Annotated in this window: 107 protein-coding genes and 1 tRNA gene; 42 read left to right on the top strand and 66 right to left on the bottom strand. The window is 70.1% G+C overall.

Going from position 1 to position 112,418, the window contains the following annotated elements; translation table 11 throughout:
- The first annotated feature begins 275 nt into the window (after positions 1 to 275).
- Positions 276 to 917, top strand: a complete 642-nt coding sequence (locus WYM_RS06555; protein ID WP_019180028.1) for a nitroreductase family protein — start codon at positions 276 to 278, stop codon at positions 915 to 917.
- Between the two features lie 50 nt (positions 918 to 967).
- On the opposite strand, the gene WYM_RS06550 is transcribed toward WYM_RS06555, so the two are convergent.
- The 3 genes from WYM_RS06550 to WYM_RS06540 form a co-directional block, all read right to left on the bottom strand.
- Positions 968 to 1,261: a hypothetical protein gene (locus WYM_RS06550; RefSeq protein ID WP_019180027.1), complete on the bottom strand. Its 294-nt coding sequence runs from the start codon at positions 1,259 to 1,261 to the stop codon at positions 968 to 970.
- Between the two features lie 150 nt (positions 1,262 to 1,411).
- A complete protein-coding gene (locus WYM_RS06545; RefSeq protein WP_019180026.1) occupies positions 1,412 to 2,626 on the bottom strand; it encodes an acetyl-CoA C-acetyltransferase in 1,215 nt (404 codons plus the stop codon).
- A 33-nt stretch (positions 2,627 to 2,659) separates the two neighbouring features.
- Positions 2,660 to 3,928, bottom strand: coding sequence for an acyl-CoA dehydrogenase family protein (locus tag WYM_RS06540; protein WP_019180025.1), 1,269 nt, complete (start codon positions 3,926 to 3,928; stop codon positions 2,660 to 2,662).
- A 113-nt stretch (positions 3,929 to 4,041) separates the two neighbouring features.
- On the opposite strand from WYM_RS06540, the gene WYM_RS06535 reads away from it, so the two are divergent.
- The 5 genes from WYM_RS06535 to WYM_RS06515 all read left to right on the top strand — a co-directional run bounded on the left by WYM_RS06535 (position 4,042) and on the right by WYM_RS06515 (position 9,099).
- Positions 4,042 to 4,689, top strand: a complete 648-nt coding sequence (locus WYM_RS06535) for a QsdR family transcriptional regulator (protein WP_019180024.1) — start codon at positions 4,042 to 4,044, stop codon at positions 4,687 to 4,689.
- 4 nt (positions 4,690 to 4,693) lie between these two features.
- Positions 4,694 to 5,107, top strand: coding sequence for an acyl-CoA thioesterase (locus WYM_RS06530; protein ID WP_019180023.1), 414 nt, complete (start codon positions 4,694 to 4,696; stop codon positions 5,105 to 5,107).
- Between the two features lie 81 nt (positions 5,108 to 5,188).
- Complete coding sequence (locus WYM_RS06525) at positions 5,189 to 6,241, top strand: phosphotransferase family protein (RefSeq protein WP_019180022.1); 1,053 nt, start codon at positions 5,189 to 5,191, stop codon at positions 6,239 to 6,241.
- A gap of 69 nt (positions 6,242 to 6,310) precedes the next feature.
- The gene (locus WYM_RS19475) at positions 6,311 to 7,477 is read left to right on the top strand and encodes an acyl-CoA dehydrogenase family protein (protein ID WP_019180021.1); all 1,167 of its coding nucleotides are present in this window, start codon (positions 6,311 to 6,313) and stop codon (positions 7,475 to 7,477) included.
- Positions 7,478 to 7,518: 41 nt separating this feature from the next.
- Positions 7,519 to 9,099: an AMP-binding protein gene (locus tag WYM_RS06515; RefSeq protein ID WP_019180020.1), complete on the top strand. Its 1,581-nt coding sequence runs from the start codon at positions 7,519 to 7,521 to the stop codon at positions 9,097 to 9,099.
- 309 nt (positions 9,100 to 9,408) lie between these two features.
- Here the strand turns inward: WYM_RS06515 and WYM_RS06510 are convergent, their stop codons facing one another.
- The 9 genes from WYM_RS06510 to WYM_RS06470 form a co-directional block, all read right to left on the bottom strand.
- Positions 9,409 to 10,695 (bottom strand): ABC transporter substrate-binding protein, encoded by a 1,287-nt coding sequence (locus WYM_RS06510; protein ID WP_019180019.1) that lies wholly within the window; start codon positions 10,693 to 10,695, stop codon positions 9,409 to 9,411.
- Between the two features lie 2 nt (positions 10,696 to 10,697).
- Entirely contained in the window at positions 10,698 to 11,900 is a 1,203-nt protein-coding gene (locus WYM_RS19470) for a branched-chain amino acid ABC transporter permease (protein WP_019180018.1), read from the bottom strand.
- On the bottom strand, positions 11,897 to 12,775 hold the full coding sequence (locus WYM_RS06500) for a branched-chain amino acid ABC transporter permease (RefSeq protein WP_019180017.1): 879 nt from the start codon (positions 12,773 to 12,775) through the stop codon (positions 11,897 to 11,899). Before WYM_RS06500 ends, WYM_RS19470 begins: the two co-directional genes overlap by 4 nt.
- Entirely contained in the window at positions 12,775 to 13,527 is a 753-nt protein-coding gene (locus WYM_RS06495) for an ABC transporter ATP-binding protein (RefSeq protein WP_019180016.1), read from the bottom strand. The genes WYM_RS06500 and WYM_RS06495 overlap by 1 nt, the downstream gene beginning before the upstream one ends.
- Positions 13,524 to 14,261: an ABC transporter ATP-binding protein gene (locus WYM_RS06490; RefSeq protein WP_026059617.1), complete on the bottom strand. Its 738-nt coding sequence runs from the start codon at positions 14,259 to 14,261 to the stop codon at positions 13,524 to 13,526. The genes WYM_RS06495 and WYM_RS06490 overlap by 4 nt, the downstream gene beginning before the upstream one ends.
- Positions 14,262 to 14,479: 218 nt before the next feature.
- Positions 14,480 to 15,238 carry an SDR family NAD(P)-dependent oxidoreductase gene (locus tag WYM_RS06485; protein WP_019180014.1) on the bottom strand — a complete coding sequence of 253 codons (759 nt, stop codon included), beginning with the start codon at positions 15,236 to 15,238 and terminating at the stop codon, positions 14,480 to 14,482.
- Positions 15,235 to 16,284 (bottom strand): NADPH:quinone oxidoreductase family protein, encoded by a 1,050-nt coding sequence (locus tag WYM_RS06480; RefSeq protein WP_019180013.1) that lies wholly within the window; start codon positions 16,282 to 16,284, stop codon positions 15,235 to 15,237. The genes WYM_RS06485 and WYM_RS06480 overlap by 4 nt, the downstream gene beginning before the upstream one ends.
- Positions 16,271 to 16,861 (bottom strand): TetR/AcrR family transcriptional regulator, encoded by a 591-nt coding sequence (locus WYM_RS06475; RefSeq protein ID WP_019180012.1) that lies wholly within the window; start codon positions 16,859 to 16,861, stop codon positions 16,271 to 16,273. Before WYM_RS06475 ends, WYM_RS06480 begins: the two co-directional genes overlap by 14 nt.
- 36 nt (positions 16,862 to 16,897) lie before the next feature.
- Complete coding sequence (locus WYM_RS06470; protein ID WP_019180011.1) at positions 16,898 to 17,641, bottom strand: SDR family oxidoreductase; 744 nt, start codon at positions 17,639 to 17,641, stop codon at positions 16,898 to 16,900.
- Positions 17,642 to 17,983: 342 nt separating this feature from the next.
- On the opposite strand from WYM_RS06470, the gene WYM_RS06465 reads away from it, so the two are divergent.
- The 4 genes from WYM_RS06465 (at position 17,984) to WYM_RS06450 (ending at position 23,109) form a co-directional block, all read left to right on the top strand.
- The gene (locus tag WYM_RS06465) at positions 17,984 to 19,234 is read left to right on the top strand and encodes an acyl-CoA dehydrogenase family protein (RefSeq protein WP_019180010.1); all 1,251 of its coding nucleotides are present in this window, start codon (positions 17,984 to 17,986) and stop codon (positions 19,232 to 19,234) included.
- A 62-nt stretch (positions 19,235 to 19,296) separates the two neighbouring features.
- Positions 19,297 to 20,451, top strand: a complete 1,155-nt coding sequence (locus WYM_RS06460) for an AI-2E family transporter (protein WP_019180009.1) — start codon at positions 19,297 to 19,299, stop codon at positions 20,449 to 20,451.
- Positions 20,452 to 20,845: 394 nt separating this feature from the next.
- A complete protein-coding gene (locus tag WYM_RS06455) occupies positions 20,846 to 21,895 on the top strand; it encodes an ATP-dependent DNA ligase (RefSeq protein WP_019180008.1) in 1,050 nt (349 codons plus the stop codon).
- A gap of 89 nt (positions 21,896 to 21,984) precedes the next feature.
- Positions 21,985 to 23,109: a serine hydrolase domain-containing protein gene (locus WYM_RS06450; RefSeq protein ID WP_019180007.1), complete on the top strand. Its 1,125-nt coding sequence runs from the start codon at positions 21,985 to 21,987 to the stop codon at positions 23,107 to 23,109.
- Here the strand turns inward: WYM_RS06450 and ligD (WYM_RS06445) are convergent.
- The 6 genes from ligD (WYM_RS06445) to WYM_RS06420 all read right to left on the bottom strand — a co-directional run bounded on the left by ligD (WYM_RS06445) (position 23,106) and on the right by WYM_RS06420 (position 27,588).
- Positions 23,106 to 24,146 (bottom strand): non-homologous end-joining DNA ligase, encoded by a 1,041-nt coding sequence (ligD, locus tag WYM_RS06445; protein WP_019180006.1) that lies wholly within the window; start codon positions 24,144 to 24,146, stop codon positions 23,106 to 23,108. The two genes, WYM_RS06450 and ligD (WYM_RS06445), sit on opposite strands and share 4 nt — an antisense overlap.
- 122 nt (positions 24,147 to 24,268) lie before the next feature.
- Entirely contained in the window at positions 24,269 to 24,865 is a 597-nt protein-coding gene (locus WYM_RS06440) for a dihydrofolate reductase family protein (RefSeq protein ID WP_019180005.1), read from the bottom strand.
- 3 nt (positions 24,866 to 24,868) lie between these two features.
- On the bottom strand, positions 24,869 to 25,348 hold the full coding sequence (locus WYM_RS06435; protein ID WP_019180004.1) for an SRPBCC family protein: 480 nt from the start codon (positions 25,346 to 25,348) through the stop codon (positions 24,869 to 24,871).
- Positions 25,345 to 25,722 (bottom strand): ArsR/SmtB family transcription factor, encoded by a 378-nt coding sequence (locus tag WYM_RS06430; RefSeq protein ID WP_040569127.1) that lies wholly within the window; start codon positions 25,720 to 25,722, stop codon positions 25,345 to 25,347. The genes WYM_RS06435 and WYM_RS06430 overlap by 4 nt, the downstream gene beginning before the upstream one ends.
- An 88-nt stretch (positions 25,723 to 25,810) precedes the next feature.
- Positions 25,811 to 27,016, bottom strand: a complete 1,206-nt coding sequence (locus WYM_RS19465; protein ID WP_051008080.1) for an SseB family protein — start codon at positions 27,014 to 27,016, stop codon at positions 25,811 to 25,813.
- A gap of 143 nt (positions 27,017 to 27,159) precedes the next feature.
- Positions 27,160 to 27,588, bottom strand: a complete 429-nt coding sequence (locus WYM_RS06420; protein WP_019180002.1) for a hypothetical protein — start codon at positions 27,586 to 27,588, stop codon at positions 27,160 to 27,162.
- A gap of 65 nt (positions 27,589 to 27,653) precedes the next feature.
- Between WYM_RS06420 and WYM_RS06415 the strand changes: the two genes are divergently transcribed.
- Complete coding sequence (locus WYM_RS06415; RefSeq protein ID WP_019180001.1) at positions 27,654 to 28,274, top strand: MerR family transcriptional regulator; 621 nt, start codon at positions 27,654 to 27,656, stop codon at positions 28,272 to 28,274.
- Between the two features lie 14 nt (positions 28,275 to 28,288).
- Here WYM_RS06415 and WYM_RS06410 read toward each other — a convergent pair whose 3' ends face one another.
- The 4 genes from WYM_RS06410 to WYM_RS06395 form a co-directional block, all read right to left on the bottom strand.
- The gene (locus WYM_RS06410) at positions 28,289 to 30,799 is read right to left on the bottom strand and encodes an ATP-dependent helicase (RefSeq protein ID WP_019180000.1); all 2,511 of its coding nucleotides are present in this window, start codon (positions 30,797 to 30,799) and stop codon (positions 28,289 to 28,291) included.
- A gap of 116 nt (positions 30,800 to 30,915) precedes the next feature.
- Entirely contained in the window at positions 30,916 to 33,954 is a 3,039-nt protein-coding gene (locus WYM_RS06405) for a hypothetical protein (RefSeq protein ID WP_019179999.1), read from the bottom strand.
- A gap of 113 nt (positions 33,955 to 34,067) precedes the next feature.
- Complete coding sequence (locus WYM_RS06400; RefSeq protein WP_019179998.1) at positions 34,068 to 34,868, bottom strand: ABC transporter permease; 801 nt, start codon at positions 34,866 to 34,868, stop codon at positions 34,068 to 34,070.
- The gene (locus WYM_RS06395; protein ID WP_019179997.1) at positions 34,865 to 35,929 is read right to left on the bottom strand and encodes an ATP-binding cassette domain-containing protein; all 1,065 of its coding nucleotides are present in this window, start codon (positions 35,927 to 35,929) and stop codon (positions 34,865 to 34,867) included. The genes WYM_RS06400 and WYM_RS06395 overlap by 4 nt, the downstream gene beginning before the upstream one ends.
- Before the next feature lie 61 nt (positions 35,930 to 35,990).
- Here WYM_RS06395 and WYM_RS06390 point away from each other — a divergent pair, with 61 nt between their 5' ends.
- The 3 genes from WYM_RS06390 to WYM_RS21685 all read left to right on the top strand — a co-directional run bounded on the left by WYM_RS06390 (position 35,991) and on the right by WYM_RS21685 (position 38,586).
- Complete coding sequence (locus tag WYM_RS06390) at positions 35,991 to 36,983, top strand: helix-turn-helix transcriptional regulator (protein WP_019179996.1); 993 nt, start codon at positions 35,991 to 35,993, stop codon at positions 36,981 to 36,983.
- A 124-nt stretch (positions 36,984 to 37,107) separates the two neighbouring features.
- Entirely contained in the window at positions 37,108 to 38,394 is a 1,287-nt protein-coding gene (locus tag WYM_RS19460; protein WP_019179995.1) for a DUF2254 domain-containing protein, read from the top strand.
- Between the two features lie 119 nt (positions 38,395 to 38,513).
- A tRNA-Met gene (locus WYM_RS21685) sits at positions 38,514 to 38,586 on the top strand.
- A gap of 228 nt (positions 38,587 to 38,814) precedes the next feature.
- Here WYM_RS21685 and WYM_RS06380 read toward each other — a convergent pair.
- The 3 genes from WYM_RS06380 to map all read right to left on the bottom strand — a co-directional run bounded on the left by WYM_RS06380 (position 38,815) and on the right by map (position 40,464).
- A complete protein-coding gene (locus WYM_RS06380) occupies positions 38,815 to 39,129 on the bottom strand; it encodes a TraR/DksA family transcriptional regulator (protein WP_019179994.1) in 315 nt (104 codons plus the stop codon).
- An 85-nt stretch (positions 39,130 to 39,214) separates the two neighbouring features.
- On the bottom strand, positions 39,215 to 39,379 hold the full coding sequence (locus WYM_RS21920) for a hypothetical protein (RefSeq protein WP_192813722.1): 165 nt from the start codon (positions 39,377 to 39,379) through the stop codon (positions 39,215 to 39,217).
- A gap of 305 nt (positions 39,380 to 39,684) precedes the next feature.
- The gene (gene map / locus WYM_RS06370; RefSeq protein WP_019179992.1) at positions 39,685 to 40,464 is read right to left on the bottom strand and encodes a type I methionyl aminopeptidase; all 780 of its coding nucleotides are present in this window, start codon (positions 40,462 to 40,464) and stop codon (positions 39,685 to 39,687) included.
- A gap of 48 nt (positions 40,465 to 40,512) precedes the next feature.
- On the opposite strand from map, the gene WYM_RS06365 reads away from it, so the two are divergent.
- Positions 40,513 to 40,788 carry a helix-turn-helix domain-containing protein gene (locus WYM_RS06365; RefSeq protein ID WP_026059613.1) on the top strand — a complete coding sequence of 92 codons (276 nt, stop codon included), beginning with the start codon at positions 40,513 to 40,515 and terminating at the stop codon, positions 40,786 to 40,788.
- A 44-nt stretch (positions 40,789 to 40,832) separates the two neighbouring features.
- On the top strand, positions 40,833 to 41,228 hold the full coding sequence (locus WYM_RS06360) for a ChaB family protein (RefSeq protein WP_019179990.1): 396 nt from the start codon (positions 40,833 to 40,835) through the stop codon (positions 41,226 to 41,228).
- 43 nt (positions 41,229 to 41,271) lie between these two features.
- On the opposite strand, the gene WYM_RS06355 is transcribed toward WYM_RS06360, so the two are convergent.
- A complete protein-coding gene (locus WYM_RS06355; protein WP_019179989.1) occupies positions 41,272 to 41,607 on the bottom strand; it encodes a hypothetical protein in 336 nt (111 codons plus the stop codon).
- 137 nt (positions 41,608 to 41,744) lie between these two features.
- Here WYM_RS06355 and WYM_RS21680 point away from each other — a divergent pair, with 137 nt between their 5' ends.
- The 3 genes from WYM_RS21680 (at position 41,745) to WYM_RS06340 (ending at position 43,054) form a co-directional block, all read left to right on the top strand.
- Entirely contained in the window at positions 41,745 to 41,912 is a 168-nt protein-coding gene (locus WYM_RS21680) for a hypothetical protein (protein WP_157524930.1), read from the top strand.
- 88 nt (positions 41,913 to 42,000) lie between these two features.
- On the top strand, positions 42,001 to 42,318 hold the full coding sequence (locus tag WYM_RS06345) for a hypothetical protein (RefSeq protein WP_019179987.1): 318 nt from the start codon (positions 42,001 to 42,003) through the stop codon (positions 42,316 to 42,318).
- 22 nt (positions 42,319 to 42,340) lie between these two features.
- On the top strand, positions 42,341 to 43,054 hold the full coding sequence (locus WYM_RS06340) for an OBAP family protein (RefSeq protein WP_019179986.1): 714 nt from the start codon (positions 42,341 to 42,343) through the stop codon (positions 43,052 to 43,054).
- A gap of 2 nt (positions 43,055 to 43,056) precedes the next feature.
- Here the strand turns inward: WYM_RS06340 and WYM_RS06335 are convergent, their stop codons facing one another.
- Positions 43,057 to 43,815 (bottom strand): MBL fold metallo-hydrolase, encoded by a 759-nt coding sequence (locus tag WYM_RS06335; protein WP_019179985.1) that lies wholly within the window; start codon positions 43,813 to 43,815, stop codon positions 43,057 to 43,059.
- A gap of 128 nt (positions 43,816 to 43,943) precedes the next feature.
- Positions 43,944 to 44,294 carry an ArsR/SmtB family transcription factor gene (locus tag WYM_RS06330; protein ID WP_019179984.1) on the bottom strand — a complete coding sequence of 117 codons (351 nt, stop codon included), beginning with the start codon at positions 44,292 to 44,294 and terminating at the stop codon, positions 43,944 to 43,946.
- 86 nt (positions 44,295 to 44,380) lie between these two features.
- Here WYM_RS06330 and WYM_RS06325 point away from each other — a divergent pair, with 86 nt between their 5' ends.
- The 3 genes from WYM_RS06325 (at position 44,381) to WYM_RS06315 (ending at position 47,131) form a co-directional block, all read left to right on the top strand.
- A complete protein-coding gene (locus WYM_RS06325) occupies positions 44,381 to 45,703 on the top strand; it encodes an FAD-dependent oxidoreductase (protein WP_019179983.1) in 1,323 nt (440 codons plus the stop codon).
- Between the two features lie 14 nt (positions 45,704 to 45,717).
- Complete coding sequence (locus WYM_RS06320; protein ID WP_040569121.1) at positions 45,718 to 46,212, top strand: GNAT family N-acetyltransferase; 495 nt, start codon at positions 45,718 to 45,720, stop codon at positions 46,210 to 46,212.
- A 142-nt stretch (positions 46,213 to 46,354) separates the two neighbouring features.
- Positions 46,355 to 47,131: an alpha/beta fold hydrolase gene (locus tag WYM_RS06315; protein ID WP_019179981.1), complete on the top strand. Its 777-nt coding sequence runs from the start codon at positions 46,355 to 46,357 to the stop codon at positions 47,129 to 47,131.
- Between the two features lie 33 nt (positions 47,132 to 47,164).
- On the opposite strand, the gene WYM_RS06310 is transcribed toward WYM_RS06315, so the two are convergent.
- From WYM_RS06310 to WYM_RS06290, 5 genes are all read right to left on the bottom strand, one after another.
- Complete coding sequence (locus tag WYM_RS06310; protein ID WP_019179980.1) at positions 47,165 to 48,070, bottom strand: RNA polymerase sigma-70 factor; 906 nt, start codon at positions 48,068 to 48,070, stop codon at positions 47,165 to 47,167.
- A 26-nt stretch (positions 48,071 to 48,096) separates the two neighbouring features.
- Positions 48,097 to 48,891, bottom strand: coding sequence for an SDR family oxidoreductase (locus WYM_RS19450; protein WP_019179979.1), 795 nt, complete (start codon positions 48,889 to 48,891; stop codon positions 48,097 to 48,099).
- Positions 48,892 to 48,997: 106 nt separating this feature from the next.
- Entirely contained in the window at positions 48,998 to 50,095 is a 1,098-nt protein-coding gene (locus WYM_RS06300) for an ABC transporter permease (protein ID WP_019179978.1), read from the bottom strand.
- Positions 50,092 to 51,120: an ABC transporter ATP-binding protein gene (locus tag WYM_RS19445; RefSeq protein ID WP_019179977.1), complete on the bottom strand. Its 1,029-nt coding sequence runs from the start codon at positions 51,118 to 51,120 to the stop codon at positions 50,092 to 50,094. The genes WYM_RS06300 and WYM_RS19445 overlap by 4 nt, the downstream gene beginning before the upstream one ends.
- A 946-nt stretch (positions 51,121 to 52,066) precedes the next feature.
- On the bottom strand, positions 52,067 to 53,092 hold the full coding sequence (locus WYM_RS06290) for a glycerophosphodiester phosphodiesterase family protein (protein WP_026059611.1): 1,026 nt from the start codon (positions 53,090 to 53,092) through the stop codon (positions 52,067 to 52,069).
- Between the two features lie 165 nt (positions 53,093 to 53,257).
- Between WYM_RS06290 and WYM_RS06285 the strand changes: the two genes are divergently transcribed.
- The 4 genes from WYM_RS06285 (at position 53,258) to ligD (WYM_RS06270) (ending at position 56,502) form a co-directional block, all read left to right on the top strand.
- Positions 53,258 to 54,187, top strand: a complete 930-nt coding sequence (locus tag WYM_RS06285) for a Bax inhibitor-1/YccA family protein (RefSeq protein ID WP_019179975.1) — start codon at positions 53,258 to 53,260, stop codon at positions 54,185 to 54,187.
- A gap of 116 nt (positions 54,188 to 54,303) precedes the next feature.
- Positions 54,304 to 54,702: a hypothetical protein gene (locus WYM_RS06280; protein ID WP_019179974.1), complete on the top strand. Its 399-nt coding sequence runs from the start codon at positions 54,304 to 54,306 to the stop codon at positions 54,700 to 54,702.
- 70 nt (positions 54,703 to 54,772) lie between these two features.
- On the top strand, positions 54,773 to 55,117 hold the full coding sequence (locus tag WYM_RS06275; RefSeq protein WP_019179973.1) for a helix-turn-helix domain-containing protein: 345 nt from the start codon (positions 54,773 to 54,775) through the stop codon (positions 55,115 to 55,117).
- A 140-nt stretch (positions 55,118 to 55,257) separates the two neighbouring features.
- Positions 55,258 to 56,502 carry a non-homologous end-joining DNA ligase gene (gene ligD / locus WYM_RS06270; protein WP_019179972.1) on the top strand — a complete coding sequence of 415 codons (1,245 nt, stop codon included), beginning with the start codon at positions 55,258 to 55,260 and terminating at the stop codon, positions 56,500 to 56,502.
- Between the two features lie 3 nt (positions 56,503 to 56,505).
- Here ligD (WYM_RS06270) and WYM_RS19440 read toward each other — a convergent pair whose 3' ends face one another.
- Complete coding sequence (locus WYM_RS19440) at positions 56,506 to 58,323, bottom strand: helix-turn-helix transcriptional regulator (RefSeq protein WP_026059610.1); 1,818 nt, start codon at positions 58,321 to 58,323, stop codon at positions 56,506 to 56,508.
- Positions 58,320 to 59,240 carry an AAA family ATPase gene (locus WYM_RS21040; protein WP_026059609.1) on the bottom strand — a complete coding sequence of 307 codons (921 nt, stop codon included), beginning with the start codon at positions 59,238 to 59,240 and terminating at the stop codon, positions 58,320 to 58,322. Before WYM_RS21040 ends, WYM_RS19440 begins: the two co-directional genes overlap by 4 nt.
- A 113-nt stretch (positions 59,241 to 59,353) precedes the next feature.
- On the opposite strand from WYM_RS21040, the gene WYM_RS06255 reads away from it, so the two are divergent.
- The 3 genes from WYM_RS06255 to WYM_RS21035 are packed head-to-tail and all read left to right on the top strand — an operon-like array spanning position 59,354 to position 62,675.
- Positions 59,354 to 60,508 (top strand): class I SAM-dependent methyltransferase, encoded by a 1,155-nt coding sequence (locus WYM_RS06255; protein WP_019179971.1) that lies wholly within the window; start codon positions 59,354 to 59,356, stop codon positions 60,506 to 60,508.
- A 32-nt stretch (positions 60,509 to 60,540) separates the two neighbouring features.
- A complete protein-coding gene (locus WYM_RS06250; RefSeq protein ID WP_019179970.1) occupies positions 60,541 to 61,794 on the top strand; it encodes a glycosyltransferase in 1,254 nt (417 codons plus the stop codon).
- The gene (locus tag WYM_RS21035) at positions 61,794 to 62,675 is read left to right on the top strand and encodes an alpha/beta fold hydrolase (RefSeq protein WP_019179969.1); all 882 of its coding nucleotides are present in this window, start codon (positions 61,794 to 61,796) and stop codon (positions 62,673 to 62,675) included. Before WYM_RS06250 ends, WYM_RS21035 begins: the two co-directional genes overlap by 1 nt.
- A 53-nt stretch (positions 62,676 to 62,728) precedes the next feature.
- Here the strand turns inward: WYM_RS21035 and WYM_RS06240 are convergent, their stop codons facing one another.
- The 10 genes from WYM_RS06240 to WYM_RS06195 form a co-directional block, all read right to left on the bottom strand.
- Complete coding sequence (locus WYM_RS06240; RefSeq protein ID WP_019179968.1) at positions 62,729 to 63,316, bottom strand: ClpP family protease; 588 nt, start codon at positions 63,314 to 63,316, stop codon at positions 62,729 to 62,731.
- A complete protein-coding gene (locus WYM_RS06235; RefSeq protein WP_019179967.1) occupies positions 63,313 to 63,966 on the bottom strand; it encodes a ClpP family protease in 654 nt (217 codons plus the stop codon). The genes WYM_RS06240 and WYM_RS06235 overlap by 4 nt, the downstream gene beginning before the upstream one ends.
- 231 nt (positions 63,967 to 64,197) lie before the next feature.
- The gene (locus WYM_RS06230; RefSeq protein ID WP_019179966.1) at positions 64,198 to 65,592 is read right to left on the bottom strand and encodes a glycosyltransferase; all 1,395 of its coding nucleotides are present in this window, start codon (positions 65,590 to 65,592) and stop codon (positions 64,198 to 64,200) included.
- A gap of 130 nt (positions 65,593 to 65,722) precedes the next feature.
- Positions 65,723 to 67,306: a glutamine-hydrolyzing GMP synthase gene (guaA, locus tag WYM_RS06225; RefSeq protein WP_019179965.1), complete on the bottom strand. Its 1,584-nt coding sequence runs from the start codon at positions 67,304 to 67,306 to the stop codon at positions 65,723 to 65,725.
- Positions 67,303 to 67,803 carry a DUF3817 domain-containing protein gene (locus tag WYM_RS06220; RefSeq protein WP_019179964.1) on the bottom strand — a complete coding sequence of 167 codons (501 nt, stop codon included), beginning with the start codon at positions 67,801 to 67,803 and terminating at the stop codon, positions 67,303 to 67,305. Before WYM_RS06220 ends, guaA begins: the two co-directional genes overlap by 4 nt.
- A gap of 9 nt (positions 67,804 to 67,812) precedes the next feature.
- On the bottom strand, positions 67,813 to 68,616 hold the full coding sequence (locus WYM_RS06215; protein ID WP_019179963.1) for an SURF1 family protein: 804 nt from the start codon (positions 68,614 to 68,616) through the stop codon (positions 67,813 to 67,815).
- 250 nt (positions 68,617 to 68,866) lie between these two features.
- The gene (locus WYM_RS06210) at positions 68,867 to 69,985 is read right to left on the bottom strand and encodes a GuaB3 family IMP dehydrogenase-related protein (RefSeq protein ID WP_019179962.1); all 1,119 of its coding nucleotides are present in this window, start codon (positions 69,983 to 69,985) and stop codon (positions 68,867 to 68,869) included.
- Between the two features lie 83 nt (positions 69,986 to 70,068).
- Positions 70,069 to 71,757 carry an ABC-F family ATP-binding cassette domain-containing protein gene (locus tag WYM_RS06205; RefSeq protein WP_019179961.1) on the bottom strand — a complete coding sequence of 563 codons (1,689 nt, stop codon included), beginning with the start codon at positions 71,755 to 71,757 and terminating at the stop codon, positions 70,069 to 70,071.
- A 105-nt stretch (positions 71,758 to 71,862) separates the two neighbouring features.
- A complete protein-coding gene (locus tag WYM_RS06200) occupies positions 71,863 to 72,141 on the bottom strand; it encodes a DUF2277 domain-containing protein (RefSeq protein ID WP_019179960.1) in 279 nt (92 codons plus the stop codon).
- Between the two features lie 60 nt (positions 72,142 to 72,201).
- A complete protein-coding gene (locus tag WYM_RS06195) occupies positions 72,202 to 72,825 on the bottom strand; it encodes a TMEM175 family protein (RefSeq protein WP_019179959.1) in 624 nt (207 codons plus the stop codon).
- Between the two features lie 67 nt (positions 72,826 to 72,892).
- Here WYM_RS06195 and WYM_RS06190 point away from each other — a divergent pair, with 67 nt between their 5' ends.
- Positions 72,893 to 73,999, top strand: coding sequence for an FAD-dependent oxidoreductase (locus WYM_RS06190; protein ID WP_019179958.1), 1,107 nt, complete (start codon positions 72,893 to 72,895; stop codon positions 73,997 to 73,999).
- 215 nt (positions 74,000 to 74,214) lie between these two features.
- On the opposite strand, the gene WYM_RS06185 is transcribed toward WYM_RS06190, so the two are convergent.
- Together WYM_RS06185 and guaB are read right to left on the bottom strand one after the other, a co-directional pair.
- Positions 74,215 to 74,829 carry an endonuclease domain-containing protein gene (locus tag WYM_RS06185; protein WP_237739327.1) on the bottom strand — a complete coding sequence of 205 codons (615 nt, stop codon included), beginning with the start codon at positions 74,827 to 74,829 and terminating at the stop codon, positions 74,215 to 74,217.
- A 495-nt stretch (positions 74,830 to 75,324) separates the two neighbouring features.
- Positions 75,325 to 76,827, bottom strand: a complete 1,503-nt coding sequence (guaB, locus tag WYM_RS06180; RefSeq protein WP_019179956.1) for an IMP dehydrogenase — start codon at positions 76,825 to 76,827, stop codon at positions 75,325 to 75,327.
- Positions 76,828 to 77,172: 345 nt separating this feature from the next.
- Here guaB and WYM_RS06175 point away from each other — a divergent pair, with 345 nt between their 5' ends.
- From WYM_RS06175 to WYM_RS06160, 4 genes are all read left to right on the top strand, one after another.
- On the top strand, positions 77,173 to 78,471 hold the full coding sequence (locus WYM_RS06175) for a branched-chain amino acid ABC transporter permease (protein WP_051008082.1): 1,299 nt from the start codon (positions 77,173 to 77,175) through the stop codon (positions 78,469 to 78,471).
- Between the two features lie 8 nt (positions 78,472 to 78,479).
- The gene (locus tag WYM_RS06170) at positions 78,480 to 79,460 is read left to right on the top strand and encodes a branched-chain amino acid ABC transporter permease (RefSeq protein ID WP_019179954.1); all 981 of its coding nucleotides are present in this window, start codon (positions 78,480 to 78,482) and stop codon (positions 79,458 to 79,460) included.
- Positions 79,461 to 79,551: 91 nt separating this feature from the next.
- Positions 79,552 to 80,529 (top strand): ABC transporter ATP-binding protein, encoded by a 978-nt coding sequence (locus WYM_RS06165; protein ID WP_019179953.1) that lies wholly within the window; start codon positions 79,552 to 79,554, stop codon positions 80,527 to 80,529.
- Positions 80,526 to 81,266, top strand: a complete 741-nt coding sequence (locus tag WYM_RS06160) for an ABC transporter ATP-binding protein (RefSeq protein ID WP_019179952.1) — start codon at positions 80,526 to 80,528, stop codon at positions 81,264 to 81,266. The genes WYM_RS06165 and WYM_RS06160 overlap by 4 nt, the downstream gene beginning before the upstream one ends.
- 221 nt (positions 81,267 to 81,487) lie before the next feature.
- On the opposite strand, the gene WYM_RS06155 is transcribed toward WYM_RS06160, so the two are convergent.
- Complete coding sequence (locus WYM_RS06155; protein WP_019179951.1) at positions 81,488 to 82,771, bottom strand: ABC transporter substrate-binding protein; 1,284 nt, start codon at positions 82,769 to 82,771, stop codon at positions 81,488 to 81,490.
- Between the two features lie 232 nt (positions 82,772 to 83,003).
- On the opposite strand from WYM_RS06155, the gene WYM_RS06150 reads away from it, so the two are divergent.
- The 3 genes from WYM_RS06150 to WYM_RS06140 are packed head-to-tail and all read left to right on the top strand — an operon-like array spanning position 83,004 to position 86,016.
- Positions 83,004 to 83,216, top strand: coding sequence for a heavy-metal-associated domain-containing protein (locus tag WYM_RS06150; RefSeq protein ID WP_019179950.1), 213 nt, complete (start codon positions 83,004 to 83,006; stop codon positions 83,214 to 83,216).
- A complete protein-coding gene (locus WYM_RS06145; RefSeq protein WP_019179949.1) occupies positions 83,213 to 85,672 on the top strand; it encodes a heavy metal translocating P-type ATPase in 2,460 nt (819 codons plus the stop codon). The genes WYM_RS06150 and WYM_RS06145 overlap by 4 nt, the downstream gene beginning before the upstream one ends.
- 11 nt (positions 85,673 to 85,683) lie before the next feature.
- Positions 85,684 to 86,016, top strand: coding sequence for a metal-sensitive transcriptional regulator (locus WYM_RS06140; protein WP_019179948.1), 333 nt, complete (start codon positions 85,684 to 85,686; stop codon positions 86,014 to 86,016).
- 30 nt (positions 86,017 to 86,046) lie between these two features.
- Here WYM_RS06140 and rarD read toward each other — a convergent pair whose 3' ends face one another.
- Positions 86,047 to 87,057, bottom strand: coding sequence for an EamA family transporter RarD (gene rarD / locus WYM_RS06135; RefSeq protein WP_019179947.1), 1,011 nt, complete (start codon positions 87,055 to 87,057; stop codon positions 86,047 to 86,049).
- Positions 87,058 to 87,225: 168 nt separating this feature from the next.
- Complete coding sequence (gene groES, locus WYM_RS06130) at positions 87,226 to 87,522, bottom strand: co-chaperone GroES (protein ID WP_019179946.1); 297 nt, start codon at positions 87,520 to 87,522, stop codon at positions 87,226 to 87,228.
- Between the two features lie 481 nt (positions 87,523 to 88,003).
- On the opposite strand from groES, the gene WYM_RS21030 reads away from it, so the two are divergent.
- The 3 genes from WYM_RS21030 (at position 88,004) to WYM_RS06115 (ending at position 93,229) form a co-directional block, all read left to right on the top strand.
- Positions 88,004 to 89,782 carry an Hsp70 family protein gene (locus tag WYM_RS21030; RefSeq protein WP_051008078.1) on the top strand — a complete coding sequence of 593 codons (1,779 nt, stop codon included), beginning with the start codon at positions 88,004 to 88,006 and terminating at the stop codon, positions 89,780 to 89,782.
- A 24-nt stretch (positions 89,783 to 89,806) separates the two neighbouring features.
- Entirely contained in the window at positions 89,807 to 92,359 is a 2,553-nt protein-coding gene (locus WYM_RS21025; RefSeq protein WP_157524928.1) for a LuxR C-terminal-related transcriptional regulator, read from the top strand.
- A 123-nt stretch (positions 92,360 to 92,482) separates the two neighbouring features.
- On the top strand, positions 92,483 to 93,229 hold the full coding sequence (locus tag WYM_RS06115; RefSeq protein ID WP_019179944.1) for an IniB N-terminal domain-containing protein: 747 nt from the start codon (positions 92,483 to 92,485) through the stop codon (positions 93,227 to 93,229).
- A gap of 684 nt (positions 93,230 to 93,913) precedes the next feature.
- On the opposite strand, the gene WYM_RS06100 is transcribed toward WYM_RS06115, so the two are convergent.
- The 3 genes from WYM_RS06100 to WYM_RS21020 all read right to left on the bottom strand — a co-directional run bounded on the left by WYM_RS06100 (position 93,914) and on the right by WYM_RS21020 (position 98,664).
- Positions 93,914 to 95,542 (bottom strand): dynamin family protein, encoded by a 1,629-nt coding sequence (locus WYM_RS06100; protein ID WP_019179942.1) that lies wholly within the window; start codon positions 95,540 to 95,542, stop codon positions 93,914 to 93,916.
- Complete coding sequence (locus WYM_RS06095; RefSeq protein ID WP_019179941.1) at positions 95,539 to 97,353, bottom strand: dynamin family protein; 1,815 nt, start codon at positions 97,351 to 97,353, stop codon at positions 95,539 to 95,541. The genes WYM_RS06100 and WYM_RS06095 overlap by 4 nt, the downstream gene beginning before the upstream one ends.
- 225 nt (positions 97,354 to 97,578) lie before the next feature.
- The gene (locus WYM_RS21020; protein ID WP_019179940.1) at positions 97,579 to 98,664 is read right to left on the bottom strand and encodes a hypothetical protein; all 1,086 of its coding nucleotides are present in this window, start codon (positions 98,662 to 98,664) and stop codon (positions 97,579 to 97,581) included.
- Positions 98,665 to 98,827: 163 nt separating this feature from the next.
- Here WYM_RS21020 and WYM_RS06085 point away from each other — a divergent pair, with 163 nt between their 5' ends.
- The gene (locus WYM_RS06085; RefSeq protein WP_019179939.1) at positions 98,828 to 100,015 is read left to right on the top strand and encodes a class I SAM-dependent methyltransferase; all 1,188 of its coding nucleotides are present in this window, start codon (positions 98,828 to 98,830) and stop codon (positions 100,013 to 100,015) included.
- 122 nt (positions 100,016 to 100,137) lie between these two features.
- On the opposite strand, the gene WYM_RS19405 is transcribed toward WYM_RS06085, so the two are convergent.
- From WYM_RS19405 to WYM_RS06050, 7 genes are all read right to left on the bottom strand, one after another.
- Positions 100,138 to 100,836 carry a hypothetical protein gene (locus WYM_RS19405; protein ID WP_019179938.1) on the bottom strand — a complete coding sequence of 233 codons (699 nt, stop codon included), beginning with the start codon at positions 100,834 to 100,836 and terminating at the stop codon, positions 100,138 to 100,140.
- The gene (gene tsaD, locus WYM_RS06075) at positions 100,833 to 101,912 is read right to left on the bottom strand and encodes a tRNA (adenosine(37)-N6)-threonylcarbamoyltransferase complex transferase subunit TsaD (RefSeq protein WP_026059602.1); all 1,080 of its coding nucleotides are present in this window, start codon (positions 101,910 to 101,912) and stop codon (positions 100,833 to 100,835) included. Before tsaD ends, WYM_RS19405 begins: the two co-directional genes overlap by 4 nt.
- The gene (gene rimI / locus WYM_RS19400; protein ID WP_019179936.1) at positions 101,909 to 102,538 is read right to left on the bottom strand and encodes a ribosomal protein S18-alanine N-acetyltransferase; all 630 of its coding nucleotides are present in this window, start codon (positions 102,536 to 102,538) and stop codon (positions 101,909 to 101,911) included. The genes tsaD and rimI overlap by 4 nt, the downstream gene beginning before the upstream one ends.
- Positions 102,535 to 103,194, bottom strand: a complete 660-nt coding sequence (gene tsaB, locus WYM_RS06065) for a tRNA (adenosine(37)-N6)-threonylcarbamoyltransferase complex dimerization subunit type 1 TsaB (protein WP_026059601.1) — start codon at positions 103,192 to 103,194, stop codon at positions 102,535 to 102,537. The genes rimI and tsaB overlap by 4 nt, the downstream gene beginning before the upstream one ends.
- Positions 103,195 to 103,291: 97 nt before the next feature.
- Complete coding sequence (gene tsaE / locus WYM_RS06060; protein ID WP_192813720.1) at positions 103,292 to 103,738, bottom strand: tRNA (adenosine(37)-N6)-threonylcarbamoyltransferase complex ATPase subunit type 1 TsaE; 447 nt, start codon at positions 103,736 to 103,738, stop codon at positions 103,292 to 103,294.
- 303 nt (positions 103,739 to 104,041) lie between these two features.
- Positions 104,042 to 105,166: an alanine racemase gene (alr, locus tag WYM_RS06055; RefSeq protein WP_019179933.1), complete on the bottom strand. Its 1,125-nt coding sequence runs from the start codon at positions 105,164 to 105,166 to the stop codon at positions 104,042 to 104,044.
- Positions 105,163 to 105,561 (bottom strand): holo-ACP synthase, encoded by a 399-nt coding sequence (locus WYM_RS06050; RefSeq protein WP_019179932.1) that lies wholly within the window; start codon positions 105,559 to 105,561, stop codon positions 105,163 to 105,165. Before WYM_RS06050 ends, alr begins: the two co-directional genes overlap by 4 nt.
- Before the next feature lie 140 nt (positions 105,562 to 105,701).
- On the opposite strand from WYM_RS06050, the gene WYM_RS06045 reads away from it, so the two are divergent.
- On the top strand, positions 105,702 to 105,953 hold the full coding sequence (locus tag WYM_RS06045) for a dodecin (RefSeq protein WP_019179931.1): 252 nt from the start codon (positions 105,702 to 105,704) through the stop codon (positions 105,951 to 105,953).
- Between the two features lie 19 nt (positions 105,954 to 105,972).
- Here the strand turns inward: WYM_RS06045 and glmS are convergent, their stop codons facing one another.
- The 6 genes from glmS to WYM_RS21670 form a co-directional block, all read right to left on the bottom strand.
- Complete coding sequence (gene glmS, locus WYM_RS06040; protein WP_019179930.1) at positions 105,973 to 107,823, bottom strand: glutamine--fructose-6-phosphate transaminase (isomerizing); 1,851 nt, start codon at positions 107,821 to 107,823, stop codon at positions 105,973 to 105,975.
- Between the two features lie 136 nt (positions 107,824 to 107,959).
- Positions 107,960 to 109,396: a phytoene desaturase family protein gene (locus WYM_RS06035; RefSeq protein ID WP_019179929.1), complete on the bottom strand. Its 1,437-nt coding sequence runs from the start codon at positions 109,394 to 109,396 to the stop codon at positions 107,960 to 107,962.
- The gene (locus WYM_RS19395; RefSeq protein WP_019179928.1) at positions 109,393 to 110,796 is read right to left on the bottom strand and encodes an HTTM domain-containing protein; all 1,404 of its coding nucleotides are present in this window, start codon (positions 110,794 to 110,796) and stop codon (positions 109,393 to 109,395) included. The genes WYM_RS06035 and WYM_RS19395 overlap by 4 nt, the downstream gene beginning before the upstream one ends.
- 8 nt (positions 110,797 to 110,804) lie before the next feature.
- Entirely contained in the window at positions 110,805 to 111,575 is a 771-nt protein-coding gene (locus WYM_RS06025; RefSeq protein WP_051008077.1) for a DUF5819 family protein, read from the bottom strand.
- 75 nt (positions 111,576 to 111,650) lie between these two features.
- A complete protein-coding gene (locus WYM_RS21675; RefSeq protein ID WP_157524926.1) occupies positions 111,651 to 112,037 on the bottom strand; it encodes an LPXTG cell wall anchor domain-containing protein in 387 nt (128 codons plus the stop codon).
- On the bottom strand, positions 112,034 to 112,315 hold the full coding sequence (locus WYM_RS21670; protein ID WP_157524924.1) for a hypothetical protein: 282 nt from the start codon (positions 112,313 to 112,315) through the stop codon (positions 112,034 to 112,036). The genes WYM_RS21675 and WYM_RS21670 overlap by 4 nt, the downstream gene beginning before the upstream one ends.
- Between the last annotated feature and the right edge of the window lie 103 nt (positions 112,316 to 112,418).

The following is a 112,418-nucleotide window of genomic DNA, read 5'->3' as shown; positions in this document are numbered from 1 at the left end:
GACGGTAGCGAACCCGTCGAACGACATTGACGAGTAGAGGACGACTCGGGACACGAGGGTCAATGTCTACGGCGTGAACATTTGCGTCCCTCGCAGCCGCGCGTCGGCCGTGGCGGAGGAATGTTCTCTCTCGCGGCTCTATCGCTTTCTCGGCCCTGCGCCCGAATGGCCGCCGGGCGATCCACGACTCCGTAATCGACTCCAGCAAGTCCCGAATGAATGTATCGTCCCCGATCGCTGAGACTCGCCCTGGCGGCTCCCGCTAACGTCGAGCCATGAGCGACGTACTCCCCCTGAGCCCCGACGAGTTGCTGACGACAACCCGCTCGGTGCGGCGACGGCTCGACCTCGACCGACCCGTACCGGTCGACGTCGTCCGAGAAGCCCTTGAGGTCGCGCTTCAGGCACCGACAGGAAGCAACGCGCAGACATGGCACTGGATCGTCGTCACCGACCCGGACAAGCGTGCCGCGATCGCCGAGTTGTATGCGCGATCCTTCGCCCGGTATCGCGCCTCCGGGGGCAGGAGCTACGCCGACCCGACGCGTCAGGCAGTGCAGCAGCGGGTCTCGTCGAGCGCCGACTACCTTGCTGAGCACATGGCTGACGTCCCCGTCCTCGTGATCGGCGCGATCTACGCGGGTGCTGAGGAGTTCGAGCCTGGGAGTCAGGCCGGTCTGTGGGGCTCTCTTCTCCCGGCCGCCTGGAGTCTGCAGCTCGCGCTGCGGGCACGCGGCCTCGGCAGTGCGTGGACGACCCTGCATCTCGCGTACGAGCGCGAGATCGCAGAACTCCTCGGCATCCCCCCGACCGTGCGTCAAGGCGTGCTGCTGCCCGTCGCGTACACCGTCGGGACGGACTTCCGACCCGCCCACCGCGCGCCGCTCGACGACGTCCTGCACATCGACGGCTGGTGAGGTGAACGGCGTCAATCCGCACGTCGCCCGACGCAGCCGGCCCCAATGATCTACTCCAGCGCGGCAACGCGTCGGTTGTGAGCGGGAATGGCCATGATGCCAGGGGCCAGCGCCGCGGCCGAGACCACCGCTGACCAGTACCCGATCGTGGGCGGCAAGAACCCCGCCGACAGAGCGACCAGGAAGACACCGAGGGCCCGCAACCCGATCGCCGTTGCCGACGGCACGTCGGGGTTTCGCCAGTACGGGAGGCGTCGGCCCGCATTCACGCGGCTCGCAACCCTCATCGAGGTGTAGAACGCGCAACCACCGACGACGACCCCTAGCGCGGCAACGATGTCCATCGATCCATCTGATCATCGGAGCTTCCAGGGCGCAACGGGCGCGGCAGCGGTCTTCCACCGCTCCAGTCCCGCGCACCCGCGACGACTCGAAGATGCCCGTTCAGCCCGCGGATGTCGCCCGCGAAGCCTCGCTACGCGACGATCCCGCGCTCACATCCGCTCGAGGACCATCGCCATTCCCTGGCCGCCGCCGACGCACATGGTCTCCAGACCGTAGCGGCCGCCGGTCGCGGCCAGGCCGTTGATGAGGGTCGACGTGATGCGGGCGCCGGTCATGCCGAACGGGTGCCCGACCGCGATCGCGCCCCCGTGCACATTCAGCCGCTCGGGGTCGACGCCGAGCTCGCGTGCCGACGGAATCACCTGGGCGGCGAAGGCCTCGTTGATCTCGACGAGGTCCATGTCGTCGATCGACAGGCCGGCGAGCGCGAGGGCGCGCCGGGATGCCTCGACGGGTCCGAGTCCCATCACCTCCGGCGAGAGCCCCGACACGCCGGTCGACACGATCCGGGCGAGGGGGTTCAGACCCAGCTCGTCGACCACGCGGTCCGAGACGACCACGACGGCCGCCGCTCCGTCGTTCAGCGGGCAGCAGTTGCCTGCTGTCACCGTGCCGTCCGGCCGGAACACCGGCTCGAGTGCCGCCAGAGCCTCGACCGTCACACCGGGCCGCGGGCCGTCGTCGGCCGCGACGACCGTCCCGTCGTCCAGGGAGACCGGTGTGATGTCGTTCGACCAGAAGCCCGAGGCGATCGCCGCTTCGGCGCGCTGCTGCGACCGTGCCGCGAAGGCATCCTGCTCCTTCCTCGTCACGCCGCGCCGCTGCGCGACGTTCTCGGCGGTCTGGCCCATCGCGATGTACGGGTCGGGAACGGCGCCGTCGGCGCGGGGATCGGTCCAGACGGGCGCACCCGACAGCGAGCGGGCAGCCGTGCGCTCGAGCGCCGTAGAGAACCGCGGGTTGACGGCATCCGGGATATCCGACGCCCCCGCGCCGTACCGCGAGACCGACTCCACGCCGGCCGAGACGAAGACGTCCCCCTCCCCGGCCCTGATCGCGTGGAACGCCATGCGAGTCGTCTGCAGTGAGGACGAGCAGTACCGGTTCACGGTGGCACCGGGCACGGTGTCCCATCCGAGCAGCACGGCGACGATGCGGGCGAGGTTGAAACCCTGTTCGCCGGCGGGCTGGCCGCAGCCGACGAGCAGGTCGTCGATGCGGGCGGCGTCGAGTGCGGGCACGGCGTCGAGCGCCGCACCGATCATCCGCGCGGCGAGGTCGTCGGGGCGAATCCCGGCGAGCGATCCCTTGCGGGCGCGGCCGATCGGCGAGCGGGCGGTGGCGACGATGTAAGCCTCGGTCATGAGCGAGAACCTTTCGGAAGACGGATGCCGGGGTCAGACGAACGCGGCGATGCCGGTGATGGCGCGCCCGACGATGAGGGTGTTCATGTCGTAGGTGCCCTCGAAGGTGTAGACCGCCTCGGCATCGGCGAAGTAGCGCGCGATGCCGTAGCCGGCCGGGATGCCGGCGCCGAGCTGATCCTGGCCGCCGAGTTGGATGCCGTTGCCTCCGCAGATCTCCCGGCACAGGGCGACGGTCTCCCGCACGCGCGCGCTCACGAAGGCCTTCGCCATGGCCGAGTGGTGGTCGGCCTGGATCCCTTCATCCTGCATCTGCGACACGCGCACGCTCAGCGCGATCGACGCCGTGATGTTCGAGAGGGCGACGGCGAGCTTCTCCTGCACGAGCTGGAACGACGCGATCGGCTTGCCGAACTGGATCCGCGCCTTGGCGTACGCGAGCGCCGCCTCGTAGGCCCCGACCCCCACGCCGAGCGCCTGCCACGCGACGTCCGCGCGGGTCAGTCGCAGCACGACGGCGAGATCGCGGAAACCCTCGATGCGCTGAAGACGGTCGGCCTCGGCCACGACGACGTTCTCGAGGACGATGTCGGCATTCTCCACTCCTCGCAGCGACTGCTTGCGTTCGATCTTGGTCGCCGCGAAGCCGACGGCGGGCGTGCGGACGAGGAACCCCTTGACCTGATCGTCGGCGAGGTCCCGCGCCCAGATCACGACGAGATCGGCGAACGCGCCGTTGCCGATCCAGCGCTTGGACCCGTTGAGCACCCACTCGGCGGTGCCGTCGCTCCGGACGCGTCGCTCGGCGGTGGTCTCGAGACCGCGGGCCGTATCGGATCCGTGCCCGGGCTCGGTGAGGCCGAAGGCCGCGACGAGCTCGCCGGCTGCGAGCTTGGGCAGCCACTCGGCTTTCTGCTCATCCGATCCGCCGACCGCGATCGAGGTCATCGCCAGCCCGCTGTGCACGCCGATGAAGGTCGCGATCGACGGGTCGGCGCGGGACAGCTCCATGGCGACCCAACCGCGGAAGACCGCGCTGTTCTCGAAGCGCCGCGTCTCGGGAAAGGCGTTCGCGTAGAGACCGAGCTCCGCGATGCGCGCGACGAGGTGACGCGGGCTTTCGGCGCGCTCCCACAGATCGTCGGCGTAGGGCCTCACCTTGGCGTCGAGGAACGCCCGGATCTCGGTGAGGGCGCGCTGCTCGGCATCCGTCAGCAGGTGCTGGAACGCGTAGAAGTCGGCGTCCAGCAGGTCGGCGGGGCCGGATGCCTCGGTACGAGGCGGGGTGAGGGTGAACGTCATCGTTGCTCCGATCGTCGGTGACCTCCGTCGAGTATGCATCATTCTTCAAAAATGTTGCACAACGTCCCGCGGTTCGTTGCAGCTCCAGCCTGACGCGCGGGTAGAGTGCCCGCATGACGACCACCACGGCACCTTCGCCGACCATCGGCACCGTCGGCCTCGACGCGGCCCCGTCGTGGCTCTCGGCGCGGCTGGCCGAGGCGTCTCACCCGGATGCGGTGCGGGCGTTCGAGGCCGCGCGGACAACTTTCATCAGCGGCCGGCGCATCGACATGGGCGCACTGGCGGGCTCCCTCGGAGTGGATCGCACGTCGCTCTTCCGCTGGGTGGGCAACCGCGACGCGCTGCTCGGCGAGGTGCTGTGGTCGCTCGCGATCCCCACCCTGGTCCAGGCCGAGCACGCCTCCTCCGGACTCTCCGGCGGCGAGCGCATCGCCGGCATCCTGACGCACTTCGTCGACGACCTGATCACCGCGGAGTACTTCCGCCACTTCCTGCGGCGTGAGCCGGCGCGAGCACTGCGCCTGCTCACGACGAAAGAGAGCCCGATCCAGCGGCGCTACGTGGCCACGACGGAGTGGCTCGTGCGACGCGAACTCGGCGACGAGCCGCTCGGGGGTGCGATCGATCCCGCGGGCCTGGCCTACCTCCTGGTGCGGATGTCGGAGTCGTTCACCTACGCCGACCTCATCTCGGGCGACGCACCCAGCGCCGACCGGGCGCGCGTCGCGTTCCGCCTCCTGCTGCGGGTCGAGAGCTGAACCGATGAGCGCCTTCCCGGTGCGCGAGCCGTTCGCGACGCGCTGGAACGACAACGACCAGTACGGCCACCTCAACAACACCGTGTACTACGCCGCGATGGACACCGCCGTGAACGCCTTCATGATGCGCGAGGGCGGTCTTCAGCCCGGCGGCGACGGCCCGATCGCGCTGTGCGCGGCGTCGTCCTGCGAATTCCACGCGTCGGCCGCGTTCCCCGAGCTGCTCGAGGTGGGCATCGGCATCGAGCGCCTCGGCACGACGAGCGTGATCTGGGCCCTCGGCATCCTTCGTCCTGGAGAGGACCAGCCGATCGCGACGGGGCGATTCGTGCACGTGTTCGTGGATGCCGCAACCCGGCGCCCGACCCCCGTCACGCCGTCCGTCCGCTCGGCGATCGAGTCCCGGCTCCTCATCTGACACACTCGGCTCGCTAACAAACCGACCATCCGGTATGCTCGCCTCATCGGCCCGATGGCGGGCGAGAAGGGCGGGTCGAGGATGACCGGAGTGCCGGGACTCGATGTCGCGGGTCTGACGACGTGGCTCACGGCCGCGCACCCCGACCTCGTGGCAGGTCCGGTGACGGCCGAGGTCATCGCGGGCGGCCGGAGCAACCTCACCTATGCGGTCGATGGCGGGCGGATGCCGCTGATCCTGCGCCGTCCACCGCTCGGGCACGTGCTGTCGAGCGCACACGACATGCGGCGCGAGCACCGCGTGATCTCCGCGCTGGCCGACACGGCGGTTCCCGTGCCCCGGGCGATCGACGTCGTCGACGACACCGAGCCGGCGATCGTCACCGGCACCGTCTTCTTCGTCATGGAACGGGCGCCCGGCCGCGTGCTGGCGCGCCGCGCCCAGAACGCGGACTACACGGCGGCGGGACTGCGCAGACTCGGGCTCGACCTCGCGCGACACCTGGCGGACCTGCACGCGGTGGATCCCGCTGAGGTCGGCCTCGCCGACTTCGGCCGCCCCGACGGCTACCTCGCACGGCAGCTGTCGACGTGGCGACGCCAGCTCGACGCCTCGCGGTCGCGCGAGACCCCGCAGCTCGACGCGCTGCAGGCGAGCCTGGCGGACGGCATCCCCCGCACCATCCGGTCGGGAATCGTGCACGGCGACTATCGCCTCGACAACGCGCTCGTGGTCGGCGGCGGCGACGAGCCGCGCATCTCGGCGATCCTCGACTGGGAGATGGCCACGCTCGGGGATCCCTTCGTCGACGTCGGCATGCTCGGCATGTACTGGGATATCGCCGCTCTTCCCGGCGGCGAAGGAGTCGTGCCGAGCGCGGTCGATCCGGCAGCCGGCTACCCCGGCTTCGACGAGCTGGTCGAGGCGTATGCCGAGCGCGCCGGCATCCGGGTGCCGGACCTGCGCTGGTACCGGGCCTTCGCCGCGTACAAGCTCGCGGTCATCCTCGAGGGGATCCACTACCGATTCCAGGCCGGCGACACCGTCGGCGACGGGTTCGACCGTATGGGCGCGCTCGTCGAGCCGCTCGCACAGGCGGGCCTGGACACCACCCGAACCCATGGAGTGCGCTGATGGACTTCGCCCCCCGATGCCACCGCCCGCGAGTTCACCGAGCGGGCCCGCGCCTTCCTCGACGACCACGTGCTGCCCGCCGAGCCGGTGCTCGAGGAGCAGCTCGCGGCGACCCCGGGTGAGTGGGGTGTGCGCCCTGTCGTGCGGGCGCTGCAGGAGAGCGCGCGGGCGCAGGGCCTGTGGAACCTGTTCCTTCCCGGTGGCGAGCACAGCACAGACAATCCCGCCGCGGGCAACGGCGGCGCCGGTCTGACGAACCTGCAGTACGCACCGGTGGCCGAGGTGACCGGGTGGAGCCCGCGCCTGGCGCCGGCGGCATTCAACTGCGCCGCCCCCGACACCGGCAACATGGAGGTGCTGAACGACTTCGGCACGCCCGAGCAGAAGGAGCAGTGGCTCCAGCCGCTGCTCGAAGCCCGCATCCGTTCGTCGTTCTGCATGACCGAGCCCGACGTGGCGTCGTCGGACGCCACCAACATCGGCACGCGCATCCGCCGCGACGGCGACCACTACGTCGTCTCGGGCCGCAAGTGGTGGTCGACGGGAGCGATGAACCCCGATGCGGCCATCTTCATCGTGATGGGGAAGACCGATCCGGATGCCGCGCGCCACCGCCAGCAGTCGATGATCCTGGTTCCTCGCGACACACCGGGCGTGCGCATCGTGCGGCCGCTCACCGTCTTCGGCTACGACGACCGCGACCATGGCGGCCACGCCGAGATCGCCTTCGACGAGGTGCGGGTCCCCGCCGCGAACCTCATCGCCGGCGAGGGCGACGGCTTCTCGATCGCGCAGGCGCGACTGGGTCCCGGCCGCATCCATCACTGCATGCGGGCGCTGGGCATGGGCGAGCGCGCGCTGGCCCTGATGACCGAGCGAGCCCGCACGCGCGAAGCCTTCGGCCGCTCGCTCGCCGAGCAGGGCGTGGTGCGCGAGTGGGTCGCCGAAGCCCGCATCCAGCTCGAATCCCTCCGGCTTCTGGTGCTCAAGACCGCCTGGCTGATGGACACCGTCGGCAACAAGCACGCGATGACCGAGATCCAGGCGATCAAGATCGCCGTCCCTCGTGCCGTGCAGCAGATCATCGACCGCGCCATCCAGGTGCACGGCGGCGCCGGGGTGTCGTCCGACACCCCGCTCGCAGAGCTCTACGCGGGGGTGCGGTCGCTGCGCATCGCCGACGGCCCCGACGAGGTGCACCTCGCCGGCCTCGGCCGCGCACAGCTTCGGACCTGACGCACCCTCTCGGACCGGTTGCCACGTCGAAGGAGACAGCAATGACCCACCAGCCCGACCACGCGATCGACGGCGCGGGATTCGCGACCCTTTCGGTCGCGAGCATCCTCGCCGAGTCGGCGGTGCGGCATGCCGACCGCACCGCGTTCCACTTCGCGGGCGCGGGCCTCAGCTACCGCGACCTGTGGGACCAGACCCGTGCGTATGCGGGCGCTCTGCGCGCCCGCGGCGTCGCTCGCGGCGACCGCGTCGCGATGCTCGTGCCGAACGTGCCGGACTTCGCCCGCGTGTACTACGCGGTGCTGTCGCTCGGGGCGATCGTCGTGCCGGTGCATCTGCTGTTCAAGGCGGACGAGATCGCCCACGTGCTGCGGGACTCCGGCGCCGACCTGCTCGTGGCCGCTGCTCCCCTGCTGACGGAGGCGGCACCCGCCGCCGCAGCGGCCGGCGTGCCGGTCGTGACGGTGCTGCTGCCGGCCGACGCCGGCGTCGACCTGCCGCGGCTCGAGGCCGAGGCGGCTACCGCCACCCCCATCGCGCGGCACGAGCCGGCGGGCCCGCTGGATGCCGCGACCATCCTCTACACGAGCGGCACGACCGGCACGCCCAAGGGCGCCGTCGGCTCGCACCTGTCGATCGTCGAGCAGGTGCACACCACGCTCATCGACGCGTTCGACCTGCGCGCCGATGACGTCGTCTTCGGCGGCCTGCCGCTCTTCCACACCTTCGGGCAGACCGCTGTGATGAACATCGCACTGCGGGTCGGGGCATCCGTCATCCTTCTTCCCCGTTTCGACGCCGACGAGGCGCTCCACCTCATGGTCGGCCTCGGCGCGACCGTCTTCACGGCGGTGCCCACGATGTACGTCGGGATGCTGGAGGCCGCCCGCCGCAGCGACGCCCGGCCGCCGCTGCGCTACGCCGTGTCGGGCGGGGCCGCCCTCCCGGTCGCGGTCCTCGAGTCGTTCCACGATGCCTTCGGCGCCGACGTGCACGAGGGCTATGGGCTGACCGAGACCGCACCCACGGTGTCGTCGAATCCGCTGCGCGAGCCGATCCGCCCCGGCACCGTCGGGCGCGCCCTGTGGGGCGTCGACGTCGCCGTCGCCGACCCCGAGATCGAGGACGCGGTCGCACTCCTCGACGAGCCCGGCGATCTCGGCGAGATCGTCGTGCGGGGGCACAACCTCTTCAAGGGATACCTCGGGCGAGCGGATGCCTCGGCCGCCGCGGTCGTCGACGGCTGGTTCCGCACCGGAGACCTCGGCACCTATGTCGACGGTGTGCTCACGATCGTCGACCGCAAGAAGGACATGATCGTGCGCTCGGGCTACAACGTGTATCCGACCGAGGTCGAGGCGGTTCTGGCGCGGCATCCCGCAATCGCGGTCGCCACCGTGTTCGGCGTCGCCGACGACGTGCGGGGCCAGGAAGTGCACGCCGCCGTCGTGCCGCACGACGGCGTCGTGCTCGACGAGGCCGAGGTGATCGCCTTCGTGCGCGAACGCCTCGCCGCCTACAAGTACCCGCGGGTGGTGCACGTGCTGCCTGAGCTGCCGCTGGGCTCGAGCGGCAAGGTGCTCAAGCGCGACCTCGTCGCCCAGTTCACCCCCGTCCACTGAGGATCTCGAGCGCGCACCTCCCGCACTGAGGCGGCGGGCCCTGCGGCCGCAAACGTCCCCGAGAGCAGGCTCCATGGTGCTGAGTCGGCCATCGCAACCCCCGAAGTGCCACTGGCGCCCCACTCAGCCTGCTGCCGGGCGCGTTTCGCGCCCGAGCAACCCGGGCACGGGCTCGGCGCCCGGGCCTCGTTGGCGCCGGTTCGGGTGGCGCAGCGCGCGGGATCTCATTCGCAATCCCCGCGTGTCGCGGACGCCGGGCGGGCACGCGAAAACCCGGGCCCCTGTGGGAGCCCGGGCTTCGGCGAGGGGTCAGGAGCCGGGCACGCCCTCACCCGACAGCGACACCGGTGACGGCTCGACCGCCGTCACGCTGCCGCCGTCGACGGCGTAGGTCGCGCCGACGTAGTCCTGCACGCCCTGGTCGACGGCGGTGATGCCCACGCCGAGATAGGCGGCGTGGCTGTCTTCCCCGAACGAGAGGGGCAGGATGCCGTTGCCCGCCAGGTCGCCGGACTGCACCGCTTCGACCAGAGACGCACGCGTCGGGTTCTCGCCCGCAGCCTCGAGCGCCTCGGCGAACAGATACGCGACGCTCATGCCGTAGATGGTGTTGCCGTCGAACGGCGCACCCTCGTTGTAGTCGTCGTTGATCTGCTCGAAGAGGGTGACCCAGTCGGACTCGCCACCGAGCGACGGCAGGTAGTTGGCGCCGACGAAGCCCTGCAGCAGCTTGGGTCCGACGTCTTCACCGAGGTAGCCGATCAGCGTGGGGTAGTCCGCGCCCGACGACGACGAGAACCACATCGGGAACCACCCGAGCTGTGCCGCCGTGCCCAGTGCCAGCGCCGTGAAGCCGTTGATCGTGCCGAGGATGTTGATCTCGCAGCCGGCGGCCTTCAGCGCGCCGACCTGGGCGGAGACGTCCTGGTTCGACACCGAGTAGCGCTCGACGGCCGTGAGCCCGTCCTCGCCGAGGGCGAGCTGGGCGCCCTCGATCATCTCGTCGCCGAAGTCGTCGTCCTGCCCGAGCAGGCACACCTTCTTGTCGGGGTACTCGTCGGCGGCGTACTGCGCGAGCGCGGCCCCCTCGACGACGTAGTCGGCGTTGAACCCGAACGTGAAGGGATACTTCTCCGGCTGGTTCCAGCTCGTGGACCCGGAGGCGACGAACAGGTCGGGCACCTCGTTCTGGTTGAGGTAGTCGAGCACCGCGGTGTGGGTCGGGGTGCCGAGTCCGTTCACGATCGCGAAGACCTCGTCCTCCTGCACGAGTTCGCGCACCACCGTCTGCGTGGTGGCGGGGTTGTAGCCGTCGTCCTCGACGAGGTATTCGATCGAGCGGCCGTGCACGCCGCCCTGCTCGTTGACGTAGTCGAAGTAGGCCGTGGCGGCGGCCGAGATCGACGAGTAGCCGGCGGCGGCCGGTCCGGTCAGGGGCGCGTGCGCGCCGATCGTCACGGTGTCGTCGCTGACACCGGGCGCGGCCTCGGCCGGGTCGCCGGTCGCGGCGGGCGTGCTGCATCCCGCGAGCGCGACGAGGACGGCGGATGCGCCGGCCATCGCCGCGACGCGGCGTGCGAGGGAGTGCTGTGACATGGTCACCTCTTTCTCTGTGGTGGGGGTGCGGAGGGAGTGGCAAGAGCGGGCTCCGGATGCCGCGGCTCGGCGTCCGCACCGCGGGCATCCACCGATCCGGCATCGACATCACGCGAGAGGGTGGACTCAGTCCGCGTCGAGCCGCGGGAGTCGCCCTTCTCGGCGGCGCCGGAGCGTGGACGGGGGTGGGAGCGGCGGCGGCGCAGGCTGGCGAGCCCGCCGGGCCACGCGAGCATGACGACGATGAGCAGGGCACCGAAGACGAGGACGGACAGGTTGCCCGACAGGCGCTGCTCGATCTCGGCCGGCAGTGGGATCGCCGACACCGCGGTCGAGAGCAGCCAGGGAAGCACGACGATGAGCACCGAGCCGATCGCAGCGCCGCCGATGCTGCCGAGCCCGCCGAGGACGACCGCGACCACCAGCAGCAGCGAGAACGCGAGGGTATAGGCCCCGGGGCTCACCGACTGGGTCACGAAGCAGAGCACCGCTCCCCCGGCGCCGGCGGCGAGCGAGCTCACGCCGAACGCGGTGACCTTGACGCGCCCGGCGCGCACGCCGTTCAGCCGGGCGGCGGTCTCGTCATCGCGTACGGCGCGCATGTGCAGCCCGAGCCGGCCGCGCGCGAGCGCGGCGAGGGCGGTGACGACCACGCCGGCGACGAGGATCGCGACCCACGCCTGCCACTGCTCGACGGCGATGAGCCGCTCGAGCACGGGCGGCACGCCGTCGTACGCGATCTGCAGCCCCTGGTCTCCGCGCAGCGCGCCGGAGAAGACGGCCGCCACCGCGGGCACGGCGATCACGAGCGCGAGTGTGACGCCCGCGAGGTACGGTCCTCGCAGCCGGGCGGCCGCGAGCCCCAGCAGCCAGCCCAGCGCACCCGAGACGACGAGGGCGCCGAGCATGCCGAGCAGGAAGCGAGGGATGCCGTCGATCCCGGCATCCGTCATCGCGTTCGCCGTGAGGGCGTAGCCGTAACCGCCCGCGGCCATGAGCGCGGCGTGCCCGAGTGAGAGCTGACCGCTGTGGCCGATGAGGATCGTGAGCCCGGCGGCGGCGCAGAAGTAGGCGGCGACCGTGGCGAGCTGGAAGTTGCGATAGGGATCGAGCAGGAACGTGCCGCCGAGGACGAGGAGGGTGAGCACCGCCCCGAAGACGAGCGTGCGCGGGATGCCGCGAAGCCGCGGAAGCAGCCGGGTCATGCGCTTCGCGCCTCTCGCATCGAGAAGATCCCGCCCGGCCGCACGAGCAGCACGGCGACCAGCAGCACCAGCACGCCGATCGGAGCGACGGTCGCCCCGAGGTAGCCGGTGACGAGCGTCATCGCGACGCCGACGACGAGGCCGCCGAGGAGCGCCCCGACCGGCGAGTCCAGCCCGCCCACCACCGCGACGGCGAAGGCGTAGACGAAGAGCATGTCGGTCGCGTGGGGATTGAGCCCGAGCTCCGTCGGCACGAGGAGCATCGCGGCCAGTGCGGCGACCGCGGCCGACAGCATCCACCCGATCGTCACCATGCGGTTCACCCGCACCCCCAGCACGCGCGAGACCTCCGGCGCGAACGCCGAGGCGCGCAGCTGCAGACCGAGCGAGGTGCGAGTGAACAGCACCGCGAGCCCCACCATCACCACGAGGGCGACGGCCAGCACGAACAGGTCGTACGGCGAGAGCAGCGGCACACCGCCGACCACGATCGGGCTGTCGTCGAACGGCGCACGCATCGGCCGGTACTGCGCCCCGAACAGGATGCCGAGCAGCGACTGCAGCACCATCACGAGTCCGATCGCCACGATGACCCCTGACAGCGGACTGCTGTGCGGGGCGTGCTGCATGACGCCGCGCTCGACGGCGAAGCCGATCGTCGCCCCCGCGAGCAGGCCCGAGGCCAGCCCCGCCCAGTACGAGCCGGTGAATCCGGTGATCGCGAATGCGACATAGGTGGCCACGAGCGCCATGGCGCCCTGCGCGAAGTTCACGATGCGGGCCGCGCGCCAGATCAGCACCAGCGACAGCGCGAACAGCGCGAAGATCGCGCCGCGGGCGAGTCCGGTGGCGAGGAGGAAGAGAAGTCGGTCCATCAGAATCCCAGGTAGGCGTGGCGGAGGGTATCGTCGGCTGCCAGGGCCGCCGCGGGAGCGTCGGCGACGACACGGCCGAGGTCGAGCACGACGCCGCGGTCGGCGATCGACAGCGCGCTGGTGACGTTCTGCTCGGCGAGCAGCACCGTCAATCCGCGGCTCGCGGCGGCGTCGCGCAGCGTGCCCATGAGGTGGGCGACCACGAGCGGCGCGAGCCCGAGGGACGGCTCGTCGAGGGCGAGCAGGGTCGGCTCGGCGATGAGCGCGCGCCCGAGGGCGAGCATCTGGCGTTCCCCGCCCGAGAGCTGGTGTCCGGCGCTGCCGCGTCGCCGGGCGAGCGGCTCGAACAGCTCGTAGATGCCGGAGACCGCACGTTCGCGCGCGGCGCCGCGGTGGCGCCAGAGCGCCCCGAGCCGCAGGTTCTCGTCGACCGTGAGCTCGGCGACGACGCTCTGCCCGTCGGGCACGAGCGCGACGCCGCGGCGGGCGCGGTCCTCGGTCCGCAGCGGCGCGAGGTCGTCGCCGTCGAGTGCGATGGTTCCGGATGCCGCGGGCACCAGTCCTGCGAGCGCCCGCAGCAGCGTCGTCTTGCCGGCGCCGTTGGCTCCGAGCAGCGCGACCACCTCGCCGGGCTCGAGCGTGAACGAGACGCCGTGGAGGACGGGCGCGCCGCCATAGCCGACGGTCAGTTCGTCGATCTCGAGGGCGCCGGCGCGGGTCGGCGTGGGGGTGGGCAGGCTCGCGGTGCTCATGCCGTCGCCTTCACGCCGAGGTAGGCCTCTTCGACGCGCGGATCGGTGCGCACCTCGGACGGCGTGCCGCGCGCGATCACGCGCCCGAAGTCCAGCACGACGATGCGGTCGGCGAGCCCCATGACGAAGTCGACGTGGTGCTCCACCAGGAGCACCGCGCATCCGGTGGCGGCGACGTCGCGAACGATCCGGTCGAGACCAGAGATGTCATCGGCGCCGAGCCCGCCCGCCGGCTCGTCGAGCAGCAGCAGCCGCGGCGCGCTCACGAGAGCCCGGGCGAGCGCGACGCGCTTGCGGTCGGGGTAGGGCAGGGCGGCGACCGGGCGATCGGCGAGGGCCGACAGGTCGAGCGCCGCCAGCTGAGCGTCGACGAGGCCGGCGGCGTCGCGGCGGCTCGCGACGGGGACCGCGACGTTCTCGCGCACCGTGAGCCCGGCGAATAGCCCGAGTCCCTGCAGCGTGCGCGAGACGCCGCGCGCGGTCAGCGCGGCGGTACGGCGGGGCGCAGGTGCGCCGTCGATCGCGATCGCGCCGCGCCACCGCACCAGCCCGCACACGGCGTTGAAGACGGTGGTCTTGCCGGCGCCGTTCGGTCCGATGAGCGCCACGACCTCGCCCGGCCGCACATCGAACGAGACGTCGTCGACGGCGGTGAGGCCGCCGAAGGCGACCCCGAGTTCGGCGACGTCGAGGCGTGCGGGAGCACTCTCGGCGGGAGCGGATCTTGCGTACATCGGCACCTCTTCGTGTCGGGTGACCTCACTGTACACGAGAAACCGACCGGGCGGTATGTTCCTGTTGCAGTCGTCTCTGAAGGCTCAGTTCGCGCACGTTCGGCGAGCTTGACGAGCGTCCGACCGGCGCCACGCGCGAGAAGCCCCCTCGCCGGGAGGGACGGCGAGCGGAAAGACCTCTGCTGCGGGACGGTGCCCTCTCGCGGGCGGCGCGGGTGCTACTTGTGCGGGATGCCGGCGATCATGCCGCCGTCGACGACGAGCTCGGCGCCGCTCGTGAACGCCGATGCGTCCGAGGCGAGGAACACGATGGTTCCGGCGATGTCGTCCGGCGTTCCCGGTCGGCCGAGGGGGATGTCGAGATTCTCGGGATCGATGCGCGCGGTCATCGGCGTGCGCACGAAGCCCGGATGCACGGAGTTGACGCGGATGCCGGACGGTCCCAGCTCGACGGCGAGAGACTTCGTTAGCCCGCGCACGCCCCACTTCGACGCCGTGTACGCGTGGACGCCGGGACTTCCGCGCATGCCGTCGACCGACGAGACGTTGACGATCGAGCCGCCCCGCCCGGATTCCGCGAACTGGGCCTTCATCACCGGCACCACGGCACGGCAGCCGAAGAAGACGCCGGTGAGGTTGACGCCGATCGCGGCGTTCCACTTCTCGGTGGTCATGTGCTCGATCGGCGCCGCATTGGCGATGCCGGCGTTGTTGACGAGCACGTCGAGCGAGCCGAAGCTCTCGAGAGTGGACGCGATGGCGGCATCCCACGCCTTCTCGTCGGTGACATCGAGGTGCACGAAGCGCACGCGGTCACCGAGCTCCTCGGCGAGCTTGTCACCTCGCGCGTCCCCGACGTCGGCGACGACCACGTCGCCCCCCGCGCCATGAAGGGCACGCACGGTGGCTGCGCCGATCCCCCGCGCCCCTCCCGTCACGAGGGCCACCCGACCGTCGAACGCGAACCGGTCGCTCATGCGTCGACCTGGATCACGACGCGGCCGACGGTCGAACCGCCCGCGAGCGCGGTCAGGGCGGCGGGAGCGTCGTCGAACGGCACGACGCGATCGACCACGGGTCGCAGGGTTCCCTCGTCTGCGAGTCGGGTCAGCTCGGCGCGGGCGTCGTCGATGAGGTCGGGGCGCACCCGAGGGTAGAGGCCCCAGTGCAGTCCCACGACGGAGTAGTTCTTCACGAGCACGTGACCCGCGGGAAGCGCCTGAATGGTGCCGCCGGCGAAGCCGACGACGATGATGCGGCCCTCGAAGGCGACGCACTTGGTCGAGGCGTCGAACGCCGCCCCGCCGACGGGGTCGAACACGACGTCGGCCCCGTGACCTGCGGTCGCAGCCTTCACCGCCGCGACGATGTCGTCCGTCCCTCGGACGAGCACGACCTCGGCGCCCGCTTCGCGTGCGACCGCGGCCTTGGCCTCCGAACCCACGACGCCGACGACGCGAGCGCCCGCGGCGACACCCAGCTGCACGGCCGCCAGACCGACGCCGCCGGCGGCGGCGTGCACGAGCAGCCACTCGCCCGAGCGCAGCGACGCTCGACGGTGCAGACCGAACCACGCCGTCTGGTAGGCCACGGTGAGGCCCGACGCCTCGACGTCCGAGAGCGAGGCGGGGGCCGCCCAGACATCGGACGCCGGGACCACGGCGTACTCCGACAGCACGCCGATCTTCGAGCCGACCACCCGGTCGCCCACCGCCACGCCCGACACGTCCGGGCCGAGGGCGACCACGGTGCCGGTCAGCTCGATGCCCGGCGTGAAGGGAAGCTCGGGCTTGACCTGGTACTCACCGCGGCACAGCAGCACGTCGGGGAAGTTCGCCGCCACGGCGGCGACCTTCAGCAGCACCTCGCCGGCGCCGGGGGCGGGAACGGGCACGCGGTCGAGCGAGAGCGCGTCGGCCGGCTCGCCGAGTGCGGTCACGCGCCACGCGCGCATCTCGGCCGGAACCGGCGCGCTCTCGGTGGCGGCGGCACGGGCATCGGCGGTGACGTTAGTGTGCGGCATCCGTTCTCCTCAGACTGGATAGGAACAGGTCGGTGAGCTGCTCGGCGACGAGCGTCTTGTTCTCGGGGCCTTCGGGCGAGTACCAGTGCGACAGGTAGTGCACGTCGCTGAAGAAGTGGGCGACGAGCATCGCGACCGGGATGTCGGTGCGGTAGAGCCCCTCGGACTGGCCGCGCGAGATCAGCTCGGCGAACTCGTCGTGGTACCCCCGTCGCCGCCGGGTGACCTCCTGCTGGCGCGGCGCCGACAGCATGTTCAGGCTTCGGAAGAACACCGCGCCCTCCTGCATGTGGTCGATCGACGTCTCGAGCACATCGACGCAGACGGCGCGCAGCACGTCGTCGACCGAGCCGCCGCGCGCGATGATCTGGTCGAGGTGCGCCTTCTGCAGGCTGAGCAGCTTCTCGTAGATGCCGAAGAGCAGATCGTCCTTGGACTCGAAGTAGTGGTACATCGCGCCCTTGGTGACGCCGGCGGCCTCGACGATCTGCTGCACGCTGGTGTTCGCGTACCCCTGGCGGGCGAACAGGTCGACGGCCGCGCGGGTGACGTCGTCGGCGACGTGGGAATCCTTCATGCCTTCATCTTTCACTCGAACCGGCGCGGCACCGGCTCACAGCAGGGGACGGATGCCGGCGCCGCCGTCGATGGCGAGGGTCTGGCCCGTGACCCAGGCGGCGTCGTCCGACAGGAGGAACGCGACCGGACCGGCGACATCGGTGACCTCGCCGAGGCGGCGGAGCGGGTACGCAGCGGACGCCTCTTCTTCGTGGCCTTCGTAGAGGGCACGAGCGAAGGCGGTCTTCACCACGGCCGGCGCCACGGCGTTCACGCGGATGCCCGGAGCCAGCTCGTACGCCAGCTGCATCGTGAGGTTCACGAGTGCGGCCTTCGAGATGCCGTAGAAGGCGATGCCGGGGCTGGCACCCAGACCCGCCACCGAGGCGATGTTCACCACCGATCGCGACAGACCGGCGGCGAGCGCCGCGCGGGTCCAGTCGAGCGTGGCCACGACGTTGACCTCGAGGATCTTGCGGGCCGCCTCGGCCTCGATGTCGACGAGCGGCCCGTAGACCGGGTTGATCCCGGTGTTGTTGACGAGGTGGTCCAGACGCCCATGGCGCTCGGCGATGTGGGCGAAGACCGCGGCGCGGTGATCGGCGTCGTCGGCGCGACCCGCGACCGCGGAGGCCGTCGCGCCCAGTTCCGCCACCGCGGCGTCGAGCGCGTCCTGCTTGCGCCCGGTGATGACGACGGACCCGCCCTCGTCGACCAGGCGGCGCGCAATGGCGAAGCCGATGCCGCGGCTGGCGCCCGTGACGAGCGAGACCGTTCGGTCGAATCTGCCCAGGGTCATGGCGCCTCCTTGCGTGACATACCGGCTGGTCGGTTTCCCCACCGTAGCAGACCGGCTGCGGCATCCGTCACCGCCATCCGGCGTCCGCGGCGTCCGTGGCGTCCGTCACCCGCGCGACCCCCTCGGCGCCTGTCGAGGACAGGAACGGAGGAGATGTGCCCAAAGGGAGGGAGTTCGGACCGGAATCGCCCTCCAGCCCTGCACATCTCCTCCGCCGCTTCGGCACCTCGGTTCCGCTCCAAGGACAATCGGCCGGGCAGGTGAGACTCAGTCCTATGTCGGGCGGTATTGAGTTCCACTAGAATCGAGCAGAACACCCGTTCGCGTCCGAAGGAGCCCGCCATGACCGCATTCCAGCCCCGCCCCGGTCAGAGCGTCGAGGGCTATGACGTCACCACGCGGCGCGGCACCGACTACTACGCGGTGTTCGCCGACATCCCGGCGGCAGACCGCGCCGCGTGGGAGCGTGCGCAGTCCTACATCGACGAGGTCGGCACGCGCATGCAGGACGCGTGGAATGCCGCGGACTACCCGCTCGAGCTCGCCATGCGTATGGGCGATTTCGACCTCTTCACCGACGGCATCGACCACCCCGCTCTCACGCGCCTCTCCCCCTTGGCCGCGGGCCTGGTGAACATGGAGATCTCGCGCGGAGACGGATCCCTCGGCACAGTGCTAGCGGTCCAGGGCGGACTCGCCTTGCGCACGCTGGCGCTCTTCGGCAGCGACGAACAGCAGCAGCGCTGGCTCGAGCCCGTCGCGCGCGGCGAGGTTCCGGCATCCTTCGCCCTCACCGAGCCCGACCACGGGTCGGACTCGGTCTCGCTCGAGACGGTGGCCCGTCGCGACCCTTCGACAGGCTCAGGGACCGGCGACTGGGTGCTCGACGGCGCCAAGAAGTGGATCGGCAACGGCGCTTCGGGCGGCATCACGTTCGTATGGGCCCGCGTCGATGCTCCGGACGACCCGCACCACGGGGCGGTCCGCTGCTTCCTCGTCGAGCAGGAGACCCCGGGCTACACCGGCACCGTGATCGCCGGCAAGGCCTCGCTCCGCGGCATCCACCAGGCCCACATCGTGCTCGACGGCGTGCGCGTGCCGTTCGACGCCGTCCTGCCGGGCGCGAAGACGTTCAAGGATGCCTCGACCGTCCTGTACTCGACGCGCTCGGGTGTCGCGTGGTCGGCCCTCGGCCACGCCACCGCCTGCTACGAGGCCGCACTCGCCTACTCGCAGCAGCGCATCCAGTTCGGCAAGCCGCTGGCCAGGTTCCAGATGGTGCAGGAGCGCCTCGCGCAGATGCTCGACGAGCTCACCGCGATGCAGCTGTACTGCCGCTGGATGGCCGACCTCGAGACGCGCGGCGAGCTGCGTCCGACGCAGGCCTCGCTCGCGAAGTACCACAACACCCGTGCCGCTCGCCGCGTCGCCGCCGTCGCGCGCGACATGCTCGGCGGCAACGGCATCCTGCTCGAGAACGGCGTCATGCAGCACATGGCCGACATCGAGGCGATCCACACCTACGAGGGCACCGAGAGCGTGCAAGCACTGCTCATCGGCCGCGACATCACGGGGATGAGCGCCTTCGCCTAGCGGTTGCAAGCCCCCGCGGCAAGCCTGCAGGGGATCCGAACAGCCCGCTCTAGCCTCGGCTCATGGGACTGTTCCGCAACGACCCGCAGACCGTGCGCCTCGAATCGCACGACGTCGAGCCTCGCGCGACGCGGGCGCCCTGGAGCCTGTGGGCTGACGGGTTCGGCAAGCTCGGCATCCGCGCCATCCAGATCATCGTCGTCGTCGCGGTCGCCGCCGGTGTCATCTTCACGATCCAGCAGCTGACACTCGTGACCATCCCGCTCGTGATCGCGCTGATCCTGGCGTGCGCGTTCGCGCCGGTGATGGGATTCATGAGGCGGCGCGGCGTCCCCGCCGTGCTCGCGACCATCATCACGCTGCTGGCGATCGTCGTGATCCTCGGCCTGCTCGGATGGCTCATCGTGTGGGCTGTGCGCAACCAGTGGGACGAGCTGTACTCGCAGGCCGAGCAGGGCTTCCAAGACGTGGTGGCCTGGATCCAGACGCTGCCGTTCGATTTCCTCCGGCCCGATCAGATCGACGAGTGGGTCGCCACCGCCACCGACTTCGTCACGAGCGCGCAGTTCGGCTCGGGAGCGCTGGCCGGCGTCGGCGCCGTCGCGAACTTCGTGACCGGCTTCGTGCTGATGGTCACGATCCTCTTCTTCTTCCTCAAGGACGGGCCGCAGATGTGGGAGTTCCTGCTGCGTCCCTTCCGCGGCGGCAACTACGTCCGCGCCCGCCGCATCGGCGACAAGACCGTGGGCGTCCTGGGCTCGTACGTGCGCGGCACGGCCACCGTCGCGTTCGTCGACGCGGTCGGCATCCTCATCGGCCTGCTCATCCTGCAGGTCCCGCTCGCGATCCCCCTGGCGGTGCTCGTCTTCCTGCTCGCCTTCATCCCGATCGTGGGCGCCACGGTGGCCGGCATCATCGCGGCGCTCGTGGCGCTGGTCGCCAACGGGCCGCTCATCGCGCTGATCGTCGTCGGCGTCGTCGTGCTCGTGAACCAGCTCGAGGGCAACTTCCTCCAGCCCGTCCTCATGGGCCGCTCGATGAAGCTGCACGCCTTCGTCATCCTGGTCGCCCTGACCGTCGGCACCGTCCTCGGCGGCATCGTCGGCGCGGTCCTCGCGGTGCCGATCGCCGCGGCGGCGTGGGGTGCGGTCCAGGTGTGGGACGGCCCCGACATGCCCGCCCGCTGGGCGCGGCCCAAGCACCCGATCGAGGCGTAGCGCGCTCGTCGGCGCGTCTCCCCAGGCGTTCGAGGGGCAGGTGGCGCGGCATCCGACCCGCCATACCCAATCCAACTGCCCCGCGAACGCACGGCAGACGCTTCCCCGGACGCTCGAAGGGCAGATGCCGTGGCATCCGACCCGCCATGCCCGCCCGAACTGCCCCGCGAACGCACGGCAGACGCTTCCCCGGACGCTCGAAGGGCAGATGCCGTGGCATCCGACCCGCCATGCCCGCCCGAACTGCCCCGCGAACTCACCGCGCGGCGAGCACCGGTTGCTAGGGTCCGGGGTTCGCAGCTTCCGGATGCCGCGAACCCGCCGAACCCGGACAGCACCGGTTCGCCCTTGGCCGGGCTGTACGGTGTCGACGGCCCACGGCAGGATGGACCCCATGCCGTACGACATCCCCGCGCCGATGCTCGCGAAGTCCGTGCCGGACGTCCCCGATGCGGCGAAAGCCCCGGGCGGGCTGAGCTACGAGCCGAAGTGGGACGGCTTCCGCGCACTGATCTCGTGGGACGGCGAGAACGTCGAGATCGGCTCGCGCGGCGCGAAGCCGCTCACGCGCTACTTCCCCGAGCTCGTCGACGCGTTCGCACGCCTTCTTCCCGAGCCGTGCCTGCTCGACGGCGAGATCGTGGTCCCGGTCGACCGCGACGGCCGGCGGCGGCTCGACTGGGAGTCGCTGTCGCAGCGCATCCACCCCGCGGCGTCCCGCGTCAACATGCTCGCCGAGACCACCCCGGCGATGTTCATCGCCTTCGATCTGCTGGCTGTCGGCGACCGCGATCTGCAGTCCGCGCCGTTCGCCGAGCGCCGCGCAGCGCTCGTCGACCTCTTGCGCGACGTCCCCGATCCGGTGCATGTCACGCGCACGACCGACGACGCCGACCTCGCGCGCCGCTGGCTCGCCGAGTTCGAGGGCGCCGGGCTCGACGGCGTCGTGGCCAAGCCGGTGGACCAGCCCTACGCACCCGGCAAGCGCACCATGTTCAAGATCAAGCACGCGCGCACCGCCGACGTCGTCGCGCTCGGCTACCGCATCCACAAGTCCGGTCAGGGCGTGGGATCGCTGCTCGTGGGGCTCTACGGCGAAGACGGCACGCTGTACCCGGTCGGCGGTGTCGCGGCCTGGAGCAATGCGCGGCGCCTGGAGCTCATCGACGAGCTCGCGCCGCTCGTCGAGCGCGACGAGGACGGCACGGCGTTGCGCGGCGAGGGTGAGAAGTCGCGTTTCCAGGCCGGCCGCGCCGACTCGTCGTTCGTCCGGCTGCGGCCCGAGCGCGTGCTCGAGGTGCGGTACGACCAGCTCGAGGGCTGGCGCTTCCGTCACACGGTGCAGTTCGAGCGCTGGCGGCCCGACCGCGATCCGAGCTCGTGCACGTACGAGCAGCTCGAGGTCGTCGCGGCGTACGACCTCGCCGATGTCCTCGTGACGTGAGCTGAGTCGCGGCTCTCGCTGCCCCCTGGCCGCGCGGGCCGCGGGGGTGTACCGTGCCGCCACAGGGTCAGCGTTGACGGAGGCTCCACATGGCGCGCCTCGACCGTCGCATCCTCCTGCGGATCGCGGGAGCGGGCATGGCCGTCGCCTGCGCCTGCGCGGTGACGGCGTGCGTCGGGACGCCGGCTCCCGGACCCTCCGAGCTGATCGACGCCGAACTCGAGAAGGTCTTCGCCGTCGTGCAGGGCGAGGAGGCGGTGCGCGCGATCCTGGTGTCGCAGCACGGCGACCTCGTCTTCGAGGAGTACCGCGACGCGGCGGCTGACGAGGCGTGGGACGTCCGCGAGATCACGGCGACCGTCACGTCGACCCTGGTCGGGATCGCGATCGACGAGGGACTCATCGAGGGAGTCGACGTCACGCTCGACGAGGCGCTTCCCGCCCATCGCGACGTGCTGACGCCCGAGACCGAGAGCCTGACCCTGCACGAGCTTATGACCCATACCGCCAACTTCCCGGCTCGCGGCGAGACGGTCGACTTCGACGAGAAGACCGACTGGGTCGGAGCCGTCCTCGAGGATCGGGCTGCGCGGGGTCCGGGCGACGAGTACGGCGTCTCGGACGAAGGCGCGCACGTGCTGGCCGGCGTCGTCGCGGAGTCGACAGGCATGTCGCCGTTGACGTATGCGAGGCAGAAGCTCTTCGATCCCATCGGAATCGACACGGAAGGCGCGTGGCAGAAGTCGCTGCCGCCCGACGTCGACGCGGATCTCGGCGACCTCCTGCGGGAGTACGAGAATGCGCCGATCGCGTGGCCCGCCGACCCGAGCGGCGTCAACATCGGCGGTGACTCGCTGCGGCTGCGTCCCACCGACCTGCTGCGGCTGGGCCAGCTGTTCCTCGACGACGGCCACTGGAACGACCAGCCGGTCGTCTCGGCCGAGTGGGTGAGCCAGGCCACCTGGCCGATCGTCGAGACCCGCAGCGCCATCTCGCCGTTCGTCGGCTACGGATGGGGCGTCAACGACGAGGCGGGGATCTTCCTCACCCGTGGCACCGGCGGCACCGTGATCGTCGTCCACCCGGAGAAGGACGCCGTCGTCGTGATCGCCTCCGAGATCGCCTCCGACGACCCGCGGGGAAGCTGGGGCGTCATGACGGTGTCGGTGCTCGCCCTGGCCATGGCCCTGGTGAACGAGCTGCCTGCCGGCTAACTCTCTTTGGGCCAGTTCTCCGGGTTGATCCGGCTCGGCTGCACGCGCGGCGGCTCGCCCGGCATCTTCGGGAAGTCGGGAGGGAAGGGCAGCTCGCCGAGACCGTCATTGAGGTCGCGCTGCCACCACTCCAGAAGCGTGTCGATGCGGCCAGGCGCACCGAGCAGGTCGGCCCACGGGTCGCCGACGTCGGCGAGGCGCTGTGGCACCGTGCGGACCGTCAAGGCGGCGGGATCGACCCCGGCCTCGAGCTCATCCCAGGTGACCGGTGTCGACACGGTCGCACCCGGCAGCGCGCGTGGGCTGTAGGCGCCCGCCATCGTGCGGTCGCGGTTGGCCTGGTTGAAGTCGATGAAGATGCGCTCGCCGCGCTCCTCCTTCCACCAGTTCATGGTGACCTTGTCGGGCAGGCGCCGCTCGAGCTCGCGACCGGCGGCGATCACGGCGTGCCGCACGTCGAGGAACTCGTGCGTCGGCTCGATCGGGCAGAACACATGGATGCCGCGATTGCCGCTCGTCTTGAGGAACGCCGTCAGCCCCGCCTCGGCGAGGACCTCGCGCAATGCCGGCGCGACGGCTGCGGCATCCGCGAAATCGGTCCCCGGCTGCGGGTCGAGGTCGATGCGGAGCTCGACGGGGTTGTCGGTGTTCGCCGTCAGGGACGCCCACGGGTGGAACACGATGGTGTTCATCTGGACGGCCCACACCGCGGTCGCGATCTCGGTGAGGATGATCTGCGGATGCCGTCGCCCGCTGTTGTAGGTGACGGTCCGGGCCTCGACGAACGACGGTGCACCCTTGGGCGGGTTCTTGGAGTAGAACTTCTCGCCCTCGACACCATCGGGGAATCGCTCGAGCGACACCGGCCGGTCACCGTTCGCCCCGACGAAAGGCGTGCTGACAGCCATGAGGTACTCGGCCAGCTCGTGCTTGGTGATCCCGAGTTCGGGCCAGATCACGCGGTTCGGGCTCGACAGCCCGATCTCGCGGTCTCCGTCCGGACCGGGCACGGTCAGGGTGATGCGCTCCGACGCCATGGTCCGACGCTAGCGGGGTACGGCGACAGTGGCCACAAGACCGGAGGCTCTGCTCGATACGCCGACGGCAACACGCGGGATCAGAGGTCCCGACCCCGCGCCCACGAGCCGCCGCCGGACGATCACTTCACGACCGGGAACACCATGTGCGTCACCCGCGTGCTGGGAATCACGACGGTCGGGTCGCCGAGTGCCACTGCTGCGGGATCGATGCCGGCGAAGTAGGGGTGACCCTCGCCGAGCACGACGGGCACGAGATCGATGGCGACCTCGTCGACGAGTCCTGCGGCGAGCGCCTGACCCGCCAGGATCCCGGCGGCGACCCCGACGGTCCTGTCACCGGCGAGCTGCTGCGCCTTCGCGACGGCCGCCTCCACACCCTCCGTCACGAAATGGGCGTTGCCCGTGTGGGCGTACGACCAGTCGGTGGGAGGCTCGTGGGTCACGACGACGAACGGCACGCCGAGCGGATGCACGCCGCGCCAGCCGTCGGTGATGTCGAACAGATGCCGGCCGACGACCAGGCACCCCAGCGCTCCAGTCCAGCCGCGCCAGTATTCGGCGCTGGCCTCGGTGAGGTGGAAGGGCGGGAGGTCGCCGGCATTGGTCACTTCGACGTCGCCGGCCTGATACCAGTCGAAGAGCGGGCCCGGATCGTCGACGGTGTCGGCGACGAACCCGTCGAGGGAGGCGGAAGCCGCCACCACGACCTTGCCCATGGCTCAGCCCTCCCCGGCGAGCAGTGCGTCGAGCTTCTCGTACCCCTCGCGCATGCCGCGCTCCATGCCCGATGCGACCATGTTCTCGAGCACCTCGGGGCTGGGGAACACGCTGCGATCGACGAGCCGGGAGCGTCCGCCCTCGAGCGCTTCGAAGCGGATCGTGTCCATGCTCACTTCGTCCGGCCAGCCCTCGAACTCGAAGGTCTGGACGATCAGCTCGTTCTCGCGGACGGTGTGGAACACGCCGCGGAACGCGTAGACGCTGCCGTCCGAGTCGGTCTGCTCGAAGCGGTAGCCGCCGCCGCTGCGGAAGTCCCAGTGGGTGACGACGGTGGTCTCCTCGTTCGGCCCGATCCACTGGACGTACAGCTCGGGATCGGCGTGGGCGCGGAACAGCGCCTCGACCGGGGCATCGAACTCGCGCGTGATGTCGGCGTACGTCGTCCCCGGGACGGCGTCGATGACCAGCGGGTTGCTCATGATTCCTTCTCCTTCGTGCGGGGGTGGGTGTTGCGAGGGGTCTTGTCGGGGAGGGATGCCGCGGCCGCGAGCACGCCGTCGAGCCGGCGGTACGCGCGCTCGGCCTCGAGGCGGTACCGGTCGATCCAGGCAGTGAGCTGTTCGAGCGCGGCGGCGTCGAGGTGCACCGGGCGCCGCTGCGCATCGCGCGAGCGGGTCACCAGTCCGGCGTCTTCGAGTACACGGATGTGCCGGGAGACGGCCTGCATCGTGATGGCGAACGGCTCGGCCAGCTCCCCCACCGTCGCCGGGCCGCGACTCAGCCGCGCGATCATCGCGCGTCGAACCGGATCGCCGAGGGCGACAAAAGCTCGATCGAGGTGTTCGTCGTTCATGATCAACATCTCCGTTTATCAACGTCTATGTTGAATACGATAGCTGCCGACAGCCATGCGTCAACCCCTCAGCGGATCGGTCGGGAGTTCAGCCGGCCAGCGCGAGCACCGGCGCGAGCTCGCTGCGGGTCAGGCGGATCCACGGCCCGGCGGGGTCGACGACCACCCCGCTCAGTGCCGCATCGCCGCTCAGCGCCTTCGCGAGCTGAGCTCCGGTGACCGGCGCGGCGTTGTCTCCGCGGCCGACCACGGCGACCTCCAGCGGGTGCGAGTACACCTCGAGGTACCGGCTTCCGTCGGGAGTCCTCCCCTCGGCCAGCCCGGGCTTGCCGCCCGCGGTCTTGCCCACGGCCACCCAGAGCGGCGCCTTGGTGAGAGCGTCGGCGACCGCGGCCGCTGTCGCCGGGGTGCGCTCCCCTGCGAGCAGCGTCTTGACGGTCAGCTGCGGGTCGGACTGCTCGACGACCTTCTGCAGCAGCTCCTTCGGCAGCACCGCGCGGGCCGGAGCCGACGCGTGGTCGATGATGATGCCGTCGTACTTCCCGGCGAGCACGTGGCGCAGCATCGAGGGAACCGGCTGCCCCATGGCCGATGTGCCGGCGTCGCCGTCGGCGAGCAGGCTGGCCTGAAGCGCAGCGCCGCTCGAATAGACCAGAGCGAAGGTGCGGTCGCCGGCCGTCGCGACGGCGAGCGGAAGATCCTTGCCCTCGGCCAGGAGCGAGCGCGCGTCACCCTTGACCCGCAGGAAGACGTGCCCCTGCAGCAGCTGGCGCGTGACATCGAGCAGGGCCTGAGACTGCGGACCATCGGCCATCCGTGCCAGCGCGTCCCGCAGCAGGACGTTGTCGCGCAGGCCGGGCACGGTCTCGCTCGCCGGCGGTGCGACCTGGGTGTCGGCGCGCGGGCCGCGCGGGCGGGCGGGGGCGTTCGTCGGCGCCTGCGATCCGGTGGTCGTCGTGGCGCCAGGGCTCGTGGCCCCGAGACCGCCGAACGTCGACACCGAGATCGGGACGCTCGCAGCTGCGGGCGGGGCATCACCGGTCGGGGCGCCATCGGCCGAGGCCTCGCTGTTCGAGGTGCCACCGGGCGGGGCATCACCGGTCGAGGCGCCGCCGGCATCGGAGCCCGAGCCCGGATCCGCATCCACGGAGGCCCCGGGTGCCGCGGGGGCTTCGGACGCCGTGCTGCCCGCGGACTCGGCGGCCGGCTGAGGCGCCTCCTCCGCGACCTCCGGGCGGGACGCCTCCTCGAGAGACTCTGCAGGCTTCTTCGGTCGGCGCGAGAACAAGGCCATTGTCCGAGCCTAACCCGACGCCCTTGCCGCTTCGGGTGTACCCAACTCCGGACGAAACGACGCGGACGCCGGGTCGAGCCACGGGATTCCGGGACTGGAGTGCACGGGGCCGCTCGATGATCCGGAGTTCGGTACGCGCGATCTCAGCCGAGCGCCGAGACGCCCGCCGCGATGACGCCGACGCCTACGGCGAGGAGGGATGCCGCGAGCACCACCACGCCCGTCCAGAGCAGGGCGATCGCTCGGCCGGGCCGCTCCGGATCGCGCCCCAGGACGGAGAGGAAGAATCCACCGGGAATGAGGATGGCGCTGGCGAGGACGCCGACGGATGCCCACTGCCACACGACCGCTGTACCGGCGGCAGAGGTGAGCAGCAGACTGACGAGCCCGAGGATCACGAGGACGCCGGCGTGGGCGTGGCCGGCTCGAAAGAACGTCTTCTGCAGCCCGTTGAACGGCGTGCCCCCGGCGGCGATGCGCAGCAGGAAGGTGCCGCCCGACATGATGCCGATGACGGTGAGGATTGCCGCCCCCGCAATGATCGTGAGGACCGGGTCCATGATGACCTCCATCTAGATAGCGTTACTCTCCAGTATTGGATAGTCATAGTATCTACCGCAAGACCATGGAGGGCCGGATGAAGATCTCGCAGCTCGCCGAGCTGAGCGGCGTGCCCGTGGCGACGGTCAAGTTCTACATCCGCGAGGGGATGCTTCCGCGGGGTGAGGCCACGTCTGCCACAAGCGCCGACTACGGCGACGAGCATCTGTCGCGCCTCCGTCTGATCGCCGCTCTGGCCGACGTCCGAGGGCTTCCGCTCGCGCGAGTCCGCGAGATCCTCGCGCTGGTGGACGCCCCGGTGGGCGACCCGCTCGAGATCCTGGGACGGGCGGTCGGCGCCCTGCCTCCCTACGTCGACGGCGACCGCGCGGACTACCCGCGCGCCCGCGCCGCCATCGCCGAGCTCGGTCTCACCTACGACCCGGGCTTCACCGCGGTGGCGCAGCTCGAAGAGGCCCTGCGTGCGTTGGAAGGGACGGGACTGGATGCCTCGCCCACCGTCCTTCGTCGCTACAGCGAGGCGATGCGTCGGGTGGCCGCCGAGGAGGTCGCGCCCGTCGCGTCGATGCAGCTCGACCAGGCGGTGACATACGCCGTGCTCGGTACGGCGCTGTACGAGCCCGTCCTGCTCGCGCTGCGCCGCCTCGCCCACCACCACCTGCTGGTCGAGCGCGCGGGCGCTGCGGCGTCAGACTGACGCCGCGCCCGTGCTCACAGCTTGGCGATCGGCGCGATCTTGATCAGCAGCTTCTTCGGGCCGGCCGAGTCGAACCGCACGTGCGCGACACGCTTCGCGCCCTCTCCGGTCACGGCATCCACCCGGCCCTCGCCGAAGTCGTCGTGGCGGATGCGATCACCGGGAGCCAGCTCGAGGTCGCCGTTGTCACGCACCTTCGCGGGGATCTTGTTGGCGAACCGATCGATTCCCCCGCCCGGTACCTGACCCTGTCGAGGTTCGCGGCGGGCGAGCGGCACGAGGTCGTCGCCGTAGCGGTTGCCCGACCCTGATCCGCCGAAGCCCGACCCCGACTGCCGGCGCGCGTTGAGAGCCCGCGACTGCGTGCCGCCGCGGGAGTTGACGTCGCCGGGCGACTGGCGCCAGTGCAGCAGCTCGTTGGGGATCTCCTGAAGGAACCGGCTGGGCATCGCGACCGTCACCTCGCCGAACTGTGCGCGGGTCATCGCGAGAGAGAGGTACAGGCGCTTGCGGGCGCGCGTGATGCCGACGTAGAAGAGCCGGCGCTCCTCCTGCGGCCCGCCCGGCTCGCCGGCGGAGATCCGGTGCGGGATCAGGTCCTCCTCGACGCCGGTGACGAACACCGCGTCGTACTCGAGGCCCTTCGCCGTGTGGAGGGTCATGAGCGACACCGAGCCCGACGCGTCTTCCAGGTCGTCGGCATCCGAGACGAGCGCCACCTCGGTCAAGAAGTCGAGCACCGTCCCCTCGGGGTTGTTGCGAGCGAACTCCCTGGCCACGGCCACCAGCTCGTCCAGGTTCTCGATGCGCGCTTCGTCCTGCGCGTCCTTGCTCGCACGCAGCGCGTCGTAGTAGCCGCTCTTGTTGAGCATGAGCTGCAGTCCCTCGGCGACCGCGGTGGGCGGCGCGAGTTCCCCCGATGGCGGGAGCATGAGCGCGGCCGCCTCGGCCAGCACCGCGTCGAGGTGCGCGATGGCGGCCTGGATCTTCGGGCCGACGCCGAGTGCCGACGAGTTCGCGAGCGCGTCGCGGAAGGTGATCTGCTGGTCGACGGCGTAGCGGGCGATGGTCTCGATCGTGACGTCGCCGATGCCCCGGCGCGGCCGGTTGATGATGCGTCGCATCGCCATCTCGTCTGCCGGGTTGGCCACCGCCACGAGGTAGGCCAGCGCGTCCTTGATCTCGGCGCGCTCGTAGAACTTCGTCCCGCCCATGATCTTGTAGGGCAGGGCGGAGCGGATGAAGATCTCTTCCAGCGCACGGGACTGCGAGTTGGTGCGGTAGAAGACCGCCATCTGCGAGTAGTCGACGCCGGCGCGGCGCAGCACTTCGATCTCGTCGGCGACGAACTGCGCCTCATCGTGCTGCGAGTACCCGGTGAAGCCGATGATCTTCTCGCCCTCGCCGACGTCGGTCCACAGGCTCTTGTCTTTGCGATCGAAGTTGTGGCTGATGACGGCGTTCGCGGCGGACAGGATGTTCTGCGTGGACCGGTAGTTCTGCTCGAGCAGCACCACCTTGGCGCCCGGGAAGTCGCGCTCGAACTCGCTGATGTTGCGGATGTCGGCACCGCGGAACGCGTAGATCGACTGGTCCGAGTCGCCCACGACCGTGAGCGAGGCGCCCGCCTTGTCGGGGTCGTCCGCCGGGTCGGCGTCGAAGATCATCATGCCGCCGGAGCCGGCGAGCGGTTCGGCATCCGAGCCGATCGGACGCGTCAGCTCGTGGATGAGCGCGTACTGGGCGTGGTTGGTGTCCTGGTACTCGTCGACGAGGATGTGACGGAACCGACGGCGGTAGACGTCGGCGACGTGCGGGAACGCGCGGAACAGGAACACCGTCTGCGCGATCAGGTCGTCGAAGTCGAACGCGTTGGCGCGCTGCAGCTCGCGCTGGTAGGCACCGAACACCTCGACGAAGACCCGCTCGGCCGGATCGTTCATGTTCGCCGAACGCGCGTAGGACTCGGCATCCGCCAGCTCGTTCTTGAGCTTCGAGATCTTGCCCTGCGTGGCGGCGGGAGTGAGTCCGTACGCGTCGGCCTCGTGCACTTTGACGAGCCGTTTGATGAGCGCGCGCGAGTCGCCCGAGTCGTAGATGGTGAAGGCCTTCGTGAAGCCGAACTGCTCGGCCTCGCGACGGAGGATGCGCACGCACGCGGAGTGGAAGGTCGAGATCCACATGCCGCGCGCCGCGTCGCCGACCAGATGCGCGACGCGCTCGCGCATCTCGCCCGCCGCCTTGTTCGTGAACGTGATCGCCAGGATCTGGCTCGGCCACGCCTCGCGGCCGCGCAGCAGCGACGCGATCCGGCGCGTCAGCACGCTCGTCTTGCCCGACCCCGCTCCTGCGACGATCAGCAGGGCTTGCCCCCGATAGGTCACAGCCTCCCGCTGCTGCGGATTGAGCCCGTCGAGCAGGTCCTCGTCAGGGCGCGCGCCGGTCTGCGGCCCTGCGTGGCCGTCGAGGATGATGGGGCGAGCGGTTGAGGCCGCGCCTCGCGCGGTCGAGGTGGCGTCGGTCATGTCCCACCAAGTCTAGGTCGCCACGCCGACACCCGCCCGGGGCGTCAGCCGCCGGTCCGGCACCGACCTCGACACGGATGCCTGACTCCCACGGCAACGAGCGTCTCGGATTCCCCTCAGTCGGTGCCGGATGCCGCGGCCCGGCGCCTGCGCCACGGCACCGCCAGCAGCACGCCGACCACGAGCAGCACCGCCCCGGCCCCAGCGGCGATCCACGGCGTCTCGGCCGGGATCTCGAGGTACGTGGTGATCCCGAGGATGCGCGCCAGGCCCCACGGCAGGAGGCCCATCTCGTCGTTCCAGAGCGTCAGCGCCGTCTCGAGCCCGATGACGCCGATGACCGCGGCCGGCACGGCGAGCCCGGCGCCGACCCCAGCCAGGACGAATCCGGTCGCGCGGCGGGCGCCGAACTGGGCTGACAGCGCCCAGCCGCCCGCGACGAAGGCCCAGACGAACAGGGCCACGGCCACGGTGATGTAGATCGAGCGCAGCACCGGGTCGGTCCAGAAGGCGAACCAGTATCCACCGGGGCCGGTGAAGGCGAGGCCGATCAGCGCGACGATGCACCGCAGCATCACGACTCCGCCGACCGCGGCGAGCACCGGCCACGGCGAGCGCCGGCCGATGAACGCCCGCACCACCAGCGCGAACATCGCCCACGCGCCGAAGACGACGGCCAGGTGCGTCCACGAGAGGAACGAGGTCTGCACAGCCCGGGTGGCGACCAGCAGCGCCGCCGGCACGATGAGCAGCAGCCAGCGGTCCAGCTCGAGCATCCCGAGCGTGGACTCGCGCGCCCGCCACGGACGTGTCGAGGCGAGCCACGACGCCCGTGCCGCCGCGGCGCCCGGACGGCGCACCAGCCGCGTGCGCGCGGCGACCATGCCGATCAGCACCCAGGCGCCGGCGAGCACGAGAAGCACGCGCGCGAGCCACGCCATGAGGGCGTCGCGTTCCGCGCGCTCGACGCCGAGCTCGGCCGCCGTCAGATTGAAGGCCGGATGATCGAGGTCGCCCTCGTACCGTTCGAGGTGCTCGGCCGCGAGCGTCTCGTACGCGGCGCGATCCGCATCCCAGGCCGCATGCGCCTCGGGCGAGAGCGTGTCATGCCACTCCCCCTGATGCAGGATCATCGCGCGGTACGCCGCGAGCAGCCGCAGCGTGTCGACCTCGTAGTCCAGCGTCGAGACGAACACGTCGTGCATGTCGGGCGAGCGCCAGCTCGTGGGGATCGTCGCCGTCACGATGTCTCGCATGCGCTCGGCCGCGGCCACCGCCTCTGCCCCGCCGGCGAGAGCGCCGTCGATGCCCGCCTCGGAGTCCCGCGCGATCGCGTACACCACGTCGAGCACGGCGGAGTCGCCCGTCAGGATGTCCCACTCGAAGATCCACATCATGGGCGGCGGCTCGAGGCCGATCGCGAACACCCGCTGATCGGCGAACGGCTCGATGTACATGCCCTGCGCGATCGCCTCGCGCGAGTGCGTCATCGCCTCCACGATCGCCTCGACGGTCGCGGCGTCGTCCGAGAACCACTCCCGCGCCCAGTCGGCGGTGGCGTCCGCGACGTCGACGGACGGGTCGCGGGCGAGGGATGCCGCCACCTGCGTGTTCAGCTCGTAGAGCTGCCAGAACCCGGCCTTGAGGTAGAGCGACATCGGGCCCGCTCGCCAAGGTCCGCCGTCCTGCGTCCACACCCAGACGCCCTCGAGCTGCTCGTTCGCAGCGAGCAGCTGCTGCAGGGCCCATTGGTACTCCGCGCCGAGGTCGTTGGGGAAGGCGCCGTAGTTCTCGAACTCGCGCCTGCTCTGCAGCTCGACGATGCGCCGCTGCGAGCCCTGCTCGAGGGTGTCGTTCAGGGGCAGCCACGTGTAGAAGTCGCCCAGCGTGTACTTCGTCGACACGATGAGCGCCGGCGAGTCGATGCCGCCGAGCACCGCCTCGTACGACTCGGCGTTGGTGTGCATGTCGCCCACGGCGCCGACGCCCACCGACCAGGTGCGGAAGATCACCTCGCGATCGGATGCCTCGGCCTGTCCCGTGAACGCCTCGAGCATCGTGCGCACGGCGTCGACCGTGGTCACCTCGAGCGCCGAGTAGTAGTCCCACCCGCCCACGTCGTACACGGGCCCGGCTTCGCCGATGCGGATGAGCACGCCGTCGAGCGCGGGCACCGCGTCGTAGAGCTCGTCGAGGCCGGCGGTGTAGACGTCCCAGAACTCGGGATTCCCGGTGTCGAGCGAGCCGAATTCTTCGACGAGATGCTTCTCGAGCGGTCCGGTGAGGGCCAGCATGTCGGTGCGCAGGAAGACCTGCATCCCGAGCTCGTCCGCACGCTCCCAGAACGGGCCGAACGCCTCCCGCAGCGCGAGGGCCTTCGCGCGGTGGTCGTCGCCGTCGGCGTATACCGGCCCGCCGGGGGCGTCGTCGAACGTGACGAACTCGACGAAGCCAGGGAAGGCGACGGCGTCGAACCCGTTCGCGAGCGAGTGGCGCAGGAACTCGTCGTAGTCGCCGTACGCCTCGGCGAGCGCCGCCTCGTCGATGTACGGCGCCTCGGACTGGAAGACGCCGGCGAACGCCTTCGACGCGTGCGAGTAGTCGGTGCCCGTCTCCCAGGCCGCGGGATCGGGCGTCACGCCCACCGCACCGAGGTCGGTCATCCGCAGCGGCAGTCGCGAGGGCTCGTGCTCGCCGATCAGCTCGGCGAGGGGCCGGGCGGCGCGCACCTGTGCGGCGAGGTCGTAGATCGCCCGCACGGTCGCCGTCTCGGATCCCGAGACGATCCGCAGCGCCGCGGCATCCCCTTCGAGGGTGTAGCCGTCGGCGGCCGGGTCGGCGGCTGCCGTGGCGGCCTGGACGACGGTGACGGATGCCGCACCCCGGCGTGCGGGCGCATCCGCGACCGCGTCGAGCAGCTCGTCGACGGCCACGCCGACCCGCTCCGTGGTCGGCACATCGAGCGACGCGATCTCTGGCGGCGGAACGGCCTCGGCGATGTCGGGCACGACCGCGGTTGCGGGCTGCATCTGGGCCGCAGGCTCGGTGCGGATCCCGAGGGCATCCCCCACGACGACGGCGATTCCGAGGCCGAGTGCGAGGAGGACGATGCCGGTGACGACGGCGAGGATGCCTCGCCGTGTCTCCGTTGCCATCCTCTGATCCTAGGACCGCGCGCCGCGCCGGAATGCCGCGCCGGACTGCCGCCGTGACGCGCCCGAGCGGCGCCCGTCCCGGGGTGGGACGGGCGCCGCTTCGGGTGATGGGCTCAGCTGCTCTTGCGCATCGCGCGGATGCCGGCCCACAGGCCGAGCAGCGCGAGCACGAGCGCCGACACCCATCCCCACATCACCGCGGAGTTGCCGAGGTCGCCTGCGAGCAGTGCGCGCTCCGCCTGCACGACCCAGTTGATCGGATTCACCGTGGCGACCGCCTGCATCCAGCTCGGGGCGTCGTCGAGCGGCAGGAGCATGCCCGAGAGGATCAGCAGCGGGAAGATGAGGGTCTGCTGCACTCCCCAGAACAGCCACTCGCGGTCCTTGGTCTTCAGGGCGAGCGTGTACGACAGGGCTCCGAGCCCGACGCCGAAGACCGCGAGCAGGGTCAGCCCGATCACGAGCCCGGCCACATTGATCGAGAAGCCGAAGGGCCACGCGATCAGCACGATGATCAGGGCCTGCACCACGATCGGTGCGATCTCTTTCAGCGCGCGTCCGACCAGGAGGGACGAGCGCGCCAGCGGTGCGACGAGCGTCCGCTCGTGCGACCCGGTCATCATCTCGTACTGCAGGTTCGATCCGGTCGCGCCGGTGCCGAACAGCACGATCATCACGAGCACGCCGGGAACGAACCACTGCAGTGTCTCCCCCACCGGCTGCCCCGACGAGCCCACCAGCAGCGGCGCGAACAGCCCGAGGAAGATCAGCGGCTGCACCAAGCTGAAGATCAGCGTGAACGGGTCGCGCACCACCGGCTTGAGCTCACGGGTCAGCACGTTCCAGGTGTCGCGCGCGGGGTTCACCCGCACGACGGTGTCGGGACGTGAGGTGGTTTCGGTCGTCGCGCTCATCGGCTCGCTCCTGTCTTCTCGGCCGCCGCTTCGACGGGTGGGGATGCGTCGGCCGAGGCATCCGCGGACTTCTCTTCTTCCACCGGCTCACCTTCGCCGGCCTCGCGCAGCGTCCGGCCGGTGAGGGCCAGGAACACGTCGTCGAGGGTGGGCGGCACTCCGGTCGCCCGTGCGACCTGCACCCCCGCCGCATCCAGTGCTCGCACGGCCGCCGGCAGCAGCGCGTCGCCCTCCGGCGCGGTGAGCACCACCGCGTCGTCGCCCTGGCGCCGCACCTCGCGGTCGGTCAACCCCTGGATGACCGAGACGGCCCGCTCGGCATCCGCCCCCGAGGCGAAGCCGAACGTGATGAGGTCACCGGCGAGCTCGGCCTTCAGACGCGTGGCGGTGTCATCGGCGATGACACGGCCCTTGTCCATGACCATCACGCGCTCGGCGTAGCGGTCGGCCTCCTCGAGGTAGTGGGTGGTGAGAAACACCGTCGTGCCGTACTTCGCGCGCAGGTCGAGAATGTGCTGCCACAGGTTCGCGCGACTCTGCGGGTCGAGGCCCGTGGACGGCTCGTCGAGGAAGATCAACGGAGGTGCGTGCATGAGTCCCAGAGCCACGTCGAGCCGGCGCTTCTGCCCGCCCGACAGCTGCTGCACCGAGCGACTCGCGAAGCCCGAGAGGTCCAGCGACTCGATCAGCTCGTCCGCCCGGGTGCGGGCGGCCGCCTTGCTCATGCCGTAGAACGCGCCCTGGCTGAGCAGTTCGTCGCGGGCGCGCTGCGAGAAGCTTCCGCTCGTGAGCTGGCCGACATATCCGATGCGTGCGCGCACATCGGCAGGTCGGCGCAGGATGTCGAAGCCGACGACGCGCGCGGTGCCCGAGGTCGGCGGGATCAGGGTGGTCAGCATGCGCAGGCTGGTGGACTTGCCCGCGCCGTTGGGTCCCAGGAACGCGACGAGCTCGCCGCGTGCGACCTGGAACGTGAGATCGGTGACCGCTTCGACGGTCTTCTTCTTGACGGTGAAGCGCTTGGTCAGGCCTCGCGCTTCGATGATCGGTTCGTTCGCCATGAATCCAAGCTAGGAGCCATTGCGGACACATTCGGTCCGCAACCTAGGGCAATCTTGAACCATGTCCGATACGACCACCCGAGCGCTCTCGCTGCTCAATCTTCTGCAGACCCACCGGCACTGGCCGGGGTCGGAGCTCGCCGACCGGCTCGGCGTCACGGAGCGGACGGTGCGTCGCGACGTCGAGCGCCTCCGCGATCTGGGCTATCGGATCGAGTCGTCGCCGGGCGCCGCGGGCGGCTATCGCCTCGAGGCGGGAAGCGCTGTTCCGCCGCTGCTGCTCACGGACGAAGAGGCCGTGGCCATGGCGATCGGGCTGCGAGTGGCGGCATCCCAGCGCCTCGTGAGCGGCCCCGAGACCACCATCACCGCCCTCGCGAAACTCGAGCAGGTGCTGCCCGCACCCCTGCGTCGCCGGGTCGCGGCGCTCGCAGAGACGGTGCAGCCGGCGGGCATCAACGCCGGCGCGGCGGTGTCGAGTGAAGTGCTCGGCGAGCTGGCGCTGGCCTGCCGCGATCGCGAGCGGGTGCGCTTCACCTATACCGCCGCATCCGGCGAGGTCACCAAGCGCCGCGTCGAGCCGCAGGCTCTCGCGCCGGCCGACCGCCATTGGTACCTGCTGTGCTGGGACCTCGAGAAGGACGACTGGCGGACATTTCGCGTCGACCGCCTGACCGATGTGGAGCACACGCGGGTGCTGTTCACACCGCAGCCGCTCACGCCGGAGCAGATCGAGGAGTTCATCTTCGTCGCGCGCTCGTGGGTGCGGCAGGCCGTCGAGGCCGACGCCGTGATGGAGCTGCCGCTGGCCGAGATGCGAGACATGTTCGGGCAGTGGGGGCAGGGCGCGTCCGACGAGGGCGACGGCCGCACGCGGTGGCCGGTCGGCGGCGGCGACTTCCGCGAGACGATGTACGGCCTGTCGTGGATTCCCGAAGGCGTCGAGTACACGATCGATCTCGGCTCGCCCGCTCGCGAGGAGATGCGAGAGACGCTCGAGCGCATGCTGCGGGCATTGAATGCTCCCCCTCCCCCGCCTCCTCCCGGTCGTTGAGCGAGCGAAGCGGACGAGAACGCCACCACCCCCGCGCCTCATCGCTCTGTCTTCCACCAACGCCGAAGGCTAGGCTCTGCGCAAACCGGTTCTCGCGCGTCGCCGGTTCCCACGAGGGGGTGGGTTGCAGATCAACGTCTACAAGCACTATCGCAACGCGTTGACGTCGCTGTGGCTGATCCCGGTCCTGTGCGTTCTCCTCGGGATCGTCATCTCCTTCTCGACGATCGCCATCGACCGGGTCACCGAGTACGAGCTGCTCCCCGAGACCATCGTCGGAAGTCCCGAGGCGGCCCTGGAGATCCTCACGACGGTCGCAGCGTCGATGGTCAACCTCGCCGTCCTGGTCCTGACGATCGTCCTGGTCGTGGTGCAGCTGGCGATGGGCCAGTTCTCGCCGCGCATCGTGCAGCGGCTGCTGCGCGACCGACAGAGCCAGTTCGCTATCGGCCTGTTCGTCGCGACCTTCGTCCATACGCTCCTCACCATCCGCGAGGTCGAGATCGGTGGGCCCGGCCAGCCGGGCCACGTACCGGGGGTCGGCATCGTCACGACGTTCGTGCTCTCGTTGGCGAGCATCGCCGTGCTCGTGATCTACATCCACCACATCGGTCAGGCGCTGCGGGTTTCGGCCCTCGTGGAGATCGCGGGAGACAACACCCGCAAGCTCATCGATGACGTCTACCCGCACGAGGAGCCGTCGGCCGACCTCACCGATCCGAGCATCGTCGTAGCCGAACAGTCCGGGGTTCTGACGCGAATCGATCGCGACGAACTCGTGGAGGTGGCGCGTCGCGCCGACTGCGCTCTCGAGCTGGTTCCCGCGCTCGGGGAGTTCATCCCCGCCGGCGGGCGGCTGTTCCAGGTGCACGGCGAGCCCGGCCGTCTGGACCGCAAGCAAGTGCACGCGTGCATCGTGGTACGCCTCGAACGCACCTTGGAGCAGGACGTCGCCTACGGCATGCGGCTGCTCGTCGACATGGCCATCCGTGCTCTCTCCGACGCGCCGTGGCAGGATCCCACGACGGCGGTCCAGGCCATCGATCGATTGCACGACTGCCTGCGGGAACTCGTCCGGCGGACGTTCCCGGACGGTCGTCACCACGACGAGGATGGGATGCTGCGCCTGACGGAGAACCTGATGACCTGGAACGACTACGTCCGCCTCGCTTTCACCGAAGTCCGGCTCGCCGGTGCCGGGTCACCGCAGGTTGCCCGACGCATCCACTCCGCGCTCGACGACCTGCTCGCCGTGGCGCCCGAGGACCGACGTCCGGTCCTGGAGCTGCACCGCAGCCTGCTGCTCGATGCCGTCGCCCGTCGATACGAGGACGACCGCGACGTCGAAATGGCTTCCGGAAGCGACCGCAGCGGAATCGGCCCGTCGGGCGAAGAACTGGTCGAGCGGTAGACGGTCGGGCTCCGGCATCCGTCACATCCCGAAACCCAGTGACACGAGGGTTCACGTTCACCCGCGGGTCTCCCGCGCTGGTTAGCGTGGAGCCCTCCCCGAGCGTCAGCAACGGGCATCGCGGCGTTCCGGGTGGTCCCGGGCTCGGGCTCATACCCGGAAGCGTTGCGGGTTCGACTCCCGCCGTCGCGTCTGAACCGCCGTCTGGCGCCGAGGTGCCGCGTGACAGCGACGCTTGCGCGCTCACTCCGCCTTACTCAGCCAAGCGCAAGCCAGCGCGCGCTCGCACCGTAGAACGCACTCCCGGAATGGGCCTCAGCGCCACCCCGGCGGCCATCCATCGTCGACTCTCCGTCCCGGCGCCTCGCGGCGAACCGGCCGGCAACGGGCGCAACGGACGGGATCGCGACCGGTTTGCTGCTACGCGGCTTCGGCATGGCTCTGACACCCGATACAGGCAGCCGCGTGCGGAAGCACCTCGAGTCGTGCGGGTGCGATCTGCTGTCCGCACCGGGTGCATCGGCCGTACGTGCCGGCCGAGATGCGGTTCAGAGCCGCGGTGATCTGCTCGACGGCGGCACGGTGAGACGCCGCCGTCTGGAAGGCGACGGGGTCGACGCTCGGAAGAGCGAAAGGCGCGAGCTCCTGGAGGACGGCGACCTGCTCTTCGAGCTGCCGCTCGAGCTCGCGCTGTACGCCCGCAAGGGCGGCGGTGTCCGGGACGTGGGTGGTCATGGTGTGCTCCTTGGGTACAAAAAAGCGCCGCATGTGGCATGCGACGCGCTGGTTGTCCGGTTGGACCGATCCGATGGATGGGATCCTACGGAGGTGCGCCGCGCCGGGTGGGCTGCACGAGCAGACCACCGGTGACGTTCCGCCGGGGCGGGAGCACCTCGTGCCGGGCGCCCGCGATGTCGACCACTGCCGTCACCACGGAAGCGTCGGTCAGACGCTCCCTGGTGGTTCGGCGGGCGATGATGGTCATGGCCATCACCATAGCCCGGATACAGAAAAAGGCAAGTCAGCGGCATTTCCGAAGATCGAGCACGCGGAGTTGACTTTCCTGTGGAGGCGGCTATGGTCGAGGGTTCACCCGCCAGCCGACCGAGGGGAAGCGAGTCATCATGTCAGGCAGATCACCACGACCACGCGACGCGAGGAAGGTCGCTCAGTCGTCACTCAAGGAGAAGCGCGCCGAGAAGCGAGCAAGCGCGGAGTCGCGCGCATTCATCAAGCCACGTAAGCGCGCGTCCGGTTGACGGACGGCGCCGGCTCTCGCTCCGCTGAAGCTCACGACGGTCGACGAGACTGCGTCAGGATCTCCGCCCCGTCGTCCGTGATCGCGATCGTGTGCTCGCTGTGTGCGGTGCGAGAGCCTGTGGCGCTGCGAAGAGTCCAGCCGTCGGCATCCGTTATCAGTCGATCGGTGTCGGCCATGACCCAGGGCTCGAGCGCGAGCAAGAGACCCGGGCGCAGCTTGTAGCCACGACCCGGGCGCCCGTTGTTGGCAACGTGAGGATCCTGGTGCATGGCCGAGCCGATGCCGTGCCCGCCGAACTCCATGTTGATCGCATACCCCGCAGCCGTGAGCACGGTACCGATGGCGTGCGACAGGTCGCCGATCCGAGCGCCGGGGCGGGCGGCGGCGATGCCGGCGGCCAAGGCGCGCTCGGTCGCGTCGATGAGTTCGGCGCTGCCGGCGGGGCGCGCGCTTCCCACGAGGAAGCTGATGGCGGAGTCGGCCGCGATGCCGCCGGTCGAGACCGCGAGGTCCAAGGTGAGCAGGTCGCCGTCGGCGAGCGCGTAGTCGTGAGGGCGGCCGTGGAGGACGGCGTCGTTCACGGCTGTGCAGATGTAGTGGCCGAAGGGCCCGCGCCCGAAGGAGGGCGCGTAGTCGACGTAGCAGGAGGTCGCCCCGGCGTCCTCGATCATCGAGCGCGTCCAGCCGTCGACCTCGAGCAGGTTCGTGCCCACGCGCACCCGATCTCTGAGCGAAGTGAGGATGTCGGCGACGAGCGCTCCGCTCACGCGGGCTTGAGCGAGTTGGCCGGGAGAGAGGATCTCGATCACCAGATAACAATACCGGTAAAGTTATCCCGGTACTACTATCGGAGCATGATGGTCCGGATGCCGCATACGGCGGACGAGGTGGAGCGCGGACAGCGCCTGGGTGCCACGCTCCGACGGGCACGCGGGCAGAGGTCCATGCTGGATGTCGCCCTCGACGCCGGCGTTTCACCCGAGACGCTGCGCAAGATCGAGTCCGGACGCGTGCCGGCCCCGGCTTTCCCGACGATCGCCGCGATCGCGTCGGCGCTCGGGATCTCGCTCGATGCCCTCTGGGGCGAAGTCCGCGCCGACACGGCTGCCCCATCGGAACACCTCGCCTCATAACGGCATCCTCGATATCGAGGATCGATTCGGAAGGAGCGTCCCAAATGCCGGCCCGCGAAGAACTCCCCGCGACGATCAAGCGATCACCGCAGCACGCGCAGGACATCTGGTCCGAGACGCACGACGCCGCGGTCGACACCTACGGCGAGGGAGAGCGCGCCCATCGCACCGCGTTCTCGGCGCTCAAGCACCAGTACGAGAAGGTCGGAGACCACTGGGAGAAGAAGCCGGAGCGGGGCCCCTCGGATGAGGGCGCGATGAGCCGCGACGGCGAGACCGCCGGCGGCGTCAACGCCAACGCGACGAAGAAGCATCTGCTCGAGGTCGCGAAGCGTCTGGACGTGCGCGGGCGGACGAGGATGACGAAGGACGAACTCGTCGAGGCGATCCAGAAGGCGAACGCCCGAGCGAGCCAGAAGAGCCTCGACGCCGAGCGCTGAACTCGGAGAGCTCCCGGCGCAGGTTCGACCTCTGTGAGGAGAGCTATGCGTAGAACGGGTGGTTCAGTGCGCTGGGCTCCGGCTCATCCGACGTCGACGCCTCGGGGTAGCGGAGCCGTCGGGTCATGCTCCGTAGTCGGTCGACGACGTCCTGGTCTCGCGGCTCTTCCACGCCGCTCCGGACCGATGTGACGACGATCTGACTCGCCGGCCCGATGAGGAACTTCGCCGTGGCTCGGGCTCCGTCGGGCTCGACGATCGGAATCTCGACGATCTGCGCGGTGTCTTCCTGCCCCAATGCGCGGCTGTACTCGAGCAGTGCCGTGGCGATCTCATCCCCCGTCAGGAACTCGCCCCCGGCGTACACGATCTTCTGCATGCCACGGTTCTAATCAATAGTGGCGATGGCGGCATGACCGTTGTCAGCGCCCGCAGGAAGAGCTAGAGTCACGCTCCTTTCGGCTGCGGCCGCGCCGAATGATGCGGGGCACTTGACGGAGTGTCTGGCGCGCCGGCGTGATGGGCGAGCCCGGCATCGTCGCCCGTGTGGCGACATGGGTGCTGTTCGCCTACTTCGCCGCCGGCATCCTCCTCAACGGATTCTCGAGAAGTCGTCCCGAGCGCCACGTGATGACGCCGGTCACGGCCGTGCTGGCCGCCTGCGCGTTCGTGGTGGCTTTATAGCCCAGATCGCCTCCCGAAATCAACCCTCTCCGTGCGATTCGCGGACACGGCGATGATGATCGCAATAAGGCAATAAGGAGGTGGCGTGATGTCCGTCAGCACCGTATCCGCCCGTGATGTGAGGGCGTCCGGTCTGGGCGCCACCGAGTCGCTCAAGCAGCTTCCGATGCGTCGCCTGCCCGACGCACCCGCCCCCTCCGCCCACCTTAAGTGGGCTCGCGTCGGCTTCGACCGGTACGAGGTCCGCTTGGACGGCGGCGTCATCGGGTACGTCGAGGTGGTCGGCGCCGTGTACGTGGTCCTGGAAGGGCACCGCTACGACCGCGCGGTCGAGATTTTGCAGACGCTCGTGTTCGACGACGCCCTGAGCGCTCTCGACCCTCGCGGCGACATCCGGACGGCCTGAGCAGCCGACGCCCACAGTCACCATGAGCTCGAAGGATCGCCGCAGCCCCACCGTCCCCGCGGGTGAGGGCAAGGGAGTCTGGCTCGCCGCTCTCGAACAGGGGGCGAACCTCCTGCAGAGCACCACTCCGCTCAAGGGCTTCGATGTCTATGTCGTGGGTTTTCATCCCGCCAAGGACGACCCGCAGATGCAGATGGAGGCTCATCACTTCTGCCGCGTCGTCAACGACGACTTCATCCAGTGCGCGCTCTTCGACGGCAACACCCGCGAGGCGAATCTGATCGGTATCGAATACATCGTGTCGGAGCGCCTCTTCGAGACTCTCCCGGCCGAGGAGCGCGGCTACTGGCACCCGCACAACTTCGAGATCCTCTCCGGCCAGCTGATCGCACCCGGCCTTCCCGACGCGGCCGAGAAGGCCTTCCTCAAGCGACTCCTCAACAGCTATGGCAAGACCTGGCACACCTGGCACACCGGCCGGCACGACGGCGAACCGGGCAATGCCATCCCGATGGGCGATCCGATGCTCATGTGGTCCTTCAACCGGGACGGCGAGTGCGACCCTGCCCTGGAACAGCACCGGGAAGAGGGCATGGGACTCGACACCGCGAAGACCCGAGAGCAGCGCCAGTCGCTCGTCGCAGACGCCCACCCGCAGGAAGGCGTCAACGTGCTGCGTGCGCAGTTCCCCGGTGCCTCGCCGATCCCGGGCGTCGTAGACGTCGAAGGCGCCTGACGTCACGCCGGACCGGCGATCCGCGCTCGCTCGACGGCGCTCCGGATGCCGCCGCGATACGGTGCGCCATGACCGGTCAGCACCAGCCGCGCCTCGGTGTCGATGAACTGCTCGAGCGAGGCGAGCGCGGCGGTGCTGTCGGCCGTCGCCGCGCCCGCGACGATGCACGGACCACGGCGGGTGGTATACGGATCGATCGTCACCAGGGCATCTCCGGCGAAGAGGATGTCGTCCTTGGCACGGTGGAACCCGCAGTGCCCGAGGGTGTGCCCCGGCGAGAACACCGGCACCAGTCCCCCGGGCATGTCGAGCCGCACACCCGGCTCGATGCTCGGGCGAGCGTCGACGCCCTTCACGGCCAAGGCTCCTGCGGCGGTCATCCGCACGAGGACCGGAAGGGCGGCCGGGTAGCGGAACGGGTAGCGCACGCGCGGCGATTCGTGCGCGTACCGATACGGATGCCGCGCCAGCGAGTGATCCTTCGGGTGCACGTGCGAGACGACCCGGTGCTCGCGAATGAGTCGATCGCACATTCCGACATGGTCGAAGTGCGCGTGCGTGAGGATCACGGCGTCGATGTCGTCGGGCGTCGCGCCCACCCGCCGCACCGCCTCCGTCAGCAGCGGCCAGTGTCGGGGAAGCCCACCGTCGATGAGCACGATCCCGTCGTCGTCGACGATCAGATAACAGTTGGTCAGCGCCTTCTCGAGAAGATAGACGCCACTCGCCACCTCCTGGATGCCGCCTCGTGATCGGGTCATGGCCCCGACCGTAGAACGGCACTGCGTCGACCCGGACAGGGGTTGTCGCGCGAACCTCCGGATGCTAGCCCGGCTGCCGGTGCACCGGGGCGCGCCCTACCGCGGCACGGCAACGCGAGCTGAGCGGGTTACGAGGCGTCGAGAAACTTCGACAGACGGTCCAGTGCGCCGGGGACGAGCCGGAAATAGGCCCAGGTCCCGCGCTTGCTGCGGGTCAGGAAGCCGGCGCTGGTGAGAATCTTCAGATGATGCGACACCGTCGGCTGGCTCAGACCTACGGGTTCGATCAGATCGCACACGCAGGCCTCGGCGTCCTCTGACGCCGCGACGATCGAGAGCAGCCGCAGCCGGGTGGGATCGGCGAGCGCCTTCATGGTGCCGGCGAGCCGCTCCGCCTCCGACGCCGAGAGCTGCTCGCGGACGAGTGGCGTGCAGCAGGCAGCGGCGGTCGTGTCCGCGACTTCGAGCAGCGTCGTCATATATCGACAGTAATCGATATTGACAGACATCGATAGCCCGAGGAACAATCAGGTATCGACGATCATCGATATTCCAGGAGGATGCCGTGACCCTTATCGACCTGACTCCCCGAGTCACCGAGAACGATCGTCTGTCGACACTGCCCGTCGCGATCATCGGCGCAGGACCGATCGGTCTCGCCGCCGCCGCCCATCTCGTCGAGCGTGGCATCGACTTCCTCCTCTTCGAATCGGGCGGTCGAGCGGGTGCCAGCGTGCGCGCATGGGGCCACACGCGCCTGTTCTCGCCATGGAAGCACCTCGTCGACCCGGCGTCGCGCCGGCTGCTCGAAGCGCGAGGCTGGGAGCTGCCGGAGCCGGAGCGGGCCCCCACCGGGACCGAGCTCGTCGAGCGATACGTGGCTCCACTCGCCGAGCTGGACGAGATCGCATCGCGCACCCGTCTGGGCGTGCAGGTCGTCGCCGTCACCCGGGAGGGCATGGACCGGACGCGTACTCGCGGCCGCGCCACGACGCCGTTCGCGCTCCGGATCCGCACCACCGATGGCGACGTGGAGGAAGTGATCGCCCGCGCCGTGATCGACGCGTCGGGCACCTATCTCTCGCCGAACCCGCTCTCCTCGAGCGGCCTGGAGCTGCTGGGCATGAGCGACATCGCCGATGCGGTGAGCCCTGCCCTCCCCGATGTGCTGGGCCGTGATCGCACGCGATTCTCGGGTCGCCGGACCACCGTGGTCGGTGCCGGGCACTCGGCGGCGAACACGCTGCTCGCCCTCGTCGAGCTCGTCCGACAGGAGCCGGGCACCTCGGTGGCGTGGCTGATCCGCAACGCGCAGGCCGTTCGCGTCTCGTCGTCGGCCGACGACGAGCTCGCCGACCGCGCACGGCTCGGGAGCCGCGTCGATCAGGCGGTCGCCGACGGCGTGATCACGGTGATCGACGGGTTCGAGATCATCCGCGCCCGCCGTGGTCCGGGCGGCGAGCGGGTTGAGCTGGTCGGGCACCGAGACGGGGAGCTGGTCACGCACGTGACGGATGTCGTGGTCAACGCGACCGGCTTCCGCCCCGACCTCGACATGCTCCGCGAGATCCGGCTCGAGCTCGACGAGATCGTGGAGGCGCCGAAGCGACTCGCGCCGCTCATCGACCCGAATGTGCACTCCTGCGGCACGGTCGAGCCCCACGGCTTCTCGGAGCTGACCCACCCGGAGAAGGGCTTCTTCATCGTCGGCATGAAGTCCTACGGCCGCGCCCCGACCTTCCTCCTGGCCACCGGCTACGAGCAGGTGCGCTCCGTCACGGCATGGCTGGCGGGCGACCTGACCTCGGCATCCCAGGTCGAACTCACGCTGCCGGCCACCGGGGTGTGCTCGACGGGTCTGGGCGACGGCGACGGCTGTTGCTCGTGATCGCGCTCCGGGCGATGACCGCCGCGGACTGGCCGGACGTCGAGAGGATCTACGGGCAGGGCATCGAAGACGGCGAGGCGACCTTCGAGGTGGCGACCCCGGCATGGGAGGCGTTCGACGTGGGCCGGCTGCCCGATCTGCGCCTGGTCGCGGTCGACTCCGATGGAGCGATCGTCGGCTGGATCGCGGCATCCGCGGTCTCGAGTCGCCCCGCGTATCGCGGAGTCGTCGAGCACTCGGTGTACATCGACCGCTCCGCGCGGGGCCGGGGAATCGGGCGCGTGCTGCTGGACGCGTTCATCGCCTCGGCGGACGGTGCCGGGATCTGGACGATCCAGTCGAGCATCTTTCCCGACAACGCCGCCAGCCTGAGGGTGCACGAATCGGCGGGATTCCGCGTGGTCGGGCGGCGCGAGCGGATCGCGCGTGCCGAAATCGGGCCGCATACCGGCCGGTGGCGAGACACCCTTCTGATCGAGCGGCGCAGCAGCACCGCGGGGACCGACTGACGCCCGGCATCCCCGCGTCAGCAGACTGCCGTCTCCGAGTCCGTCCGCTGACGGACGCCCACTCACCGGACCCGAGGCCGTCATGACCGACAAGCCCACCGGGCGCCTTGCCACTGTCGGAGCCCCGTGGTTGCCTGACGGCATGGACACCGTGACCTCTGCAGACGGCACCCGCATCGCGTACGAGCAGGTCGGCGATGGGCCGGTCGTCGTGATCGTCGGCGGAGCGATGTCGCGCGGCGTCGATGCCGGCGCTCTCGCCTCGGCACTCTCGAGAGCCGGCTTGCGCGCCGTCACCTGGGACCGACGTGCGCGAGGCTCGAGCGGCGACGCACGCGGCTCCTCCCCCGAACGCGAGACGGAGGACCTCGCCGCCGTGATCGAGGCGGCCGGAGGCGACGCCGCGGTGCTGGGCCACTCGTCGGGCGCGGTGCTCGCGCTCTTCGCGGCCTCGCTGGGCGTGCCGGTTCAGGCGCTGTTCCTGTCGGAGCCGCCCCTGCACTTCGGCGTCGACGAACCCGCCGACGACCTTCCGGACCGGCTTCAGTCCCTCGTCGACGCCGGCGCGGCTGGCGAGGCGATCGTGACCTTCCAGCTCGAGGGCGTCGGGCTCCCGCAGCAGATGGTCGACAGCATCCGGGCCAGCGATCAGTTCGCTTCGCTCCTTCCGCTCGCGCAGTCGACGGTCTACGACGCCGCGCTGGTTCGTCAGCTCTCCACGCCGACGTCCGACATGCTCGGTGTGAGCGCGCCGGTGACGATCCTGCGCGGCGAGCAGACCTTCCCGGTGCTCATCTCTGCGGCCGACCGGCTCGCCGAAGAGATGCCCACGGCCGAGTACGTGATCGTGCCGGAGTCGGTGATGCACCGGCCAGACCCCGAGGCGACGGCTCGCATCGTCCGGGAGCGGATGCCGTAGCCTCCGTCCGCCGCAAGGGTCGCCGTCAGCGGCTCATGCCCCCGCCGGCGCGGCGTGCCGCAGCTTGTCGGGGCTCATCGTCCAGAACACCTGCATGATGCCGTCGTCCGACATCGTGAGCGCGCACGTCGTCATCACACCGTCGGCGTCCGAGATCGTCGCCGCCGGGCGCCCGTTGAGCTCGACCCAGTCGATGGTCTTGCCGACCCAGAAGTGACTCGACCACGACGCGATGAACTGCGCGACCCGGTGCCTTCCGGCCACCGGGATGCGCGCCGCGAGCTTGACCCCATTGCCGTCGGTGTAGCTGACGACGTCGTCGGCGAACAGCTTCTCGAGCGCCGAGACGTCACCCTTCTGCGCTGCGACGAGGAACGCCTCGAGGAGACGGCGATGGTCGGATGCCGCCACCTGGGCGCGCTTCGCCGAGGCCAGGTGCTTGCGCGCCCGGCTCACCAGCTGCCGGGCGCTCTCGACGGTCGCCCCGACGATGTCGGCGATCCGCTCGTACGGATAGTCGAGGGCCTCCCGCAGGATGTAGGCCGCACGCTCGGTGGGCGTGAGCTTCTCGAGCGTGAGCAGGATGGCGAACTGCAAGGCCTCGCCGCGCTCCGCGCCGAGCGCCGGATCGGCATCCGTGTTCACGGGCTCGGGGAGCCACGGCCCGATGTAGGTCTCGCGGCGAGCGCGAGCGGACTGCGTCGCGTTGATCGACAGCCGCGTCGCGATCGTCGCCAGGAAGGCGGCGGGCTCGAGGATGCTGTCACGGTCGGTGTTCTGCCAGCGGATCCAGGTCTCTTGCACGATGTCTTCGGCGTCGGCGACCGTGCCGAGCATCCGGTAGGCGATGCCGAAGATCCGGCGCCGATGCTGTTCGAAGACGTCGACGGCCGAGTCCATGTCTTCCGCGTCGGCCGCGGGCGCCGTGCTCGACCCCATGCCGCCTCTCACCCCGGTTGCCGCGCTCAGCGTACGCCCGCGGAGGCGTGCACGACCAGACCCGAGGTGTCGGGCGCCTGGACCCGCCACTCGTGGAAGGTCGTCGGGGCGATGACCGCGTCCGCGTCAGGCAGCAGCTCCCAACGCTCCAGCCGGGCTCCGAAGTACGTCGCGAGCGGGTCGGCGACGACCTCGCGTTCGTCGCTGGTCCACTGCAGCTCCCTCTCCGCCAGCTCGCGCAGCTCGAAGATCTCGGGACCGGCGTGCTCGACGATCGACCGGGTCGGCCGGCCGAGCGCCGCGCGGGCGACGGCGGCGGCGACGTCGTCGGCCGCGATGGGCTGCACGAGCGCATCGGCGACGCGGGCGATTCCGCTGCGCATGGCGGCGGCGGTGATGCTGCGGACGAACTCGAAGAACTGCGTGCCGTGCACGATCGAGTACGGCCGGCCCGAGGCCACGATCAGGCGTTCCTGCGCGGCCTTGGCCTGGAAGTACCCGCCCTCCGACCGCGCCAGGCGGTCGGTGCCCACCACGGACAGCGCGACGTGATGCCGCACGCCGGCCGCGTCGCCGTACGTGAGCAGGTTCATCGTCGAGGCGTAGAAGAACTCGCGCGCGGCCTCTTCGTCGAGGTACGACGAGTTCGAGGTGTCGACCACGGTCTCGACGCCCTCGAGCGCCTCTTCGAGCCCTTCTCCGGTGTAGGAGTTCACGCCAGTGGCGCGCGCCGCGACGACGACGTCGTGACCGGTCTCACGCAGCCGGGCGACGACGCGCGTGCCGATCAGGCCCGTTCCTCCGATGACAGCGATTCTCATGTCGATCCCTCTCCGTCCCAGCGGTCCGCGCGCGGGCGCGCACGGGCTCACCAGCCAAGACCGGATGGGGCGTCAGGATGTGACAGAAAACGCCGCACTCGATTCGCTACGCGATGCGGCTGCCCTTCGGGAGTCGACCGGCGGGCGTCTTCGTACGCGCCCACGACCACCACAGCAGACCGGCTGCCAGCAGCGCCTGCAGCGCCATGCCCACGAACCAGCTCGGCGCCGTGCGTGCCATGATCTCCTCCGGCGTGGGCGTGTCCTCCACCGGCTCGCGCGAGCAGTCATCCCAGCGCTGCTCGAGGTCGGGCGGCTGTTGGGCGTACCTCACCCCGGTCTTGATCTGGCCGAAGAGGTCGACCGGGTAGCCGTTGGCGTCGAACTGCGTCGGGGTGGCATCGGCGAGGATCACGAACGGGTTCGCCGCGAGCAGCCACCACACGCGGTCGAAGCGCGGCACCTCGTAGGTCGAGACCTGCCATTGGCCGCACGTGATCTCAGCATCCTCGTCGCAGGAATACTCGCCGGTCGGCTCCTCGCCGGGCAGGCACGGGTAGGTGTCGCCTTCGTACTCCTCGTAGTTGTACGAGCGGTACTCGCTGGTCGCCTCGGAGCGGACCGTGAAGCCGACCAGAGCGAACGCGATCAGGGTGCCGATGACGAGCGCCGCGACGACGAGGTAGGTCGTCGCCACTGAGAACAGCGGGCGCGAGAGGATGCCGCTGAGCGCGACGCCGATCGCCGCGATGATGCCCACCTCGAAGACGAGCACGAGGAGCGAGACGCCGATCGTGGCGGGGTCGCCCCCACCCCCGAGCGTCGCGATGAGAAGGAAGGGGATCGAGACCGCGACGAACGCCAGGCCGGTGACCCACGCCGCGAGGAACTTGCCGATGAGGATCTCGGCGGTCGTCGCGAGTGTGACCTGCACCGGTGCGAGCGTCGCGGCATCCCGATCGCCGTTGATCGCGTTGCCGCTGAGCGTGGGCGAGACGAGCACGACCAGCAGCAGGGTGATGTAGACGATGGTGGAGTAGATCGCCGCACCGGGACCGTCGGTGAAGTTCCAGGCCACGAACGACAGGCCGGTGACGATGGCGAGGATCACCCCGAAGACGCCGAGCAGCACATACCAGGCGACGCTGCGGGTGCGCTGCGTCAGCTCGAGTCCGACGATGGTTCCCAGTCGCTGACCGTTCACGCGGTCGCCTCGCCTTCGTCGGTCGCGGAGGGTTCGGAAGAAGCGGATGCCGGGGGCACCGGCTCGGGCGCCTGCTCGGTCGCCGCCACCTGCGGCGGCACGCCCTCGCCGAGGTCGAGGAAGGTGCGCTCGAGGGTGCCCTGGGCCGCGGCGAACTCGACCACACCCAGTCCGGCGGTCACGAGGTCGCGGAGTGCGGCGGCTGCGGCATCCTCCGACTCGAAGGCGACCACCGCATCGCGACGGTCGGCGCGCACCGCGTCGGCCGGAAGCGACAGGGCCGCCGCAACCTGCTCGGCGGCGACGGATGCCTCGGCCCCGGCGAGACGCACGCGCCACGGGCGCGCACGGCGGGAGGCCGCCTCGACCCGGCCCGGGTCGACGGTCGACCCGGCGACGAGGAAGACGGCGTCGTCGACGACCTCTTCGAGCTCGGAGAGGATGTGGCTCGACACGAGGATGGTGCGTCCCTCGGCCGCGAGCCGGCGCAGCAGCACCCGCAGGTCGATGCGGGCCTGCGGGTCCAGGCCCGAGGCGGGCTCGTCCAGCAGCAGCACCCGCGGGTCGTGCACGAGCGCGCGGGCGAGGCCGAGCCGCTGCTTCTGACCGCGCGACAGCACGCGGGCTGGTGCGGTGGCGAGGTCGGTGAGCCCCACCTCGGCCAGCAGCACGTCGGCGCGAGCGGATGCCTCGGCCTTCGGCATCCCGTACAGCCGCGCCGTGACCGTCAGCGTCTCGCGCGAGGTCAGCGTGCCCCATGCGCCGAGCGCGTCGGGCATCCAGCCCAGCAGGGCGCGGGCGGCGTGCGGATCGGCGACGGGATCGACGCCCTCGATGCGGATCGAGCCGGCGTCGGGGGCGAGCAGCGACGAGAGCATGAGCAGGAGGGTCGTCTTGCCCGAGCCGTTCGGCCCGACGAGCCCGGTGACCCGACCCGCGTGCGCCTGCAGCGTCACGTTGCGCACCGCCTGCACCTCGCCGAACGACCGACGCACGCCGTCGACCACGATCCCCGGGCTGCCCATGCTCTGCGAAGTCACGCGTCTCACCCTAGGGGTGCGACGTGAACGCCCAGCGCGGGCCGCGCCGCGGCAGCGCCACTCCCCCGGGCGACGAGTCGGGCGTTGCGCCCCGAGCCGTCGCGGAGTCCCGGCGTGCGTTCTTCGCCGAGCCCTCGCGCTCTACGCCGAGCCGTCGCATCCGGCCGCCGTGACTCCCTTCAAACGGCCCTCTGCGACGGCTCGAAGTCGGAGAGGCCGGTGCATGCGGCCTCTTGCGACGGCTCGACATCGAAGGGCCGGCGTTCACCGGGCGCCCTGCGCCGAGCCGCCGTTCCGTCGCGGCGTGCGTTCTGCGCCGACCCGCCGTTCCGTCGCGGCGTGTGTTCTGCGCCGACCCGTCGCATCTGGCCGCCGTGGCTACTGGCGGACGGCCCTTTGCGACGGCTCGACGTCGGAGAGCCGGCGTTCACCGCGCCCCGTGCGCCGAGCCGCCGCCCCGTCGCACGACGCGTTCTGCGCCGAGCCGTCGCATTCGGCCGCCGCGACTCTCCGCAGACGGCCCTTCGCGACGGCTCGACAGCGGGACACCGGTGGGAACGGCCCTTCGCGACGGCTCGACACCGGGACACCGGTGGGAACGGCCCTTCGCGACGGCTCGACACCGGGACACCGGTGGAACGGCCCGTTCGCGACGGCTCGACAGCGGGACACCGGTGGGAACGGCCCGTTCGCGACGGCTCGACAGCGGGACACCGGTGGGAACGGCCAGTTCGCGACGGCTCGACAGCGGGACACCGGTGGGGACGGCCCTTCGCGACGACTCGACAGCGGGACACCGTTGGAACGGCCCGTTGCGACGGCTCGACAGCGGGACACCGTTGAGACGGCCCGTTGCGACGGCTCGACAGCGGGACACCGTTGAGACGGCCCGTTGCGACGGGCCCTCGCGGCGGCTCAACCCCGAGCCGCGTCAGGAGCGGAAGAACTCGACGCCCAGATCGGGGTGGTCGACGAAGACGCCGTCGACGCCGGCGTCGCGGATGACGGCCCACTCCGACTGCCAGTCACCGAGGGCCGCTGCGGGTCCGCGGGTGCGGAACTGCCCTATCAGGAAGCGGTTCTCCGGGCGGAGGGTCCACGTGAACACCTGCAGGCCCCGCTCGTGCGCATCGGCGACCATGGGCGACGGCCCCGTGAGGCGGCCCAGCTTGTCGGGCGCGAGGATCATGCGCTTGTCGACGCTGATGCCGTCGACGCGTCCCGCCAGTGCGTCGAGGCCCGCGGGCGCCGCCGTCTGACGGTAGGTCGGAGCGGCCTTGCCATGTGCGGCGAGAAGGTCGAACGGCCGACCTGAGGACTCGAGGAGATACACGTACGCGGCGGGGATGCCTCGTTCCTGCAGTTCGTACAGCACGCTCGACTCGAACGACTCGATCACCAGCGGCAGCTCACCGGCGGCCCAGCCGGCGTCGCGCAGCTCGGCGTCGACGAGGGCCGCGACATTCCATCCCTCCGTGCCGTCAAGGCAGGTCAGAAAGTACGTCGCGTGCTTGATCTCGAGAACGACGCCGATCTCGCGGCCGTGCTCGAATGAGGCCGCTCGCACCGCATCGAGGACCTCGCGCAGCCGCAGCACCGGCTGCTGATCGTCGAAGCTCGCGCTGTTCGGGCGCACCCGCGGCAGCCGCTCACGGCACCGGAGGGTCGAGAGTTCGTCCCACGTGAAGTCCTCGGTGAACCAGCCCGTCAGCTCGGCCCCGTCGATCGTCTTCGTGGTGCGGCGGTCGGCGAACTCCGGTCGGTCGGCGACATCCGTCGTCCCCGAGATCTCGTTCTCGTGCCGCACCACCAGCACGCCGTCGCGCGAGACGACGATGTCGGGTTCGACGGCGTCGACGCCCAAGGCGAAGGCGAGGTCGTACGACGACCGCGAGTGCTCGGGACGGTAGCCGGGCGCACCGCGATGCCCGATGACGAGCGGAGTCTGGCGCGGCACCGTCTCATTCTGGTCGCAGAGACCGTCAGCTCGGCAGGACCCGCCGCCGCGGCATCCGTTCATAGCCTCCTCCCAGCGGGAATCTGGGCGCGCGGTGGAGCGTTCAGATACTGTGGATTCACAGCACCCTGCTGGGATTTCCTTGACATTGGAGTGTGAGAGCAAGTGGCCCTCAACAACCCCGCGTTCAGCAACGCGGCCTTCCAGGACCCGAAGGCCGTTCAGACCTATCCGGGCGGCCGGCAGGCAGCGGGCCTGACTCCGCCCGCCGCGCAGACCCAGTACGCGTCCGCACAGCACGCCGGGACGGATGCCGCGGCCCAGGCGCACCTCGAAGGCATGTACGCCGCACCGTCGGCCGGCGCCGTCGAGACCGACCGCATGACGGTCGAAGACACGGTGTGGAAGACCGTCGGACTTTTCGCGATCCTCGTCGCCACCGCCGTCGTCGGCTGGGTGTGGACGATGGCGGGCGTCACGCCGGCCAACCCGAACCCGTCGATCCTTCCTTGGATCATCGGCGCGCTCGGCGGCTTCGTGCTGTCGATGGTCGTCATCTTCGGTTCGCGCAAGAAGATCCGTCCGCCGCTCATCTTCGCGTACGCCGCCTTCGAGGGCCTCTTCGTCGGCGGTATCTCGGCCTTCTTCGAGTTCATCTGGCCCGGAATCGTCTTCCAGGCGACCCTGGCCACCCTCTCCGTCGTCGGTGTGACCCTGGCGCTCTTCGCGAGCGGCAAGATCCGCGCCTCCAAGAAGGCCACCAAGATCTTCATGATCGCGATGGTCGGCTACCTCGTGTTCTCGCTGATCAACGTCGGCCTCATGCTCTTCAACGCCCCGATCGCCGGTGGCGCCTTCGGCCTTCTCAGCGAGGTCAAGATCATGGGCATCCCGCTCGGCCTCATCATCGGCGTCTTCGTCGTGATCATGGCGGCGTACTCCCTCGTCCTGGACTTCGACCAGATCCAGCAGGGTGTGCGCAACGGCGCACCCCGTCCGTACGGGTGGCTGGGCGCCTTCGGCATCATGGTCACGGTCGTCTGGCTCTACATCGAGATCCTGCGCATCCTCGCCATCCTTCGAGGCAGCGAGTAACGCTCCCTCTCATCTCGAAAGGCCGTCCGGTTCGCCGGGCGGCCTCTCGCTTTCGCTGACGCGGTGTCAGCCGGGCAGCTCTTCCCGGTGTCGGGGGGCCGTGCCAGCATCGGGGCATGACTCGCTTCGCGATCGACCTGCCGGCGGCGATGCGCCTTCTCGAAGAGGACGTCGCAGTCCCGGCGCAGCACAGCCTCGTCGGCCCGAACCTGCTGCGCTCTCAGGCTCTGTCCGAGCTCTACCGCAGCGTGAGGGCGGGCCGGCGATCTCCCGCTGAGGGTCGTGAGCTGCTCGAGCGGCTGGCGGCGCTCAAGATCCGGCTGCTCGGCGATCGCGTCTCGCGCGCGGTGACATGGCAGGTCGCCGATCAGCTCGGCTGGGACGACACGGCGGATGCCGAGTACCTGGCCGTCGCGAAGCTGCAGGCCGATGCGCTCGTCGCCCTGGATCCGGCTCTGCGCCGGGCCGCTGAGGGGATCGTTCCGCTCGCGGACTTCGCGGACCTCACCCGCTGAGTCGCTCGCACCGTTCTGCTGTGGGCGGAACGCCAGGGCGGACGCGGCATCCGCGTTCTATCGTGACGGCATGGCCGAGATCATTCCGCTGCCGACCCCGTCCGAGCGCCGGCCCGCCCGCAGGCCCGAGCCGCTGTGGCGCGATGCGCTCGGCGAGCGCCTCCGTCGCCTGAGGCATGATCGCGGCGAGCGCCTCGCCGACACGGCCGAGCGCGCCGGCGTATCGCCGCAGTACCTGTCGGAGATGGAGCGCGGGCTCAAGGAGCCCTCGAGCGAGATGATCGCCGCCGTCGCAGGGGCCCTGGAGGTGACCCTCATCGAGCTGACGGCCGGAGTCCTCGACGACCTCCGCGCCGCCGAGACCGGGCAGCGCACGGCGATGGGTTCGAAGGTCTCGCTCTCCCTCGCCGCCTGACCCGCTCCCCCGCGAGGCCTCCTTTCCTTCATCGAACCCACCCTTTCTCGCCGAAGTCACCCGTCCGAGCACGACCAACGTGGGTGAACTCGACGACAAGGGGTGGTTCGGCGAACAGGAATGTGGGTAGCGTCGGCGGCATGAGCCCGTCGAAGACCCCGGCCGAGACGCTCGACATCGATGGCCACGAGGTGCGCATCTCGAGCCCCGACAAGATCGTGTTCCCCGAGCCGGGCATCACCAAGCTCGACATCGTGCGCTACTACCTCGCCGTCGCCGACGGGGCCCTTCGCGGGGCCGCCGGAAGGCCGATGGTTCTCAAGCGCTTCCCGAAGGGGATCGACGCCGAGCCGTTCTTCCAGAAGCGCGTGCCCGAGAACCACCCCGAGTTCATCGACACGGCGACGTTGCACTACGCGTCCGGGACTTCCGCCGAAGAGGCGGTGATCCGGGATGCCGCGGGCCTGGCGTGGGTGATCAACCTCGGCTGCCTCGACCTGAACCCCCACCCCGTCCGCGCCGAAGACCTCGATCGTCCCGACGAGCTGAGGATCGACCTCGACCCGATGCCCGGCGTCGACTGGTCGCAGATCGTGGATGTCGCCTTCGTCGCCCGCGAGGTGCTCGACGACGTCGGGCTCGTCGGCTGGCCGAAGACCAGCGGCTCCCGCGGCATGCACATCCTGGTGCGCATCGAACCGCAGTGGGACTACAAGCAGGTCCGGCTCGCCGCCGAGACCCTCGCCCGGGAGGTCGAGAACCGGGCGCCCGGGCTGGCGACGGCGCGGTGGTGGAAGGAGGAGCGCGGCGAGAGCGTGTTCGTCGACTTCAACCAGAACGCGAAGGACCGCACCGTGGCATCCGCCTACTCGATCCGTCCGCTACCCGACGCGCGGGTGTCGACGCCGCTGGACTGGGACGAAGTGCGCGATCGCCGTCCCGCCGAGTTCACCGTGCTCACCGTGCCCGAGCGCTTCGCCGCCCTCGGCGACCCGCACGCCGGCATCGACGACGCCGTCGGAACGCTCGACGGGCTGCTCCGACTCGCCGAAGACCTCGGACCCGCCGAAAAGCCGCCGCGCGGCGGTGGCATCGACGGTCGCCGGCAGTCCACCATGCCGCTCATCGAGGTGGCCCGGACGAAGACCAAGCCCGAGGCGCTCGACGCTCTCGAGGTGTGGAAGTCGCGGCATCCGTCCGTCGTGGCTGAACTCCATCCGGCGGACGTGCTCGTCGACGGCATGCGGGGCTCGTCGTCGCTGTGGTACCGCGTGCGCGTCAATCTCCAGCACGTGCCCGAGCCGGATCGTCCTCCGCAGGAGGAGCTCATCGCCGACTACGACCCGTGGGCCGGCAAGACCTGGCCGGGCCGTCCGACGGGCTGACGTCTACTCCACTCCTGCCTGCAAGACCTCGCCGAGTTCGGTCCGCGAGCCGATCCCGAGCTTCGTGTAGACCTTGCGGAGGTGGTACTCCACGGTCTTCGGGCTCAGGAAGAGTGCCGCGGCCGCCTCTCGGGTCGTGCGGCCTCCCGCCAGGAGCAGAGCGACCTGAAGCTCCTGCGGCGTGAGCGCGTCCATCGGGTTGCCCCCGCCGGAGCGGACGTGCTCGCCGGTGGCGGTCAGTTCGGCGGCTGCCCGGTCGCGCCAGGCGACGGCGCCGAGCTCCGAGAACGTCTCGAACGCGTGCCGCAGCTGTTCGCGGGCCGCGACCCGGCGGCCGGCCCGGCGCAGTCGCTCGCCGTAGGCGAGTCGCGTGCGCGCGACCTCGAACCGGTCGAGAGTCAGCGCGTGCCACCCCACGGCGCTGTCGAACCAGGCGTCGAATCCGGCGTCGTCCGCCGAAAGCCCCATGGCCCGGTCAGCCCGGGCGCGAGCCCACGGCTGCCCCTTGTGCTCGGCGCGCTCGCGATACGACGTGGCCGTGTCCGCGGCTTCTTCGCGGCGGCCCAACCGCACCAACGCGTCGACCAGCTCCGGCCCGGGGGCCAGGTCGACGTCTTGCAGCGCAAGCCCGTCCAGCAGCGTCATCAGCTCCGCGAACCGCTCGAGAGCGCGCTCGGGACGACCGAGCGACAGCTCCAGATCGCCGCGGGCGTGGGCGACCCACACGGAGCCGACATGGATGTCGCGGGCCGCGCACAACTCGAGCGCGCGCGTGCCGTGCTCCAGGCAGGCCGCCGGCCGGCCGGCACGTGCGTCCAGCCGTGCCAGCCCGGCAAGCGACATCGCGAGCTCGGTCGTTTGGCCCGTCTCGGTGGCGAGGCGGATCGCCTCGCTGAAGTCGGCCTCCGCCCGCAGCCACGAGGCACCCGTCGTGGACTCGTCGACCGCGACATGGAAGAGCACCGCCGGAAGCGCTCCGACTCCGGCGGCGCCGCGCACCTCGTCGACGAGCGCGCGCAGACGGGCGCCGCTCGTGGCGTCACGGAGGAAGAGGGGCGCGAGGAGCAGCCACGAGAGCCGGCGTGGGTCATGGCGCAAGGCGGGTTCGGTCTCGAGCAGCGGCACCGCGGCCCGGATCTCGTCTGCTCCGCCGCGCCCATCGAGAGTCCGCGCCATCCCCGTGGCCATGAGCGCCAGGGCCCTCGTGGGCGGCTCTCGCAGCCGGGAGCGGAGAGCCTCCAGCCGGTCGGCGAGCGACGACGCCGTCCGCGCGTCACCGAGGTAGTACGTCGCGTGCACCGCGTCGGCAAGCGCGAGCGCCTCGGCATCGGCTGTCGGCGCGCGGCCGGCGGCCACGAGCAGGAACTCCAGCGCCTCGCGCAGCGAACCGCCGCGTGCCGCGATCGAGGCTCGAAGCTCGACTTCTCGCATGCCGCCCGGTACGCGCATCCCATCGTCGAGCAGGGCGAGCGCGCGGGTGCCCTCGCCGGCCGACCAGGCCGTATCGGCCGCGCGCAGCAGCCGGTCGCTGCGCTGAGCCTCGTCGGGCGAGAGCCTCGCAGACCGCTCGAACGCCCCCGATGCCACGGAGTACGCCGCGCGGGCGACGGCGTGCTCCCCCGCGTCGGCGAGAAGATCGGCGACGGCGACGTCGGGGTGCCACACCGCCTCCGAGAGGTGCCACGCGCGCCGATCCACGTCGGCCGGCGGCGTCACGTCGGCGGCCGCCCGGTGCGCGGCGCGCCGCTGCTGCACCGACGCGCCCGAGTACACGGCCGCACGCACGAGCGGATGCCGGAACTTCACGCGTCCGTGCGTCACCGAGACGAGCCCGGCGTCCTCCGCTGCGCCAAGGAGGCCGGGTCGCTCCCGAGAGCGGCGCAGGCATCGGCGACCAGGCGAAGGTCTTCACCGCATACCGCGGCAATCAGCAGCACCGCTCGGGTCTCGGCATCCACACCCTCGAGGCGCCGGCCGAACGCCGCGACGATCGCCGGCGAGACCCGTAGCGGCATGTCCGTCTCGACACTCTCGACGACATCGCGGTCGGCGGCGCCGAGCTCGAGGAGGGCGAGCGGATTGCCCTCGGTCGCTCGATGAAGCAGGCGCACGTGGTCTTCGGGGTCCGCACTCCCCCGAGCGCGGGCCAGCAGCGCTCGAGCCGAGTCCAGATCGAGTCCGCCCAACCGCAGGTCGGGCAGCCCCGCCACGACGCGGTCGCCCTCGGGGCTGCGGACGCCGAACAGCGCGACGACCGGGTCGGCGGCGAGTCGGCGGCCGGCGAACACCAGCGCGTCGGCGGAGGGGCTATCTGCCAGGTGCAGGTCATCGACCACGACGGCGACCGGGCCGTCCTCGGCGTACCGGCAGATGAGGCTCAGCACCGCGGCGCCGATCGCGAAGCGGTCACGGCTGTCCGTCGCGCCGGCTGTCGGGCGACGAGGAAGGGCGAGTGCCGACGACAGGGCCTCGGCCTGCACCGGCGGGATGCCGTCGAGGGCGGTCAGCGCTGGGCGCAGCAGCTGGAGCAGCATCGCGAACGGGATCGCGCTCTCGGTCTCGAGCCCGGTCGCCCGCAGCACCCGCAGGTCGGGGTGTTTCGCGACGGTGTGGTCCAGCAGCGCCGTCTTGCCGACGCCTGCCTCGCCGACGAGGGTGAGCACACCGCTCGTTCCGAGGCGAGCCGCAGCGACCAGGCGATCGATCACCTGCTGCTCAGGCTGCCGGCCCACCAGCATGCCCCCGAGTGTAAGACCCCTGGGCAGGACTAGGGGGGTCCCCGGACGCGGCACCTGCCGCCCGCTTCGTACGGTCGGGACATATCACCACGCCACCGACGAAGGAGTCGCACATGTCCACCACCGATACGGCCGGCACCGGCACGACCACCACCGACAACAGCACCGAGACGGCGGCCGGAGCGCCTGCCGACGCCGTCGCCATCGACACAGACAAGCTGATGGGCTTCGTCTTCCGTGCCGTCGACGAGGTCGGCGCCACCCTCAATGCGGCACTCGTCGTGATGGGCGACAAGCTCGGCTACTACCGCGACCTCGCCGCCCACGGGCCGACCACGCCCGCGCAGCTCGCCGAGCGCACCCAGACCGCCGAGCCCTACGCACGCGAGTGGCTGAACGCGCAGGCGGCCGGCGCCTACGTCACGTACGACCCGGCGACGCGGCGCTACACGCTGCCGCCCGAGCATGCGCTGGCGATGACGGATGCCGACAGCCCGGCCTTCCTGCCCGGTTTCTTCCAGATCGCGCTCGGCACCGTGCACGACACGCAGCACATCGTCGACGCCGCGCGCAGCGGGGCCGGGTATGGCTGGCACCAGCACGACACGGACGTGCACGTCGGATGTGAGCGGTTCTTCCGGCCGAGCTATCACGCCCACCTCGTCGACTCGTGGATCCCCGCGCTCAACGGCGTGCAGCACAAGCTCGAGGCGGGCGCGCTCGTCGCCGATGTCGGCTGCGGGCACGGGGCCTCCACCATCCTGCTCGCGCAGGCGTTCCCGAACTCGCGGTTCGTCGGCTCCGACTATCACGCCGAATCCATCCAGACCGCGCGGGAACGCGCGGCCGCGGCCGGCGTCGAAGACCGGGTGCGGTTCGAGGTCGCGACGGCGCAGGAGTTCGGCCCCGCACGCGCAGACGCGCGGTACGACCTCGTCGCCATGTTCGACTGCCTGCACGACATGGGCGATCCGGTCGGCGCGGCGCGGCACGTACGCGAGGTCATCGCCGACGACGGCACCTGGATGATCGTGGAGCCGATGGCCGGAGACCACGTCGAAGACAACCTCAACCCGGTCGGACGCGCGTACTACGGCTTCTCGACGCTGCTGTGCACGCCGTCGTCCCTGTCGCAGGACGTCGGACTCGCGCTCGGCACGCAGGCGGGCCCCGCCCGCATCCGCGACGTCACCACCGCCGGCGGGTTCACGCGCTTCCGCAGCGTTGCCGAGACGCCCTTCAACCGCGTGATCGAGGCGAGGCCCTGACGGTCGGGGGACGAAAGGAGCACACTGGGGGGATGGCCGTCATGACGGGTCGCAGCAGCACCTGGGTGAGAGCGCAGCGGCGTCCGAAGAAGGCTCTGTTCCTCTCGTCCCCGATCGGACTGGGACACGCCCGCCGCGACGTGGCGATCGCGCAGGAGCTGCGGAAGATCCACCCCGACCTGCACATCGACTGGCTGGCGCAGCATCCGGTCACGCGAGTGCTGGCGGATGCCGGGGAACCTGTGCACCCGGCATCCGCCCTCCTCGCCAACGAGTCCGCACACATCGAGGACGAGTCCGCCGACCACGACCTGCACGCGTTCCAGGCGATCCGGCGCATGGACGAGATCCTCGTCAACAACTTCATGGTGTTCAACGACGTCGTCGACGAGACGTACTACGACCTGGTGATCGGCGACGAGGCCTGGGAGGTCGACTACTTCCTGCACGAGAACCCCGAGCTCAAGCGCTTCGCGTTCGCCTGGATGACCGACTTCGTGGGGTGGCTGCCGATGCCGCAGGGAGGGGACGCCGAAGCCGAGCTCACCGCCGACTACAACGCCGAGATGCTCGAGCAGCGGGCACGGTACCGCCGCCTGCGCGATCGCTCCATCTTCGTCGGGAACCCCGAGGACGTCGTCGACGCCTCGTTCGGGGCGGGAATGCCGCGCATCCGGGACTGGACGGAGGCGAACTACGACTTCGCCGGCTACGTCACGGGATTCACGCCGCCGACCGACGACGAGCGGGCCGCCCTGCGAAGAAGCCTCGGACTCGACGCCGACGACCTCCTGTGCGTCGTGACCGTCGGCGGCTCGGGCGTCGGCGACGCCCTGCTTCGCCGGGTGATGGATGCCGTCGGCCCGGCGCGGCGGCTGCGTCCCGAGCTTCACTTCCTCGTCGTCACCGGACCGAGAATCGATCCCGGCTCCCTGCCGCGCCGTCCGGGGGCGACGGTCCGCGGATTCATCCCTGACCTGTACCTCGCGCTGTCCGCGTGCGACGTCGCCGTGGTGCAGGGCGGGCTCACGACCTGCATGGAACTGACAGCGGCGCAGCGCCCCTTCCTCTCCGTGCCGCTCGAGAACCACTTCGAGCAGAACTTCCATGTGCGCCACCGGCTCGCCAACTACGGTGCGGGCCGCTGCGTCCGGTACGCCGAGACCGGCGACGCCGAGGCGCTGGCCGCGGCGATCGTCACCGAGGTCGCGCGCGAGGTGCGGTACCGCCCGGTCGAGACCGACGGCGCGGCGCGCGCCGCGGCACTCCTCGGGGAGCTGATCTGATGCGCGCGCTCGAACCTGTGCAGAGCGGCTCCGTCGACCGGGACGGCGTCGGCATCCACTACGAGGTGTACGGCGACGGCTCGCCGACGGTGTATCTCCTGATGCCCGACACGATCGTGCAGAGCCGCGGCTGGAAGGCGCAGATCCCGTTCCTCGCCCGGTCGTTCCGCGTCGTCGTCAGCGACCCGCGAGGAAACGGCGGCAGCGGCACCCCGTCGAGCCCTGAGGGCTACGCCGACCGCCTCATGATCGACGACGCCTGGGCGGTGCTCGACGCGGTCGGAGCAGAGCAGGCCGTGCTCGTCGGACTGTGCACGGGCGCAGGATACGTCGTCCTCATGGCGGCGGAGAAGCCGGAGCGCGTGCTCGGCATCTGTGCGATCAACCCCGGACTGCAACTGAGCCCTCCACTGCCGCACAAGGTCGAGTTCGACTTCGACGAGCCCCGCGCCGCGTACGAGGGCTGGCAGAAGCTGAATCGCCACTACTGGCTGCAGGACTGGCCGGACTTCGCCGACTTCTTCTTCGGCGAGATGTTCCCCGAGCCGCATTCGACCAAGCAGCGGCAGGACTGCGTCGAGTGGGCGATGCAGACCACGCCCGAGGCGATGATCGAGGCGGGGTACTCGCCGCCCTACCCGGGCGACGAGCCGGAGACGATCGCCATCGCCGAGACGGTCCGCTGCCCCGTGCTGGTCATCACCGGCTCGCTCGATCGGTGCCAGAGCCCGGTACGCGGAGTCCGCCTCGCCGAGCTCACTGCAGGCGAGCACGTGATCATCGAGGGCGGCGGTCACCTGCCGCAGGCACGCGACCCGGTCAAGGTGAACCTGCTTCTCCGCGACTTCGTCCGGCGCGTCGACGGGGCGCGAACGACCTGACCGCCGCACGAAGCGCGGACGCCGGGCTCGTCCCCGCTTTCGGCGGACCGAGTTCAGCGCTCGGCCAGCACGTGGTCCGCCAACCCATAGGCCACCGCGTCGACGGCGGTGAAGACGCGGTCGCGGTCGGTGTCGGTGCGCAGCTTCGCAGCATCCTGCCCCGTGTGTCGCGACAGGATCGTCTCGACGTCGCCGCGTACGCGCACGAGCTCGTCGGCCTGCAGGATCAGGTCGGGGATCGCGCCTCGCCCCTGCCCCGCCGGCTGATGCAGCACCACCCGGGCGTGCGGCAGCACCGCGCGCTTCCCCGCCGCGCCGGCGGCGAGCATCACCGCGCCGACGCCGATCGCCTGACCGACCACGGTCGTGGCGACGTCCGGACGCACGTGCTGCATCGTGTCGTAGACGGCGAGCATGGCGGCGGGGTCGCCGCCCTCGCAGTTGATGTAGAGCTGGATGTCGCGGTCCGGGCTGTCGGCATCGAGATGCAGCAGCTGCGCGATCAGCGCGTTCGCGACACCGGCGTCGATGCCGGTACCGAGGTACACCACCCTCTCGGCGAGGAGGTGGGAGTAGACGTCCATGACGCGGTCGCCCCGCGGATGCTGCGCCACGACGTTCGGGATCGTGTACGAGCTCATGCCGCCACCCCGCCCGTCCGCCCCGCCGACACGCCCACGGCGCCCACACCGAGTCCGGCGGGCCGCCGGCGCCGCGGCACCACCTGCGCGAAGTCGTCGACGATCCCGTCGATGAAGCCGTAGTCGCGCGCCTGCGCGGCCGTGTACCAGCGGTCGTGGAGCGAGTCCTCGAAGATCCGGTCGATGGGCTGGCCGGTGTCTTCGGAGACGAGACGCAGGACGGTGTCGCGCGTGTGCCGGAGGTCGTCGGCCTGCACCTCGACGTCCACCGTGGATCCGCCGATGCCGGAGGACCCCTGATGCATCAGGATGCGCGCGTGCGGCAGCGCCCGCCGTTTGCCCTTGGTTCCCGCCGACAGCAGAAACTGTCCGGCGCTGCACGCCAGGCCGAGCGCGAGGGTCGCGACGTCGTTGGGGATCAGGCGCATCACGTCGCGGATCGCCAGCATCGACGGCACCGACCCGCCCGGGGAGTGGATCCACAGGGCGATGTCGGATGCCTCGTCATCAGCCGCAAGCGCGAGCAGCTGCGTCGCGAGGAGGGTGCCGTTGTCGTCGTCGAGCGGACCGTCCAGCACCAGCACGCGCTGCTGGAACAGCTCGCGTCGGGCCTCGGCCCCGAACTGTGGGATCTTGCCTTCTTCTGCCATGCCCACAGCCTGCGCCGGCGGGGCGGCCGCGGCATCCGTTTCCGCTCGCGGCGGCTCCGCCCTCAGCAGACCGGGTGCCGGTCGCAGCCGGTGCGCAACTCCTGAGAACCTTCCGGCGTCGGTGTGATCCCCCTGAGGGATCCGCCGCGGCCACCCGCTCTGCTGTCCATTTCTCAGGAGTTGCGGACGGCGCGACCACCGCATCCGGCCGCGCGAGGCAGCAGGCCCCGGCTACGCGCGACGCGAGGGGGCGGCGAGCACGTCGTGCACCGCCTGCGCGAGGGCCTCGGTGACGCGATCGGGATCGACCCGGCGCGCCATCTGCGCGGCCTCACGGGCCAGGCGCGCGTGCTCCTCAGGATCGTCGATCACGCGGACGATGGCTGCGGCGAGCGCGGCCTCGTCTCCGTCGGGCACCAGCACGCCGCCGCCGTTGGCGAGGTGGTCGCGCGGACCGTAGCGCACGTCGTAGGCGACGACCGGGCACCCGTGCACCATCGCCTCGACGATCGCGAGCGCCTGGCCCTCGAACGCCGAGGTCGTCAGGAAAGCGGATGCCGCGTCCAGGACGCGACCCGGATCGTCGGTGGTCCCGCGCAGCACGACGTGCGCCCCTAGGCGCAGCTCGTCGATGAGCGCCTGCAGGCGGTCGTGCTCGACTCCGCCGCCGTAGATGTCGAGCGTGGCGTGCGGCACCGCGGCCACGACGTCGCGGAACGCGCGGATCGCGTGGTCGACGCGCTTGCCGGGCGCGAGCCGGTTGAGCATGACGACGCGGCCGCGGTCGCGCTGCGAACTCGGCGTCACGGAGGACGCCGCAGGCACGCCGGCGGGGATCACGAGGTGCACGCCCTCTTCGCCGAAGCGCTCGACGACGTCGGTGCGCTGGGATTCGCTGAGCCACAGCACGGCGTCGAAGCGCTCGGCCATGCTGAACCATCGGTCCCAGAGGGCGTTGACGGGGGCGTCGGGGGTGTACGGCGGCTCGAGGTGGATGGTGTGGATCGAGTGGATGAGCCGGACTCCGGGATCGCTCCATCCCGCGATGAGCTCGCCCAGCTGCCGCGACTCGCAGATGACGACGACCGGCTTCGGGCCGTTCTGGGCGCGAAGCTGGGCCACGACGTGCTCGAGCCACGCCCGGTAGAGCGCCCCGAACCCGGCGAGGGTGCCTTGCACAGCGCCGTCGGGCCCGTAGATGGCGACAGGGGCGGTCGTGATGTGCCAGTCCGGGTCGCCATGGATGACGGGAAGCCCGACGACCGGACGCCCCTCGGCATCGGCGACGCTGCGGTACTCGAGCGCGGGGTCGGGGTCGCCGGCGTGGGCGGCCGCGCGCAGCCACGCGGCAGCGCCGCCGCGGGGATCGGATGCCTCATCGAAGAGGTTGCGCATGCGGTCGGGGGCGACGATCAGGTCCCGCTCGTCGAACGCCCGCCGGTGCTGCGCGTGGTCGGCGGCGGTTCCGGGGTCGAACGTCAGCAGAAGCGGACCGCGCCCCTCACCGACGCCGGCCGCCGCCATCTGCCGCGCCCGCGCCAGGACCGCGAACCCGTACCCGCCGTCGTGATCGGGAATGAGCCTGCTCGAGAGGATGAGGTACTCGGCATCCGGGAACTGCGCCATGCTCCCATCCTCCCCCACGCAATCCCCGCCCTCCCACTCCTCGCCCGCGCGCTCGTCCTCCCCGTTCACCTGCCGGGTGCAGGAGGGACGACGGATGCCTCGGACCGAGGTCCGAGGCATCCGTCAGAAGTCACTCCCACTCGATGGTGCCCGGCGGCTTCGACGTGACGTCGAGCACCACCCGGTTCACCTCGCGCACCTCATTGGTGATGCGGTTCGAGATGCGGGCGAGCACGTCGTAGGGAAGACGGGTCCAATCCGCGGTCATGGCGTCTTCGGACGAGACCGGCCGAAGCACGATGGGGTGTCCGTAGGTGCGGCCGTCGCCCTGCACGCCCACGGAGCGGACGTCGGCGAGAAGCACGACCGGGCATTGCCAGATCTCGGTGTCGAGCCCCGCGCGCGTCAGCTCCTCGCGCGCGATGGCGTCGGCGTCACGCAGAATCTCGAGGCGGTCAGCGGTGACCTCACCGACGATCCGGATGCCGAGGCCGGGCCCCGGAAAGGGCTGACGGCCCACGATCGCCTCCGGCAGACCGAGCTCGCGGCCGATCGCGCGCACCTCGTCCTTGAACAGGGTGCGCAGGGGCTCGACGAGCTCGAACAGCAGGTCTTCGGGAAGGCCGCCGACGTTGTGATGCGACTTGATGTTGGCGGTGCCGGCACCGCCGCCGGATTCGACGACGTCCGGGTAGAGGGTGCCCTGCACGAGGAAGCGGATGGGCTCGCCGTCGGCGGCCGCTTCGGCGAGGAGGGCCTTCTCGGCCTCCTCGAATGTGCGGATGAACTCGCGTCCGATGATCTTGCGCTTCTGCTCGGGGTCGCTGACGCCGGCCAGGGCGTCGAGGAAGCGCTCACGAGCGTCGATCGTGATCAGGCGCACGCCCGTCGAGGCGACGTAGTCCTGCTCGACCTGCTCGCGCTCGCCCTTTCGCAGCAGCCCGTGGTCGACGAAGATCGCCGTCAGCTGGTCGCCGACCGCCTCGTGGACCAGGGCGGTCGAGACGGCCGAGTCGACTCCGCCGGACAGCGCCGAGATGACGCGGCCGGAGCCGATCTGGGCGCGGATGCGCTCGACCTGTTCGGCGATGACATTGCCGCTGTTCCAGTCGGCCGGGAGACCCGCGGCCTTGTGCAGGAAGTTCTCGAGGACCTTCTGGCCGTAGTCGGTGTGCTTGACCTCGGGGTGCCACTGCACGCCGTACAGGCGCTTCTCGTCGCTGCCGAACGCGGCGACGGGAGTGACGGCCGTCGACGCGAGGACGTCGAAGCCCTCGGGGGCTCGGGCGACCTGGTCGCCGTGGCTCATCCACACGTTCTGCGCCGGCGGCTGGCCGGCCAGCAGTACGCCGCCGTCGCCGGCGACCGCGGCATCCGTCGCGCCGTACTCGCGCAATCCGGTGTGGGCGACCTCGCCGCCCAGCTGCTGCGCCATCACCTGGAAGCCGTAGCAGATGCCGAGCGTCGGAACGCCGAGCTCGAGCACGCCGGTGTCGAGCTGGGGCGCGCCCTCTTCGTAGACCGACGACGGTCCGCCCGAGAGGATGATGCCCACCGGGTTGCGCTCGGCGATGTCGGCCGCGGTCGCGGTGTGCGGCACGATCTCGCTGTAGACGCCGGCCTCGCGGACGCGCCGGGCGATCAGCTGCGCGTACTGCGCGCCGAAGTCGACGACGAGGACAGGGCGCTGCGAGGTCTCGGTTTGTTCTGTCACCGCTTGTTCTCCGTCGGGATCGCATGAGTCAAAGAAGAGTGGTCGGCGCCGGTATGCAGTTCCGCGTCCTCTCGCTGCCTCAGGTACTGCTTCACGTCGCGCGCGACGCGGGCCTCCATGAAGAACGACAGCAGCGGCACGATGCCGCCGGCGGCGAGCATCGCCAGACGCAGCAGGTTCCACCGCATCAGGCTCCAGACGCGGAAGCACGAGATGAGGTAGACGACGTAGAACCAGCCGTGGGCGACAAGGATGCCGAGCGAGAGGTTGAATCCGTCGCCGGTGGACTCGAGGCCTGCCGCGGTCTCGACCACGGGCGCGAACCACAGGAAGCCGCCGGATCCGCCGAGGTACAGCTCGTAGCCGAGCGCGTACTTGGCGACCATCTCGGCGACCAGCAGCAGCAGCATCGTGCCCGTGATGATCGAGCAGATCTGGTAGAACCTCAGGGCTCCGCGGATCGCCGGGAAAGAGGCGAGCTTGGGGGCGCGGGGCATGGCCCCAGTCTACCCGCGGGTTTCCGGGGCGCCGTCCGGCTGCTGGTCGTCCTCGAAGTCCTCGAGCTCCTTCTCCCACTGATCGCGAGCGAGGCGGTACCAGAGGTAGAAGGCGAAGCCCGCGAACACCGCCCATTCGGCGGCGTAGAAGACGTTGAGCCAGTTGACGCTCGATGCCTCGTCGGGCGCGGGCGACGTGATGGCGGTGAGCCCGGCGAACGGCTCCGACGACGCCAGATACGGCCGGTAGACGTTCAGCTGATCGACGTCGTGCCAGCGGCCGAGCAGGGCCGCGGGCGACATGCGCGTCATGGTCTGCGGATCGCCGCGCGTCGACGGCGGCAGCGGGCCCTCGTCCGAGATGAGGCGGCCTGTCACCTCCACGACATCGCCCTCGGATGCGTCGGACGCGAGCCGCTCGATGGCGGCGAGCGCGTCGTCCTCGGTGGCCGCCCAGCCGAGCGCGACCGCGACCGACGTCGGCTCGTCGGTCGCTGAGCCAGTCGAAGGGTCGAGGCGGAGCTGCCCGGTCACCCAGAAGCCTTCGACGCCGTCGTTGAAGCGGGACTCGACGATCAGGAAGTCTCGTGGAACCCAGGCCCCCGCCGTCTCGACCCGCTGCCCGACGAGGGGCTCGGGCAGGTACTCGCCGGGCGAGGCGACGTCCTCGAGGGGCCGTACCTGCTCGGTGGCGCCCGGCGGCGGCGGGTCGGTGTCGATGGCACGTCCCAGCTGCCACTGCCCGAGCCACGCGAACACTCCCGCGACGACGAGGCACAGCAGCAGCATCCCGATCCACTGCGGCCGGAGCATGACCTCGCGCAGGGTCGGCGGGAACGCTTCGACAGGCTCAGCGACCGGGTCTGTCGACAGGTCGGCTCCCGAGTCTGTCGAAGGGCCGTGCTCAGCGACCGGGCCAGTCGAAGAGCCGGTTCCTGAGCCCGTCGAAGAGCCGGTCCCTGAGCCCGTCGAAGGGTCGGTCCCTGAGCCCGTCGAAGGGTCGGTCCCTGAGCCCGTCGAAGGGTCGGTCCCTGAGCCTGTCGAAGGGTCGGTCACGCTAGCGTCATCCGGCGGCGTACGGCGCGACGACGACCTCGACGCGCTGGAACTCCTTGAGGTCGGAGTATCCGGTGGTCGCCATCGACTTGCGCAGCGCCCCGATGAGATTGGCCGTGCCGTCGGCAACGGGCGCCGGACCGTAGAGGATCTCTTCGAGCGGCGCGACCTGGTCGACCTTCACGCGGCGTCCGCGCGGGAGCCTGGCGTGGTGTGCCTCGGGTCCCCAGTGGAAGCCCTGCCCCGGGGCATCCGTCGCGCGCGCCAGCGCCACGCCGAGCATGACCGCGTCGGCGCCCATCGCGAGCGCCTTGACGATGTCGCCCGACGTGCCCACGCCGCCGTCGGCGATGACGTGCACGTAGCGGCCGCCCGACTCGTCGAGGTAGTCGCGACGCGCGCCGGCCACATCGGCGACCGCGGTGGCCATCGGCGCGTGAAGGCCGAGCGTCGCGCGCGTGGTCGAGGCTGCTCCGCCGCCGAAGCCGACGAGCACGCCGGCAGCGCCGGTGCGCATGAGGTGCAGCGCGGCGGTGTACGTCGCGGCGCCGCCCACGATCACGGGAACGTCGAGGTCGTAGATGAACTTCTTGAGGTTCAGCGGCTGGTCGACGCTCGAGACGTGCTCGGCCGACACGGTCGTGCCCCGGATGACGAAGAGGTCGACGCCGGCGGCGACGACGGTCTCGTAGAGGTCCTGGGTGCGCTGCGGCGTCAGAGCTCCGGCGACGGTCACTCCGGCCGCGCGGATCTCGGCGAGTCGATCGCGCACGAGCTCGGGCTTGATCGCCTCGGCGTACAGCTCCTGCATGCGGCGGGTCGCGGCGGTCTTGTCGAGGCCCGAGATCTCGCGCAGCAGCGGCTCGGGGTCGTCGTAGCGGGTCCAGAGGCCCTCGAGGTCGAGCACGCCCAGGCCGCCGAGCTGGCCCAGCATGATCGCGGTCCGGGGGCTGACCACCGAGTCCATCGGGGCGCCCAGCACCGGGATGTCGAAGCTGAACGCGTCGATCGACCACGCGGTCGAGACATCTTCGGGGTTGCGCGTGCGCCGCGACGGAACCACCGCGATGTCGTCGAACGTGTAGGCGCGGCGTGCGCGCTTGGCGCGACCGAGTTCGATGTCCATGCTCACGAACCCAGCCTACCCGGCGGGTCCGTCGCGCCCGCGTGGAGGGTTCCGGATGCCGAGGGCCCGGCATCCGGAACCGTTCATCTCTCGCGGACCACCCGGGTCTCGTCCCACACGGGTGCGTCGGACTCGAGCACGCGACCGTCCGATCCGAACACCAGGAACCGGTCGAACGACTTCGCCAGCCAGCGGTCGTGGGTGACGGCGAGCACGGTGCCCTCGAACCGCGCGAGCGCGTCCTGCAGCGCCTCGGCCGAGACGAGGTCGAGGTTGTCGGTCGGCTCGTCGAGCAGCAGCAGCGTCGCACCCGAGAGCTCGAGCAGCAGGATCTGGAACCGGGCCTGCTGGCCGCCCGACAGGCTCTCGAACGTCTGCTCGGCCTGGGCGACGAGTCCGTAGCGGTCCAACGCCGAGCTCGCGGCATCCCTCGGCAGACCCGCCCGCGCGTCTTCACCGCGGTGCAGGATGTCGAGCAGCGAGCGTCCGGTGAACTCGGGGTGCTTGTGGGTCTGGGCGAACCAGCCCGGCACGACGCGTGCCCCGAGGACGGCGCGGCCGGTGTGGGCGACGGTCTCGAGGCCCGCGCCGGTCGTCGTGAGGTGACCCAGCCGCGCGTCGGGGTCGGTGCCGCCGCGCGCGAGCAGCCGCAGGAAGTGGGACTTGCCCGACCCGTTCGAGCCGAGCACCGCGACGCGGTCGCCGAACCACACCTCGAGGTCGAACGGCTTCATGAGGCCGGTCAGCTCGAGCTGCTCGGCGACCACCGCGCGCTTGCCGGTGCGGGCGCCGCGCAGGCGCAGCGCGAGGTCCTGCTCTTTCGGCCGCTCCTGGGGCGGTCCGGCCTCTTCGAATTTGCGCAGCCGCGTCTGCGCCGCCCGGTATCGCGACGTGAACGAGTCGTTCGCGGTGGCCTTGACCTTGAGCGTCGCGACGAGCTCTTTGAGCTTGACGTGCTGCTCGTCCCAGCGCCGGCGCAGTTCGTCCAGGCGCTCCATGCGCTCGTCGCGGGCCCGGTGATACGTGCCGAACCCGCCGCCGTGCACCCACGCGGTGCTGCCCGCTCCGCCGACCTCGAGCGTCGCGATGCGATCGGCGGCCCGTGCCAGCAGCTCGCGGTCGTGCGACACCAGCAGCACGGTCTTCGGCGTCTCCCGCAGTCGCTCTTCGAGCCAGCGCTTGCCGGGGACGTCGAGATAGTTGTCGGGCTCGTCGAGCAGAAGCACCTGATCGGGTCCGCGCAGCAGCGCCTCCAGCGCCAGCCGCTTCTGCTCCCCTCCTGACAGCGTGGTGAGCTCGCGGAACCGCGCACGCGAGAACGGGATGCCGAGGGCCGCGGTCGTGCACGTGTCCCACACCGTCTCGTACTCGTAGCCGCCGGCCTCGGCATAGTCGGCGAGCGCGCCGGCATAGCGCATCTGGGTGTCGAGATCGTCCTGCTCGATGATGGCGGCCTCGGCGTCCTCCAGCTCGCGAGCCGACCTGCGGACACGATCGGGCGCGACCGAGATCAGCAGATCATGGACGGTCTGACCGGCCTCGCCGTGGCCGACGAACTGATCCATGACCCCGAGACCGCCGTCGATCGAGACGACGCCGCCGTGCGGGTCGACCTCGCCCCTCACGATGCGCAGCAGGGTGGTCTTGCCCGCGCCGTTCTGGCCGATGAGCGCGGTCGTCGACCCCTCGCCGACGCGGAAAGACACCTCGTCGAGCAGCGGACGCCCGTCGGGGAGCGCGTACGAGACGGCGGCGATGTCGATGTAACCCACGATGATCCTGTCCGCTGCCGCGCCCTGTCGGCGGCTGGGCAGCCGACCAGACTACCGGACCCGCGTCTCGGCTACCGGTCGCCGACGACCCGCGGGTGCTGCGACTCAGGCAGCGGCGTACCGGCCGGACTTGATCGCGCGCTCGCGCGCCTTGGCCGCCTCCTCCTCGCGGTTCTTGGGCGGCGTCACGGCGACGAGGTCGTCGAGAAGATGCTGCGTGATGTGCGCGATCTCGTGCACGGCGCGGTCGAAGGCCTCCTGATTGGCCTTGGAGGGCTTCGTCGTGCCCGCGATCTTGCGGACGTACTGCAGCGCGGCGGCGTGGACCTCATCGGAGGATGCCGCGGGCTCGAAGTTGTGGAGCGTGTGGATGTTCCGGCACATGCCCCCGACGATACGCCGCGCACCCGACGCACGACCAGCGTCTTTCCGCCAGCCTGCGGGTCAGTCGCCTTTGCCGCGAAGCACGCGGGTAAGCGGGCCGTCGAGGAGGAACAGCAGGAAGGCCGCCGATCCGATCCAGGGCGAAAGCACGACGACGACGGCAGCGATCAGGACGGCGCTGAGCGAGCCACGGCCGTAGGCGACGGCATCCGCTGCCGTCAGGTCCGGCAGCATGACGTCGCGCCGGCGGACGGCCCACTGCCACTGCACCCAGCTGAACAGGATCGCGAGGAAGAACGTGACCGGCATCGCCATGCGTCCGGCGAAGTACTCGGAGTACTCGGTGGTCAGTCCGGTCGCGAACGGAACGAGCACCACGAAGAGGAGCCGTGCGTTGTTGAGCCAGATGAGCGTCGCGTCCGCGCGGGCGATGTGCTCGAACTGCTGGACGTGCACCATCCACAGCAGACACAGCAGCACGAAGCTCAATGCGAAGTTGAAGAACTGCTCGCCCATGCCCAGCAGCGCCGTCCACAGTTCGCCGTTGCTCGAGACCTCGCCGAAAGTATGCGTCGTGAGGTCGAGCACGAGGAGCGTCGCGGCTATCGCGAACACCCCGTCGGTGAACGCCTCGAGTCGCACGGTGCGCTGAGTCGCCGCCGGATGCCGCCGCTGCCTGATCACGGGTTCAGGGTAGCGGCGGGCGTGAGGGCTCCGGCGCCTCCCTGGCCGAGGCTGGGAGGATGGGGGCATGACCGCACGCGTCCCCTACCTCGTGATCGGCGCCGGCGCGATGGGCCTCGCCGTGACGTGGCAGCTCGCCCGCCGCGGGCAACCGGTGCTCGCACTGGAGAGGTTCGAGCGGGGTCACGCGCGCGGAGCGTCGCACGGCGCCACCCGCAACTTCAACAACGCGTACGCCGCCGAGCACTACCTCGACCTGCTGACCCTTGCCCGGACCGAGTGGGACGAGCTCGCCCGCACCACCGGCGAGCCGCTGCTGCGCCTGCACGGCCTCGTCACGCACGGCGACCCGGCGGTGATCGGCGGCGTCCACGCCGCGCTGTCGGCGCGCGGCGAGCGCGCCGAGGTGCTCTCGGCGACCGAAGCCGGCCGCCGCTGGAGCGGCATGCGCTTCGACGGCGACGCGCTCTTCACGCCCGATGCGGGCGTGGTCAGGGCGGCCGCCGCCCTCGAGGCGCTCGAGCGGGGCGCGCGCGGCCTCGGGGCCGACATCCGCTTCGGGCACGCCGTCACCGCGCTCGAGGAGCGGGCCGACGGCGTCGTCGTGACCGTCGAGGCGGACGGCACACGCGCCGACATCGTGGCCGACGTCGTGGTGGTCACCGCCGGAGCCTGGACCTCCGGCATCCTTCCCCCGTCCTTCCCCCTGCCCCGGCTGACCGTGACGGAAGAGAGCCCGGCTCACTTCACGCCGCGCGGCGCCCCGGCCGACTGGCCCTCGTTCAACCACTTCGTCGATCCCGATCGTCAGATCGGCAACGTGTACGGCATGCCGGCCCCGGGCGAGGGCGTCAAGGTCGGCCTGCACCTCGTCGGTCCCGTCGTCGACCCCGACGCCCGCACCTATCGGCCCGTGCCGGCGCTCGCGGAGCGCCTGCGCGAATACGTCGGCGAGTGGATGCCGGGGCTCGACCCCGACTCGGCAGTCCCGATCAGCTGCACCTACACGTCGACCGACACCGAGGACTTCGTGCTCGACCGGCGGGGCCGCATCGTCGTCGGCGCCGGCTTCTCGGGCCACGGCTTCAAGTTCACGCCCGCGGTCGGAGCCGTGCTGGCCGGCCTGGCCGTCGACGACACGGCGCGCGCCGCGGCGCCCTTCCGCCTGCCCTGAATCGCCGGCGCGCGTACGGCGGGTGTCTCACAAGCTGCGGCGTCGGGCCGGTGCCGCCCGCAGGAGGCGAGACATTGGCGGTCGTCGTGTCTCACAAGCTGCGGCGGCCCGAACTCCACAGAATCGCGCGAAGTTCGCAGGTTTCGCGACGGATGCCGCGAGCTTGGCGGGATGCTGCGAAGTCTGTGGGCAGGCGAGACAGTCGCACCGTGCGCTCAGGAGGCGAGATGGAGCCGAGCGCCGACTGCGCTGCGCACCGTGCGCTCGACGAGCGACCAGTCATGTACGACCTGTGAGTAGCTGAAGCGAAGCACGGTGTACCCCCGCAACCTCAGCTCGGCGTCGTGTGCGATGTCTCTTGCCCGCTGCGCGCTTGAAGAGTGGAACTCGTAGCCGTCGATCTGAAGGACGAGGCGATCACCGACCAGCACGTCGACAGGCCGCCCGGCAAGGTAGATCTGCTGCCGCACTTCGAGCCCCCAACGCCGCAGTGGCGTCACGACGAGGGTCTCGAGCCCGGAGTCAGAAAGGCCCGTGACCGCGCCGGCGAGTTCGCGAGCAGCGATCGACGTCCATCCCATGCCCCTGAGCGTCTGCGGCGCGATGCGCTCCGTCCGGCTGGCCGACTCCCAGACCACGAGCGCGGTGTCTCGGTCGAGACAGGTGGCGATATGGAGCAGCGCATCCTCCACTGTCCCGGTGAGTGCGCGCTCGGAAGGGATCAGCGGCTTGGTCCAGTGCGTCACCCCCTCCCATCCGTCCCCGAGTCCGGTGGACGCCGAGCCGGGCCTGAGATGCAGGTGCAACTCGGTGCCGACGGTCTCCGGCATCCACCATCCTCTCCGCCGAGCGAGGCTGGTGCAGCTGATGCTCCCGCCCGATGATGCCGCCGTCCGCAGGTCTTCCGGGGCAGTCGGATGGGTGAGCCATACCCGACGCACGAGCTGGGCATGTCCCTCGCGCACGAATGAGCGGACGAGCGCGATCGCGAATCCCGCACGCAGCGCCTCATTCCTGTGGGCGATGCCGCCTCGGTTCATCAGCCAGGCGAGCAGCTCGTCGACTGTCTTCCTCCTGGCCGCCATACGGACAGCTTGTGAGCCGAGTCGGCTCGCAGGACCAAAGAACCTGCACTCTGTGAAGAGCTTCCCCTCACCACGCGTGGGGGAGGAAGGGACGGATCTCACAAAGCTCGCAGAGTCGCGCCGACCTCGCACGGATCCGGGAAGATCCTGCGAGATTCGCGCGAATCCGCGAAGTCTGTGAGCAGCGGACACGCGGCCCCGCCGCCGAGACAGAGAACGGATGCCGCTCCTGTCGCCGGATCAGCGCTTGTAGTTGGGGGCCTCGACGACGATCTGGACGTCGTGGGGGTGCGATTCCTTCAGGCCCGCCGCCGTGATGCGGACGAACTTGCCCTTGGCCTTGAGCTCTTCGATCGTGCGGGCGCCGACGTAGAACATCGACTGGCGCAGGCCTCCGACGAGCTGGTACGCGACGGCGGAGACCGGTCCGCGGTAGGCGACCTGGCCCTCGATGCCCTCGGGGATGAGCTTGTCGTCGCTGGGGACGTCGGCCTGGAAGTAGCGGTCCTTCGAGTACGAGGTCTTCTTGCCGCGGGTCTGCATCGCGCCCAGCGAGCCCATGCCTCGGTACTGCTTGAACTGCTTGCCGCCCTGGAAGACGATCTCGCCCGGGGACTCGTCGGTCCCGGCCAGGAGCGAGCCGATCATGACGGTGTCGGCGCCGGCGACGAGCGCCTTGGCGATGTCGCCCGAGTACTGCAGGCCGCCGTCGGCGATGACCGGGATGCCGGCTTCGCGGGCGGCGAGGGAAGCCTCGTACACGGCGGTGACCTGGGGAACCCCGACACCGGCCACGACGCGCGTCGTGCAGATCGAACCCGGTCCCACGCCGACCTTGACGGCGTCGACCCCGGCGTCGATGAGCGCCTGGGCGCCCTCGCGCGTCGCGACGTTGCCGCCGATGACGTCGATGTGATCGAAGCTCGAGTCGGCCTTGAGGCGGCGGACGAGGTCGATGACGCCGGCGGACTGACCGTTGGCGGTGTCGACGACCAGGACGTCGACGCCCGCATCGCGCAGCGCCTCGGCGCGCTGCCAGGCGTCGCCGAAGAAGCCGATCGCGGCGCCGACGCGCAGCCGGCCCTGCTCGTCCTTGGTGGCGAGCGGGTACTTCTCGCTCTTGTCGAAGTCCTTGATCGTGATGAGGCCCGCGAGCTTGCCCTCGTCGTCGATGAGCGGCAGCTTCTCTACCCGGTGGTGAGCGAACAGGGCGATGACCTCGCCGGCGCTGATGCCCACGCGGCCGGTGACGAGATTCTGGCTCGTCATGACGTCGCGCACCTTGGTGGTCTGACGCTCGAAGCCCGAGACGAAGCGCATATCGCGGTTGGTGACGATGCCGACCAGGCGCCCCTCCTCGTCGATGACGGGCAGGCCCGAGATGCGGTACGTGGCGCAGAGATTGTCGACCTCTTCGATCGTGGCGTCGGGCGTCGTCGTGATCGGGTCGGTGATCATGCCCGACTCGCTGCGCTTGACGCGGTCGACCATCGACGCCTGCTCCTCGATGGCGAGGTTGCGGTGGATGACGCCGATCCCGCCCTCGCGGGCGATGGCGATCGCCAGGCGCGCCTCGGTGACGGTGTCCATCGCGCTCGAGATGAGCGGCGTCGCGACCGTGATGCGGCGCGTGACGCGCGAGGACGTGTCGGCCTCGCTGGGGATGACGTCGGTGTGGCCGGGCAGCAGCAGCACGTCGTCGTAGGTCAGTCCGACGAAGCCGAAGGGGTCGTTGTGCTCCATAGGTTCTCCAGCGCGGGCGCGCGTTCGCAGATGCGGTCGAGGGGGTGGACAGCGGCGGACGGTGCGCTCATGACGCTCCGTACTCGATTCTAAGGCGCGGCGACCGCCGTTTGTTCCCGCGCGCCCGCGCTCGCGTACGCGAGGACACCGGCGTCCGCGGGGGCGCCGAGCCGCGGCATCCCATTGCGAAACGATCACGTATCCACAGGGTGTCGTAGGCGAAACACCGGCGACACATTACAGTCGTAGCGTCGTTCATCACGGCCGATGCGACCCGAGCTTCGGTGTACGCGTGATGCCGCTACTGGAGGTTTTGTGGGTCCTGCGACTGTGACCGCGAGACGCATGACCGGAGTGCGCGCTACAGCTGCGCTCTTCGGCTTGCTGCTCATTCTGCTCGGGCTGTTCGCCACCGCGACGCCGGCCCTTGCCGCCGAAGACGATCCCTACCGCATCAGCGGCAATGTGCAGCTCGACGGCGAGCCGCTCGAGGGCGTCGCCCTGACGATCGACGGCCCAGGGGGTGAGCAGGAAGTCGAGACGGATGCCGAGGGGCAGTGGCGCGTGGGAGTCCCCGAGCGCGGCGAGACCTACGTCGTCACCCTCGATGAGGACACGCTGCCCGAAGGCATCGCCGTCGTCGACGCCGAGGGCGCCGACGACACGCCCAACGTCAAGGAAGTCGAGATGGGGCAGGGCGGCCGTGTGACCGTCAACTTCTTCATCGGCGAGGGCGAGCGCAACGTCACGAGCTTCTTCGACCAGCTGATCCAGCGCATCATCCAGGGCCTCAGCTTCGGTCTCATGCTCGCGCTCGCCGCGATCGGCCTCTCGCTGGTCTACGGCACAACGGGCATCTCGAACTTCGCCCACGGCGAGATGGTGACCTTCGGCGCGATCGCCGCGTTCTTCCTCGTCGGGCCGGCCAGCCTGGCGCTGCCCTGGTGGCTCGGATATCCCTTCGCCGTGATCCTGAGCGCCGTGCTCGGCTTCGTGCTCGACGCGATCCTGTGGCGACCTCTGCGTCGACGGCGGGTCGGAGTCGTGCAGCTCATGATCGTGAGCATCGGCCTGTCACTGGCGCTGCGGTACACCTTCCAGCTCTTCATCGGCGGTGGCACGCTGCAGCTGCCGTTCTCGGCCGAGGCGAAGATCCCGCTGTTCGGAGCCGTGGAGCTCAGCGTCATCGACATGGTGTCGCTGGCGATCTCCATCATCGTCATCGTCGGCTTCGCCCTGTGGCTCACCCGCTCCCGCATGGGCAAGGCGACACGCGCGATCTCCGACAACCCGTCGCTGGCCGCGGCGTCGGGCATCGACGTGGATTCGGTGGTCCGTGTGGTCTGGATCGTAGCGGGAGGCCTGGCCGGTCTCGCCGGCATCCTGTACGCCTACTACCGTCCCGGCATCAAGTGGGACATGGGCGCCCAGATCCTGCTGCTCATGTTCGCCGCCGTCGTGCTCGGCGGACTCGGCACCGCCTACGGCGCGCTCGTCGGTGCGATCATCGTGGGTCTGCTCGTCGAGGTGTCGAGCCTGTGGATCCCCGCCGACCTCAAGTACGCCAGCGCACTCTTCATCCTCATCGTCATCCTGTTGTTCCGCCCACAGGGAATCCTCGGACGACGCGAGCGGATCGGTTAGGACCACCCATGGACTGGATTCAGATTCTCTCGAACACGGCCTCGTCGATCCTCAGCCCGGCGACGATCGGCTACGCGCTGGCCGCTCTCGGACTCGCCGTGCACTTCGGCTACGCGGGCCTCATCAACATGGGCATCGCCGGCTTCATGGCCATCGGCGCCTACGGCTACGCCATCTCGATCCTCTCGTTCGGCCTCCCCTGGTGGGCCGGCGCGCTGATCGGCCTGGCTGCAGCGGCGATCTTCGCGCTCATCCTCGGCATCCCGACCCTGCGCCTGCGCGGCGACTACCTCGCCATCGTGACGATCGCGGCGGCCGAGGTCGTGCGCCTGCTCTTCCTCACGACGGCGTTCGACGACGTCACCGGTTCGGCCGACGGCTTGAGCGGGTACCACGCCAGCTTCCGCTCCTCGAACCCGATCCCGCAGGGCGAGTACGGCTTCGGTCCCTGGATGTACAACGAGACCGGCTGGTGGGTCCGCATCATGGGCCTGGTGACGCTTGGCATCGCCGCCCTCGTCGTCTGGATGCTGACGCGCAGCCCGTGGGGGCGCACCCTCAAGGGCATCCGCGAGGACGAGGACGCCGTCCGCTCGCTCGGCAAGAACGTCTTCGCCTACAAGATGCAGGCCCTCGTGCTCGGCGGCATGCTCGCCGCGGCCGGCGGCATCGTCTACGCGCTTCCCTCGGCCGTCAGCCCGGGCGTCTATGTCACGTCGCTGACGTTCTTCATCTGGACCGCTCTCCTGCTCGGTGGCGCCGCGACGGTCTTCGGACCGCTGCTCGGCTCGCTGATCTTCTGGGCGCTGCAGACGTTCCTGTCGAACGTGCTGCCGGCGATGGCCACGGCCGGGCTGCTTCCGGGGCTCAACCAGATCCAGGCGGGCACGCTCCGCTTCATCCTCGTGGGCGTCGCGCTCATGCTGCTCGTGATCTTCATGCCGCAGGGGATCCTCGGCAACAAGAAGGAGCTGACCTTTGTCAAGTAACGACTCCTCAAGTAACAGCACCTCAAGTAACGAGGCTTCGGGCCACAGCATCCCGAACGAACCGTCGCCGGTCACCGGATCGACCGCTGATATGGGCTCGGCGCCGGTGGCGCGCGCCAAGACCACCGGCCTGCACGTCGGCGAGGCCGTACCAGGCGTCGCGAAGGTGGACCCGATCATCGTGGCCGATGGCGTGCGCCGGACGTTCGGAGGCGTGACGGCCGTCGACGTCGATCACCTCGAGATCCCGCGTGGCGCGATCACCGCCCTCATCGGCCCGAACGGCGCGGGCAAGACCACGCTGTTCAACCTGCTCACCGGCTTCGACCAGCCCGATCAGGGCACGTGGTCGTTCGAAGGCAAGTCGCTGTCGGGCGTCCCGGCCTACAAGGTGGCACGCCGCGGACTGGTCCGCACGTTCCAGCTCACGAAGGCGCTGGGCCTGCTCACCGTCATGGAGAACATGAAGCTGGGCGCGCAGAATCAGCGCGGCGAGAAGTTCTTCGCGAGCCTTATTCCGACGATCTGGCGCTCGCAGGACGCCGAGTTCGAAGACCGGGCGATGGGCCTGCTGAAGAAGTTCAAGCTCGACGCGAAGGCCGACGACTTCGCGGCGAGCCTCTCGGGCGGACAGCGCAAGCTCCTCGAGATGGCACGGTCGCTCATGACCGAGCCGACGCTCGTGATGCTCGACGAGCCGATGGCCGGCGTCAACCCGGCCCTCACGCAGTCGCTGCTCGACAAGATCCTCGATCTCAAGGACGAGGGCATGACCGTGCTCTTCGTCGAGCACGACATGCACATGGTGCGCCACATCGCCGACTGGGTCGTCGTGATGGCCGAGGGCCGCATTGTGGCCGAAGGCGACCCGACGTCCGTCATGAGGAACCCCGCGGTCATCGACGCATACCTCGGTGCGCACCAGGATCTCGACCTCGGTGTCGTGACCGGTCGCATCAACGTCATCGAGGCCGATCCGACGACGGATGCCGCGGCGTCGGCCGCAGCGGATGCCGCGGTCCTCGTCGACGAAGGCCTGGCCGAAGAGGAAGAGGAGGACGTCAAGTGACCGCTCCCACCGCGACGGGCACGCCCGTCGTCGTCGTCGACGACGTGCACGCCGGCTACCTGCCGGGCGTGAACATCCTCAACGGCTGCAGCCTGGTCGCCGAACAGGGCGAGCTCATCGGCATCATCGGGCCGAACGGCGCCGGCAAGTCGACCCTCCTCAAGGCGATCTTCGGGCAGGTCAACGTCCGCAGCGGCACGGTGTCGCTCGAGGGTGATGACATCACCGGGCTGCGGGCGAACAAGCTCGTCGCTCGGGGCGTGGGGTTCATCCCGCAGAACAACAACGTCTTCCCGAGCCTCACCATCGAAGAGAACCTGCAGATGGGCCTCTATCAGCGGCCCAGCGCCTACAAGGAGCGTCTCGAATTCGTCACCGGCATCTTCTCCGAGCTGGGCAAGCGCCTCAAGCAGCGCGCGGGGTCCCTCTCGGGCGGCGAGCGGCAGATGGTCGCCATGAGCCGCGCTCTGATGATGGACCCGAAGGTGCTCTTGCTCGACGAGCCCTCCGCAGGCCTCTCCCCCGTCCGCCAGGACGAGGCGTTCATCCGCGTCTCCGAGATCAACAAGGCCGGCGTGACCTGCATCATGGTCGAGCAGAACGCGCGCCGCTGCCTGCAGATCTGCGACCGCGGCTACGTCCTCGACCAGGGCCGTGACGCGTACACCGGAACAGGCCGGGAGCTGCTGAACGACCCCAAGGTCACCGAGCTCTACCTCGGCACGCTGGGCACCTGACCCGGACGAGTTCGAGAAGAGGGGACGGATGCCGAGGCATCCGTCCCCTCTTCTTCGTGCACCCCCTCCTCCCCTCCCCGCGCGCGGTTGAGCCGTTTACGGACGAGACACGCCGTGCGGGGTGTGTCTCGACACGGCGTGTTCCGTCCGTGAACGGAGTGAGAGCGGGCACGCGAAAGGCCCCGAGTCCGAAGACCCGGGGCCGATCGTGTGAGTGAGGCTCAGCCCTCGTACGCGACGTAGGTGTTGTCGTCCTCGTACTGGTAGATGCCGATCGACGCCTCGGTCGGGTCGCCGACCTCGTCGAACGTGATCGGGCCCGAGATGCCGTCGTAGTCCGCGACGTCACCCGCGAGGATGATGTCGGCGCAAGCAGCGAACGACTCGCACTTCTCGCCGTCACCCGAACCGCCGGAGACCTCGATGAGCGCCTCGGCGATGGCCGCCGAGTCGGTCGAGCCGGCAGCCAGAGCGGCCAGCGCGAGGAGCGTGGTCGCGTCGAACGACTCGGCCGCGTAGCTGTAGTCAGCCAGCGGCTCGCCGCCGTCGGCCTCGACGAACGCGTCGAGCTCGCCGGTGAAGTCGCTGATCGCGTCGATCGACAGACCCGGGAGCGTGCCCTTCGAGCCGGTGAGCGAGCCCTCGGCGAAGCCGGCGTCTGCGAAGTTCTTCAGGTTGCCGTCGACGAAGTAGAGCTTGTCGCCGGGGAACTGACCGAACAGGCTCGGCAGGATCGTGGAAACCTCGTCGAACGTGATCAGCGCGATCGCGTCGGGGTCGGCTGCCAGCACCTCGGAGATCTGCGCGTCGAAGCTCGTGTCACCCGTGTTGTAGGTGGGAGCTGCGACGACCTCGCCGCCGGCGGCCTCGAAGGCCTCGGTGACGTAGCCGGCCAGGCCGGTGCCGTACGAGTCGTTCAGCACGATCATGCCGAGCGTCTGGTTGCCGTCTTCGGCGATGAGGTTGCCGAGCACTTCGCCCTGCAGGACGTCCGAGGGCGCCGTGCGGAAGTAAAGGCCGTTGTCCTCGTACGTGGTGAACGCGTCGGACGTGTTGGCCGGCGAGAACTGGATGACGCCGGCGCCGGTCACCTGGTCGATGAACTGCAGCGAGACGCCCGACGACGCGGCACCGATGATGGCGGAGACGCCTTCGCCCAGAAGGCGGGGGATCTCGGTCTCGTAGGCCTTGTTGTCGGTGTCACCCGAGTCGCCGAAGACCGTCTCGAGCGTCAGCCCGGTGGTGTCGGTGTACTCGTTGATGAGCGACTCGGCATACGCGACGCCGGCCTCCTCGGGCGGGCCGAGGAACGCGAGGTTTCCGGTCTGCGGCAGGGCGGTGCCGATCTTGAGGTTCAGTTCCTCGGTCGGGCCGGCTGCGGTTTCGCTGGGCTCGCCGCCGCCGGTGCCGCCGCTGGTGCAGCCGGCGAGGACGAGGACGCTGGCGCCGGCGAGCGCGAGGCCGCCGAGGACGGTGGACTTGCGCGAGCGGGTGAAGACGCTCATGTTGCTCCTTGCTGTGTGTGTACGCGGCCGGCTCGGGGACCGACCCAATGCCCTAAACCTAATCGCGGGGAGAGCCTCGCAATGTTGCCATTCGTTAACGATGTGTAACAGGTCGGACCCGGGGTTTTTCGGTCCGGAGGTCGAAACGCGGATCTCTTCATACCCACGGGGGGTACACTCGATGGCGAGGTACCCTGCGGGGGTATCATGGAGCGACGACGAAAGGCATGACATGGCTGCGGCTCAGTACACGGTGACGGGAATGACGTGCGGGCACTGCGAAGCGTCCGTGCGCGGCGAGGTGTCGAAGATCGCCGGCGTCGAGTCGGTGCAGGTGAGCGCCGCTTCCGGCGTTCTGACGGTGGTCTCCACGCGCGAGCTGGCCGACGACGAGGTCGTCGCCGCGGTGGACGAGGCCGGCTACGCCGCCGTCCCCTCCCGATGACCCCGACGCCCGCTCCCGGCGCCGCTCCCACGGCGCGGATCGAACTCGAGATCGGCGGGATGACCTGCGCCTCGTGCGCCGCGCGGATCGAGAAGCGGCTGAACCGGATCGACGGGGTCGAGGCATCCGTCAACTACGCCACAGAGAAGGCACTCGTGAGCGGCCCGGCCGGGCTGGACCCGCAGGCGCTCATCGACGAGGTCGTCAAGACCGGGTACTCGGCCGCCGTTCCGGCCCCGGCCGCACTTCGCGACGGTCGGTCCCGAGGAAGCGATGACGCGCACGACGCTGCCGCAGACCCCGAGCTGACGGGCCTGCGCCACCGGCTCATCGGCTCCATCGTGCTCTCTGTGCCGGTGATCCTCCTCGCGATGATCCCCGCACTGCAGTTCACCTCCTGGCAGTGGGCGTCCCTGGCTCTCGCGGCGCCGGTGGTGGTGTGGGGAGCCTGGCCGTTCCACCGCGCCGCTTGGATCAACCTCCGCCACGGCGCCGCGACGATGGACACGCTCATCTCCCTCGGCGTGTCGGCCGCGTTCCTGTGGTCGCTGTACGCGCTCTTCCTCGGGACGGCCGGCATGCCCGGCATGACCCACGCGTACGAGTGGCCCGCGCTGCTCGGCGGCAGCGCCCAGCCCGGCGACGGCGCGGGAGACATCTATCTCGAGGTCGCCGCGGGCGTCACGACGTTCGTGCTCGCCGGCCGCTACTTCGAGGTGCGGGCCAAGCGCCGCGCCGGCGCTGCGCTGCGCGCTCTGCTCGAGATCGGGGCGAAGGATGTCGCGGTGCTCCGCCCCGGATCCGCCGGCGCCCCTCTCGTCGAGATGCGCGTGCCGATCGCCGAGCTGCGCGTCGGCGAGGAGTTCGTGGTGCGCCCCGGCGAGAAGATCTCGACCGACGGGGTCGTGACCTCGGGCACCTCCGCCGTGGACGCCTCGATGGTCACCGGCGAGTCCGTCCCCGTCGAAGTCTCCCCCGGCGATGCCGTGATCGGCGCGACGGTGAACGCCGGCGGCCGGCTCGTGGTGCGCGCGACTCGCGTCGGCGACGACACGCAGCTCGCGCAGATGGCTCGGCTCGTCGAAGAGGCACAGACCGGCAAGGCGCAGGTGCAGCGTCTCGCCGACCGCATCTCGGGCGTCTTCGTGCCGATCGTGCTCGTGATCGCACTCGGCACGCTCGCCGCCTGGCTGCTGTCCGGGGCGTCCGCGTCGCTCGCCTTCACCGCCGCCGTCGCGGTGCTCATCATTGCGTGCCCCTGCGCGCTCGGACTCGCCACCCCCACCGCCCTCCTGGTGGGAACCGGCCGCGGCGCTCAGCTCGGCATCCTGATCAAGGGTCCCGAGGTGCTCGAGTCCACCCGCCGGGTCGACACCGTGATCCTCGACAAGACCGGCACCGTCACCTCGGGCCGCATGACCCTGGTCGACGTCGTTCTGGCCCCTGGCGACGAGACCCCGCCGGGCGGAGAGTCCGCTCCCGGGCGGATCATCGGCGTGGAATTCGCCGCCGGGGCCTCAGGTCTCCGCCGGGCGGACGCCGGCGACGCCGCAGATCTCCGCCGGGCGGACGCGGGCTCTACGACGCTGCTCGCCCGCGCCGAGCTGCTCCGGCTCGCCGGCGCTCTCGAGCACGCGTCGGAGCACCCGATCGCCCAGGCGATCGCGCGTGCTGCTGCCGACGAGACCGGGCCGCTTCCCGAGGTCGAGTCGTTCCAGAACGTGCCAGGCAAGGGCGTGTCCGGTGTCGTCGACGGGCGTGCGGTGCTCGTCGGCCGCGAGACGCTTCTCGCGGACTGGGCGCTGAGCCTTCCGGCGCAGCTGGCCGACGCCAAGACCGCGGCCGAGGCATCCGGCCGCACCGCGGTGCTGGTCGCGTGGGACGGCGAGGTGCGCGGCGTGCTCGTCGTCGCCGACCAGGTCAAGCCGACCAGCGGCGAGGCCGTTGCGCAGCTGCGTGCTCTGAACCTGACACCGGTGCTGCTCACCGGGGACAACGCTGCGGCCGCCCAGACGATCGCCGCCGAGGTCGGCATCGACCGCGTCATCGCCGAGGTTCTGCCGCAGGACAAGGTCGCCGTCGTGACCGGCCTGCAGGCTGAGGGGCGCGTCGTCGCGATGGTCGGCGACGGTGTGAACGATGCCGCCGCTCTCGCGCAGGCCGACCTCGGAATGGCGATGGGGACGGGAACGGATGCCGCGATCGAGGCATCCGACATCACCCTGGTCCGCGGCGACCTGCGCAGCGCGGCCGACGCGATCCGGCTCTCGCGAGCGACGCTCGGTACGATCAAGGCCAACCTGTTCTGGGCGTTCGCGTACAACGTCGCCGCGATCCCGCTCGCGGCTCTCGGCCTGCTCAACCCCATGATCGCCGGCGCGGCGATGGCGCTCTCGAGCGTCTTCGTCGTCGGAAACAGCCTGCGGCTGCGGCGATTCCGCAGCCTCTCACAGTGAAGGATGCCCCGGTGACCGATACCGCCACCCACGACCACAACCACAATCACGCCGACGGCGAGAGCCACCACGGCTACATCACCGACAAGGACAAGTACCTCAACCGGATGAAGCGGATCGAGGGTCAGGCCCGCGGCATCCACAAGATGGTCGAGGACGAGAAGTACTGCATCGACATCCTCACGCAGATCAGCGCGCTCACCTCGGCGCTCGAGGCCGTCGCGGTCGGGCTTCTCGACGATCACCTGCGGCACTGCGTCGTCGATGCCGCGCGGCTGGGCGGCGCCGAGGCGGACGCAAAGATCACCGAGGCCTCGCAGGCGATCGCCCGCCTAGTCCGCTGAGGGACCAGTCGGGGCGGTTCGGCGAACGGTTCAGGATGCCGCGGTGTGGCGCGCACGCCGGGCGTGAAGCACCGAGTCCACCGTCAGGACGCTCAGGGCGACCCACACCAGCGCGAAGCCGATCCAGCGCTCGATCGGCATCGGCTCGCCGAGCACCCACGCTCCGATGATGAACTGCAGGATCGGGGCGACGAACTGCAGCAGCCCGATGACCGTCAGCGACACGCGACGCGCGCCGGCCGCGAAGAACAGCAGCGGTATCGCCGTGATGACGCCCGCGAGGCTCAGCAGCACGGCGTGCCAGACCCCGCCCGTGCCCATCGTGATGCCGGTGGTCCCGCCGACGACCGCGAGGATCACGCCCGCAATCGGCGTGAGCCACAGGGACTCGAGCGTCAGGCCGCTGACGGCGTCGACCGAGGGTCCGACGTGCTTCTTCACCAGGCCGTAGAGGCTGAAGCTGGCGGCGAGGGTGAGCGCGATCCAGGGGAACGAGCCGTAGCCGACGATGATCACTGCCACCGCGGCGGCGGCGATGCCGATCGCGACCCATTGCGTCGTGCGCAGTCGCTCCCGCAGGACGAGGACCGCCAGCAGGACGGTGGCGATGGGGTTGATGAAGTAGCCGAGGCTGGTCTCGATGACGTTGTCATTGAGAGCCCCGAACATGAACACCTGCCAGTTCACGTAGATGAGCAGGCCCGCGATCACCGTAAGGCCCAGAATGCGCGGCTGACGGAAGATCGCAGCGAGTCGTCCCCAGGTGCGCGTGACGGTCAGCAGCAGCGCGCAGAACACCAGCGACAGCACGATCCGCCACGCGACGAGCTCGAACGGCCCGGTGGGCGCGAGCAGGATGAAGTACAGCGGCAGGAAGCCCCAGAGGAAGTACGCCGAGAATGCGTACACGCCGCCCAGGGTGCGCTCTCGGCCGGCGTCCGCCGATGCGGGCGGAAGCGCGACACCGGCGGTGGACGCGGCGGCCTCTGCCAGTTCGTCGGTGTCTCCGGTCCGCGGGGTCGAAGACGAATCGGAGCTCACCTGTTCAGCCTACGGCCGAGTCGGCAGGGCACGGTCGACGGACGGCCGCTGCGGCATCCGTCTTCCTGCCGATGTGCGGCCGGTTTCTGCCACATGCTTGCTGCAGACAGCAGAGAGGACCGGATGCCTCGGCATCCGGTCCTCTCGAAACTGCGCTGTACGCGTGGGTCAGCGAACGACGACCGCCAGGACGTCGCGGGCCGACAGGACGAGGAACTCGTCCGCGCCGAACTTGACCTCGGTGCCGCCGTACTTGCTGTAAAGCACGCGGTCGCCGACGGACACGTCGAGGGGGATGCGGTTGCCGTTGTCGTCGATGCGGCCGGGGCCGACGGCGACGACTTCGCCCTCCTGCGGCTTCTCCTTGGCAGTATCGGGGATGACGAGGCCACTCGCGGTGGTCTGCTCGGCCTCGACCTGCTTGATGACGATGCGGTCCTCGAGCGGCTTGATGGAAACCGACACGGTCTACCTCTTCTTTCCTTGAGACTGAAGACTCGTTAGCACCCGCACACTGAGAGTGCTAACGCAAGTCTAGGCAAGGGATTGGCACTCCTGCAACGTGAGTGCCAATCCATGACGCCGACACGTCATCTGATCCGGTCTTGAGATGAACATTCCCCGTCGGCTGCCGGTCTGTTCGCGAAACCCGGTGTCCGGTTGGGGCTGAACCCTTCCCCCGCCGCGAGACCGCATGTATCATCGCAAGCGTCGCCTGACTCTCACATCGGGGAATGGTTTGAGAGCGACGACACCGCGAGGTCGGGGGAGCTCGCACTGGGATGTGGGGGCAGTATTTCTAATGGGTGAGTCATATTTCCTTGCTGTCGACGTGGGGACGAGTCGGGTAGGGGCCGCAACGGCGCGCCTTTCTGCTGACGGCAGCATCTCCGCGGCGTCATTTCCGCTGGGACGCCGGAGCGACAGTGTCGCCACGGTCGTCTTCGTGGCGGAAGACGGCGAGCTCCTGTTCGGCGACGTCGCCGAGCGGCGAGGCGTCACGCAGCCGGAGCGGTTGATCCGCGAGTTCAAGCGCAGCATCGGCGACGAGGTGCCGCTCATGGTCGGCGGCCAGTCGATCCGTGCCGAGCAGCTGTATGCGCGCACGGTCGCGAGCGTGATCGAGATCGTCACCGAGCGTGAGGGCGTGCAGCCGGAGGCCGTCATCCTGACCCACCCGGCGATGTGGGGCCCGCACCGCATCGGCCTCGTGCGCGCGGCGCTCGACGCCATCGGCGTGGGCGCAGTGGAGTTCATCACCGAGCCGGAGGCCGCCGCCCGCCAGTACGAGGCGGCGCGCGCGCTCGACGACGGGCAGACGCTCGCCGTGTACGACCTCGGCGGTGGCACCTTCGACTGCGTCATCCTCCGCAAGCAGGACGACGCGTTCGAACTGATGAGCGCCCCCATCGGTCTGGACAACCTCGGCGGCGCCGACTTCGACGACGCGGTGCTGCGCCACGTGCTGCACGCCGCAGACGTCCCGGCGGATGTGCTGGCGGATGCTTCGCCCGACGCCCGCATCGCGCTCTCGCAGCTGCGTCGCGAGTGCGTCGACGCCAAGGAGGCGCTGTCGTTCGACTCGGACGTCGTCGTTCCCGTGCTCCTGACCGCCGGGCGATCGAGCGTGCGGCTCACTCGCGCGGAGTTCGAGGACATGATCGACGGCTCGGTCGAGCAGACGATCGACGCCCTGGAAGACGCCCTCGACGCCGCCGACGTGACACCCGAGCAGCTCGAGTCGGTTCTGCTCATCGGCGGATCCTCGCGCATCCCTCTGGTCACGCAGCGCCTCTCTGAACGGCTGGACCGCCCGACGGCGATCGACGCGGATCCCAAGTCGTCGATCGCGCTCGGCGCAGCCCGCACGGCGCTCATCCGTCTCACCGATCGCCAGATCGGCGTCTCGACCGACCTCGCCCTCCTCGACGCCTCCGCGGCTTCGGCGGGCGAGCTCGAGCTCATCCCGGCGACGCAGGCTCCGGCCCTCGCCGCTCCGGTGGGTCCGGTGGCCGGCAGGTCCACGCCGAGCGCACGCCACATCCTCGCCGTCTCGGGCGGCGCGATCGTCGTCGCCGCCGCGATCGTCTTCGGCAGCACCATGACGGCCGGGACCGGCATCGGCGACTTCTTCGCCCCGTCCGCATCCGATTCCAAGACGACGGACTCCGGCACGGATGCCGACGTCGCTCCGGAGGAAGAGATCGTGGCGCCGGTCACCGACACTGCGCCCGTCGCCGATACTCCGAAGCAGCAGCAGGCGCAGCCGAAGGCCAACAACCCCGGACCGCGCCGCGGAGCCAAGCAGGCTCCGCCGCCGACCAAGCCCGCGGACGCGGCAGCGGCTCCGAAGCCGACGAAGGGTGCCAAGCCGACTCCCCCGCCGAGCGCCAACCCCGGGACTCAGTCCGGCAACACCGACGGCGGCAGCTCCACGGACGGCAGCTCGTCGGACGGCACCTCGACGGACGGTACCTCCACGGACGGCACCTCGACCGACGGAACCTCCACCGACGGCACCTCCACCGACGGAACCTCCACCGACGGAACCTCGACGGACGGGACCTCCACCGACGGAACCTCGACGGACGGGACGTCAACCGACGGGACCTCGACCGACGGCACGTCCGTCGACGCCACGTCTCTCGACGCCGACGCGACAGTGACCGAACCGCCCGTCGAGCCGGTTCCCGCGGCCACTCCCGACGTCGACGCCCCGGCCTGAGTCGCCCGTCTTTCGAGGTTCATCATGCCTACGCCAACTCTGACGGTGGCGTCGTTCTTCGACGCTGCGGATTTCACGGGCGCGCGACACGCCCGCCCACTCATCGACGCGCTCACCGCCGACGACACGCCCCCGCGGGTGCTGATCTCGGGGAACGCCGGGTCGGGCAAGACCACGATCCTGCGCAATGCGCAGCGGTTCCTCACGCAGAGCAACGTGCCGGTAGCGGTGCTGGGTCCCGACACCGACGTGCGGAAGGTGTCGTCCTCGAGCATCCTGCTCGTGGACGACCTGCACCTCCTTCCTACTGAGCAGCTCGACGATCTCGGCATCCGCGCCTCCGATCCCGACGCGGCGCTTCTGGCCGCCAGTCGGCCGTGGCCTCACACGCAGGAGCTGTCGTCCATCGCCCGGCACCTTGAGCGCAGCCGTCCGGCGGTCGTGCTCGGCCACGTCACCCGTGCGGACGTCCTCGATCACCTCGAAGCGCAGGGGCGCACGCTGTCGGCCTCGTGCCTCGATCACATCCTTCAGATGACCGGTGGCGTCTCGTGGCTGGTCTCGGCCGCCCTCGTCGCCCACGATGATCGCGACTGCGAAGGCGACGGCGCCCACGCCGCACTCGGACACGTGCTCGAACAGAGCGTCGCCCACCGGCTCGAGGTGCTGGAAGACGACGTGCGGCGGCTCATCGAAGCGATCTGCGTGGTCAGCTCGGACGAGGGACCGATCCCGGCGAAGCTGCTCGAGGACCCCGAGAGGGTGATCGCCCAGGGCTACGCCGAGGGGCTCCTTCTGCGCAACGGCCGCCCGGTTCCCGCGGTGCGAACCGCGGTGCGCGCGAGCCTGCCGGTCGGCCGGCTCGTCGACCTCTTCTCGGGCTTTCCCGGCGGGTTCGATCCGCTCGCGGCCGGCGGCGACGGCATGCTCGCCGATGTTCGTCACCCGCAGCTGAGCGCCGCTCTCGTCGAGCGCGGGGACCAGCTTCTCGAAACTGATCCGCAGCGCGCGCAGCAGCTCTACCGGGCGGCCGCGCAGGCTGGCATCTCCTCAGCCGACCTGTCGGCACGACGCGCGCAGGCGGCCTGGGCGTGCGGCGACATCGACGGCGCCGCACAGCTGATCGACGAGGCCGTCGCGTATCCCGACCGCACCGAGTCGCAGTCGTCGCGACTGGCCGATGTCGCAGCGGCGACATGGTCGATGCGCGGCATGCTCGAGACCGGGTGCGGCTTCTACGACATATTCCCGCCGACGACCGCCGAGGCATCCGTTCGCGCGCTCGTCGCCCGGATCGGCGTGGGCGACGCGGCTGCTGTCGCCGGCGAGCCGGAGAGCGTCACCAAGACCGCCCCTTCGACGCTCGGTGTCGCGATGAAGCTGCTGCGGCGCGGACTGCTGGCAACGCTCGGGTCGGCCCGCAGCGAGGCGGCCCTGGCCGATCTCGTGCGCGCCTCGCACTTGTACACGTCATCGCAGAGTTCCGCCCCGATGCCCGAGCATCCCGCGGTGATCGCGGCGATCGTGGCCATCAGCAGCGGCGACCTCGCCACCGCCCGCTCGGTCGTCGACGCGGCCGTCGAGGGTCACAGCGGCACACCGTGGACGATGTCGAGGCTCCTCCTCTGGCGTTCATGGATCGCGCTGCAGCAGGCACGCGGACCGCAGGCTCGGGAGGCTCTCACCGCCGCACTCGCCCTCACGGCGACCCCTGCGCCGCGCGACGACCTCCTGGTGCAGGCGATCCGCATCGGCCTCGCCCGGCGGTACGAGGACGCCGCCGCCCTCACGGTGGCCTGGGACGGCGCACGCGACAGCATGCTCGACGCCGACGTCGATCTGTTCACTCTCCTGCCGCTGGTCGAGTTCGTGAGCGCAGGCGCCCGGCTCGGCGATCAGGCGATCACCGACCCGCTGCTCGCTCGAGCCATCGGGATCGTCGAGCGACTGGGCTTCCCCCCGGTCTGGTCGGCGCACCTGCGCTGGGCCGGCATCCAGGAGGGCATCCTCCTGGACCGCCCCGCCTCGCTGAGCCCTCACGCGCACGCCCTCGTCGAGGCGGCCCCGCGCAGCCACGTGGCCGAAACGATGGCCAAGGCCGGGCGCACCTGGACGTCCGTGCTCGGCGGCACCGCGGACCCTGATGACGTCGACTCCGCAGCGCAGGCGCTCGCCGCCGTGGGATTGCGGTGGGATGCCGCCCGCCTCGCAGGCCAAGGAGCGGCACGCTCATCGGATCGCAAGGTCTCGGCCCGTCTCCTCGCCCGTGCACGCGAGTTGCACCCGCCGGAGAACGCCCGGACGGGCGACGCGCCCGCCGAGGACACCGGCACCGGCCCCGTCCGGACCGCCGCGGTCGCCGGCCTCAGCGAACGCGAGACCGACGTCGCACGACTGGTGGTACAGGGCAAGACCTACGCCGAGATCGGCGAGACGATCTTCATCTCGCCGCGAACCGCCGAGCATCACATCGCGAGCATCCGACGCCGGCTCGGCGCCACATCGCGGTCCGATCTGATCGCGAAGCTGCGCGTCGCGCTCGAGCATTCGGGTGCGACATCGGAGCAGGATTCGTGATGATCCCCGCACCCCGATGCGAAACCCCTAAAGCCCCCCAGCGATTCGGGGAAACCCCCGATTCGCTGATTGTGAGAACCACCTAATCTCAGGAATGAGTTTCGAAGTGACAGGAGCCGAGTCATGACCACACCGCTGGCAACGATTGCCGACGCACTGATTGAGTTCATACTCAGTCTGCTGAATGACCCCGCTGCGGCGGAGGAGTTCGATGAGGACCCGCAGGGCACGCTCGCGCGTAACGGGCTCGGGGATGCGTGCGTCGAAGACGTCCGCGCCGTCGCGCCGGTTATCGTCGACCGCCCCGACGTGCACCACAAGCCGCATGGCGGGCACAACCCGACCCCGCCCGGACCTCCTTCTGTCGAGAAGGAGATCACGAACATCACGAACAGCTTCTCGATCGACAACCGGGCGACGATCGTCGACCAGTCGGTCAACCAGAACATCTGGGCCGACGGCGACGTCAACCAGATCTTCGACCAGGAAGCCATCGTGAACAGCGGCGACAACGGCGCTGCTGCGGGTGAAGATGCCGAGGTCGACAACTCCGACACCGACACGACGGTCGGCGACGTGGCGATCGGCAACGAGGACACCACGACCAACATCAACGACTCGTTCGACGACGAGTCGACGAACACCGAGACCGAGGTCGAAGTGGACGCCGAGGAGTCGTTCAACGACGACTCGACCGACGTCGCGGTGGATGTCGAGGTCGACGACTCGTTCAACGACACGACCGAGGTCGCCGTCGAGAACAACGTGTCGACCGAGGTCGAGGCGACGAACGAGGGCAACTACTACTCGGACGACTCCGCGGTCGTGGAGGACATCTACGTGGAGCCCGAGACAGAAGAGCAGATGTAAGGTTCCGGTGTGACCGATCGGAACGACGACGACCGCTCGCGCGCCACGGCTAAGCCGGGGCGCGCGAGCGGTCGTTCCAAGCCTCCACCGCCCACCTTCGAAGATCCGCCGGTCGAGCAGCCCCGTCGCAAGGCGCCGCGGCCCGCACCCGCTGCAGGGCCGTCCGACACGACGGCCCGGCCGCCCGGTTCGCAGGCGATCGGGCGCGTCCCGGTGGCCCGGGTGCCGGCATCCGAGGTGACTCCTCCCCCGCCGATGGACGCACCGCAGGGCCGACCCCGACAGCCCCCGCCGCCGAAGCGTGAGGCCCCGGAGCGCCCGCCCACGGCCAGCCCCAATGCGGCACCCGTCCTGACGAAGCTGCCGCCGCCGTTCTCGGTGCGGATCAGCCAGTTCCTGTGGGTCATGAGTTTGCTGGCCGGCGGGATCGCCGTCGTCTACCTGTTCGTGATCAGGGAAGACCAGCTCCCGTTGATCGCCGACGTGGTGCGTGGCGTCTCAGAGGGCCGCAGCGACGAGACGTACGACGCCGCCGCCGACATCATCTACTGGGCTGTCTTCGGCATCGCCGTCGGCCTTCTGCTGTGGCAGATCGTGCTGCTCGTGTCGTTCTCCAGTCGGAAGCCGAACGTGAGATGGTGGCAGCTCGCGACGGTCATCCTGCAGATCCTGCTGTTCCTGCTGTCACTGGAGATCGTCGCGGTGGGCGACAACGGGCCGCTCGTGCGTCAGGTTCTGCTCGCCCAATGGGGGCTCGCCCTCGTCGCTCTGCTCTTCAGCACCTTCCGAGGCGCCCTGCACTGGACCGCTCGACGCCACGACGTCCGCCGCGCGGGCAGCGACGCCGGAGGCGAGTACTGACGCCACCTCTTCGAGGCTGCGGATGACGACGCGCGTGGCCTCCACGGTCGCACGCTCGGCCAACGGCGACTGGCTCAGCGTGCGCCAGTAGACGAGTTTCTCGTCGAGGCGGTCACGCATCTCCTGCGGTGTGGCCGTTTCGGGAAGACCGAGGCGGGCGTGGGCGGCCGTGCCGTCGCCACCGATGATCTGCTCGGCATCCTTCGCGTCGGAACGGCTCAGCGGCAATCCGGCCGCGCGAGCGCGCGAGAGCAGTGAGAGCTCGCGCAGGGTGTGAGCGGTCGCGTAGATGCGCTCGACGCCGCCACGGATCTCATCGGTTCCGGGACGGGGTCGGTCGCGCAGGAGCGCCTCGAGAGCGTCGAGCACACCGCGCACTTTCAGCGCATCACCGCGCGTGCGGAACTGCTCCCGGATGAACTGCTGCAGTTCGTTCAAGCCGCTCTGCTGCACGAGCTGCTCCGAGAGCTGCGTCGAGTCAGCCACGCCCCCGCGAATGAGCGCGGTCGCCAGTCGCACGCCGAAGATGCCGAAGCGCCCGAGCAGATCCCGCCGCACGTCGACGCTCAGGGTCGTGAGTTCGGTCGGCCGGATGAAGCGGTCGGCCGAGACCATCAGGCGCTCGCGGCTCGCGCGCTCCAGGTTCGCGAGCGTGAGGAACGACGCATACTCATCCTCTCGAAGCGTTCGAGCACTCTCCGCCAGGAGTCCGGCGACGGGAACGACACCGAGCGAGAGAGACGCCAGATCGCCGTCCTTCTCGTACCGTCGTGCCACCTTGCCGGCCGAGAGCAGCGAGTCGATCCGGCCCGATCCGATCTCATCCGCTCGCGACAGTACGGCCACGGCATTGACTGTCTGGGAGGCGCCCGCGGCCGTATCGCGAAACGACTCCAGGAATTTGAGGTCCGAGGCATGCATGTGACGCATGAGGTAGACGATCGCGTCGGCTGACGAAGGTTCGGTGTCGGGGACGAGGAAATCGGTGGAACGCGCCGACACGTCACGGGAGAGGGAGGCGATTCCCGGGGTGTCGATGAGGATCATCGAGCGCAGACCCGTGACCGGCCATCCCACATCGATCCACGCGACATCCTCGGCCGGGACCTCGCCGAGGTCGAGCACCAGGCGTCCGTCGTCGCGACGGATCGGCATCCTCCGCGGAGCGCCGTCATGCGGATGCATGGTGACGGTGGGAGTCGCGGAATACCGGTACCACGTGACCACCCGGGTGCACTCCCCGGCGTCGGTCGGCGCGAGCTGCTCTCCGAGCATGGCGTTCAAGAGCGTCGACTTCCCCGCCTTCACCATCCCGGCCAGTGCAAGGCGCAGAGGCTCGCGCAGGCGCCGGTCGAGGTCGGAGAGCACCGTCATCGCGACCGGGTCGTCGAGGTAGAGCTCCGACGCGGCGCGGATCAGCGCGCTGGCATCGTCATGTGTCGACAGCCTCACCGCTTCGCGGCCTCCACGACACGCATCGGGGGAAGGGCGGGGATCTTCGTCTTCAGCGCCTCGAGCTGATGGACCTGCTGCTGCAGCTCCTTGACCCGCTGATCACGCTCGCCGGCGTAAGAGCCCGCAGCCTGCTTGGCGGCGAGCACAGCGTCCGAGAGCGAGCGGTGGAGCTCGTCGGCAATGCTGCCGAAGTGGTCGCGGGCGGCCCGCTGCACGATCCTCAGGCGGTCCTTGAGCTGCTTGCCGACCTGGAACTGCACCTCGTCGATGTGGCGGCGTACGAGGTTCTTGGCCTCGAAGCGTCGGCGTGACAGTCGCGAACCCATGTCCTCACGATAGGCCCTCCGGCCCACCAGCACACCGGCCAGCAGCGACAGCGGGTTGATGAGCGAAAGCCCGACCAGGCCCGTCGCCAGTCCGACCATGAGCACACCGCCGTAGGAGCCACGCACACCGATGAACAGCTTCTCGCCGGCGCCCATCTGGCGGTGATCGAGGCTGGCGATGTCTTCGACGGCGTCGAGGACGCCTTCCGTGTCACCCACCGCGATGATCGGCAGGTCGCCCTCACCCTCGATGAAGAGCTCCGCGACTTCCTCCGACAGCCACCGCGACCGCTCATCGGTCCACACGAAGGTCTCCGACACGGCGGCCGAGATGCGCTGGTCGAGCCATTCGGTGAGCTGATCCCAGATCGGTCCGGGGTCGCCCTCGTCGATCGCGGCCTCAGCCTCGCGCTGCACCTTGCGGAGGCGGTCGCGCAGGTCGTGCTCCATATCGGAGATCAGGTCGGCCACGCCGTCGTTGAGCTGCACCTGCCACTTGGACGAGCGGCCGCGGAACTCGTCGGCGCGCGACTTGGCGTACTCGAGCTGGGCGATCAGCTTCGGAGTGTCTTCCGGGTGGAGGATCGCCTCGAGCTCGGAAGTCAGCGACATCTTCAGCTGCTCGACCACCGATACCAAGTCGTGGACGGCGCTGCGCGCCTGGATGAGCTCTGCCCGCCCGAGGACTTCCTGCCGCAGGTGCGAGACGAGGGCGGGGAACCCGGACTCGGAGTTGAGGTCGCGGTCGCGCTCCTCAGCGGCGATCAGCCGAAGATCGCTCGAGACGGAGAAGATCGGCACATCGCCCACGTCGCCGAGGTGGGTCTTGTCCAAGCGCTCGATGTCGCGCCACTGCGGGTAGAGGTCGGTCTTGGCGAGCACGGCGGCCACATTCGGGGACACCCGCATCGCGTGCTTGAGGAACTGGACCTCGGGCTCGGTGTACTCCTGCGAGGCGTCCGAGACGAGAAGCACCGCGTGGGCCGAGGACAGCGCGGCGAGCGTCGCCAGAGCGTTCGTGGAGTCCAGGCCGCCGACGCCGGGAGAGTCGACGAGGCGAAGACCGCCCTTGAGAAGCTCGCGGGGCAGCACGACCTCGGCGGCTGTGACCTTGCGCTCGTTGCCCGGGTTGCCGCTCTCCGAGACGAACTGGGCGAGGTCCTCGAGCGCGATCTGCTTCTTCTCGGGCTCGGCGTTCTCGTCCTCCTGGATGGTCACCCAGGCGTCGGGCTTCTCGGCGTACCCGACCGAAGTCGGCACGCTCGTCGCCACGTCGTCGTCGACGGGGCACACCGGCGCGTTGACCAGGGCGTTGATGAGCTTGCTCTTGCCCTTCTTGAACTCGCCCACGACGATGACCCGCACATTCGGGTCCTGCAACCGCGCGTGCGTGTGCTGCAGACGCTGGGCGAGATCTCCACGTCCCGTCGCAGTCGCGAGCTGACCGACGTTGTCAGCGATCGCGACGAGCGCTTTGCTCATCGCCGGTTTCACCTGCGTCGGAACTGGAGCATCCGCATCCCCGGTGCTGACCTTGCTGACAACAGTGCCTTCAGCCACGAACGATTCCCCCTCGTTTCGCTCTCCCCGGCCTCCACGCTACCAAGTGCGCGGCCCGGCCCGGGTCGATCGGAAAAATGGTCTTGCCCGGCCGCCTCCGAAGAGGCGACCGGGCAAGTGATCTAGCGAGTCAGATCAGAGCTCGGATCAGAGCGTGACGTCGTCGACGACGGCCGAGCCGTCGCTGAAGAAGTTGCCGCTGTTCTCCCACTCGTACTCGTTCTCGACGTCGACGTTGGTCTCGTTCTCGAACGAGTCGTTGAACGCGTCCTCGATCTCGACGTCGACGTTGGTCTCGTCGGAGAAGTCGTTGAACGAGTCCTCGACCTCGACGTCCAGGTCCCACTCGTTGTTGGTCGAGTAGTCGTTGAACGAGTCCGAGATCGTCGTGGTGATCCACTCGTTGCCGATGCTGACGTCGCCCACCGTGGTGGTGGTGGTCGAGTTGTCGACCGTCGCGTCGTCGCCAGCGGCAGCGCCGTTGTCACCCGAGTTGACGACAGCCTCCTGGTCGAAGTCCTGCTCGACGTCGCCGTCGACGAAGCCGAAGGACTGCGAGACCGACTGGTCGACGACCGTCGAGCGGTTGTCGAGCTCGAGGTGCAGCGAGCCAGCAGCAGCCGCAGCAGCGCCCGCGCCACCGGCGAGGCCGCCGATGTTGAGGTCGCCACCGATGCCGGTGTTGTACTGACGCACACCCACGGTGACCGAGTCGTCGTTCAGCGTGGTCTCGTTGAACGAGTCACGGATGTCGACGTTGGTCTCGTCGTTGTACGAGTCGTTCGTCGAGTTGTCGGAGTTGTCGGAGTTGTCGGAGTTGTCCGAGTTGTCGTTGTTCGAGTCGTTCGTCGAGTTGTCCGAGTTGTCGGAGTTGTCCGAGTTGTCGGAGTTGTCGTTGAACGAGTCCTCGAGCTCCACGTCGACGTCGGTCTCGGTGTTGCCCGAGTCCTCGATGTCCGTGTTGCCGTTGTTGCTGTCGACAGCGACGTCCTCGACGATGACGGCGGTGTTACCCGAGTCCTCGATGTCGGTGTTGCCGTTGTTGCTGGCGATGTCGTCGACCTCGACGTCAACGTCAGTCTCGGTGTTGCCGTTACCGCTGTTGACGTTGTTGTCCTCGATGTCGACGTCCGTCTCGGTGTTGCCCGAGTCCTCGATGTCGAGGTTGCCGGAGTCGACGATGCTGCCCAGGTTGACGTCGTTCTCGCTGAAGTTGTCTTCGATGTTAGGCATGACCTGTCCTTCTGTGTCTGAGTGCCGGTGCGGCTGCTCCATCAGTGTGCGCCTGAGGCCAAGGGCGCAACATCGGGGATCCCCCCGGAGCCTCCCCCATCCACGTAGGGGTTTTGCATGGGGATCGGGGAGTCGGCTCCGGGCCCACCCGTAGGCTCGTGATGTGGATCTTCCGGAGTTGACGGCCCTTCTCACCCCCGAGGGGCTGCGACTTCTCGATGCCATGCCGCCCGTGGAGTCCACCGACGACGTCGCTCGAGCGGTCACGGGTCTTCGCAAGGCCGGGCACTCCCCCGATCTCGTCTCCGCAGTGGTGGGTCAGGCCCGACTTCGCGCCCGTGGCCGGGCGAAGTTCGGCGAGCTGGCCGAGCGGATGCTCTTCACGCGGGCGGGACTCGAACAGGCCACCCGGCTCTCCATTGCCGCCCAGCACGCGGCGCGATTCCGCGACGCCGGCCTCCCGCGGGTCGCCGACCTCGGCTGCGGCATCGGCGGCGACGCGTTCGGGCTTGCCGGACTCGGGCTGCAGGTGCGGGCCGTCGACGCCGACGAGGTGACGGCTGCGATTGCCGCCTACAACCTCGCCCCCTTCGGCGACGATGTCGAGGTGCGGCACGGCACTGCCGAGGACGCGGATCTCGACGGGATCGACGCGGTCTGGCTCGACCCCGCGCGGCGGACGGCAGGTCACACCGAGACCACACGCACGCGCCCCGAGGACTGGTCGCCCTCCCTGGACTGGGTCTTCGAACTCGCGCAGCGCGTGCCCACCGGCGTCAAGCTCGGCCCGGGCCTCGACCGCGACCTCATCCCCGACGACGTCGAGGCGCAGTGGGTCAGCGCCGACGGCTCGACCCTGGAACTCGTGCTGTGGTCGGGTGCTCTCGCGCGCGAGGGCGTGCGGCGGGCGGCTCTCGTGATGCGCGGCGACTCGGCACACGAGCTGACCGCAGAGACGGATGCCGCGGACGCGCCCGTGCGGGAGCTCGGCGCCTTCCTTCACGAACCCGATGGCGCCGTCATCCGCGCGCGGCTCATCGGCGATGTGGCCCGCTCGCTCGAAGCCGGCATGCTCGACGAGCACATCGCCTACCTGACGTCCGACGCGGCGCTCACGTCTCCCTTCGTCTCGTCGTTCCGCGTGCGCGAGACGCTGCCGGCGGACGTGAAGGCGCTGTCGAAAGCGCTGCGCGACCGCGGCATCGGGCGCCTGGAGATCAAGAAGAGAGGAGTGGATGTCGATCCCGCCGCCCTGCGCACGCGCTTGAAGCTCAGCGGTGCCGAATCGGCGACGCTCTTCCTCACTCGTATCGGCTCGCGTCGCGTCGCGATCCTCGCCGACCGCGTCTGACCCCGCGTCTCCGCGGCGCTATCGCCGTGCTCAAAATCGGCGGTGTGAGACGACGCGCCGGGTCGCAGCATCCGCTGCTCCCGTCTGCGCCGGTCCTGGAGCCGTGAGTTCGCTCGCGGCGCTCAGCCCAACAGGTTCGCGCGGCTCGCGGCGAACAGCAGCCAGCCGACGCTGTAGAGGAGCGACACCAGCCCGAGCGACATGGCCCAGATCGCCATCGCCCGGCTCTCGAGCGGTCGTCGCAGCGCGAAGATGCCCGAGACGATCGCGACGATCCCCAGTGGAAATCCCCACCCCACGAACAGCGCGACGATGAGCCCGATCACCGCGAACGCGAGCGCCCAGCCGGCGAGCCCGCGCTGCATGACGGGATCGGGCTCGGGAGCCCACAGCACAGGCACGCGCACATCCTCGGTGCCTGGCTCTGCGGGCGCCGTCTCCACCGTGACCGCGACCGGCGCGGTCGGCAGTCGCTGGAATCCGCCCCGGTGCGCGCCGGGCAGCGGCGACGCCTCGTCCGCGAGCTGGATGTCGGGCGAAGGCCCCTCGACGGACGCTCCCGGAGCGGCGGGGGCGGGCAGCGCGGCGGTCGGCTGAGCGGAATCGGAAGCGGAAACCGATCCGGCAAGCGGGGTGGACGGAGTGAACGGCGCTGCGGGCGCGGCGAGCGGCTTGGCGGGCGTGATGGGCCCTGGCGGCGCTGCGAACGGCTCGGCCGCCGGCGCGGCGGACGGAACTACCGGCGCGGCCGCGTCCGGCCGCGCGGGCTTCGAATCCGGCCCGGATGCCGGGGGCTGCGGCATCCGCTCGTCGTCGCTCATGCGTCCTCCGCGACCTGGATCTCGGTCACCGGCAGGGTCGAGTCGGCGCCGAACGCGAGGGTCGAGGCCGGGCGGCCCGACATGATCAGCTCGGACGCGAGCGCAGCGATCATGGCGCCGTTGTCGGTGCACAGCGACAGCGGCGGGATGCGCACGGCGACCCCTTCGGCCGCGGCGCGCTCGAGGGCGACGTCTCGCAGGCGCCGGTTGGCGATGACTCCGCCACCGAGCAGCAGGCGGGGCACGCCGTAGTCGCGGCAGGCGGCGAGCGCCTTCGTGACGAGCACGTCGACGACTGCCTCGCGGAAGCTCGCGGCGACATCGGCGACGGGGATCTCTTCGCCGGCGGCACGCTTCTGCTCGACCCATCGGGCGACGGCGGTCTTCAATCCCGAGAACGAGAAGTCGTAACGGTGCGCGGCCATGTCGCTCGCGCGCGAGAGACCGCGCGGGAACGGGATGGCCTTCGGATCGCCCGAAGCCGCTGCCCGGTCGATCTCAGGACCTCCGGGGTAGGGCAGGCCGAGCAGCCGCGCGACCTTGTCGAAGGCCTCGCCGGCGGCGTCGTCCATCGTCTCGCCGAGCAGTTCGACGTCGGTCGTGAGGTCGCGGACGAGCAAGAGGGAGGTATGGCCGCCGCTGACCAGGAGCGCGACCGTCGGGTACTCGAGCGGTGCGTCCGCGCCGTGCTGGTCGGAAGTGAGGACGTCGGCGGCGATGTGGCCGACGAGGTGGTTGACTGCGTAGAGGGGCGTGCCGAGAGACACCGCGAGCGCCTTCGCCGCTCCGACGCCGACCATGAGCGCGCCGGCGAGACCCGGCCCCGAGGTGACCGCGACGGCATCGATGTCGGCGAGCGCGACGTTGGACTCGGCCAGCGCCGCGTGGATCGCCGGCTCGAGCGCCTCGAGATGCGCGCGGGCCGCGATCTCGGGCACGACGCCGCCATAGCGGGCGTGCTCGTCCATCGAGCTGGCGATGGTGTTCGACAGCAGCGTGCGGCCGCGGACGATGCCGATCCCGGTCTCGTCGCAGCTCGTCTCGATCCCCAGCACGAGGGGTTCGTCGCGGCTCACGTGCACACTCCCCCCGTCGCCATCGTCCCGCTCGAACCGCCGGGGCCGATCCGGATATCGGACTCCGTGCGCGTTTCCGGACCCTTCGAGGCTTGCGATCCGGAAAGCGCGTGATCCTCCGGTGTCCGGATCGGCCCATCGCGGTGCTCCATCGGATCCGGATGCCGCGCCCCTGCCCACACGCGCACGTCGAGCTTCATGACCACGGCGTCGACGTCGTCCGGCTGGTAGTAGCGGGGCTTGCGCCCGATCTCGAGGAAGCCCTCTGAGGCGTACAGCGCATGCGCGACCGGGTTGTCGGCCCGCACCTCGAGGAAGACCTCCGCGACGCCGCGCCTCGCTGCCTCGCCCAGCAGGGCGCGCAGCAGCGTCCGGCCGCGGCCCCGACCTCGCGCGGACTCGGCGATCGCGATGGTCTGGACGTCGGCATCCTTCGCGCTCTTCACCGCGCGCAATCCCGCATAGCCCACGAGCCGCCCCGCCTCTTCGTCCACGACGTACCAGCCGTGCGGAGAGGCGAGCTCTTCGCGCATCATCGCCGACGACCAGGCGTCGGTCGGGAAGGACGCTCGCTCGAGGATCATGATCGCGTCAAGGTCCGCGGGGAGGGCCGTACGAAGGGTCACGTGCTCGCTCGCTTCGGAACGCCGGGGATCGTCACATCGGGCGAGCGAAGGTAGAGGGCGTCGGCCGATGCGATCGTGCGACCGGCCGACAGCGCGCGAGCCGCCGCGAGCGCGAGCATCGCGGCGGGGATGCGCTCGGCATCCCGCCGGACCGCTCCGGCCGCGGCGAGGACGCCGTCGATCTCGTCGCGCGGCGTCAGAGCCGGCTCGGCGACACGTACCGGGAGTCCGTCATCGTCGAGGCCGCGATAGACGGTGTATGCGAACTCGCGCCGCCGGGCGTCGCTCACGACGGCGAACGTCTCGTCGTAGGCCTCGTCGTATCCACCGGTCAATGCCCGGTGCAGCATCAGCTCGAGGGCGACGGCGTCATGGCTCACGACCGGCACAACGGGCACGCCGCGTCCCAGCGCGAAGGTGCGCGCGGCCGCGATGCCGACGCGGAGCCCCGTGAACGGCCCGGGCCCCATTCCCGCGGCGACGTGCGAGATGTCGGAGGCGGTGACCGATGCCTCGGCCAGCGCCCGCTCGATCAGGGTGCCGATGACCTCGGCGTGACCCCGCGGGTCGGCGCTCTCGACCTGTGACCGGACCACGCCGTCGGGCTCGACCACCGCCACCGCGGAGCCGAGCGACGTGTCGATGCCCAGGATCACCTTTCCAGGGTAGTCGCGGGCGACGGATGCCCTCTCCTTCATCCGGACGACTCCATCCAGGCCACACGGGACGGGGGCCTGCAGCGGAACAGCGTGATTACGGGCGCCGCCTGATGGTCACGAGCCGCGGGGCATCGGCGTCGAGCTCGGCCTCGTGCGCGACGCCGTAGCAGGCGTCGTCCTGGCCGCGACCATGCCACTCCCGATCGAGCTCGACCTCCCACCACGTGTCGCGCAGCCCGTCCACCATGCCCCGGCCCCACTCCACAATGACGACGGAGGCCTCGAAGTCGATGTCGAGGTCGTCGAGCTCGGCGGGCGACCCGAGCCGGTACGCGTCGACGTGCACGAGCGGCGCGCCTCCGACGAGCGAGGGGTGCGTCCTCGCGATGACGAACGTCGGGCTCTGCACGGGCCCTCGCACGCCGAGGCCCTGGGCGATGCCGCGGGTGAGCGTCGTCTTTCCCGCGCCGAGCGGACCGGTGAGCACGACGAGGTCGCCGGGGCGCAGCATCCGCCCCATCTCGTCACCGAGCTGCTCCATGTCATGCGGCGACGCGATCTCGCGCGTGCCGGCCAGCGCGTCGAGCCCGCTCACGGCCACTCCCCCGTACCGAACTCAGGACCGATCGCCAGTGACGCGGCGCGCGGCCCGGTGATTCCGCGGCACCCGCGTCGGTGGCGCGAGGTCGGTCCTGCACACGGTACGCCGAACAGAGTCATGCCCCACCTCCCGTTCGCAATTCAGTCTGTCTGTGCACCGAGGTGAGCTCGAGCTGCACCGTTTCGGTCGAAGTCCGTCCATACGCAGCCCGGGAGACTGAATTGCGAACACGAACAGCCGCGCTCATTCGGCCACCTGCCGGCGCGGGACGCGAGGCCCGATCCGCGTGACGATCTCGTAGTTGATGGTGCCGGCGGCATCCGCCCACTCCGTCGCCGACGGCGCGCCGAGCGTGGGGTCGCCGAAGAGCAGCACCTCGTCGCCGACCGACACAGGCGCGTCGCCGACATCGACGACGAACTGGTCCATCGCGATGCGGCCCGCGACGGTGAACCGGCGCCCGCCGATCACGACGGGCCCCGCGCCGGAGGCCTGCCTGGGAACACCGTCGGCGTAGCCGAGCGGCACGAGCGCGAGGGTCGTGTCGCGGTCGGTGCGGTAGGCGTAACCGTACGAGACGCCGGTGCCCGCGGGAACGCGACGGACGGCCGCGACCGCCCCGTGCAGGGTCATCGCCGGGCGCAGGCCGAGGTCGGCTGACGAGCGGTCGTCGAACGGCGAGAGCCCGTAGAGGCCGATGCCGATGCGCACGCAGCCGAGGCGGGACTCCGGCAGCGCGATGGCCGCGTGCGTGGCGGCGATGTGGCGCAGCGGCGGCGCGAGGCCGAGCGTCGCGGCGATTCCGACGCCCTCCTCGAAAGCGCGCAGGGCGGCCCGGTCGTCGTCGGCCGACGCGTTGGAGAGGTGGCTGAAGAGCGCGATCACCCGCAGCTTGCCGATGCGCTCGAGCCGCGCCGCCTCGGCGAACACGACGCGGTAGTCGGCCGGTGCGATGCCGTTGCGCGAGAGTCCGGTCTCGAGCTTCAGGTGCACCGAGGCGGGACGATCGGCGGATGCCGCGGCCGCGGCTTTCTGCAGCTGGTCCAGGTTCGAGATGCCGAGCTCGATCCCTCGGGCCGCGGCCTCGGTGAAGTCCGCGCTGGGTGCGTGCAGCCACGCGACGATCGGGGCATCGATGCCGCCGCGGCGCAGGGCGAGCGCCTCGGTGATGTCCGACACTCCGAGGCGCGCGGCGCCGCCCTCGAGCGCCGCCACCGCCGAGCGCACGGCGCCGTGTCCGTACCCGTCGGCCTTGACGACGGCGATCACCTCGGATCCGGTCAGCCGCCGCAGGTGCCGCACGTTGTCGGCGATCGCGCCGACGTCGACGGTGGCCTCGCGCAGCAGGCCGGCGGGCGGGCGGCTCATGCGCGGCCCTCCGCCTCTGGGACCGCCTCGCGGATCGAGTCGGGAACCGCCTCGGCGATGACATAGGCGGTGGCCAAGCCCGCGTCGTGCGACAGCGAGAGGTGCATCGCGGTGATTCCGCGCGCGGCGACGACGGCGGCGGTCGAGCCGGTGAGCAGGAAGACAGGACGACCGGATGCCTCGGACGCGACTTCGATCTCGGTCCAGTGCACGCCGTCCGAGCCCCCGAGCGCCTTGATCAGCGCTTCCTTCGCGGCGTAGCGCGCCGCGAGCGAATGGGGCTTGAGCGCGCGCTCGGATCCCGAGAACAGCCGCTCGACCAGGCGAGGCGTGCGTTCGATCGTGCGCTCGAACCGTGCGATGTCGACCAGGTCGACGCCGATTCCGACGATCATGGAGCCCTCCTGCGCGCCGCGGTCGCGGCATCCGTCACCCTATCGCGCCGTGCTGCTCGAGCCTCGTCGCGCCTCCCGACGCCGAGCCCGTCCGCCGCGTCGGTTGGGCACCCTAGACGCGCCGCTTCGCCGACGAGATGATGGCGGCGGTTGGATCGAAGAGAGGGGCCATCGTGGCACACACCTACAGCGTCAGCGAGATCGTTGGAACATCCTCCGAAGGGACGGATGCCGCCATCCGGTCGGCACTCGACCGGGCGGGTCGGACGATCCGCAACATCGACTGGTTCGAGGTCGTCTCGGTTCGCGGGCACGCGGACGAGTCGAGAGTCCTGCACTTCCAGGTGACCATCAAGGTGGGGTTCCGCCTGGAGGACCCTGAGGAGAGCTGAGCTCGCGCCCTCGCCGCGGCTACTCCACAGTGACGGACTTGGCGAGGTTGCGGGGCTGGTCGACGTCGAGACCCTTGGCGGTGGCGAGGCCCATCGCGAAGATGTGCAGCGGCACGACCGCGAGCAGCGGCTCGAAGAACGGCGCGGCCAGCGGGATGCGCAGCACCTCGTCGGCCTTCGGCAGCACGGCGGCGTCGCCCTCTTCGGCGATCGCGATGACGCGGGCGCCGCGGGCGCGGATCTCTTCGATCGACGAGATGACCTTCTTGTGCATCTCGGCCGACTGGCTCGGCGACGGCACGATCACGAAGACGGGCTGGCCCGGCTCGATGAGCGCGATCGGCCCGTGCTTCAGCTCGCCGGCGGCGAAGCCCTCGGCGTGGATGTAGGCGAGCTCCTTGAGCTTGAGCGCGCCTTCGAGCGCGATCGGGTAGCCGACGTGGCGGCCGAGGAACAGCACCGAGCGGGTGTCGGCCATCCAGTGCGCGAACTGCTCGATGCGGGGCTGCTCGCGCTCCAGGATGAGTGAGATCTTGGCCGGGATGCCTTCGAGCTCGCGGACGTGCGCAGCGGCATCCGCCTTCGAGACCGCGCCGCGCACCCGTCCGATGTGCAGGCCCATGAGGTACAGCGCGGTGATCTGCGCGACGAAGGCCTTCGTCGAGGCGACGGCGACCTCGGGGCCGGCGTGGGTGTAGACGATCGCGTCGGACTCACGCGGGATCGTCGCGCCCTGGGTGTTGCAGATCGACAGCGTCTTCGCGCCGTGCTCGCGGGCGTACTTGACCGCCATGAGCGTGTCCATGGTCTCGCCCGACTGGCTGATCGACACGACGAGGGTGTCGGGACCGATCACCGGATCGCGGTAGCGGAACTCGTGGGCGAGCTCGACGTCGACGGGGATGCGGGTCCACTGCTCGATCGCGTACTTGCCTACCTGTCCGGCGTAGGCGGCGGTGCCGCAGGCGATGACGATGATGCGCGAGATGCCCGCGAAGAGGTCGTCCATGCCGTCGAGCTCGGGGATCACGACCTCGCCCTCGCGGATGCGACCGAGGATCGTCTTGGCGACCGCCTCGGGCTCTTCCGAGACCTCCTTGGCCATGAACGACGACCAGCCGCCCTTCTCGGCGGCCGAGGCGTCCCACGTCACTTCGAAGGGCTCGACCTCGACCGGGTTGCCGTCGAAGTCGGTGACCTCGACGCCGGACGGCGTGATGGCGACGATCTGGTCCTGACCGATGGCCAGGGCGTTGCGGGTGTGCTCGACGAAGGCGGCGACGTCGGATCCGAGGAAGTTCTCGCCCTCGCCGAGGCCGATCACGAGCGGCGAGTTGCGACGCGCACCGACGACGAGGCCGGGCTGGTCCTCGTGCATGGCGAGCAGCGTGAAGGCGCCCTCCAGGCGCGAGACGACGCTGCGGAACGCCGTCGCCAGGTCTCCGGTGCGTCGGTACTCGCGGCCGAGGAGCACCGCAGCGACCTCGGTGTCGGTCTCGCTGCGGAACGTGAAGCCCTCGCCGACGAGTTCGGACTTGAGCTCGGAGAAGTTCTCGATGATCCCGTTGTGAATGACGGCGAGCTTGTCGTCGTCGGCCAGGTGCGGGTGGGCGTTGCCGTCGGTCGGGCCGCCGTGCGTCGCCCATCGGGTGTGGCCGATGCCGGTGGTGCCGTCGGCGAGAGGGACCTGGTCGAGGTCGTCGCGCAGCACCTTGAGCTTGCCCGCGCGCTTGCGCATCCCGAGACCGCCGTCGCCATCGATCACGGCGATGCCGGCCGAGTCGTAGCCGCGGTACTCGAGGCGCGAAAGACCCGAGATCAGGATGGCCTGGCTCTGCCGGGGGCCGACGTATCCGACGATTCCACACATGGGGTCAATGGTAAGCGGGGGCATATGCGAGGCGCCTGAACGAACCCCGATCCGTCTCCGTGGCGTGCTCCGGGCGCGAAGAGAAGAGGAGGAGCGAACGGATGCCGCGGAGCAGCGCACCGGAACGGCCAAGAAGTCAGGGGGCGAGGTCGGGCGTGGGGCCGCCGAACACGTCCTGCAGCGCCAACCGGGCGGCCTGGAACCCGGCCATGCCGTGGACACCCGGGCCCGGAGTCGTGGCCGCGGAACACAGGTAGATTCCTGGGCCCGCGCGCCACGGCGCCCGCGAGAGGACCGGGCGGGCGACGAGCTGCCGGAGTGACACCTGTCCGGTCGCGATGTCTCCCCCGACGAGGTTCGCGTCACCGCGCTCCAGGTCGCGCGCCGTCGTCACGCTGCTCGCGATGATCTGGTCGCGGAAGCCCGGCGCGAAGCGCTCGAGCTGCGCGATCACCGCTTCCCGCACGTCGACATCGCTGCCGGCGGGAACGTGGGCGTACGTCCAGAGCGTCTGTGATCCTTCGGGCGCGCGGGTCGGATCGACGAGACCAGGCTGCGAGACGAGCACGTAGGGGCGCTTCGCGTGGCGGCCGGCTGCGACATCCGCCTCGCCCTGCGCGACGTCGCGCCACGTTCCGCCGAGGTGCACGGTGCCGGCGCGCGATACGTCGTGCGCCGCCCACGGCACCGGCCCGCGCAGCGCGAAGTCGACCTTGGTGGCGGCATCCCCGTGCCGGAAATGCGCGGCGGCACGCCGATACCGCGAGTCGACCCGATCGCCTGCGATCGCGACCAGCGCGCGGGGCGAGGTGTCGAGGAGTACGGCGCGGGCGGGCGGCAGGTCGGCGACCGACGAGACGCGATGGTCGAGCAGGATGCGGGCGCCGTGCGCGGTGGCGTCGGCCATCAGCGCATCGGTGATCGCCTGGCTACCACCGTGCGGGATCGGCCAGCCGACGGTGTGGGCGAGCGTCGCGAGAACCAGGCCCGGCGCGGCTGCGGCCAGGGAGGGCAGAGGGCTGATCGAGTGCGCGAACACTCCCGCGAGAAGAGCGGGCGCCGCGTCGCCCGAGAACCTCCACGGAGCGCCGGGCAGGCCCGTGCGGGCCATCCGCAGTCCGAGCCGCGCCGCGAGGAGCGGGTGCGCCGGCATCGGAAGCATCGGCGCCATCACGGTGTCGAGCAGCTGAGCGCTTCTCCCGGCGAGGGGTGCGAACAGGCGGCGCCACGCCGGGCCGTCGCGGCCGAGCTCGTCGGCGGTGCGGCCGAGGTCCCGCCAGGCCACGGCGGCGTGACGGCCGTCGAGCGGCTGAGCGTACGACGCCTCGGGAGCGGTCAGCTCGATGCGTTCGGCGAGGCCGAAGGCACGGAAGAACGGCGACGCCAGCGCCATCGGATGCACGGCCGAGCCCCAGTCGTGCACGAACCCGGGTTCGTTGAGCGGCAGCGTCCGAGCGCCTCCCCCCGCGGTGGGGTTGGCTTCCCACACCTCGACGTCGAGTCCCGCCCGCGCGAGCACCACCGCGGCGGCGAGGCCGTTGATGCCCGCGCCGACGACGACGGCGTCGATCATCGTGGTTTCGCGGCGCGGCGGGCGCGTGAACGGGATCGTGTGGGCTCGTTCCCGGCTTCGGGGCCCGGCTCTGAGGACTCCTCGGGCGAGGAGTCCTCACCGGAAGGGGCGACCGGGCTCGGCTCAGGCGATCCGGCCGGCTTCCGGTCGTCCGCCGCGTCGGGCGCGGTCATGTCCGTCTCCGCTGATGACCCCGGCTCGGCTGTCGAAGCCGAATCCGAAGGCTCGGCGGCGCCGACGGGGGCGAGCGTCGCTGACCGAACCGGCACGTCCGCGTCGGCGATACGAGTCGCGGGAGGTGGCGTGTACGGCGGCGGCGGCACGGTCGGTGTCGAGGCGCGTCCGGCATCCGGTTCACTGATCGCACGACGGATGCCGCGGCTCGTTCTCTGCACCCATCCCGCGGCGCGTCGCCACGACGTGTCGCGCACGAGCAGCAGATCCAGGGCGATCATCGCGAGGGAGAACGGCCACAGGCTGAGCAGGATCGCGATGCCGAGGTGCATCCCGGTGATGAGCGCGACCGCGATGTACCGCGTCGGGCGCCAGATCGCCATGACCGGCAGAAGCAGCTGCACCCAGAGGGCGAGCCACGAGCCGAGGACGATCGCCGGCGTGAACTGCCACACCAGGTCGCTGAGCACAGGGAACACACGGAACTGGTCGATGCTCAGCGCGTAGTAGATCGCGGAGCCTTCGAGCCATTCCTCCCCCGCGAGCTTCAGGACCGACGACACGAGGTAGACGAGGAAGATCTGGTAGCAGCACAGGATCAGAACGGTGTTGTGCGCCCAGTTCACGAGCCACCGGGGCAGCCATCTCGGGAGCGCGCGAGGCTCGCGTCCTCGCTTCGCAGAGCGACGGCGCAGCCATGCGTCGACAGAGAAGTGCTCGCTCAGGTTCGCGAAGACCACGAAGAGCAGCACGATGCGCATGAGGGTGTCGCCGCCGTTGGTCAACAGCGTGCTGTTCGTCGACAAGCCGACCCAGAACACCAGCAGCACCGGCGTCACCCAGCGCGTCTTGAAGCCGACGAGGAAGAGCAGCACGAGCACCAGCAGCACGGCATACGCGACGTCGAACCAGAACAGGCTGTCCTTCGAGAAGAGCAGCCGCAGCGGTTCCCACCAGCCGCGGCGCTTGGCCTCGGGCTCGACCCACCACGATCCCGCGCCCCAGAGATAGTGGCGGTCGGGCAGGCTCGGAATCAGCACGATGAGCATCGCGATCCCGTAGAGGATGCGCAGGATCGAGAAGCTCACCGTGGCGCGTTGCGCTCCGGTCAGCCACGCGGCGAACCGCTGCCACAAAGTCGTAGGCTTCAGCGCCGCGGACACGCGCCGCGCGCGCTCGGACGCGGGGGACGCGGCATCCGTCGTCTTCTCCGAAGTCGTGGTCATCGGGCCCCTCACCTCCCCGCGTATCTCTGGATGACGTCGTCGTAGATGGCCAGCACCTGCGGGTCGATCTCCGCGACGGGCTGGCGCCAGCCGAAGGTGACATTGGTCGCCTCGCGCTGGGGGGTGTCGTCGAAGCGATGCAGGAAGTCGTTCGGCCGCTCGATGTGCACCCGCCAGCGCACTCGTTCGATTTCACGATCGAAGTACGCGCTTCCGAAGGCTCGCGCGAATCGGCCGAGCATGTAGTCGTAGCGGAGGAACCGGACGACCGCCGCGCGACTCTCGCCCAGCTCATCGATCTCGTCGATCAGCTCGTCGTCGGGGATCGGGGCGAACTGACCGCCTCCCTGGCCTTCGATGAAGGTGTCGCGCACGCGATCCTGCTGCTCGTCCGTGAGTTCGCCGTAGCGCGACATGTAGGCGGACGTCGCGTTGAAGCTGCTCTTCTGGATTCGGGAGGGGGTGGGGATGCCGCGGACCGCCGCGAACTCGGTGTCGGTGACGTCGATCCACTCGCTGTGTACGAGTTCGTCGCCCTCGCGCCATTGAACCTGGAGCTGCAGCTCGCGGTTCGCCTTGAGGATGTTCGGGGCGAAGACGTTCCACTGCTGGGAGAAGTAGGGGCCGAACGCGTCGGCGACAGCGGGGCGCGCCGGGGTGGGCGGGAGGGTGAAGGTCGCGCTGACGAAGGCGTAGCCCGCGACGATCGCGACGGTCGCCGCGGCGGCGATCGTGTGCGGGAGCCGGGGTCGGCGGGTGCGGTGTCGTGGTGCTGTCACGTGATTTCCGGTCGGATGCCTCAGGAACGACGAAGGGGTGGGCGCATCGTGGATGCGCCCACCCCTTTCTATCGCTTAGGCGTCCTGCTTCCTACGGAGGAAGAGCAGGCCGGCGCCGGCGGCGAGGAGCGCTGCGGCTCCCACGCCTCCGAGGACCAGTCCGCCGGGATCCATGCCGGTGGCCGGCAGGCTCTTCGTCACGACCGTGAACGCGGTCCGCTCGCGGTCGACCGGGAGTGCTCCCGACACCGAGCCCGTGACCTCGACGCGGTGCGCACCGAGTTCGAAGTCGGCGCCGACCGGGAACGTGAACCGCACGTTGCCGGAGGCGTCAGCCACGACCGGCGCGAGGTCGAACGGCGTGGAGTTCACCGTCGCCGAGACCGTCTCACCGGGCTCGAAGTTGCTGCCGTTGACGACCTGCACGACTCCCGTGCCGCGGACGATGCGCGTCTGCGTCACACTCGCTTCGGCGAGGGTCGTGTCGCCACCGTCGGCGTCAGCGTCGGCGTCGGCATCGGCATCGGCGTCGGCGTCAGCGTCAGCGTCAGCGTCGGCGTCAGCATCGGCATCAGCATCAGCATAAGCATCAGCATCAGCATCAGCATCCGCGTCGGCATCGGCATCGGCATCGGCATCGGCATCGGCGTCAGCATCCGCGTCCGCGTCGGCATCCGCGTCAGCGTCAGCGTCAGCGTCAGCGTCAGCGTCAGCGTCGGCATCGGCTTCAGCATCAGCATCCGCATCCGCATCCGCATCAGCTCGGCTCCGCATCGGCATCCGCGTCAGCGTCAGCGTCAGCATCCGCGTCAGCGTCAGCGTCAGCGTCAGCGTCAGCGTCAG

The sequence above is a fragment of the Microbacterium yannicii PS01 genome (assembly GCF_000304335.1).
GTDB lineage: Bacteria > Actinomycetota > Actinomycetes > Actinomycetales > Microbacteriaceae > Microbacterium > Microbacterium yannicii_A.
Note: the sequence above shows the minus strand (reverse complement) of the source record. Positions and strands in the feature narration are given on the sequence as shown.

Bases quoted from the DNA above. Each gene is read 5' to 3' on its own strand.
- WYM_RS06490 (WP_026059617.1), bottom strand. From the start codon at position 14,261: ATGTACGCAAGATCCGCTCCCGCCGAGAGTGCTCCCGCACGCCTCGAC.
- WYM_RS06485 (WP_019180014.1), bottom strand. From the start codon at position 15,238: ATGAGCGACCGGTTCGCGTTCGACGGTCGGGTGGCCCTCGTGACGGGA.
- WYM_RS06515 (WP_019180020.1), top strand. From the start codon at position 7,519: ATGACCCACCAGCCCGACCACGCGATCGACGGCGCGGGATTCGCGACC.
- WYM_RS06200 (WP_019179960.1), bottom strand. From the start codon at position 72,141: ATGTGCCGGAACATCCACACGCTCCACAACTTCGAGCCCGCGGCATCC.
- WYM_RS06535 (WP_019180024.1), top strand. From the start codon at position 4,042: ATGACGACCACCACGGCACCTTCGCCGACCATCGGCACCGTCGGCCTC.
- WYM_RS06410 (WP_019180000.1), bottom strand. From the start codon at position 30,799: ATGACCGACGCCACCTCGACCGCGCGAGGCGCGGCCTCAACCGCTCGC.
- WYM_RS06500 (WP_019180017.1), bottom strand. From the start codon at position 12,775: ATGGACCGACTTCTCTTCCTCCTCGCCACCGGACTCGCCCGCGGCGCG.
- WYM_RS06550 (WP_019180027.1), bottom strand. From the start codon at position 1,261: ATGGACATCGTTGCCGCGCTAGGGGTCGTCGTCGGTGGTTGCGCGTTC.
- WYM_RS06045 (WP_019179931.1), top strand. From the start codon at position 105,702: ATGGCGGCGGTTGGATCGAAGAGAGGGGCCATCGTGGCACACACCTAC.
- WYM_RS19405 (WP_019179938.1), bottom strand. From the start codon at position 100,836: ATGAGCGACGACGAGCGGATGCCGCAGCCCCCGGCATCCGGGCCGGAT.
- WYM_RS06470 (WP_019180011.1), bottom strand. From the start codon at position 17,641: ATGACCCTGGGCAGATTCGACCGAACGGTCTCGCTCGTCACGGGCGCC.
- WYM_RS21670 (WP_157524924.1), bottom strand. From the start codon at position 112,315: ATGCTGATGCTGAAGCCGATGCCGACGCTGACGCTGACGCTGACGCTG.
- WYM_RS06320 (WP_040569121.1), top strand. From the start codon at position 45,718: ATGACCGCCGCGGACTGGCCGGACGTCGAGAGGATCTACGGGCAGGGC.
- WYM_RS06365 (WP_026059613.1), top strand. From the start codon at position 40,513: ATGGTCCGGATGCCGCATACGGCGGACGAGGTGGAGCGCGGACAGCGC.
- WYM_RS06250 (WP_019179970.1), top strand. From the start codon at position 60,541: ATGGCCGTCATGACGGGTCGCAGCAGCACCTGGGTGAGAGCGCAGCGG.
- WYM_RS06275 (WP_019179973.1), top strand. From the start codon at position 54,773: ATGGCCGAGATCATTCCGCTGCCGACCCCGTCCGAGCGCCGGCCCGCC.
- WYM_RS06395 (WP_019179997.1), bottom strand. From the start codon at position 35,929: ATGGCGAACGAACCGATCATCGAAGCGCGAGGCCTGACCAAGCGCTTC.
- WYM_RS06345 (WP_019179987.1), top strand. From the start codon at position 42,001: ATGTCCGTCAGCACCGTATCCGCCCGTGATGTGAGGGCGTCCGGTCTG.
- WYM_RS06220 (WP_019179964.1), bottom strand. From the start codon at position 67,803: ATGCCCCGCGCCCCCAAGCTCGCCTCTTTCCCGGCGATCCGCGGAGCC.
- WYM_RS06480 (WP_019180013.1), bottom strand. From the start codon at position 16,284: ATGCCGCACACTAACGTCACCGCCGATGCCCGTGCCGCCGCCACCGAG.
- WYM_RS21035 (WP_019179969.1), top strand. From the start codon at position 61,794: ATGCGCGCGCTCGAACCTGTGCAGAGCGGCTCCGTCGACCGGGACGGC.
- WYM_RS06435 (WP_019180004.1), bottom strand. From the start codon at position 25,348: ATGAGCAACCCGCTGGTCATCGACGCCGTCCCGGGGACGACGTACGCC.
- WYM_RS06525 (WP_019180022.1), top strand. From the start codon at position 5,189: ATGACCGGAGTGCCGGGACTCGATGTCGCGGGTCTGACGACGTGGCTC.
- WYM_RS06420 (WP_019180002.1), bottom strand. From the start codon at position 27,588: ATGGAGGTCATCATGGACCCGGTCCTCACGATCATTGCGGGGGCGGCA.
- WYM_RS19465 (WP_051008080.1), bottom strand. From the start codon at position 27,016: ATGGCCTTGTTCTCGCGCCGACCGAAGAAGCCTGCAGAGTCTCTCGAG.
- WYM_RS19470 (WP_019180018.1), bottom strand. From the start codon at position 11,900: ATGACCCGGCTGCTTCCGCGGCTTCGCGGCATCCCGCGCACGCTCGTC.
- WYM_RS06450 (WP_019180007.1), top strand. From the start codon at position 21,985: ATGGCGCGCCTCGACCGTCGCATCCTCCTGCGGATCGCGGGAGCGGGC.
- WYM_RS06315 (WP_019179981.1), top strand. From the start codon at position 46,355: ATGGACACCGTGACCTCTGCAGACGGCACCCGCATCGCGTACGAGCAG.
- WYM_RS06185 (WP_237739327.1), bottom strand. From the start codon at position 74,829: ATGCCGGAGACCGTCGGCACCGAGTTGCACCTGCATCTCAGGCCCGGC.
- WYM_RS06530 (WP_019180023.1), top strand. From the start codon at position 4,694: ATGAGCGCCTTCCCGGTGCGCGAGCCGTTCGCGACGCGCTGGAACGAC.
- WYM_RS06155 (WP_019179951.1), bottom strand. From the start codon at position 82,771: ATGAGCGTCTTCACCCGCTCGCGCAAGTCCACCGTCCTCGGCGGCCTC.
- WYM_RS06460 (WP_019180009.1), top strand. From the start codon at position 19,297: ATGGGACTGTTCCGCAACGACCCGCAGACCGTGCGCCTCGAATCGCAC.
- WYM_RS06115 (WP_019179944.1), top strand. From the start codon at position 92,483: ATGACCACACCGCTGGCAACGATTGCCGACGCACTGATTGAGTTCATA.
- WYM_RS19450 (WP_019179979.1), bottom strand. From the start codon at position 48,891: ATGAGAATCGCTGTCATCGGAGGAACGGGCCTGATCGGCACGCGCGTC.
- WYM_RS06335 (WP_019179985.1), bottom strand. From the start codon at position 43,815: ATGACCCGATCACGAGGCGGCATCCAGGAGGTGGCGAGTGGCGTCTAT.
- WYM_RS06355 (WP_019179989.1), bottom strand. From the start codon at position 41,607: ATGCAGAAGATCGTGTACGCCGGGGGCGAGTTCCTGACGGGGGATGAG.
- WYM_RS06510 (WP_019180019.1), bottom strand. From the start codon at position 10,695: ATGTCACAGCACTCCCTCGCACGCCGCGTCGCGGCGATGGCCGGCGCA.
- WYM_RS21025 (WP_157524928.1), top strand. From the start codon at position 89,807: ATGCCTACGCCAACTCTGACGGTGGCGTCGTTCTTCGACGCTGCGGAT.
- WYM_RS06475 (WP_019180012.1), bottom strand. From the start codon at position 16,861: ATGAAGGATTCCCACGTCGCCGACGACGTCACCCGCGCGGCCGTCGAC.
- glmS (WP_019179930.1), bottom strand. From the start codon at position 107,823: ATGTGTGGAATCGTCGGATACGTCGGCCCCCGGCAGAGCCAGGCCATC.
- WYM_RS06255 (WP_019179971.1), top strand. From the start codon at position 59,354: ATGTCCACCACCGATACGGCCGGCACCGGCACGACCACCACCGACAAC.
- WYM_RS06235 (WP_019179967.1), bottom strand. From the start codon at position 63,966: ATGGCAGAAGAAGGCAAGATCCCACAGTTCGGGGCCGAGGCCCGACGC.
- WYM_RS06555 (WP_019180028.1), top strand. From the start codon at position 276: ATGAGCGACGTACTCCCCCTGAGCCCCGACGAGTTGCTGACGACAACC.
- WYM_RS06050 (WP_019179932.1), bottom strand. From the start codon at position 105,561: ATGATCGTCGGAATCGGCGTCGACCTGGTCGACATCGCACGGTTCGAG.
- WYM_RS06145 (WP_019179949.1), top strand. From the start codon at position 83,213: ATGACCCCGACGCCCGCTCCCGGCGCCGCTCCCACGGCGCGGATCGAA.
- WYM_RS06340 (WP_019179986.1), top strand. From the start codon at position 42,341: ATGAGCTCGAAGGATCGCCGCAGCCCCACCGTCCCCGCGGGTGAGGGC.
- ligD (WP_019180006.1), bottom strand. From the start codon at position 24,146: ATGGCGTCGGAGCGCATCACCCTGACCGTGCCCGGTCCGGACGGAGAC.
- tsaE (WP_192813720.1), bottom strand. From the start codon at position 103,738: ATGGAGCAGCTCGGTGACGAGATGGGGCGGATGCTGCGCCCCGGCGAC.
- WYM_RS21040 (WP_026059609.1), bottom strand. From the start codon at position 59,240: ATGCTGGTGGGCCGGCAGCCTGAGCAGCAGGTGATCGATCGCCTGGTC.
- WYM_RS06175 (WP_051008082.1), top strand. From the start codon at position 77,173: ATGACCGGAGTGCGCGCTACAGCTGCGCTCTTCGGCTTGCTGCTCATT.
- guaB (WP_019179956.1), bottom strand. From the start codon at position 76,827: ATGGAGCACAACGACCCCTTCGGCTTCGTCGGACTGACCTACGACGAC.
- WYM_RS06360 (WP_019179990.1), top strand. From the start codon at position 40,833: ATGCCGGCCCGCGAAGAACTCCCCGCGACGATCAAGCGATCACCGCAG.
- ligD (WP_019179972.1), top strand. From the start codon at position 55,258: ATGAGCCCGTCGAAGACCCCGGCCGAGACGCTCGACATCGATGGCCAC.
- WYM_RS06095 (WP_019179941.1), bottom strand. From the start codon at position 97,353: ATGAGCAAAGCGCTCGTCGCGATCGCTGACAACGTCGGTCAGCTCGCG.
- WYM_RS06280 (WP_019179974.1), top strand. From the start codon at position 54,304: ATGACTCGCTTCGCGATCGACCTGCCGGCGGCGATGCGCCTTCTCGAA.
- WYM_RS06230 (WP_019179966.1), bottom strand. From the start codon at position 65,592: ATGGCGCAGTTCCCGGATGCCGAGTACCTCATCCTCTCGAGCAGGCTC.
- WYM_RS21920 (WP_192813722.1), bottom strand. From the start codon at position 39,379: ATGACCATCATCGCCCGCCGAACCACCAGGGAGCGTCTGACCGACGCT.
- WYM_RS06400 (WP_019179998.1), bottom strand. From the start codon at position 34,868: ATGAGCGCGACGACCGAAACCACCTCACGTCCCGACACCGTCGTGCGG.
- WYM_RS06495 (WP_019180016.1), bottom strand. From the start codon at position 13,527: ATGAGCACCGCGAGCCTGCCCACCCCCACGCCGACCCGCGCCGGCGCC.
- WYM_RS06405 (WP_019179999.1), bottom strand. From the start codon at position 33,954: ATGGCAACGGAGACACGGCGAGGCATCCTCGCCGTCGTCACCGGCATC.
- WYM_RS21020 (WP_019179940.1), bottom strand. From the start codon at position 98,664: ATGCCTAACATCGAAGACAACTTCAGCGAGAACGACGTCAACCTGGGC.
- WYM_RS06545 (WP_019180026.1), bottom strand. From the start codon at position 2,626: ATGACCGAGGCTTACATCGTCGCCACCGCCCGCTCGCCGATCGGCCGC.
- WYM_RS06215 (WP_019179963.1), bottom strand. From the start codon at position 68,616: ATGCTCCGGCCGCAGTGGATCGGGATGCTGCTGCTGTGCCTCGTCGTC.
- WYM_RS06330 (WP_019179984.1), bottom strand. From the start codon at position 44,294: ATGACGACGCTGCTCGAAGTCGCGGACACGACCGCCGCTGCCTGCTGC.
- WYM_RS06390 (WP_019179996.1), top strand. From the start codon at position 35,991: ATGTCCGATACGACCACCCGAGCGCTCTCGCTGCTCAATCTTCTGCAG.
- WYM_RS19445 (WP_019179977.1), bottom strand. From the start codon at position 51,120: ATGGGCAGCCCGGGGATCGTGGTCGACGGCGTGCGTCGGTCGTTCGGC.
- WYM_RS06455 (WP_019180008.1), top strand. From the start codon at position 20,846: ATGCCGTACGACATCCCCGCGCCGATGCTCGCGAAGTCCGTGCCGGAC.
- WYM_RS06310 (WP_019179980.1), bottom strand. From the start codon at position 48,070: ATGGGGTCGAGCACGGCGCCCGCGGCCGACGCGGAAGACATGGACTCG.
- WYM_RS06190 (WP_019179958.1), top strand. From the start codon at position 72,893: ATGACCGCACGCGTCCCCTACCTCGTGATCGGCGCCGGCGCGATGGGC.
- WYM_RS06240 (WP_019179968.1), bottom strand. From the start codon at position 63,316: ATGAGCTCGTACACGATCCCGAACGTCGTGGCGCAGCATCCGCGGGGC.
- WYM_RS06380 (WP_019179994.1), bottom strand. From the start codon at position 39,129: ATGACCACCCACGTCCCGGACACCGCCGCCCTTGCGGGCGTACAGCGC.
- WYM_RS19395 (WP_019179928.1), bottom strand. From the start codon at position 110,796: ATGACCACGACTTCGGAGAAGACGACGGATGCCGCGTCCCCCGCGTCC.
- WYM_RS06465 (WP_019180010.1), top strand. From the start codon at position 17,984: ATGACCGCATTCCAGCCCCGCCCCGGTCAGAGCGTCGAGGGCTATGAC.
- WYM_RS06170 (WP_019179954.1), top strand. From the start codon at position 78,480: ATGGACTGGATTCAGATTCTCTCGAACACGGCCTCGTCGATCCTCAGC.
- WYM_RS06415 (WP_019180001.1), top strand. From the start codon at position 27,654: ATGAAGATCTCGCAGCTCGCCGAGCTGAGCGGCGTGCCCGTGGCGACG.
- alr (WP_019179933.1), bottom strand. From the start codon at position 105,166: ATGAGCCGCCCGCCCGCCGGCCTGCTGCGCGAGGCCACCGTCGACGTC.
- WYM_RS06430 (WP_040569127.1), bottom strand. From the start codon at position 25,722: ATGAACGACGAACACCTCGATCGAGCTTTTGTCGCCCTCGGCGATCCG.
- WYM_RS06165 (WP_019179953.1), top strand. From the start codon at position 79,552: ATGGGCTCGGCGCCGGTGGCGCGCGCCAAGACCACCGGCCTGCACGTC.
- WYM_RS06210 (WP_019179962.1), bottom strand. From the start codon at position 69,985: ATGGACATCGAACTCGGTCGCGCCAAGCGCGCACGCCGCGCCTACACG.
- WYM_RS06540 (WP_019180025.1), bottom strand. From the start codon at position 3,928: ATGACGTTCACCCTCACCCCGCCTCGTACCGAGGCATCCGGCCCCGCC.
- WYM_RS06150 (WP_019179950.1), top strand. From the start codon at position 83,004: ATGGCTGCGGCTCAGTACACGGTGACGGGAATGACGTGCGGGCACTGC.
- WYM_RS06440 (WP_019180005.1), bottom strand. From the start codon at position 24,865: ATGGGCAAGGTCGTGGTGGCGGCTTCCGCCTCCCTCGACGGGTTCGTC.
- WYM_RS06035 (WP_019179929.1), bottom strand. From the start codon at position 109,396: ATGATCGACGCCGTCGTCGTCGGCGCGGGCATCAACGGCCTCGCCGCC.